At 64.4% G+C, this 106,885-nt stretch carries 126 protein-coding genes and 2 tRNA genes (2 of these 128 running past the window's edge); 76 read left to right on the forward strand and 52 right to left on the reverse strand.

Features of this window, described 5'->3' with window-relative positions:
• A protein-coding gene (locus tag ACLM42_RS07880; RefSeq protein ID WP_415398732.1) for a N2,N2-dimethylguanosine tRNA methyltransferase crosses the window boundary here: on the reverse strand, positions 1–335 show its 5' end (the start). The gene continues 808 nt to the left of window position 1, outside the view; 335 of the gene's 1,143 nt are visible here — the first part of the coding sequence; its start codon is at positions 333–335; its stop codon lies off the left edge, out of view.
• Between the two features lie 46 nt (positions 336–381).
• On the opposite strand from ACLM42_RS07880, the gene ACLM42_RS07885 reads away from it, so the two are divergent.
• Positions 382–1,308: an alpha/beta fold hydrolase gene (locus ACLM42_RS07885; RefSeq protein WP_415398733.1), complete on the forward strand. Its 927-nt coding sequence runs from the start codon at positions 382–384 to the stop codon at positions 1,306–1,308.
• Positions 1,305–1,835, forward strand: a complete 531-nt coding sequence (gene ilvN, locus ACLM42_RS07890; RefSeq protein ID WP_247910411.1) for an acetolactate synthase small subunit — start codon at positions 1,305–1,307, stop codon at positions 1,833–1,835. The genes ACLM42_RS07885 and ilvN overlap by 4 nt, the downstream gene beginning before the upstream one ends.
• Here ilvN and ACLM42_RS07895 read toward each other — a convergent pair.
• Positions 1,832–2,533 (reverse strand): peptidylprolyl isomerase, encoded by a 702-nt coding sequence (locus tag ACLM42_RS07895; protein WP_247910410.1) that lies wholly within the window; start codon positions 2,531–2,533, stop codon positions 1,832–1,834. The genes ilvN and ACLM42_RS07895 overlap by 4 nt on opposite strands.
• Before the next feature lie 3 nt (positions 2,534–2,536).
• The gene (locus tag ACLM42_RS07900; protein WP_247910408.1) at positions 2,537–3,103 is read right to left on the reverse strand and encodes a photosystem I assembly protein Ycf4; all 567 of its coding nucleotides are present in this window, start codon (positions 3,101–3,103) and stop codon (positions 2,537–2,539) included.
• Positions 3,104–3,286: 183 nt separating this feature from the next.
• Between ACLM42_RS07900 and psbD the strand changes: the two genes are divergently transcribed.
• The 5 genes from psbD (at position 3,287) to ACLM42_RS07925 (ending at position 7,320) form a co-directional block, all read left to right on the forward strand.
• Positions 3,287–4,342, forward strand: coding sequence for a photosystem II D2 protein (photosystem q(a) protein) (gene psbD, locus ACLM42_RS07905; protein ID WP_185186856.1), 1,056 nt, complete (start codon positions 3,287–3,289; stop codon positions 4,340–4,342).
• A complete protein-coding gene (gene psbC / locus ACLM42_RS07910) occupies positions 4,326–5,714 on the forward strand; it encodes a photosystem II reaction center protein CP43 (protein ID WP_247910406.1) in 1,389 nt (462 codons plus the stop codon). Before psbD ends, psbC begins: the two co-directional genes overlap by 17 nt.
• Positions 5,715–5,843: 129 nt before the next feature.
• Positions 5,844–6,203, forward strand: a complete 360-nt coding sequence (locus ACLM42_RS07915; protein ID WP_415398734.1) for a hypothetical protein — start codon at positions 5,844–5,846, stop codon at positions 6,201–6,203.
• Positions 6,191–6,505: a hypothetical protein gene (locus tag ACLM42_RS07920; protein WP_415398735.1), complete on the forward strand. Its 315-nt coding sequence runs from the start codon at positions 6,191–6,193 to the stop codon at positions 6,503–6,505. Before ACLM42_RS07915 ends, ACLM42_RS07920 begins: the two co-directional genes overlap by 13 nt.
• Positions 6,502–7,320 (forward strand): MlaD family protein, encoded by an 819-nt coding sequence (locus ACLM42_RS07925; RefSeq protein WP_415398736.1) that lies wholly within the window; start codon positions 6,502–6,504, stop codon positions 7,318–7,320. The genes ACLM42_RS07920 and ACLM42_RS07925 overlap by 4 nt, the downstream gene beginning before the upstream one ends.
• On the opposite strand, the gene ACLM42_RS07930 is transcribed toward ACLM42_RS07925, so the two are convergent.
• From ACLM42_RS07930 to ACLM42_RS07940, 3 genes are all read right to left on the reverse strand, one after another.
• A complete protein-coding gene (locus ACLM42_RS07930) occupies positions 7,317–7,733 on the reverse strand; it encodes a lysozyme inhibitor LprI family protein (RefSeq protein WP_247910403.1) in 417 nt (138 codons plus the stop codon). The genes ACLM42_RS07925 and ACLM42_RS07930 overlap by 4 nt on opposite strands.
• Positions 7,734–7,795: 62 nt before the next feature.
• A complete protein-coding gene (locus ACLM42_RS07935; protein ID WP_415398737.1) occupies positions 7,796–8,113 on the reverse strand; it encodes a hypothetical protein in 318 nt (105 codons plus the stop codon).
• Positions 8,114–8,133: 20 nt separating this feature from the next.
• Positions 8,134–8,694, reverse strand: a complete 561-nt coding sequence (locus ACLM42_RS07940) for a nucleoside triphosphate pyrophosphatase (protein WP_415400147.1) — start codon at positions 8,692–8,694, stop codon at positions 8,134–8,136.
• A 94-nt stretch (positions 8,695–8,788) separates the two neighbouring features.
• Here ACLM42_RS07940 and ACLM42_RS07945 point away from each other — a divergent pair, with 94 nt between their 5' ends.
• The 8 genes from ACLM42_RS07945 to ACLM42_RS07980 all read left to right on the forward strand — a co-directional run bounded on the left by ACLM42_RS07945 (position 8,789) and on the right by ACLM42_RS07980 (position 12,883).
• The gene (locus ACLM42_RS07945) at positions 8,789–9,166 is read left to right on the forward strand and encodes an Npun_F0494 family protein (RefSeq protein ID WP_415398738.1); all 378 of its coding nucleotides are present in this window, start codon (positions 8,789–8,791) and stop codon (positions 9,164–9,166) included.
• A 2-nt stretch (positions 9,167–9,168) separates the two neighbouring features.
• A complete protein-coding gene (locus tag ACLM42_RS07950) occupies positions 9,169–9,381 on the forward strand; it encodes a type II toxin-antitoxin system HicB family antitoxin (RefSeq protein ID WP_247910400.1) in 213 nt (70 codons plus the stop codon).
• Between the two features lie 527 nt (positions 9,382–9,908).
• Positions 9,909–10,136, forward strand: a complete 228-nt coding sequence (locus tag ACLM42_RS07955) for an AbrB/MazE/SpoVT family DNA-binding domain-containing protein (RefSeq protein ID WP_247910398.1) — start codon at positions 9,909–9,911, stop codon at positions 10,134–10,136.
• The gene (locus ACLM42_RS07960) at positions 10,133–10,534 is read left to right on the forward strand and encodes a type II toxin-antitoxin system death-on-curing family toxin (RefSeq protein WP_415398739.1); all 402 of its coding nucleotides are present in this window, start codon (positions 10,133–10,135) and stop codon (positions 10,532–10,534) included. Before ACLM42_RS07955 ends, ACLM42_RS07960 begins: the two co-directional genes overlap by 4 nt.
• A gap of 23 nt (positions 10,535–10,557) precedes the next feature.
• Positions 10,558–12,015 carry a cobyric acid synthase gene (locus tag ACLM42_RS07965; protein WP_415400148.1) on the forward strand — a complete coding sequence of 486 codons (1,458 nt, stop codon included), beginning with the start codon at positions 10,558–10,560 and terminating at the stop codon, positions 12,013–12,015.
• Positions 12,012–12,251: a 2Fe-2S iron-sulfur cluster binding domain-containing protein gene (locus tag ACLM42_RS07970; protein ID WP_185187238.1), complete on the forward strand. Its 240-nt coding sequence runs from the start codon at positions 12,012–12,014 to the stop codon at positions 12,249–12,251. The genes ACLM42_RS07965 and ACLM42_RS07970 overlap by 4 nt, the downstream gene beginning before the upstream one ends.
• Positions 12,252–12,310: 59 nt before the next feature.
• Positions 12,311–12,601 carry a nucleotidyltransferase family protein gene (locus tag ACLM42_RS07975; protein WP_415398740.1) on the forward strand — a complete coding sequence of 97 codons (291 nt, stop codon included), beginning with the start codon at positions 12,311–12,313 and terminating at the stop codon, positions 12,599–12,601.
• Positions 12,602–12,640: 39 nt separating this feature from the next.
• Positions 12,641–12,883: a DUF86 domain-containing protein gene (locus ACLM42_RS07980; protein ID WP_415398741.1), complete on the forward strand. Its 243-nt coding sequence runs from the start codon at positions 12,641–12,643 to the stop codon at positions 12,881–12,883.
• A 62-nt stretch (positions 12,884–12,945) separates the two neighbouring features.
• Here ACLM42_RS07980 and mnmA read toward each other — a convergent pair whose 3' ends face one another.
• On the reverse strand, positions 12,946–14,097 hold the full coding sequence (mnmA, locus tag ACLM42_RS07985; protein WP_415400149.1) for a tRNA 2-thiouridine(34) synthase MnmA: 1,152 nt from the start codon (positions 14,095–14,097) through the stop codon (positions 12,946–12,948).
• Positions 14,098–14,191: 94 nt separating this feature from the next.
• Between mnmA and ACLM42_RS07990 the strand changes: the two genes are divergently transcribed.
• Both ACLM42_RS07990 and ACLM42_RS07995 read left to right on the forward strand, forming a co-directional pair.
• On the forward strand, positions 14,192–15,784 hold the full coding sequence (locus ACLM42_RS07990) for an NAD(P)H-hydrate dehydratase (RefSeq protein WP_415398742.1): 1,593 nt from the start codon (positions 14,192–14,194) through the stop codon (positions 15,782–15,784).
• A 132-nt stretch (positions 15,785–15,916) separates the two neighbouring features.
• Positions 15,917–16,846: an RNA polymerase sigma factor, RpoD/SigA family gene (locus tag ACLM42_RS07995; protein WP_247910391.1), complete on the forward strand. Its 930-nt coding sequence runs from the start codon at positions 15,917–15,919 to the stop codon at positions 16,844–16,846.
• On the opposite strand, the gene ACLM42_RS08000 is transcribed toward ACLM42_RS07995, so the two are convergent.
• A complete protein-coding gene (locus tag ACLM42_RS08000; RefSeq protein WP_247910389.1) occupies positions 16,843–17,073 on the reverse strand; it encodes a hypothetical protein in 231 nt (76 codons plus the stop codon). The genes ACLM42_RS07995 and ACLM42_RS08000 overlap by 4 nt on opposite strands.
• 71 nt (positions 17,074–17,144) lie before the next feature.
• Here ACLM42_RS08000 and ACLM42_RS08005 point away from each other — a divergent pair, with 71 nt between their 5' ends.
• Positions 17,145–17,315 (forward strand): hypothetical protein, encoded by a 171-nt coding sequence (locus ACLM42_RS08005; RefSeq protein ID WP_415398744.1) that lies wholly within the window; start codon positions 17,145–17,147, stop codon positions 17,313–17,315.
• Between the two features lie 6 nt (positions 17,316–17,321).
• Complete coding sequence (locus tag ACLM42_RS08010; protein ID WP_415398745.1) at positions 17,322–18,236, forward strand: histone deacetylase; 915 nt, start codon at positions 17,322–17,324, stop codon at positions 18,234–18,236.
• Positions 18,237–18,247: 11 nt separating this feature from the next.
• On the opposite strand, the gene pdhA is transcribed toward ACLM42_RS08010, so the two are convergent.
• On the reverse strand, positions 18,248–19,357 hold the full coding sequence (pdhA, locus tag ACLM42_RS08015; RefSeq protein WP_415398746.1) for a pyruvate dehydrogenase (acetyl-transferring) E1 component subunit alpha: 1,110 nt from the start codon (positions 19,355–19,357) through the stop codon (positions 18,248–18,250).
• Between the two features lie 141 nt (positions 19,358–19,498).
• On the opposite strand from pdhA, the gene ACLM42_RS08020 reads away from it, so the two are divergent.
• The 5 genes from ACLM42_RS08020 to ACLM42_RS08040 all read left to right on the forward strand — a co-directional run bounded on the left by ACLM42_RS08020 (position 19,499) and on the right by ACLM42_RS08040 (position 25,306).
• The gene (locus ACLM42_RS08020) at positions 19,499–21,496 is read left to right on the forward strand and encodes an IMS domain-containing protein (RefSeq protein ID WP_415398747.1); all 1,998 of its coding nucleotides are present in this window, start codon (positions 19,499–19,501) and stop codon (positions 21,494–21,496) included.
• Positions 21,497–21,556: 60 nt separating this feature from the next.
• Complete coding sequence (gene ffh / locus ACLM42_RS08025) at positions 21,557–23,014, forward strand: signal recognition particle protein (RefSeq protein ID WP_415398748.1); 1,458 nt, start codon at positions 21,557–21,559, stop codon at positions 23,012–23,014.
• A 91-nt stretch (positions 23,015–23,105) separates the two neighbouring features.
• Positions 23,106–23,501 carry a 30S ribosomal protein S16 gene (rpsP, locus tag ACLM42_RS08030; RefSeq protein ID WP_415398749.1) on the forward strand — a complete coding sequence of 132 codons (396 nt, stop codon included), beginning with the start codon at positions 23,106–23,108 and terminating at the stop codon, positions 23,499–23,501.
• An 11-nt stretch (positions 23,502–23,512) separates the two neighbouring features.
• Positions 23,513–24,496 carry a PhoH family protein gene (locus ACLM42_RS08035; protein WP_415398750.1) on the forward strand — a complete coding sequence of 328 codons (984 nt, stop codon included), beginning with the start codon at positions 23,513–23,515 and terminating at the stop codon, positions 24,494–24,496.
• A 75-nt stretch (positions 24,497–24,571) separates the two neighbouring features.
• On the forward strand, positions 24,572–25,306 hold the full coding sequence (locus ACLM42_RS08040) for a Bax inhibitor-1 family protein (protein WP_415398751.1): 735 nt from the start codon (positions 24,572–24,574) through the stop codon (positions 25,304–25,306).
• A gap of 70 nt (positions 25,307–25,376) precedes the next feature.
• Here ACLM42_RS08040 and ACLM42_RS08045 read toward each other — a convergent pair whose 3' ends face one another.
• Positions 25,377–25,904 carry a hypothetical protein gene (locus ACLM42_RS08045; protein ID WP_247910378.1) on the reverse strand — a complete coding sequence of 176 codons (528 nt, stop codon included), beginning with the start codon at positions 25,902–25,904 and terminating at the stop codon, positions 25,377–25,379.
• A gap of 29 nt (positions 25,905–25,933) precedes the next feature.
• Here ACLM42_RS08045 and era point away from each other — a divergent pair, with 29 nt between their 5' ends.
• From era to trmD, 3 genes are read left to right on the forward strand one after another with little or no spacing between them, the layout of a single operon-like run.
• Positions 25,934–26,917, forward strand: a complete 984-nt coding sequence (era, locus tag ACLM42_RS08050; RefSeq protein WP_415398752.1) for a GTPase Era — start codon at positions 25,934–25,936, stop codon at positions 26,915–26,917.
• Between the two features lie 12 nt (positions 26,918–26,929).
• On the forward strand, positions 26,930–27,394 hold the full coding sequence (locus ACLM42_RS08055) for a phycobiliprotein lyase (RefSeq protein ID WP_415398753.1): 465 nt from the start codon (positions 26,930–26,932) through the stop codon (positions 27,392–27,394).
• Between the two features lie 3 nt (positions 27,395–27,397).
• Positions 27,398–28,093: a tRNA (guanosine(37)-N1)-methyltransferase TrmD gene (gene trmD, locus ACLM42_RS08060; RefSeq protein ID WP_415398754.1), complete on the forward strand. Its 696-nt coding sequence runs from the start codon at positions 27,398–27,400 to the stop codon at positions 28,091–28,093.
• Here the strand turns inward: trmD and ACLM42_RS08065 are convergent.
• Positions 28,090–29,001 carry an SPFH domain-containing protein gene (locus ACLM42_RS08065; protein ID WP_415398755.1) on the reverse strand — a complete coding sequence of 304 codons (912 nt, stop codon included), beginning with the start codon at positions 28,999–29,001 and terminating at the stop codon, positions 28,090–28,092. The genes trmD and ACLM42_RS08065 overlap by 4 nt on opposite strands.
• Before the next feature lie 38 nt (positions 29,002–29,039).
• On the opposite strand from ACLM42_RS08065, the gene ACLM42_RS08070 reads away from it, so the two are divergent.
• From ACLM42_RS08070 to larB, 4 genes are read left to right on the forward strand one after another with little or no spacing between them, the layout of a single operon-like run.
• Complete coding sequence (locus ACLM42_RS08070; protein WP_415398756.1) at positions 29,040–29,483, forward strand: NfeD family protein; 444 nt, start codon at positions 29,040–29,042, stop codon at positions 29,481–29,483.
• 28 nt (positions 29,484–29,511) lie between these two features.
• Positions 29,512–29,997 carry a 2-C-methyl-D-erythritol 2,4-cyclodiphosphate synthase gene (ispF, locus tag ACLM42_RS08075; RefSeq protein WP_415398757.1) on the forward strand — a complete coding sequence of 162 codons (486 nt, stop codon included), beginning with the start codon at positions 29,512–29,514 and terminating at the stop codon, positions 29,995–29,997.
• Positions 29,994–30,425, forward strand: a complete 432-nt coding sequence (locus tag ACLM42_RS08080) for a TIGR03792 family protein (RefSeq protein ID WP_415398758.1) — start codon at positions 29,994–29,996, stop codon at positions 30,423–30,425. The genes ispF and ACLM42_RS08080 overlap by 4 nt, the downstream gene beginning before the upstream one ends.
• A complete protein-coding gene (gene larB / locus ACLM42_RS08085) occupies positions 30,422–31,102 on the forward strand; it encodes a nickel pincer cofactor biosynthesis protein LarB (protein ID WP_415398759.1) in 681 nt (226 codons plus the stop codon). Before ACLM42_RS08080 ends, larB begins: the two co-directional genes overlap by 4 nt.
• Here the strand turns inward: larB and ACLM42_RS08090 are convergent.
• From ACLM42_RS08090 to ACLM42_RS08115, 6 genes are all read right to left on the reverse strand, one after another.
• Positions 31,074–31,232: a hypothetical protein gene (locus tag ACLM42_RS08090; RefSeq protein ID WP_247910369.1), complete on the reverse strand. Its 159-nt coding sequence runs from the start codon at positions 31,230–31,232 to the stop codon at positions 31,074–31,076. The two genes, larB and ACLM42_RS08090, sit on opposite strands and share 29 nt — an antisense overlap.
• A 115-nt stretch (positions 31,233–31,347) precedes the next feature.
• Positions 31,348–31,512, reverse strand: a complete 165-nt coding sequence (locus ACLM42_RS08095; RefSeq protein ID WP_247910368.1) for a hypothetical protein — start codon at positions 31,510–31,512, stop codon at positions 31,348–31,350.
• A gap of 127 nt (positions 31,513–31,639) precedes the next feature.
• The gene (locus ACLM42_RS08100) at positions 31,640–32,542 is read right to left on the reverse strand and encodes a DUF1517 domain-containing protein (RefSeq protein ID WP_247912047.1); all 903 of its coding nucleotides are present in this window, start codon (positions 32,540–32,542) and stop codon (positions 31,640–31,642) included.
• A gap of 75 nt (positions 32,543–32,617) precedes the next feature.
• A complete protein-coding gene (thiS, locus tag ACLM42_RS08105) occupies positions 32,618–32,824 on the reverse strand; it encodes a sulfur carrier protein ThiS (protein ID WP_247910367.1) in 207 nt (68 codons plus the stop codon).
• Positions 32,821–33,888 carry a thiamine phosphate synthase gene (locus ACLM42_RS08110; RefSeq protein WP_415398760.1) on the reverse strand — a complete coding sequence of 356 codons (1,068 nt, stop codon included), beginning with the start codon at positions 33,886–33,888 and terminating at the stop codon, positions 32,821–32,823. The genes thiS and ACLM42_RS08110 overlap by 4 nt, the downstream gene beginning before the upstream one ends.
• Before the next feature lie 150 nt (positions 33,889–34,038).
• Complete coding sequence (locus tag ACLM42_RS08115) at positions 34,039–34,977, reverse strand: bifunctional riboflavin kinase/FAD synthetase (RefSeq protein ID WP_415400150.1); 939 nt, start codon at positions 34,975–34,977, stop codon at positions 34,039–34,041.
• A 116-nt stretch (positions 34,978–35,093) separates the two neighbouring features.
• On the opposite strand from ACLM42_RS08115, the gene ACLM42_RS08120 reads away from it, so the two are divergent.
• On the forward strand, positions 35,094–35,669 hold the full coding sequence (locus ACLM42_RS08120; RefSeq protein ID WP_247912044.1) for a DUF3611 family protein: 576 nt from the start codon (positions 35,094–35,096) through the stop codon (positions 35,667–35,669).
• Here the strand turns inward: ACLM42_RS08120 and surE are convergent.
• Complete coding sequence (gene surE, locus ACLM42_RS08125; RefSeq protein WP_415398761.1) at positions 35,654–36,442, reverse strand: 5'/3'-nucleotidase SurE; 789 nt, start codon at positions 36,440–36,442, stop codon at positions 35,654–35,656. The two genes, ACLM42_RS08120 and surE, sit on opposite strands and share 16 nt — an antisense overlap.
• Positions 36,443–36,521: 79 nt before the next feature.
• Here surE and pheS point away from each other — a divergent pair, with 79 nt between their 5' ends.
• From pheS to ACLM42_RS08145, 4 genes are read left to right on the forward strand one after another with little or no spacing between them, the layout of a single operon-like run.
• Entirely contained in the window at positions 36,522–37,529 is a 1,008-nt protein-coding gene (gene pheS / locus ACLM42_RS08130) for a phenylalanine--tRNA ligase subunit alpha (RefSeq protein ID WP_415398762.1), read from the forward strand.
• A gap of 37 nt (positions 37,530–37,566) precedes the next feature.
• Positions 37,567–38,478, forward strand: coding sequence for an NAD(+) kinase (locus ACLM42_RS08135; RefSeq protein WP_415398763.1), 912 nt, complete (start codon positions 37,567–37,569; stop codon positions 38,476–38,478).
• Positions 38,478–39,146, forward strand: coding sequence for a winged-helix domain-containing protein (locus tag ACLM42_RS08140; protein WP_247910362.1), 669 nt, complete (start codon positions 38,478–38,480; stop codon positions 39,144–39,146). Before ACLM42_RS08135 ends, ACLM42_RS08140 begins: the two co-directional genes overlap by 1 nt.
• 4 nt (positions 39,147–39,150) lie before the next feature.
• Positions 39,151–39,591: a DUF192 domain-containing protein gene (locus ACLM42_RS08145; protein WP_415398764.1), complete on the forward strand. Its 441-nt coding sequence runs from the start codon at positions 39,151–39,153 to the stop codon at positions 39,589–39,591.
• Here ACLM42_RS08145 and cbiE read toward each other — a convergent pair.
• Positions 39,545–40,786: a precorrin-6y C5,15-methyltransferase (decarboxylating) subunit CbiE gene (cbiE, locus tag ACLM42_RS08150; RefSeq protein ID WP_415398765.1), complete on the reverse strand. Its 1,242-nt coding sequence runs from the start codon at positions 40,784–40,786 to the stop codon at positions 39,545–39,547. The genes ACLM42_RS08145 and cbiE overlap by 47 nt on opposite strands.
• Positions 40,787–40,808: 22 nt before the next feature.
• Between cbiE and ACLM42_RS08155 the strand changes: the two genes are divergently transcribed.
• The 4 genes from ACLM42_RS08155 to ribD are packed head-to-tail and all read left to right on the forward strand — an operon-like array spanning position 40,809 to position 45,235.
• Positions 40,809–41,060, forward strand: coding sequence for a hypothetical protein (locus tag ACLM42_RS08155; RefSeq protein WP_247910358.1), 252 nt, complete (start codon positions 40,809–40,811; stop codon positions 41,058–41,060).
• Between the two features lie 27 nt (positions 41,061–41,087).
• Entirely contained in the window at positions 41,088–43,601 is a 2,514-nt protein-coding gene (locus ACLM42_RS08160; RefSeq protein WP_415398766.1) for a GH116 family glycosyl hydrolase, read from the forward strand.
• 48 nt (positions 43,602–43,649) lie between these two features.
• Positions 43,650–44,156, forward strand: a complete 507-nt coding sequence (locus ACLM42_RS08165; RefSeq protein WP_415398767.1) for a DUF3122 domain-containing protein — start codon at positions 43,650–43,652, stop codon at positions 44,154–44,156.
• The gene (gene ribD, locus ACLM42_RS08170) at positions 44,153–45,235 is read left to right on the forward strand and encodes a bifunctional diaminohydroxyphosphoribosylaminopyrimidine deaminase/5-amino-6-(5-phosphoribosylamino)uracil reductase RibD (protein WP_415398768.1); all 1,083 of its coding nucleotides are present in this window, start codon (positions 44,153–44,155) and stop codon (positions 45,233–45,235) included. Before ACLM42_RS08165 ends, ribD begins: the two co-directional genes overlap by 4 nt.
• On the opposite strand, the gene ACLM42_RS08175 is transcribed toward ribD, so the two are convergent.
• Positions 45,232–45,987, reverse strand: coding sequence for a potassium channel family protein (locus tag ACLM42_RS08175; protein WP_247910354.1), 756 nt, complete (start codon positions 45,985–45,987; stop codon positions 45,232–45,234). The genes ribD and ACLM42_RS08175 overlap by 4 nt on opposite strands.
• A 15-nt stretch (positions 45,988–46,002) precedes the next feature.
• Entirely contained in the window at positions 46,003–46,650 is a 648-nt protein-coding gene (locus ACLM42_RS08180) for an SOS response-associated peptidase (protein WP_415398769.1), read from the reverse strand.
• An 83-nt stretch (positions 46,651–46,733) separates the two neighbouring features.
• Here ACLM42_RS08180 and ftsH point away from each other — a divergent pair, with 83 nt between their 5' ends.
• The 10 genes from ftsH to ACLM42_RS08230 all read left to right on the forward strand — a co-directional run bounded on the left by ftsH (position 46,734) and on the right by ACLM42_RS08230 (position 56,501).
• Positions 46,734–48,614, forward strand: coding sequence for an ATP-dependent zinc metalloprotease FtsH (gene ftsH / locus ACLM42_RS08185; RefSeq protein ID WP_415398770.1), 1,881 nt, complete (start codon positions 46,734–46,736; stop codon positions 48,612–48,614).
• A 61-nt stretch (positions 48,615–48,675) separates the two neighbouring features.
• Complete coding sequence (gene argF, locus ACLM42_RS08190; protein ID WP_415398771.1) at positions 48,676–49,620, forward strand: ornithine carbamoyltransferase; 945 nt, start codon at positions 48,676–48,678, stop codon at positions 49,618–49,620.
• 56 nt (positions 49,621–49,676) lie between these two features.
• Positions 49,677–50,303: a transcriptional repressor LexA gene (lexA, locus tag ACLM42_RS08195; RefSeq protein WP_247910350.1), complete on the forward strand. Its 627-nt coding sequence runs from the start codon at positions 49,677–49,679 to the stop codon at positions 50,301–50,303.
• A gap of 90 nt (positions 50,304–50,393) precedes the next feature.
• Positions 50,394–50,466 (forward strand) — tRNA-Ala (locus ACLM42_RS08200).
• 429 nt (positions 50,467–50,895) lie between these two features.
• Positions 50,896–51,975, forward strand: coding sequence for a photosystem II q(b) protein (gene psbA, locus ACLM42_RS08205; protein ID WP_247909500.1), 1,080 nt, complete (start codon positions 50,896–50,898; stop codon positions 51,973–51,975).
• 351 nt (positions 51,976–52,326) lie between these two features.
• A complete protein-coding gene (locus ACLM42_RS08210) occupies positions 52,327–53,283 on the forward strand; it encodes an orange carotenoid-binding protein (protein ID WP_247910349.1) in 957 nt (318 codons plus the stop codon).
• 182 nt (positions 53,284–53,465) lie between these two features.
• A complete protein-coding gene (locus ACLM42_RS08215; RefSeq protein WP_415400151.1) occupies positions 53,466–53,990 on the forward strand; it encodes a fatty acid desaturase in 525 nt (174 codons plus the stop codon).
• 55 nt (positions 53,991–54,045) lie between these two features.
• On the forward strand, positions 54,046–54,366 hold the full coding sequence (locus ACLM42_RS08220) for a hypothetical protein (RefSeq protein ID WP_415398772.1): 321 nt from the start codon (positions 54,046–54,048) through the stop codon (positions 54,364–54,366).
• Between the two features lie 36 nt (positions 54,367–54,402).
• Positions 54,403–54,585, forward strand: a complete 183-nt coding sequence (locus tag ACLM42_RS08225) for a hypothetical protein (RefSeq protein WP_247910347.1) — start codon at positions 54,403–54,405, stop codon at positions 54,583–54,585.
• Positions 54,586–54,806: 221 nt separating this feature from the next.
• A complete protein-coding gene (locus ACLM42_RS08230; protein ID WP_415398773.1) occupies positions 54,807–56,501 on the forward strand; it encodes a protein adenylyltransferase SelO family protein in 1,695 nt (564 codons plus the stop codon).
• Between the two features lie 7 nt (positions 56,502–56,508).
• Here ACLM42_RS08230 and ACLM42_RS08235 read toward each other — a convergent pair whose 3' ends face one another.
• The 3 genes from ACLM42_RS08235 to ACLM42_RS08245 form a co-directional block, all read right to left on the reverse strand.
• A complete protein-coding gene (locus ACLM42_RS08235; protein WP_415400152.1) occupies positions 56,509–56,946 on the reverse strand; it encodes a hypothetical protein in 438 nt (145 codons plus the stop codon).
• Positions 56,947–57,516: 570 nt separating this feature from the next.
• Positions 57,517–58,011 carry a hypothetical protein gene (locus ACLM42_RS08240; protein WP_415398774.1) on the reverse strand — a complete coding sequence of 165 codons (495 nt, stop codon included), beginning with the start codon at positions 58,009–58,011 and terminating at the stop codon, positions 57,517–57,519.
• A gap of 55 nt (positions 58,012–58,066) precedes the next feature.
• Positions 58,067–59,527, reverse strand: a complete 1,461-nt coding sequence (locus ACLM42_RS08245; RefSeq protein ID WP_415398775.1) for a nitrilase-related carbon-nitrogen hydrolase — start codon at positions 59,525–59,527, stop codon at positions 58,067–58,069.
• Positions 59,528–59,580: 53 nt separating this feature from the next.
• Between ACLM42_RS08245 and ACLM42_RS08250 the strand changes: the two genes are divergently transcribed.
• The 3 genes from ACLM42_RS08250 to ACLM42_RS08260 all read left to right on the forward strand — a co-directional run bounded on the left by ACLM42_RS08250 (position 59,581) and on the right by ACLM42_RS08260 (position 61,301).
• On the forward strand, positions 59,581–59,922 hold the full coding sequence (locus ACLM42_RS08250; RefSeq protein WP_247910342.1) for a phasin family protein: 342 nt from the start codon (positions 59,581–59,583) through the stop codon (positions 59,920–59,922).
• 47 nt (positions 59,923–59,969) lie between these two features.
• On the forward strand, positions 59,970–60,578 hold the full coding sequence (locus ACLM42_RS08255) for an FKBP-type peptidyl-prolyl cis-trans isomerase (protein WP_415398776.1): 609 nt from the start codon (positions 59,970–59,972) through the stop codon (positions 60,576–60,578).
• A 123-nt stretch (positions 60,579–60,701) separates the two neighbouring features.
• Positions 60,702–61,301 (forward strand): superoxide dismutase, encoded by a 600-nt coding sequence (locus tag ACLM42_RS08260; protein WP_247910340.1) that lies wholly within the window; start codon positions 60,702–60,704, stop codon positions 61,299–61,301.
• 44 nt (positions 61,302–61,345) lie between these two features.
• Here ACLM42_RS08260 and queA read toward each other — a convergent pair whose 3' ends face one another.
• From queA to lipB, 5 genes are all read right to left on the reverse strand, one after another.
• Entirely contained in the window at positions 61,346–62,440 is a 1,095-nt protein-coding gene (gene queA / locus ACLM42_RS08265) for a tRNA preQ1(34) S-adenosylmethionine ribosyltransferase-isomerase QueA (RefSeq protein ID WP_415400153.1), read from the reverse strand.
• A complete protein-coding gene (locus ACLM42_RS08270; protein ID WP_415398777.1) occupies positions 62,437–63,750 on the reverse strand; it encodes a dihydrolipoamide acetyltransferase family protein in 1,314 nt (437 codons plus the stop codon). The genes queA and ACLM42_RS08270 overlap by 4 nt, the downstream gene beginning before the upstream one ends.
• 66 nt (positions 63,751–63,816) lie before the next feature.
• Entirely contained in the window at positions 63,817–64,260 is a 444-nt protein-coding gene (locus ACLM42_RS08275) for a YlqD family protein (RefSeq protein ID WP_247910338.1), read from the reverse strand.
• 88 nt (positions 64,261–64,348) lie between these two features.
• Positions 64,349–66,265, reverse strand: a complete 1,917-nt coding sequence (locus tag ACLM42_RS08280) for an AMP-binding protein (protein ID WP_415398778.1) — start codon at positions 66,263–66,265, stop codon at positions 64,349–64,351.
• A gap of 28 nt (positions 66,266–66,293) precedes the next feature.
• Positions 66,294–66,989, reverse strand: a complete 696-nt coding sequence (gene lipB, locus ACLM42_RS08285; RefSeq protein WP_415398779.1) for a lipoyl(octanoyl) transferase LipB — start codon at positions 66,987–66,989, stop codon at positions 66,294–66,296.
• A 47-nt stretch (positions 66,990–67,036) separates the two neighbouring features.
• Here lipB and hpf point away from each other — a divergent pair, with 47 nt between their 5' ends.
• From hpf to ACLM42_RS08310, 5 genes are read left to right on the forward strand one after another with little or no spacing between them, the layout of a single operon-like run.
• Entirely contained in the window at positions 67,037–67,624 is a 588-nt protein-coding gene (hpf, locus tag ACLM42_RS08290; protein ID WP_415398780.1) for a ribosome hibernation-promoting factor, HPF/YfiA family, read from the forward strand.
• 39 nt (positions 67,625–67,663) lie between these two features.
• Positions 67,664–68,335, forward strand: a complete 672-nt coding sequence (gene deoC / locus ACLM42_RS08295) for a deoxyribose-phosphate aldolase (protein WP_415398781.1) — start codon at positions 67,664–67,666, stop codon at positions 68,333–68,335.
• A complete protein-coding gene (recO, locus tag ACLM42_RS08300) occupies positions 68,332–69,141 on the forward strand; it encodes a DNA repair protein RecO (RefSeq protein ID WP_415398782.1) in 810 nt (269 codons plus the stop codon). The genes deoC and recO overlap by 4 nt, the downstream gene beginning before the upstream one ends.
• Positions 69,142–69,146: 5 nt before the next feature.
• Positions 69,147–70,496 (forward strand): MFS transporter, encoded by a 1,350-nt coding sequence (locus tag ACLM42_RS08305; RefSeq protein ID WP_247912040.1) that lies wholly within the window; start codon positions 69,147–69,149, stop codon positions 70,494–70,496.
• 28 nt (positions 70,497–70,524) lie between these two features.
• Complete coding sequence (locus ACLM42_RS08310) at positions 70,525–71,667, forward strand: glycosyltransferase family 4 protein (protein WP_247910333.1); 1,143 nt, start codon at positions 70,525–70,527, stop codon at positions 71,665–71,667.
• Here the strand turns inward: ACLM42_RS08310 and pyrF are convergent.
• On the reverse strand, positions 71,664–72,335 hold the full coding sequence (gene pyrF / locus ACLM42_RS08315; protein ID WP_415400154.1) for an orotidine-5'-phosphate decarboxylase: 672 nt from the start codon (positions 72,333–72,335) through the stop codon (positions 71,664–71,666). The two genes, ACLM42_RS08310 and pyrF, sit on opposite strands and share 4 nt — an antisense overlap.
• Before the next feature lie 140 nt (positions 72,336–72,475).
• On the opposite strand from pyrF, the gene ACLM42_RS08320 reads away from it, so the two are divergent.
• A complete protein-coding gene (locus tag ACLM42_RS08320) occupies positions 72,476–72,889 on the forward strand; it encodes a cupin domain-containing protein (protein ID WP_247910332.1) in 414 nt (137 codons plus the stop codon).
• Positions 72,890–72,953: 64 nt separating this feature from the next.
• On the opposite strand, the gene tyrS is transcribed toward ACLM42_RS08320, so the two are convergent.
• Both tyrS and ACLM42_RS08330 read right to left on the reverse strand, forming a co-directional pair.
• Positions 72,954–74,216, reverse strand: coding sequence for a tyrosine--tRNA ligase (gene tyrS, locus ACLM42_RS08325; protein ID WP_415398783.1), 1,263 nt, complete (start codon positions 74,214–74,216; stop codon positions 72,954–72,956).
• A gap of 42 nt (positions 74,217–74,258) precedes the next feature.
• Positions 74,259–74,582 (reverse strand): DUF1825 family protein, encoded by a 324-nt coding sequence (locus ACLM42_RS08330; RefSeq protein WP_247910330.1) that lies wholly within the window; start codon positions 74,580–74,582, stop codon positions 74,259–74,261.
• Between the two features lie 91 nt (positions 74,583–74,673).
• Between ACLM42_RS08330 and ACLM42_RS08335 the strand changes: the two genes are divergently transcribed.
• The 5 genes from ACLM42_RS08335 to ACLM42_RS08355 are packed head-to-tail and all read left to right on the forward strand — an operon-like array spanning position 74,674 to position 78,539.
• Complete coding sequence (locus tag ACLM42_RS08335; RefSeq protein ID WP_415398784.1) at positions 74,674–75,417, forward strand: DNA-binding response regulator; 744 nt, start codon at positions 74,674–74,676, stop codon at positions 75,415–75,417.
• Positions 75,418–75,449: 32 nt separating this feature from the next.
• Entirely contained in the window at positions 75,450–76,124 is a 675-nt protein-coding gene (locus ACLM42_RS08340) for a type II secretion system protein GspK (RefSeq protein ID WP_415400155.1), read from the forward strand.
• Between the two features lie 3 nt (positions 76,125–76,127).
• Entirely contained in the window at positions 76,128–76,730 is a 603-nt protein-coding gene (locus ACLM42_RS08345) for a GIY-YIG nuclease family protein (protein ID WP_415398785.1), read from the forward strand.
• A 37-nt stretch (positions 76,731–76,767) separates the two neighbouring features.
• The gene (locus ACLM42_RS08350; protein WP_415400156.1) at positions 76,768–78,264 is read left to right on the forward strand and encodes a leucyl aminopeptidase; all 1,497 of its coding nucleotides are present in this window, start codon (positions 76,768–76,770) and stop codon (positions 78,262–78,264) included.
• A 32-nt stretch (positions 78,265–78,296) separates the two neighbouring features.
• A complete protein-coding gene (locus ACLM42_RS08355) occupies positions 78,297–78,539 on the forward strand; it encodes a hypothetical protein (protein ID WP_247910327.1) in 243 nt (80 codons plus the stop codon).
• On the opposite strand, the gene ACLM42_RS08360 is transcribed toward ACLM42_RS08355, so the two are convergent.
• From ACLM42_RS08360 to ACLM42_RS08400, 9 genes are all read right to left on the reverse strand, one after another.
• Complete coding sequence (locus tag ACLM42_RS08360; protein ID WP_247910326.1) at positions 78,536–78,730, reverse strand: hypothetical protein; 195 nt, start codon at positions 78,728–78,730, stop codon at positions 78,536–78,538. The two genes, ACLM42_RS08355 and ACLM42_RS08360, sit on opposite strands and share 4 nt — an antisense overlap.
• Before the next feature lie 142 nt (positions 78,731–78,872).
• Complete coding sequence (msrA, locus tag ACLM42_RS08365; RefSeq protein WP_415398786.1) at positions 78,873–79,508, reverse strand: peptide-methionine (S)-S-oxide reductase MsrA; 636 nt, start codon at positions 79,506–79,508, stop codon at positions 78,873–78,875.
• Positions 79,505–80,695 carry a lipid-A-disaccharide synthase gene (gene lpxB, locus ACLM42_RS08370; RefSeq protein ID WP_415398787.1) on the reverse strand — a complete coding sequence of 397 codons (1,191 nt, stop codon included), beginning with the start codon at positions 80,693–80,695 and terminating at the stop codon, positions 79,505–79,507. The genes msrA and lpxB overlap by 4 nt, the downstream gene beginning before the upstream one ends.
• A complete protein-coding gene (gene lpxA / locus ACLM42_RS08375; protein WP_415398788.1) occupies positions 80,692–81,525 on the reverse strand; it encodes an acyl-ACP--UDP-N-acetylglucosamine O-acyltransferase in 834 nt (277 codons plus the stop codon). The genes lpxB and lpxA overlap by 4 nt, the downstream gene beginning before the upstream one ends.
• 9 nt (positions 81,526–81,534) lie before the next feature.
• Entirely contained in the window at positions 81,535–81,993 is a 459-nt protein-coding gene (fabZ, locus tag ACLM42_RS08380) for a 3-hydroxyacyl-ACP dehydratase FabZ (protein ID WP_247910322.1), read from the reverse strand.
• 5 nt (positions 81,994–81,998) lie between these two features.
• Positions 81,999–82,841 carry a UDP-3-O-acyl-N-acetylglucosamine deacetylase gene (lpxC, locus tag ACLM42_RS08385; protein WP_415398789.1) on the reverse strand — a complete coding sequence of 281 codons (843 nt, stop codon included), beginning with the start codon at positions 82,839–82,841 and terminating at the stop codon, positions 81,999–82,001.
• A gap of 10 nt (positions 82,842–82,851) precedes the next feature.
• Positions 82,852–85,113: a BamA/TamA family outer membrane protein gene (locus ACLM42_RS08390; protein WP_415398790.1), complete on the reverse strand. Its 2,262-nt coding sequence runs from the start codon at positions 85,111–85,113 to the stop codon at positions 82,852–82,854.
• A 41-nt stretch (positions 85,114–85,154) separates the two neighbouring features.
• Positions 85,155–85,913 carry a phosphoribosylaminoimidazolesuccinocarboxamide synthase gene (gene purC / locus ACLM42_RS08395; RefSeq protein WP_415398791.1) on the reverse strand — a complete coding sequence of 253 codons (759 nt, stop codon included), beginning with the start codon at positions 85,911–85,913 and terminating at the stop codon, positions 85,155–85,157.
• Positions 85,910–86,959, reverse strand: coding sequence for a hypothetical protein (locus ACLM42_RS08400; RefSeq protein WP_415398792.1), 1,050 nt, complete (start codon positions 86,957–86,959; stop codon positions 85,910–85,912). The genes purC and ACLM42_RS08400 overlap by 4 nt, the downstream gene beginning before the upstream one ends.
• Before the next feature lie 79 nt (positions 86,960–87,038).
• Between ACLM42_RS08400 and purD the strand changes: the two genes are divergently transcribed.
• Both purD and nblS read left to right on the forward strand, forming a co-directional pair.
• Positions 87,039–88,331 carry a phosphoribosylamine--glycine ligase gene (purD, locus tag ACLM42_RS08405; protein ID WP_415398793.1) on the forward strand — a complete coding sequence of 431 codons (1,293 nt, stop codon included), beginning with the start codon at positions 87,039–87,041 and terminating at the stop codon, positions 88,329–88,331.
• Positions 88,332–88,355: 24 nt separating this feature from the next.
• The gene (gene nblS, locus ACLM42_RS08410) at positions 88,356–90,368 is read left to right on the forward strand and encodes a two-component system sensor histidine kinase NblS (RefSeq protein WP_247910316.1); all 2,013 of its coding nucleotides are present in this window, start codon (positions 88,356–88,358) and stop codon (positions 90,366–90,368) included.
• Here nblS and kaiC read toward each other — a convergent pair.
• From kaiC to ACLM42_RS08425, 3 genes are all read right to left on the reverse strand, one after another.
• Positions 90,365–91,906: a circadian clock protein KaiC gene (kaiC, locus tag ACLM42_RS08415; protein ID WP_247910315.1), complete on the reverse strand. Its 1,542-nt coding sequence runs from the start codon at positions 91,904–91,906 to the stop codon at positions 90,365–90,367. The genes nblS and kaiC overlap by 4 nt on opposite strands.
• A 78-nt stretch (positions 91,907–91,984) precedes the next feature.
• The gene (gene kaiB / locus ACLM42_RS08420; RefSeq protein ID WP_247910314.1) at positions 91,985–92,332 is read right to left on the reverse strand and encodes a circadian clock protein KaiB; all 348 of its coding nucleotides are present in this window, start codon (positions 92,330–92,332) and stop codon (positions 91,985–91,987) included.
• Between the two features lie 39 nt (positions 92,333–92,371).
• On the reverse strand, positions 92,372–93,217 hold the full coding sequence (locus ACLM42_RS08425; RefSeq protein ID WP_415398794.1) for a circadian clock protein KaiA: 846 nt from the start codon (positions 93,215–93,217) through the stop codon (positions 92,372–92,374).
• 143 nt (positions 93,218–93,360) lie between these two features.
• Between ACLM42_RS08425 and rplU the strand changes: the two genes are divergently transcribed.
• The gene (gene rplU / locus ACLM42_RS08430; protein ID WP_247910312.1) at positions 93,361–93,714 is read left to right on the forward strand and encodes a 50S ribosomal protein L21; all 354 of its coding nucleotides are present in this window, start codon (positions 93,361–93,363) and stop codon (positions 93,712–93,714) included.
• A 41-nt stretch (positions 93,715–93,755) separates the two neighbouring features.
• Positions 93,756–94,019: a 50S ribosomal protein L27 gene (rpmA, locus tag ACLM42_RS08435; protein WP_247910311.1), complete on the forward strand. Its 264-nt coding sequence runs from the start codon at positions 93,756–93,758 to the stop codon at positions 94,017–94,019.
• Positions 94,020–94,079: 60 nt separating this feature from the next.
• Here the strand turns inward: rpmA and ACLM42_RS08440 are convergent, their stop codons facing one another.
• Positions 94,080–94,826, reverse strand: coding sequence for a class I SAM-dependent methyltransferase (locus ACLM42_RS08440; protein WP_247910310.1), 747 nt, complete (start codon positions 94,824–94,826; stop codon positions 94,080–94,082).
• Positions 94,827–94,832: 6 nt separating this feature from the next.
• Positions 94,833–95,567: a queuosine precursor transporter gene (locus tag ACLM42_RS08445; protein ID WP_247910309.1), complete on the reverse strand. Its 735-nt coding sequence runs from the start codon at positions 95,565–95,567 to the stop codon at positions 94,833–94,835.
• A 25-nt stretch (positions 95,568–95,592) separates the two neighbouring features.
• Here ACLM42_RS08445 and truB point away from each other — a divergent pair, with 25 nt between their 5' ends.
• The gene (truB, locus tag ACLM42_RS08450; RefSeq protein WP_415398795.1) at positions 95,593–96,504 is read left to right on the forward strand and encodes a tRNA pseudouridine(55) synthase TruB; all 912 of its coding nucleotides are present in this window, start codon (positions 95,593–95,595) and stop codon (positions 96,502–96,504) included.
• Between the two features lie 18 nt (positions 96,505–96,522).
• A complete protein-coding gene (locus tag ACLM42_RS08455) occupies positions 96,523–97,284 on the forward strand; it encodes a YebC/PmpR family DNA-binding transcriptional regulator (RefSeq protein ID WP_247910308.1) in 762 nt (253 codons plus the stop codon).
• On the opposite strand, the gene ACLM42_RS08460 is transcribed toward ACLM42_RS08455, so the two are convergent.
• Together ACLM42_RS08460 and ACLM42_RS08465 are read right to left on the reverse strand one after the other, a co-directional pair.
• A complete protein-coding gene (locus tag ACLM42_RS08460) occupies positions 97,277–98,017 on the reverse strand; it encodes a glucosamine-6-phosphate deaminase (protein WP_415398796.1) in 741 nt (246 codons plus the stop codon). The two genes, ACLM42_RS08455 and ACLM42_RS08460, sit on opposite strands and share 8 nt — an antisense overlap.
• An 11-nt stretch (positions 98,018–98,028) precedes the next feature.
• Positions 98,029–99,333 (reverse strand): SpoIID/LytB domain-containing protein, encoded by a 1,305-nt coding sequence (locus ACLM42_RS08465; RefSeq protein ID WP_415398797.1) that lies wholly within the window; start codon positions 99,331–99,333, stop codon positions 98,029–98,031.
• Positions 99,334–99,436: 103 nt separating this feature from the next.
• Here ACLM42_RS08465 and rnz point away from each other — a divergent pair, with 103 nt between their 5' ends.
• Both rnz and psbV read left to right on the forward strand, forming a co-directional pair.
• Positions 99,437–100,387, forward strand: a complete 951-nt coding sequence (gene rnz / locus ACLM42_RS08470) for a ribonuclease Z (RefSeq protein ID WP_247910305.1) — start codon at positions 99,437–99,439, stop codon at positions 100,385–100,387.
• Positions 100,388–100,493: 106 nt separating this feature from the next.
• Positions 100,494–101,003, forward strand: a complete 510-nt coding sequence (gene psbV / locus ACLM42_RS08475) for a photosystem II cytochrome c-550 (RefSeq protein ID WP_247910304.1) — start codon at positions 100,494–100,496, stop codon at positions 101,001–101,003.
• A 66-nt stretch (positions 101,004–101,069) separates the two neighbouring features.
• Here psbV and ACLM42_RS08480 read toward each other — a convergent pair whose 3' ends face one another.
• The 4 genes from ACLM42_RS08480 to serA all read right to left on the reverse strand — a co-directional run bounded on the left by ACLM42_RS08480 (position 101,070) and on the right by serA (position 104,549).
• Positions 101,070–101,432, reverse strand: a complete 363-nt coding sequence (locus tag ACLM42_RS08480) for a hypothetical protein (protein WP_247910303.1) — start codon at positions 101,430–101,432, stop codon at positions 101,070–101,072.
• 133 nt (positions 101,433–101,565) lie between these two features.
• Positions 101,566–101,865: a ferredoxin gene (locus ACLM42_RS08485; RefSeq protein WP_010310832.1), complete on the reverse strand. Its 300-nt coding sequence runs from the start codon at positions 101,863–101,865 to the stop codon at positions 101,566–101,568.
• Positions 101,866–102,045: 180 nt separating this feature from the next.
• On the reverse strand, positions 102,046–102,957 hold the full coding sequence (gene prmA / locus ACLM42_RS08490; RefSeq protein ID WP_415398798.1) for a 50S ribosomal protein L11 methyltransferase: 912 nt from the start codon (positions 102,955–102,957) through the stop codon (positions 102,046–102,048).
• Between the two features lie 5 nt (positions 102,958–102,962).
• Positions 102,963–104,549 (reverse strand): phosphoglycerate dehydrogenase, encoded by a 1,587-nt coding sequence (serA, locus tag ACLM42_RS08495; RefSeq protein WP_247910301.1) that lies wholly within the window; start codon positions 104,547–104,549, stop codon positions 102,963–102,965.
• 107 nt (positions 104,550–104,656) lie between these two features.
• Between serA and ACLM42_RS08500 the strand changes: the two genes are divergently transcribed.
• The 4 genes from ACLM42_RS08500 to murD form a co-directional block, all read left to right on the forward strand.
• The gene (locus ACLM42_RS08500) at positions 104,657–105,160 is read left to right on the forward strand and encodes a hypothetical protein (RefSeq protein ID WP_415398799.1); all 504 of its coding nucleotides are present in this window, start codon (positions 104,657–104,659) and stop codon (positions 105,158–105,160) included.
• 11 nt (positions 105,161–105,171) lie between these two features.
• Positions 105,172–105,954, forward strand: a complete 783-nt coding sequence (locus tag ACLM42_RS08505) for a photosystem II S4 domain protein (protein WP_415398800.1) — start codon at positions 105,172–105,174, stop codon at positions 105,952–105,954.
• Positions 105,955–105,994: 40 nt separating this feature from the next.
• Positions 105,995–106,066, forward strand: a tRNA-Val gene (locus tag ACLM42_RS08510).
• Between the two features lie 29 nt (positions 106,067–106,095).
• Positions 106,096–106,885, forward strand: the 5' portion of a protein-coding gene (gene murD / locus ACLM42_RS08515; protein WP_415398801.1) for a UDP-N-acetylmuramoyl-L-alanine--D-glutamate ligase. It continues 590 nt past the right edge of the window; the window shows 790 of its 1,380 coding nt (coding positions 1–790); the start codon lies at positions 106,096–106,098; the stop codon falls past the right edge of the window.

Here is a 106,885-nt window from a genome sequence, read left to right on the forward strand (position 1 = left end):
CAATCGGCCAACAGGTGCTGGGCCGTGCGGGCACTGATCTCCAGACGACCGTTCTGCAGGGGCTGCAGGTTGCCCTTCAGCAAGGGCAAGCGATCGAGATCGGCGTCGTTGGCCCAAACCTCCTGGGCCCGTCCCTCCAGCCCGTAGCGCAGGGCCCGGATCCCGCAACCGGCCATCACATCAAGCACCCGCCCGGGCCGATCCCGGGTCAGCCAACGGCTGAGCAGCACCCCGGCATCCCGGGACGGGCGCGATTGCGGCCGAAAAAAGCCAGGCCCCAGCAGCAGTTGCGCCGCTCCTTCGCAATAGTGAGTTGGGCTAGCCGTGTCGGCCACTGTGACTGCGCCACCGCGATTGAATCTCCAGCCTGCCTCTGCGGGAGTGCATTGGGGCGAGCACGGAAGCTGGCACTGGCAGGGCCACACCTGTCATTGGCGGGTCATCGGAGAGCGGAATGCCCCCGCCCTGGTCCTGATCCATGGCTTTGGTGCTGCCAGCGGTCACTGGCGCCACAACGCCGCGACGCTCGCCGAGGCCGGCTGGTGCGTCTATGCCATTGACCTGGTGGGCTTTGGCGACTCCAGCCAACCACGACATCGCCGCCACAGGCCTCTTGATAACCGGCTTTGGGCACGGCAGCTGCAGGGGTTCCTCGAGCAGGTCGTCCAAGGACCGGCCGTGCTCGTGGGCAATTCCTTGGGGAGCCTGGTGGCCGTGACCTGTGCTGTGTTTTTCCCCACTTGGGTGCAGGGAGTGGTGGCCGCTCCCTTGCCCGACCCCACGCTGCTCCTGCCCCTGAGGCGGCGGCGGGCCCCCTGGCGCCGTCTCTGGAAACGCCGGGTGGTGGTCGTCCTCTGCCGGATCCTGCCGCTGGAGCTCCTGGTGCCTCTGATCGCCCGGACACCGCTACTGGATCTGGGGCTACGCAGCGCTTACCAGGACCAAGGCGCGGTGGATAGCGAACTCAGGCGACTGATCGCCCGTCCAGCCCTGCGCCCCCAGGCGGCCCAGGCCCTGAGAGCCATGAGCATCGGCATGGCCCTCAGGCCCCGGGAAGCCACCGCCGCTCCGCTGCTCCAGCGCATGCAGCAGCCGCTGCTGGTGCTCTGGGGAAGCCAGGACCGCCTGGTCCCGCCGCAAATCAGCAGACAACTGCAGCCCCACAAAAGTGATTTGCAGCTGCAGTTGCTTCAGGAGCTGGGCCACTGCCCCCATGACGAGCGGCCTGACCTGTTCAACACCGTGGTGATCACCTGGCTGGCACGTAACTTGGGTACCGGTCAGCCACGCGAACAGCCCTGGGCATGAAGCACACCCTCTCGGTGCTGGTGGAAGACGAATCCGGTGCGCTCAGCCGCATCGCTGGTCTGTTCGCCCGTCGCGGCTTCAACATCGAAAGCCTGGCCGTTGGCCCGGCGGAGAACCGCGGCAAATCCCGTCTCACCATGGTGGTGGATGGTGACGCACAAACCCTGGAGCAACTCACCAAGCAACTCGACAAGCTGGTGAATGTGCTGGCGGTCACCGACCTCACCCCGATCCCTTCAGTGGAGCGGGAACTGATGCTGATCAAAGTCTCGGCACCGCCTGAGAACCGTGCGGCAATCCTTGATCTGGTCCAGGTCTTCCGCGCCAAGGTCGTGGACGTGGCCGACAGCGCCCTGGTGATTGAAGTGGTGGGCGACCCCGGCAAGCTCGTCGCGATTACGAACGTCCTCGAGAGCTACGGGATCCTGGAAATTGCCCGCACCGGCCGCATCGCTCTGGAGCGTGCCTCCGGAGTGAATACGGCCTATCTGAAGGTCACCAGCTTGGATAAGCGGGTTCCGGCCTAGTCGGCATCGCGTACCAGCGTTCCCCCTTCGAGGACGCTGGCGCTGATCAACTTATCGCCCTGGTTGATCTGATCGACGACATCCATCCCTTTGCTCACCCGGCCAAACACGGCGTAGCGACCATCCAATTCAGGCAACGCCCGAAGCGAGATGTAGAACTGCGCACTCGCCGAGTTGGGGTCGCTGGAGCGAGCCATGGCTAGAGAGCCGCGTTCGTGGGGCAGCTTCAGGCGCTGCTGCTGGGTGGGGCTCGTCACAATCTCGCCGTAACGGGGGCTGGACTCGCCCTCGAACAACAGCTCCAGCGGGATGAACCGCGGTTGACCGCTGGAGGGGTCGATGAAACTGCCGGTGCCTAGGGCTGAGACAGGGGTATCGGGCTTCGAGCTCTGGGGATCGCCGCCTTGGACGACAAAGGGAATCGGCTCTTTGACCACCCGGTGAAAGATGGTGCCGTTGTAGGCGCCGCGGCGAACCAGATCAACGAAGTTGCCCGCTGTCAGAGGGGCCTCAGCGCCATCCAGGCTCAGCTCAACAACGCCCTTGCTGGTTTTGAGTTCCACCAGGGCTTTGCCTTTCAGGCAAGGCACGCCGGATGTACCGCAGCCATAGTTCGCAGTCGGCGAGGGGGCCGCGCAGGCCACCAAGCCAAAGGGACTGAGGGCTAGCAGCAGAGCCAGAACAATCGAGCGGACCATCGCTTAGACACCCTCCAGGGGAACACCGAGGAAACGGGCGAGTTCAGCACCGCCGCGCTCCAGTTCAACCAGGGGCATTGGCTCACCCACGGTCGTCAGGGGCAGATCGCGGCGACCCTGGATCCGAAGTGCGAGACGACGGCGGGGATTCAAGCCATCGCGGACATCGATCTTGACGGCCTGGATCTCTTTGAGGGGTGTGGTGACGCTGATCAACTCCCGGAAGCCACGGCGGGTGACGGTCAGGTTTCCACTCTTTTTATTGAAGCTGTTGCTGCCGGCGCCAACATCAATGGCGATCACGGCCCAGAGGTAGGTCGAGAGCAAAGCCGCGGCAATGCCGTAAAGGCCCATCACCAAACCCTGGGGCACCCAGGCGAGGGCCGCTGGGTTTCCAATGGGCAGCAGATCCTTACCCAGATAGCTCGAAGCGCTGGTGAGGAGAAAGCCAAGGCCACCGGTACTGACCACAGCAGCCACCAAGACATTGGAGAGACGGCGAGAGCCGACCACCGCCTGCTCGAGCAGATCAGAGGACGGGGCAGCCTTGGCGGCGGAGGCCGATGCCATGGAGGGCAGGATCCGATGGTCTGCCATCTTCGCTCCCTCGCGCACCGCTCCGGGAGGGAGCTAGGCACATATACCCAAAATGCAATGGTGACGTGCCGTGTCAGCCCGTCAAAACCCCTCTCGCAGCACCAATGAACGTTGTTACCATCGCCCGGTAACCCACAGCTCGCGGTTTTCCCACCCATGACGATCGCTGTAGGGCGCGCGCCGCAGCGGGGATGGTTTGACGTCCTCGATGACTGGCTCAAGCGCGACCGCTTCGTTTTTGTCGGGTGGTCGGGTCTGCTCCTGTTCCCCACTGCCTATCTGGCACTGGGTGGCTGGCTGACCGGCACCACCTTTGTCACTTCCTGGTACACCCACGGCATTGCCAGCTCCTATCTGGAGGGCTGCAACTTCCTCACCGCTGCGGTGAGCAGCCCGGCTGATGCCATGGGCCACTCCCTTCTTCTTCTCTGGGGCCCAGAAGCCCAGGGCGACTTCGTGCGCTGGTGCCAGCTCGGCGGCCTGTGGACCTTCGTGGCCCTGCACGGCGCCTTCTCCCTGATCGGCTTCATGCTGCGTCAGTTCGAGATTGCTCGCCTGGTCGGCATCCGTCCTTACAACGCCATCGCCTTCTCCGGCCCGATTGCGGTGTTCGTCAGTGTTTTCCTGATGTACCCCCTCGGCCAGAGCAGCTGGTTCTTCGCTCCGAGCTTCGGCGTGGCAGCGATCTTCCGCTTCCTGCTGTTCCTCCAGGGCTTCCACAACTGGACCCTGAACCCCTTCCACATGATGGGCGTGGCCGGCATCCTCGGCGGCGCACTGCTGTGTGCCATCCACGGCGCCACCGTGGAGAACACCCTGTTTGAGGACAGCGAGCAGGCCAACACCTTCAAGGCGTTTGAGCCCACTCAGGAAGAAGAGACCTATTCGATGGTCACCGCCAACCGCTTCTGGAGCCAGATCTTCGGGATCGCGTTCTCCAACAAGCGTTGGCTGCACTTCTTCATGCTGTTCGTGCCCGTCATGGGCCTCTGGACCAGCTCCATCGGCATCATTGGCCTGGCCCTCAACCTGCGTGCCTACGACTTCGTGTCGCAGGAAATCCGCGCTGCTGAGGACCCCGAGTTCGAGACCTTCTACACGAAGAACATTCTTCTGAACGAAGGCCTGCGCGCCTGGATGGCCCCCGCGGACCAACCGCACGAAAACTTCGTCTTCCCTGAAGAGGTTCTGCCCCGTGGTAACGCTCTCTAATCCTTCTCTCTCCGGGATCGGCGGGAAGGACCTCGACTCCACCGGCTATGCCTGGTGGTCGGGTAACGCCCGTCTGATCAACCTCTCCGGTCGCCTTCTCGGCGCCCACGTCGCTCACGCAGGCCTGATGGTCTTCTGGGCTGGCGCCATGATGCTGTTCGAGGTGAGCCACTTCACCTTCGACAAGCCCATGTACGAACAGGGCCTGATCCTGTTCCCCCACGTCGCCACCCTCGGCTACGGCGTGGGCCCTGGCGGTGAAGTTGTGGACATCTATCCCTTCTTCGTCGTTGGTGTTCTGCACCTGATCAGCTCCGCCGTGCTCGGCCTCGGCGGCCTGTACCACGCCCTGCGTGGTCCCGAAATTCTGGAGAACTACTCCTCGTTCTTCTCCCAGGATTGGCGGGATAAGAACCAGATGACCAACATCATTGGTTATCACCTGATTCTTCTTGGCGTTGGCGCCCTGCTGCTGGTCTTCAAGGCCATGTTCTTCGGCGGCGTCTATGACACCTGGGCCCCTGGTGGTGGCGATGTTCGCCTGATCACCAACCCCACCCTCGATCCGGGTGTGGTCTTTGGCTACCTCTTCCGCGCTCCCTTCGGCGGTGAGGGCTGGATCATCGGTGTGAACTCCATGGAGGACATCATCGGCGGCCACATCTGGCTGGGTCTGACCCTGATCTTCGGTGGCATCTGGCACGTGGTCACCAAGCCCTTCGGCTGGGTGCGTCGCGCCTTCATCTGGAACGGTGAGGCCTACCTGAGCTACAGCCTGGGCGCTCTGAGCTTCATGAGCTTCATCGCTTCGGCCTACATCTGGTTCAACAACACCGCTTATCCCTCGGAGTTCTACGGCCCCACCAACGCCGAAGCCTCCCAGGCTCAGAGCTTCACCTTCCTGGTGCGTGACCAACGCCTCGGCGCCAACATCGGCTCTGCCATGGGTCCCACCGGTCTGGGTAAGTATCTGATGCGCTCCCCCACCGGCGAGATCATCTTCGGTGGTGAAACCATGCGCTTCTGGGACTTCCGTGGTCCTTGGCTGGAGCCCCTCCGTGGCCCCAACGGCCTGAGCCTCGACAAGCTCCAGAACGACATTCAGCCCTGGCAGGTGCGCCGCGCGGCTGAATACATGACCCACGCCCCCAACGCGTCTCTGAACTCCGTGGGCGGCATCATCACCGAGCCCAACTCGGTGAACTTCGTGAACCTCCGTCAGTGGTTGGCTGCGACTCAGTTCGTTCTCGCCTTCTTCTTCCTGGTGGGTCACCTCTGGCACGCCGGCCGCGCTCGCGCTGCTGCTGCTGGCTTTGAGAAGGGTATCGACCGTAAGGCTGAGCCCACCCTGGCCATGCCTGACCTCGACTGATCCTTTCAGCGATCGTCCCTCAGCCCTCGCCGTTTGGCGGGGGCTTTTTTTATGCCTTTTGTGGCACTGTTTATCGGCTGAGGACACAGCGGTAGACGTTGCCATGGCCGTCGCCAATCATGGGGAGCCATGGGGTCCGGTCTGGTGCTGAGCCAGGTCCAACGCGATAAGATCTGGCGTGTGCTGAACACCGCCGAGCGCAACGGTCAGCGCTGCGGTGGCCCCGTCCTGCTGTCAGGGATGGTTGTGGGTGCGGGCTTGGTCGAACTCAGCGCCGGCCCCCTGGGGCAAAGCAGTCGCTTCAGCCTGGAACTGCTGACCATGCTGGTGCTGCAGTTGGTCGGACCGCTGGTGGTCTCGCTGCTGGGGATGGCCCTGATGATGCCGAACTGGCTGGATCGGGTGGAGCGCCGCGGATCCAGGGCCTGGCTGGTGAGCGCGTCCCGGCCTCAGCACTCCTGGCGGCCGTGCTGCTGTTGCTGTTTTTGATCTCCTCCTTCTGCGCGGGAGCCCTGACCACCCCCCGCAATGATCTGATTGGCGAAGCGCGGGCCCTGCTCAGCGGCGTGGCCTTCAAGGATGTGCTGCGGGCGATGCTGCGCTGCTCCTTTTTCTTGGCCTGCATTCGCGCTTGGAGCCAATGGCGGGGGTATCAGGAACTGAAACGCCAACGGCATCCGGCCTTGATGGTCAGCAACCTTTTGATGGAAGGACTGATGGTTCTCTTTGCCCTGAAGCTGCTCTGGATCTCGATTTTGGATCCCATCAATTTGCGGGCGGCCTCCTTATGACAACCCCCAGTCCGCCAACTCGCAGCCACGAGAAACTGCTCTTTCTCGGCTCCGGATTGCTGTTGCTTGGAGCCGTTCTCGTTGGATTGGCGCGCGAGCAGCACTGGGGTCAGCGCTTTTTGAATCTGCGACTGGTGGCGGCCAATGCCAATGGCATCAAGCCTGGCCAGGAGGTTCAGATCTCAGGAATGCAGGTGGGGCAGGTGCGCTCACTTGAGATGCTCCCCAACGCCAAGGTGCAGGTCAAATTCCAGATCGCGGAAAAATTTGCGCCGTTGGTGGGGCCCCGCAGCACAGCAAGCCAAGGACAGCAGGGATTGGTTGGAGAGCACTTCCTGGTGGTCAGCCCAGACCCCCAGCCTTGGCCGGTGAGCCTGGAGAAGCATGGGATGCGCGACACGACGCTGCCCTATGAGCAACCGCCGGCCATCAGCAGCCTGATGGTGGATCTCCATCAAACCCAGAAGGCCCTGCAGGCCACCTTGAACAACACCACCAAACTCACGGCCAAGGATGTTCCCGACACACTCGCCGAGGTCCGCAAGGCCGTATCAGGCATGAACGATCTGAGCCTCACCATTCACGAAGAGACCAAAGCAACAGCACCCTCACTGCGCGACACCTTGAGACAGGTCACTGCAACCGGAGCAAGCGCCAAGGCGACATCCGATCAGGCCAATCAGGTGCTCGCAGAAACACGCCCACTCGTGCTGAGCACCCTGAAGGAATTACAGGAGCTCAGCACAATCAGCCGCAAGCTGCTGCAGCTGCTCTTGGGCATGAATGGTCTAGAGGAGGATCCGAAGAGCCGTTAGTTCAGCGACTCCATCAAGGCATCGGTCATGCGGATCTCGCAGTTGCTGACGAAGATGCCAAAACCCGTGCCTTGGAAGGCAATGGAGTTCATGTAGACACAGGCATTGCGCCGCGCCTGCTGAAAGGCCGCGAGCTGGTCCTCGGGATCAGCACTGGTCTTAAAAAAGCCGGTCAGGTTGTCCTTCCAGAGGGTGGGGAACTGACCGCCAGGCATCTCACTGGCGTCGCTCGCGACCTTCTGCATGGCCACCGCGAGCTCACGGTCTTTCTGCTCAAGCACCTTGGCGATGCAGAGCGACATCTCCACGGTGCTGTTGGCGTTCGCGCAGGGTTGGCTCTGGGCCTGGGCCGTCCCCGCGGCCAGGGACGCCGCGGCGAGCAGAGCCAGGCTCAGGCTTAAACGTCGAGCCATCAGCCGGGGGCAAGGTCCCTGAATTCTGCTGAGGTCTCGCGGAACTGCCAGCCCTCAGCACCTCAGAAGCTGAGGTTCAGGACGTTGTAGCCCTTGGGCCCTGCGGGCTTCTTGAACTCCAGGGGCAGCAGCTCATCGTCCGCTACTTCCACGCTGTAGCGGGCCGAGGCGTCCTCCATGTAGGCCTGCTCGTCCAGGAGTCCATGGTCGGCGTTCTGGAGAGCGGTGGAGAGCTGGATTGGCTCCATGGCGTTGGCATTCAGCGTGAATCCGCTACCAACCAGGAGGCTGCATGCAGCTACAAGCGCGAAGGTCTTCATGGCCAGGTGTGTGAGGAGGGCCTTGTCTTCGCAATAGCTACGGCGAAAGAAAAATGGCAACAGTGGGTTTCGGCAAGGCTTCAGCCCGCCCGCATCCACTGCCGCAGCAGGGGCAGGCTCAAGCCAATGACGTTTGAGAAACAGCCATCCAGTCGCTCCACCAAGCAGCCGCCGCGGCCCTCCAGCGCAAAGCCGCCCGCGCACTGCAGCGGTTCACCCGTCGCCACATAGGCCTCGATCTCCGCGTCGCTTAGATCGGCAAACAGCACCCTGGTGGTCACCGTTGCCAGCCGCTCCCCCCCGGCTGGATTCAGCAGGGCATGGCCGGTGTGCAGCTCGCCCCAGCCCCCCCGCATCCGCTGCCAGCGGGCGATGGCCTCTTGCGGGTCAGCCGGTTTGCCGAAGACCTCCCCCTCAAAGGCCAAGACCGAATCGCAGCCCAGAACCGCTGAGATGCCTGGAGCAATCCCGCCCTGGAGCACCGCCCCCGCCTTGGCCTGGGCCAAGAGCTGCACCAACTGCGCCGGATCGGGGTGGTGGATGGCCTCCTCATCGACCCCGCTGACCTGGACGCGGTGGGGAATCGCGGCCTGCTCCAGCAATCGCCGGCGGGCGGGGGAGGCAGAGGCCAACAGCAGCACAACCAGTCCTTGAGCTCGAACCACTCTGGCAAGGGTGTGCGGCGGCCCGGCCCGGCCGATGACCACAATGATCAGACCCCCAGCGCCCCCGTTGATGCAGCCGCGCCTCAGCCAGCAGGAGCAACGGGCCCTGGTCCGGGCCAAGCGGGCCGTGCGCTGTCTCCCCTTTCGGCGCCGCTTCTACGAAGAACTCGAACAGGAGGCCCTCAGCAGCACCCAGCTGGCCGCCCGCGCGGATTGGTCGGTTCTCAGCCAGCAGCGCCTCTCCGCCAACCACTGCGAAGACCTGCTCATCTGGCTCATCCAGCTCGGCGTACTCCGACGCGAGGTCGATGGCCAGGGACTGACCGAACGGGTCCGCCTCACCCCCCTGGGACGGGTCGTCCTCTCGGAATGGTCCGGGGAGATCCCCCGTGCCAGCCTCCCCTCCCGCCTGCGCCACTGGGTCAAGCAGCACTGGCCGAGGCTTTAGCCATGAAGCAATCGTTTGCCGTCGTCATTGAGCCCGCCGGGGAGACTTTCTCGGCCTACGTGCCCGACCTACCAGGGTGTGTGGCCACAGGTTCAACGCGCCAAGCCGTTGTGCAAGAGATCCGCTCAGCCATTCGCTTCCATCTCGACGGGCTTGCAAAGGATGCAGCGCCTGTCCCCGAAGCCCATGTGTCTGTCGCAACGGTTGTGATCTAGATCCGTCTTTCCGTGATTTCACGGATGCCGCGGTTAGGCAATGGCAGTGAGCATCAAGCAACGGGGCCAGGGAGCGCCGTTAGCGTGATGAAACCTTTAGCCCTACTGGATCAACAAGCCCTAGCCACCCTGGTTGCGGGTGGTCTGTTGATCGCCAACTAACTACGGCCATGGAGCCTTCTTCCACGACTCAACCCTTCCGCTGGATGAGCAGGTCGGAGTATCTCTCCACACTGCCGCTCTGGCGGCGCTGTTTGGCGATGCTGAACTGGCGTCCCGTCTTCCAAATCGAACAAGAGACCGCCTGGCTGAGGCTGGAAACCGAAAGACTGAGGAAAGGGAACGAGCGACTCGACGCCGTATTGCGCTTATCCGATTCCAGCTCGCAGATACCCCCAGAAGCCGGAACCAACTGAATGAAGACCTAGCCGTTTTGCTGGAAGAACAAGGCCGAGGGAACAGAGGTAACCCCTGAGAGAGAAGCTTTGCGCCCCAGTAGCATTTCTGTGCTACTTGCAGCAATCGCCATGGCCTCGGAAGTCACCCTTCGGCAGTCCGGCGGCTCCGTCAGCGCCACGATCCCCAAAGAACTGGCCCGGCGATTCCACCTGGAGCCAGGGGATCGCGTGCAAGCCATCGAGACCGCAGACGGCATCCTGCTGACCCCGTTTGACCCGACGGTTCAACAGGCACTAGCCCTCGCCTCGGAAGCAGCCAAGCAATTTCAGCCCGCGTTGCGTGAGTTAGCCCAATGAGCAAAGGCCCTGAGCCCACCTGGGTTCCAGCCACTGCCGTTCGGGCCATGCATCACCAGCAGATCCTCGAGCACGGCGGCCTGCAAGGGATTCGCAGCGCCACGGCACTGGAGGCAGCCTTGGCCCGCCCGCAGCAACGCTGGAGTTACGGCGAGCTCACAACGATTCCTCAACTCGCAGCGGCCTATGCCGAAGCGCTGACCCGAGCCCATCCGTTTGCCGATGGGAACAAACGCAGCGGATTTCTGGTTGGAGTTGTGTTCTTGGGACTCAACGGATTCCGCTTCACCGCCTCCAACGAAGATGTCGTTCTGATGATTCGTCGTCTGGCCGCCGCAGAACTGCCCTGGGCTGATCTGCTCGCCTGGTTTGACGCCAACAGCAGCAAGGTGCCTTGAACGCCCCGAACCCCAACCCCTTGATGGTGCTCGGCACCAGCAGCGGTGCCGGCAAGTCCCTGATGACGGCCGCCGTCTGCAGGGTGTTGCGGCGCCGGGGTGAGACCCCCCTGCCCTTCAAGGGGCAGAACATGAGCAACAACGCCTGGGTGGACCAGGCCGGCGGCGAGATGGCCTACTCCCAGGCCCTGCAGTCCTGGGCGGCGGGGCTGGAGCCCGCCTGCGCGATGAACCCGGTGCTGCTCAAACCCCAGGGGGACAGCACCAGTGAAGTCATCCACCTCGGGCAGTCCGTCGGCAACTGCCGCGCCGAGCACTACTACCGCGATTGGTTCCGGCCGGGCTGGGCCGCCATCCGCCAGGGCCTCGGCGATCTGCAGGCAAGCCATCCCGGCGGGCGACTCGTCTTGGAGGGGGCCGGCAGTCCGGTCGAGGTCAACCTGCAACCCCGGGACCTCACCAACCTCCGCCTGGCGCAGTACCTGAGGGCCCGCTGCATCCTTGTGGCGGACATCGAGCGAGGCGGCGTCTTTGCCCAGTTGGTCGGCACCCTGGCCCTGCTGCGTCCCGTGGAGCGCCCCCTCATCCGCGGCCTGCTGATCAACCGCTTCCGCGGCCGCCGCGAGCTCTTCGATGAGGGCCGCCGCTGGCTCGAGGCCAACACCGGCATCCCCGTCCTCGGGGTGATGCCCTGGCTGGATGAACTCTTCCCGCCGGAGGACTCCCTGGATCTGCTCGAGCGCCGCGGCCGCAAACGCGGAGCCGAGCTCGAAATCGCCGTGCTCAAGCTCCCCTCCCTGAGCAACTTCTCCGACCTCGATCCCCTCGAGGCCGAACCCACGGTCCAGCTCAACTGGATTGCCCCTGGCCAGGAGCTCGGCCGCCCCGACGCGGTCGTGGTGCCGGGCAGTAAGCAAACCTTGCGGGACCTCGGCGCGCTGCAGAGCAGCGGCCTGGGGGAACAGCTCTCGGCCTACGCCCAGCAGGGCGGGGCGGTCCTGGGCATCTGCGGCGGCATGCAACTGCTGGGGCGCGAACTCCACGATCCCCAGGGCCTTGAAGGCGGCGCCGGCTCCAGCCACGCCGGCCTGAACCTGCTGCCGCTACGCACCGTCTTTGGGGAGGCTAAGGCCCTACGCCAATGCAGCAGCCCCGCCCTCTGGCCAGACGCTGCCGAGGCCGCCCTGTTGGAGGGCTTTGAGCTGCACCGGGGGGCGACCTCTGAGCTCGAGCCCTGCACGGCCCTGGCCGCCGAACCGGGCCTGGGCTGGGTCGCGGGGAACGTTGTCGGGACCTATCTGCACGGGGTCTTCGAGAGCGGCCCCTGGAGGCGGCGTTGGCTCAACCAGCTCAGGGCGCGCAAAGGGTTGCCATTGCTCAGCGAACGGCAACCCCACCACAGCCGTCAGCGGGAGGCCCTGCTCGATCGCCTCGCCGATGCCTTCGAACAGCACGTCAACCTGGAGCCCCTGCTGCGATGAAACAGGTGCAGATCCAATGGCCGAACGGCTCCAGCACCCAAGCGGTCGTGGGATCCGACTGGCTCGAGGCCGCGCGGCAGGCCGGCTTCTCGATTCCCACCGGCTGCCTCGGCGGGAGTTGCGGCGCCTGCGAAATCGAGGTCAACGGCAACACCGTGCGGGCCTGCATCGCCACCGTGCCCGCCAGCAAGAGCGGAGCGATCGAGGTGGAACTCTCCAGCGACCCCTATTGGTGATCGCCAACAGGACGGGTTTAGAGGTACCCCATAGGCTTAAATCGCGCTCAGCAGAGCAGATGCGGCTTTCAGAACTCCAGGCCCTCACTCCAAAACTGCGGCTGATCGCAGCGCGTTATGGCGCTTCCAACATGGCTGTGTTCGGGTCTGTGGCCCGCGATGAGGCGACAGAAACCAGTGACATCGATCTCTTGGTTGATCTACCGCAGGGCACCAGCCTGTTTCAGCACGCGGAGTTCAAACAGGACTTGGAAAGCCTGCTCCAGCACAACGTCGATCTGATCCGCCGGCGCAACCTCAAGCCGAGCCTGCGTGATCGCGTCGAAGCCGATGCCATTCCACTGGCATGAAGCCATCGGATCAAGACGCTCTCAACGACATCCCTACTGGTGATCGAGCGCGCCCTGGGATTTCCGATTGAGGATTTCGATGCCTTAGAGCGAACCGACTACTTACAGGACGCCCTGATCCGATGCTTGGAGGTGATGGGTGAAGCCGTGAAACGGATCAGCTCAGAACTGCGCGAACAGAACCGCGATCTGCCTTGGCGCGGCATGGCCGGAATGCGTGATCTCCTGATCCATGCCTACGACAAGGTGGACCTCGACGAGGTCTGGCAGGCCTATCGCTAATTTCCCAGGATCCGAGACCGAGTTCGCGAAATCCTCAGTGGCGCGGAAGCGAACTGAGACCCCTACTGGTGATCGCGCTGAATTAAGCCGCCGCCCAGGACCATCTCACCGGCGTAGAAGACCGCCGCCTGACCCGGGGTGATCGAGAACTGCTCCTCGGCGAACTCCAGGCGGCAGCGATGCGGCCGATCCGCCGCCCGATCGACCTCGGTCTCCGGCAGGGGAATCAGCCGGGCCTGCTGGGGACCGCTGCGGTAGCGCACCTGCACCTCCACCTCGAGCGGCTCGGTGGGTGGCGCGATGGAAACCCAATTCACCGCCCCCACCACCGCCTCACCGCGGGCCGCATCCCGGCGGGGGGCCACCACCACCTGGTTCATCGCCCCATCCAGCCGCACCACATGGAGTGGCTCACTCCAGGCCACCCCCAGACCCTTGCGCTGGCCAATCGTGAAGTGCTCAATGCCGTCGTGCTCGCCCACCACCTGGCCATCGGCCAGCACGATCTGCCCGGGGCGCGGCGGCAGGTAGGCATCCAGGAAGGCCTTCATCGAACCGTGGTGGTCCGCCAGACAGAGGTCCTGGCTCTCGGGCTTCTGGGCCGTGCGTAGCCCATGGCGATCCGCCTCAAGGCGGGTGTCGGGCTTGGTCAACTCGCCCAGGGGAAACACCAACCGCCCCAGGGCCTCCTGGGGCAGGTCATAGAGGAAATAACTCTGGTCCTTGCGCTCGTCCAAGCCGCGCAGCAGCTGATGGCGACCGTTCTCGCTTTGATCGCCGTGGCGCACCCGGGCGTAGTGGCCCGTGGCGATCCGCTCAATACCGCGCTCCTCTTTGGCCCACTGGAGCATCGGCCCGAACTTCACCTCGCGGTTGCAGCGGGAGCAGGGAAGCGGTGTGACGCCGGCCTCGTAGCCCTGCACCAAGAAATCAACGATCTGCTCCTTGAAGTGCTCGCGGAAATCCACCACGTGGTGCGGCACCTCGAGCTGCTCGCAGACCCCAGCGGCATCGACCAGGCCTTCGGCGCAGCAGGCCCCCTTGCCGCTCATCAGCCAGAGGGTCAGGCCCTCCACCTCCCAACCGGCCTCCACCAACAGGGCCGCGGTCAAGGAGCTATCGACACCACCAGAGAGACCCACAGCCACCCGGTGCTCACCGGGCCACTGGCGCAGTCGCTCAATCGCCAGGGCGCCCGCCTCCGTTGCCGCCACGGAGGCCTCAGATGCAACGGGAACAGCGGAGAAGCGCGCCAATGCCAACGGTGGCTGTTCTCTCCATCATGGAACTGCCGCCGCCAGTGCTGTTTTGGCCCCGCTCTGTTGGCCCCCCCGCGACGCCGATCACCTGTTGGTGAGCGGCCAGCAGATGGCCGAACTCGAGCAGGTGCTCTTCGCCAACGGCATGCCCGTGGAGGCGCTGATGGAGAAGGCCGCTCTGGCCATCAGCAGGCGGCTGCAGCAACCCGATGTCTGGCCAGACCTGCAATCCCGTGGCGCACTGGTGCTGGTGGGTCCCGGCCACAACGGCGGCGATGGCCTGGTGATCGCCCGTGAGCTTCACCTGGCCGGCATCGCTGTGCGGATCTGGTGTCCCTTTGAGCGGCGCAAGCCCCTGACCGAAAGCCACCTGCGCCAGGCCCTCTGGCTGGGGATCCCCAAGCTGGAGGGCACGCCCGAGCCCAGCGATCCAGCCCTCTGGATCGATGCCCTCTTTGGCATCGGCCAAAGCCAGCCCCCTGGGGCTGAGCTCGAGCAACTGCTGCTGGAGCGCCAACGGCAGCTGGCCGATCGACTGATCGCCATCGACGGTCCGACGGGACTCTGCTCCGATCGAGGGGTACCGCTGGGGCAAGCCGCCGCCACCGCCCAGCTGACCTTGAGCATTGGCCTGATCAAACAGGGCTTTGTGCAAGACAGCGCCCTGGCCTGGGTGGGGGATCTGGAGCGCATCGAGCTGGGACTTCCAAGGGCCCTGCTGGAGGCGTTGCCCCCAAATCAACCCCGGAGCCTGGGCGCAGCGGACCTCAGCAGTGCCCCCTGGCCCACACCAGCTGCTGCGGCCGCGAAATACGAGCGAGGGCGGCTGCTGCTGATCGCCGGCAGCGACGCCTACCGAGGAGCAGCCCTGCTCTCCCTCGAAGGGGCCAGCGCCAGTGGTGCCGGCAGCCTTCGGGCCGCGGCGCCAGAGGCTGTGGCCAATCGGCTCTGGTGCCAACTCCCCCATGCCGTCCTCTCGGCGCGGCTTCCCAGCCACAGCAATGGGTCCCTGGATCTCCGTGCGCTGCCGCCCTCAGCCCTGGAGCGGCTCGATGCGGTGGTCCTCGGACCGGGCATCGGCAATCACCCTGGAGACGACGGGATCTGGGAGCAGCTCCAAACCTTCCCTGGCCTGCTGGTGCTCGATGCCGATGGCCTCAATCGCCTGGCCCAGCGCCCTGCTGTCCCATGGCTACTGGGCCGTCGCGGCCCCACCTGGCTCACCCCCCATGGCGGTGAGTTCCAGCGGATCTTCCCTGATCTCTCTGGGCAGCCCGCCCTGGAGGCCTGCGCGGCAGCGGCCCAACGCAGCGGCTGCTCGGTGCTGCTCAAGGGCGCCCGCAGTGTCATTGCTGATCCCACTGGTGAGCGCTGGCAACTCAGCAGCGCCTGCTCCCATGCCGCCCGAGCTGGGCTTGGGGATGTCTTGGCGGGCTATGCCGGAGGACTGGGCGCCCTGGCCCTGGCGAGCGGGGCCACCGCAGGTGGTTCGTTGCTGGCACTCGCAGCCCTCGCCCATGCCACGGCCGGGCAGCGAGCCAGTGAGCAGCATGGAATCGGAGGGGCAACGCCAAGTCGTATTGCCGAAATGTTGGCCGCGATGGAGAGAAAAACGAAATCCACAATTGTGAACAGAATCTGAACAGGCCAGTGGTGCAAGCGAGTCTCAAAAGTGGTGTGATTTTTCGTATCTCAAAGCTGAAGCGTTACTGAAATCCCAACAGTTTCAAAAAAATCCGTAGGAGATTTTCCCAACGTTTCGGGAGGAGCCCCAATGGCAACCGCCACCAGCTCCAACACCAACAGCAGTCGCCGTCGCAGTAGCGATCCCATTAGTTGGTACCTCTCGACCATTGGCCGTGTCCCCCTGCTGACCCCGGCGGAAGAGATTGAATTAGGCAATCAAGTGCAAGCGATGATGCGACTTGCAGAAGAAGACAAAGGAGAGAGCTATACAACCCATGAGAAAAAGATCATGCGGGTGGGCCGGCGCTCCAAAGAGCGCATGATGAAGGCAAATCTGCGGCTTGTTGTCAGCGTCGCCAAGAAATATCAAGGCAAAGGCCTCGAGCTCCTCGATCTCATTCAAGAGGGTTCGCTGGGCCTTGAGCGCGCGGTGGAGAAATTCGATCCCACCCGCGGCTACAAGTTCTCGACCTATGCCTTCTGGTGGATCCGCCAGAGCATGACCCGGGCCATCGCCTGCCAATCGCGGACCATCCGCTTACCGGTTCATCTCTCTGAACGCCTCACCGCCATTCGCAAAGTCAGCCTTGAGCTGGCCCACAAGCTCGGTGCGATGCCCAGCCGCAAGGAAATTGCGGAAGAGATGGACATGCCGCTCGATGAGCTCGACTCCCTGCTGCGCCAAGCCCTGACGACCTCCAGCCTGGATGCCCCGGTGAACGGCGAAGAGGGCCGGAGTTTCCTCGGTGACCTGATTGCCGATCAAACCAACAGCGAGCCCCTGGATCAGGTAGAGCGCGGCATCCACCAAGAGCAACTGGGCCGCTGGCTGACCCACCTGACCGACCAGGAGCGTCAGGTGCTTGAACTGCGCTTTGGCCTCGAAGGAGAAGAGCGCCACACCCTCGCTGAAATCGGCCGCATGCTCGAGGTCTCCCGCGAGCGGGTACGCCAGGTGGAGCTCAAAGCGCTGCGCAAGCTGCGTCACCTCACTCGGCGCATGCCGACGGCGATCTAGGACTCCGGGGTCTGGCCCACTGGAGCGGCCGGCGGCAGTTCTGAGCCGGAAATACAGAAGCTATTGAGCGCCTTGCTCTTGCTGACTGGGCTCGTCTTGAGCTGGGCCATCAGCATGTCGCGGGACTTCTGACAGTCGGCGAAGGTTTTCATCGGCAGCGATTGCATCGCCGTGCCGCCATGAACAGACCCGGACCAGAACAAGATCACCAGCCAGACTGGAGCCATCGCGATCCCTTGATTGCACTCCTTTGTAGCCCGGTTTCCGCCAGACTTCGCACTGCCATCGCCCACCCGCAATGCTCGGCGGAGAAGACAGCCTTCCAATCACCCTGCGTCTCTCTGAGCCGGTGATCAAAGAACTGGAGCTGTTGATGCAGCAACTCCAGCTCGATGACATGGGGCTGCTGGTGGATCGCCTGCTGCGGGACTCGCTCTTCGACGAAGAGTTCGACGACGACGACTGTTAACGCCCGGTGCGACTACCGCTCGTCTATCACCCGGCCTATTCAGCCCCCTTGCCCAGTAGCCATCGCTTCCCGATGGCGAAGTTCAAACTCCTGCGCGCCTTGCTTGAGGAGCAGGGAATTGCGCGGGAGGAGCAGATCCATCGGCCCCTACCGGTGCCGCGGCGCTGGCTTGAGCTCACCCACAGCCGCCGCTACCACCAGGCCTTCGCCCGCGGGGAACTGCTCCCGGCCGAGCAGCGCCGCATCGGCCTGCCAGCCACGACCCCATTGGTGCAGCGCACCTGGCTGGCGGTGGGGGGATCCCTCCTGACGGCCCGATTGGCCCTCGAACACGGCGTCGCCTGCCACCTAGCCGGGGGGACCCACCACGCCTACCCCGACCACGGCAGCGGGTTCTGCATCTTCAACGACTGCGCCGTCACCGCCCAGGTTCTGCTGGCTGAAGGGCAGGTCCAGCGCTTGATGGTGATCGACCTGGATGTGCATCAAGGGGATGCCACCGCCGCCATCTTTGCCCAGGAGCCACGGGTCTTCACCCTCTCGGTGCACTGCGGCAGCAACTTCCCGCTGCGCAAACAACAGAGCGACGTCGACCTGGCCTTAGACGATGGAATTGGAGATGACGCCTATCTCGAGGCGATTGGCGATCTAATCCCGACCCTGCTGGATCAACAGCAACCAGATCTCGTGCTCTACAACGCTGGGGTCGACCCCCACCTTGAGGACCGGCTCGGTCGGCTTCGCCTCAGTGATCAGGGCCTACTGAACCGTGACCGCCTGGTGATGGACAGTTGCCTGCGGCGAAACATTCCAATCGCCACAGTGATCGGAGGCGGCTACGACGACTTAAAGCCCCTGGTGGTGCGCCACGGCCTGGTCTTCCGCGCTGCAAACGAGCAAGCCCGTTTGCACGGGCTCTAACGAAGGGGAGATCAGTCCTCCGCCCAGATGTAGCGGGTGAGCTCTTCCGGCTTGGGCTCAGGAGCCGCCAGGGCGAACTCCACACAATCGGCCACTTCGGCGTCGATCTCCATCTCGATCACCTTGAGCTCCTCGGCCTTCACCAGGTTGTGCTCAATCAGGTGAGCGGCCAGACGCTTGATCGGATCGCGCTGGGCCCAGAACTCCTTCTCGGCCTCAGCCCGCAACTCGTCGGGGTCCGCCAGGGAGTGACCGCGGAAGCGATAGGTCAGGCACTCCAACACGGTGGGGCCTTCACCGGCACGGGCGCGCTCGATCGCCCGCTGGGCAGCGCCGCGGACGGCCAAGACATCCATGCCATCCACTTCTTCACCGGCCATCCCAAAGGCAGCGGCTTTACGCCAAATCTCGGGGTCGCTGGTGGCGCGGTTGTGGTCCATGCCGATGGCCCACTTGTTGTTCTCGACCACAAAGATGATCGGCAGCTTCCAGAGCGCCGCCATGTTCAAGCACTCGTAGAACTGGCCGATGTTGCAGGTGCCATCGCCGAAGAAGGCGGCGGTCACTGCGTCGCTTGTGGAATCGCCCAGCGCATCACGCTTGTAGCGGCTGGTGAAGGCGGCGCCCAGGGCAACGGGAATGCCCTCACCAATAAAGGCGTAACCACCCAGCAGGTGATGCTCCTTGGAGAACAGGTGCATCGAGCCGCCACGGCCCTTGCTGCAACCGGTCTCCTTGCCGAACAGTTCGCTCATGACCTCGCGGGCCGGTACGCCGCAGCTGAGGGCGTGGACGTGGTCGCGATAGGTGCTGCAGAACCAGTCGTGCTGCATCTTCATCGCCTTGATCACCCCCGTGCTCACGGCCTCTTGGCCGTTGTAGAGGTGAACAAAGCCGAACATCTTTCCGCGGTAGTACATCTCGGCGCACTTGTCTTCGAAGCGCCGGCCGAGGGTCATGTCGCGGTAAAGCATCAGGCCCTCATCCCGGGTCACCGTTGCCGGCGTGGAGGGGTAGAGGTTCATCAGCCGCTCGGCATGCAAGCCGACCTGGTTGACATCGGCTGAGCAGGAGGGAGCACCACTGGTGGCGACGCCCTGTCCAAGATCGGCCTGTGTCATGGCTGAGGTCCTGCTCTCCGGGGACTCTGATGCTGGCCTGACTGTACGGGGTCCATCTCCAAAAGGTGCACGAAGGACGGCCAAAACCGAAGACTCTGCCTACAGTCACGTCCGATTAGCGCCCGCCAATCCGAGCTCAATTTGGAACTGCCGATCGACCACTTCCGCCTGCTCGGCGTGAATGCCAGCTCCGACCGGCAGAGCGTGCTGCGCACCCTGCAGCAGCGTCTTGATCGCATTCCAGACCAGGGTTTTACCCAAGACACACTCCAGGCCAGGGCCGAACTGCTGGAAGCCAGCGCCGACCTCCTGAGCGACGAAACCCGGCGCCAGGCCTACGAGCGGGAACTCACGGCCATCGCCGACAACGCCAACGGCTCCATCGCCGCCCTGGAGATTCCCCCCTCCCGTGAAGTGGGCGGCCTTCTCCTCTTAATGGAGGCCGGCCAATCCCAGGAGGCCTTCGACAGCGCCTCCCGCGGACTGCAGCCGCCCCAAGCCCCCGCCCTGGGCAGCAGCCGCGAAGCGGACCTGACCCTTTTGGCCGGCCTGGCCTGCCAGGGCACCGCTCGGGATTACCGCGATCAACGCCGCTATGAGGCGGCCGCGCTCACCCTGCAGCAGGGTCTGCAGCTGCTCCAACGGATGGGTCAGCAGGCCGAACAACGCCGCAAGCTCGAGCAGGACCTCAAGGAGCTTCTCCCCTATCGCGTCCTCGACCTGATCAGCCGCGACCTCTCAGCCAGCACCTCCCGCTTACAGGGCATCGCCCTGCTGGAGCAACTCGTGCAGCAGCGAGGAGGCCTCGAGGGCCATACCGATCTGACCTTCCCCCAAAGCGAGTTCCAGCCGTTCTTCAAGCAGATCCGTCAATTCCTGACGGCCCAAGAACAGGTGGAGCTCTTCAGCCGTTGGGGCGATTCAGGCTCCGCCACGGCCGACTTCCTGGCCAGTTTTGCCCTCACCGCTTCAGGGTTCTCCCAGCGCAAACCGGAGCGGATCCTGGAGGCCTACGAGCGTCTAAAAAACAGCGGCCAACCCGGCATTGAGGTCTTCCTCTCCTGCCAGCAACTGCTGCTCGGTCAGGTGGATGAAGCGGAGCGTCTCTTCGAGTTGGGAGCAGATGCCGCCCTGAAGCAGTGGGCCATGGAGCAGGGAGACGACCCACTGGCCCGCCTCTGCGCCTACTGCCGCGACTGGCTGACACGAGAAGTGCTGGAAGGATTCCGGGACATCGACATCGACGCCAACCTCGATGCCTGGTTCGCGGACCGGGATGTGCAGGCCTACATCGACCAACAGGACCGCATCCGCGGCCGCCAGTTCAACGCCAAACCCAGCTTCGAGGTGCCGGCTGCGACAGAGACCAGCACTGCCTTCGGGGACTGGCCGAGCTTCGACCTCAGCAGCAGCAGCGAAACCCCGACAAACCTCGAGACCCTCGACGAGGAGGAGGAGGGCGACGATGAGCTCTGGGATGGCCCCCGCTGGAGGCTCCCGGCTCTACCCGAACTCCAATGGCCCCAACTCGGCAGCCTCAATGAGCGGCTGCAGGAACTCCCCAGCTGGGGGCGGCCCGTTGGTGTGGCCGTGGTTGTCATGGCCCTTGGTTTTGGCGGCTGGGTGGCGCTGAAGCCCCGCGGAGCCGAGGTGGAGACCGCAACCAGCGGCAGCAATGCGGCCCTTGTTCAGCCTGAATCGACAGCCCCCGCAGCTCCGGCCCAGGCCAACCCCTTCCCCCTGAGCGATCCCGATCCCAGCGCCAGCCAACTGCAGGGCCTGCTCGAGGCTTGGCTGAGCGAAAAAGCCGCGGTCCTCGCCGGTGATGCACCGAGCGAGACCCTGGCCGACCTGGCCCGCCCCGATCAGATCCAGCGGCTTCAACGCCAGGCCCAAGCGAACCGCCAGCGCGGCGCCACCGAAACGGTGAACACCACCATCACCGGCTTCAAGATCAGCGAGCGCTCCGGTGTGCGCATCGCGGCCCAGGTGGCTCTGACCTACAGCGATGAACTCCGGACCAAGGCCGGCAAAGTTCTGAGCCGAACCCCAGAGATGACCCTGCGCAACACCTACGTCTTTGGCCGCAAAAACGGCAGCTGGCAGCTGGTCGCCTACAAGCCCACCGCCAAGAACTGAGTCTCCTGACCCGCTCTCGAGACGGTCGCTTTTTACGATCAGTCGATCACAGGCCCCCCCATGTTCGACGAGCTCTCCCAACGGTTTGAAGATGCCGTCAAGAACCTGCGCGGTCAGGGGGCGATCAATGAGGGAAATATCGACGGTGCGCTCAAGGATGTGCGCCGGGCCCTGCTGGAGGCCGATGTCAGCCTTCCGGTGGTCAAGGACTTCGTCGAGGAGGTCCGCAAAAAGGCCCTAGGGGCTGAGGTGGTGCGAGGCGTCAGCCCCGACCAGAAATTCATTCAGGTGGTGCACGAGCAACTCGTGGACACCATGGGCGGCGAGAACGCTCCCCTGGCCGGCGCTGGAACAGAAGGCGCCCCAGCTGTGGTGCTGATGGCCGGCCTCCAGGGCGCCGGCAAGACGACCGCCACCGCCAAGCTCGGCCTCCACCTCAAAGAGAAAGGACGCAAGGCGCTGTTGGTGGGCGCCGACGTCTACCGCCCCGCGGCCATCGAGCAGCTCAAAACCCTGGGCGGACAGATCGGCGTTGAGGTCTTCAGCCTGGGCACCGATGCCAAGCCAGAAGCAATCGCCGCCGCTGGCCTTGAAAAGGCCAAAGACGAGGGCTTCGACACCGTCCTGGTGGACACCGCCGGCCGACTCCAGATCGACACCTCGATGATGGAGGAGATGGTCCGCATCCGCGAGGCCGTGCAGCCCGATGAGGTGCTGCTGGTCGTGGATTCGATGATCGGCCAGGAGGCCGCCGAACTGACCCGGGCCTTCCACGATCAGGTGGGCATCACCGGTGCGGTCCTCACCAAGCTCGACGGCGACTCCCGCGGTGGCGCGGCCCTCTCGATCCGCAAGGTCAGCGGCGCCCCGATCAAATTCATCGGTACCGGGGAAAAGGTTGAGGCGCTTCAGCCCTTCCACCCGGAGCGGATGGCCAGCCGCATCCTCGGCATGGGCGACGTCCTCACCCTGGTGGAGAAGGCCCAGAAGGAGGTCGAGCTGGCCGATGTGGCCAAGATGCAGCAGAAGCTCCAGGAAGCCACTTTCGACTTCTCTGACTTCGTTAAGCAGATGCGCCTGATCAAGCGCATGGGCTCCCTGGGCGGCCTCATGAAAATGATCCCGGGGATGAACAAGATCGACGACGGGATGCTCAAGCAGGGCGAAGAGCAGCTCAAAAAGATCGAAGCAATGATCAGCTCCATGACGGAGGCCGAACGCAGCGACCCCGACCTGCTGGCCGCAAATCCCTCGCGCCGGCGCCGGATCGCCAGCGGCAGTGGCCACACCGCCGCGGATGTGGACAAGGTGCTGCAGAACTTTCAGCAGATGCGGGGCTTCATGCAACAGATGACCCGCGGTGGCGGCATGCCGGGAATGCCCGGCATGGGCGGCTTCCCCGGCATGGGTGGAATGCCGGGCATGGGCGGCGCTCCCGCCGGCCGCGGTGGCCGTGGCGGTGGGATGCCGAAAGCCCCGAAACCCGCCAAGAAGCGCAAGGGCTTCGGCCAGCTCTAAGGGACGTCACCCCAGAGAGTATTGTTGTCGTTTGCGCGCGGTTCCCTGGGGAATCACCGCACCTTTATCCAGTCAGTAAGGCAAGGCCACAATGATCAAGCTCCGCCTGAAGCGGTTCGGTAAAAAGCGGGAAGCGAGCTTCCGCCTGGTGGCCTGCAACAGCACCTCACGCCGTGACGGTCGTCCCCTCGAGGAGCTGGGCTTCTACAACCCCCGCACCAAGGAGACCCGTCTCGACACTGAGGCCATCCGTGCCCGTCTCGCCCAGGGCGCCCAGCCCACCGAGGTCGTTCAAACCCTGCTCGAGCGCGGCGGTCTGATCGAGAAGAAGGTGCGCTCCTCTGTGGTCGTCGGCCAGAAGAAGCAGGCCGCCATCCGCGAGGCTGCTGCCAAGCAGGCCGCTAAGGAAGCAGCAGAAGCCAAGGCCGCCGAAGCCGCTGCCGCTGCCGCTGCAGAGGCTCCCGCTGAAGAAGCAACCGAAGCCTGAGGCATCCCCCAATGCCCGAGGCTGAAAGCCTCACGGCCTTCACCATCGACCTTCCCGACCAGGACGCCGCCATGGCCCTGGCTGGTGAAGCTGAATCAACCCTGCATCGCCTGGAAGCCCTGACTGGTGCTTCCTTGGTGCTGCGGGGTCTTTCCGTGCAGATGCGAGGCCGCCCCAATCAATTGGAGCGGGCCGCAGGCCTGGTTGAACTGCTGCGTCCCCTCTGGCAGGAAGGACAAAGCATCACCCAGGTGGATGTGCAAACAGCCCTCTCTGCCCTGGACACCGGCCGAGGGGAAGAGCACCAACAGCTCGGGAAACAGGTCCTAGCCCGCAGCCAGAGCGGCAAGCTGCTGCGGCCACGCACCCTTAAACAGAAGACCTACGTCGAGGCGATCGAGCGCCACGACCTCACCTTCGCCCTCGGTCCCGCTGGCACCGGCAAGACCTTCCTGGCTGCAGTCCAGGCGGTTCGGGCCCTGCAGGAACGAAAGGTGGAGCGGCTGATCTTGACCCGCCCCGCCGTGGAAGCCGGCGAGCGACTGGGCTTTTTACCAGGGGATCTCCAGCAGAAGGTCGACCCCTACCTGCGTCCCCTCTATGACGCCTTGCACAGCCTGCTGGGTCAGGAGCGAACCGCGGCGCTGATCGAGAAGAACGTGATCGAGGTCGCCCCGTTGGCCTACATGCGCGGAAGGACCCTGGCAGAAGCCTTCGTGATCCTCGATGAGGCGCAGAACACCACCCCCGCTCAGATGCGAATGGTGCTGACCCGTCTGGGCGAAGGCTCGAAGATGGTGGTCACGGGTGACCCCACCCAGATCGATCTTCCCCAAGGTCAATTGAGCGGCTTAATCGAGGCGGCTCAGGTTCTCGACGGCGTGGAGGGCATCGCGGTCTGCCGGCTCAGTGCCGCCGATGTGGTGCGCCATCCCCTGGTGCAGCGCCTGGTGACCGCCTACGCCGCCCGGGACGCAGCCCGCGCCCGGCGTTAGTCGGGGGATCCACACCCCTTCAAGGCACACAACCTTGAGATCGCTGGCAGGATGAGGCCAGTCATCCTCTGTGCCATGCCGGCCAGCAGCAATTTCCAGGAGGCCATCCGCGAGGCGCAATCCAGCGCTCTCGTGGGGCCCAACGTGGTCAATAAGGCGCTGCCCTACGTGGGTGGCGGCATGGTGCTCACCGCCGGTGGCGTGATGGGCGGCCTGGCCCTGTTGGCCAGCAACCCCGCCAGCTTCATGCCCCTGTTCTGGGTGGCCCTGATTGGCAACTTCGTTCTGTTCTTCGTGGCTCAGAACGTGGCCCTGAAGGCCAACAACAGCACGGCCCTGCCGCTGATGGCGGCCTACAGCCTGATCACCGGCTTCACCCTGAGCGGCATCGTGGCCCTGGCCATTGGGACCGCCGGCATCGGTGCGATCGGCACCGCCGCCCTGGCCACCGGCGTGACCTTTGTGGCGGCCTCGGTGATGGGTCGCCGCATGAGCGACAGCGTCGGTCAGGCCCTGAGCGGTGTCGTCGGCCTGGGCATCCTCGGCCTGGTCATCGCCATGGTCGTCCAGATCATCGGCGGCATCTTCGTGCCCGGCTTCGGCATGGGCGGCATGGAGCTGCTGATCGCCGGCTTTGGCACGGTGATCTTCGTGGGCGCGGCCTTCGTGGACTTCTACACGATGCCCCGCACCTACAGCGACGACCAGCACCTGGCCGGTGCGCTGAGCATGTATCTGACCTACATCAACCTGTTCATCTTCATCCTGCGTCTGGTGATCGCCCTGAACGGTGGCGGTCGCCGCGACTGATCCAGATCAACGCCTTCAAGCCAAGCGCCCCAGACGGGGCGCTTTTTTGTGGCTCCGTGAAAGCAAAGACTTAGCCCTCGGCCACAGCCAAGATCGCCTCAGCAATCGCCGCGGTCTGCCCGGCGTCGTAGCCCCAGCGCTTGAGAAAGGCCACGTCCTCACCACGGCCATCGGTGGCCTCCAGCAAGATTTCCAGCCGCGCCTTCACCGCTTCAGGATCCAGCAGCCGCAGCAACTCGGTGCAGCGCGATTGCACCCGCTCCGATCCCGCCTGCTGAGCCGCGTCGGCATTGCGCTCGTGATGCAGCGCCATCGCCGTGCTCATGGCCAGGTTGCGGGCACTGAGGTCCACCACCCCATCGCCGGCCTGACGCAGGGCGAACACCACGGCGTCCGGCAAGCGATCCATCAGCGGGCAATCCCCCGCCAGGGACACCACAAAGAAGCCCCGGGCACCATCACGGCTGGCCACCAGCTCAGAGACCCGATCGCCGATCACCTCATCGCTGAGTTCGCCGTTCTCCCACAGCCCGAGCCACTGGGCCGTGATCTCCATCGCCTGTTGAAACGTGGGCTCCAGCGGGGCGGCTTCAGTCATGGGGGAGGTTGAACTGCCAAGGTGAGGCTATGGAGTCACACGACCAGCTGCCGCCTTTCCCAGATCTCAGTGATCTGCCGGCCGAGGCCGTGGCCGAGGGCTTCACCCTGGGGCAGAGCCCCGAAGGATTCCGCTCAGGCTTTGTCGCCCTGGTGGGACGGCCCAACGTGGGCAAGTCCACCTTGATGAATCAGTTGGTCGGGGAGAAGGTGGCCATCACCTCTCCAGTAGCCCAGACCACTCGGAACCGGCTGCGGGCGATCCTCACAACCCCCACGGCACAGCTGGTCCTGGTGGACACCCCTGGGATCCACAAACCCCATCACCTCCTCGGGGAGCGCCTGGTGCAAACCGCCCGCGGCGCCATCGGTGAAGTCGATCAGGTGCTGCTGCTGGTGGATGGCAGCCAGGCCGCCGGCCGCGGGGATGGCTTCATCGTTGAGCTGCTCGAGCGCACCAAAGTGCCCGTCCAGGTCGCCCTGAACAAATGCGATCTGGTGGATCCGGCCCAGGCCGCCGAGCTGGAGGCCAGCTACCGCGAACTCGTTCCCGGCTGGCCCCAGCACCCCGTCAGCGCCCTGAATGGCGATGGGACCGAGGCCCTGGTCAATGCCCTAGCGGCCGAACTGCCCGAAGGGCCGCACCTCTACCCACCCGATGCGGTCAGTGACCAACCGGAGCAGCTGCTGCTGGCGGAACTCATCCGCGAGCAGGTCCTCCAGCACACCCGTGAAGAGATCCCCCACTCGGTCGCCGTTCAAATCGAGCGGGTCGTGGATGACAAGGAACGCACCGCGGTCCTGGCCACGGTCCTCGTGGAGCGCACCAGCCAGAAGGGCATCCTGATCGGCAAGGGCGGGCGGATGCTGCGCCAAATCGGCACCGGCGCCCGGCAGCAGATGCAGAAGCTGATTTCTGGACCGGTCTACCTGGAGCTCTTTGTCAAAGTCGTTCCCAACTGGCGCCGGAGCTCATCACGCCTGGCGGAATTGGGGTACCGCGGCGACAGCTGAGAGAATCGCCCAATGAGCGACAACGCCTCCTTCCCTCCGGACTCAATCGAAGCCTTCCTGCACCTCTGTGAAGGCGAGTGGATGTGCCTGCGATCCCGTTTCCTCCTCGGTGATGACAGCGACACCGGAGAAGGCGACGAGTGGCACAGCAGCGAGCGCGGGGAGCTGCTGGTCCGCCACCTCGAGGGCAACCCGGGGGGGCTGAGCGTGGGGCCCAAGGACCAGACACCCAAGCAGCTTCAGTTCCAAGCCGATGGCCAGTTCCAAGCGGGGGAGCAGCAGGGCCGCTGGACCCTCTGGCCCGACTGCAGCCTGGAGCTGATCCTGGAGCAGGGCGACAGCGAGATCCGCGAGCGGATCTGGTTCAACAAGCCCAACCTGCGCCTGCGCTCCACCATCGAGCAGCCGGCCGATGGCACCCCTGGACGCGCCAGCTTCAGCTCTGAAATCCGCCGGGTCAGCCGGCCCGCCGCCTGAGCGATGCGTCTCGATGTGGTCAGCCTGACCCCGGAGGCCTTTGCGCCGCTGCAGGGTCTTGGGGTGATCGGCCGCGCCTTCGCCGCCGGCCGCGCTGAGCTCCACGTGCACAACCCGCGGGATTTCGCCACGGATCGCTACCGCAAGGTGGACGACGAGCCCTATGGCGGCGGTGCCGGCATGGTGCTCAAGCCGGAGCCGGTCTTTGCCGCCTTCGAGTCGATCCCGGTGCAACCGCGCCGGCGCACCCTGTTGATGTCACCCCAGGGGCAACCCCTGCGCCAGGTGGACCTACGCCGCTGGTCTGCGGACTATGACCAGCTGGTCTTCCTCTGCGGCCACTACGAGGGATTTGATGAGCGGATTCGCTCGCTGGCCGACGAGGAAGTCTCGATCGGAGACTTCGTGCTGACCGGCGGCGAACTGCCGGCGATGACGATCATCAACGGCGTGGTTCGCCTGTTGCCGGGCACCGTCGGCACCGAGGCCTGCCTGGAGGAGGAGAGCCACAGCGCGCTGCTGCTGGAGCACCCCCACTACACCCGCCCGGCGGACTTCCGCGGCATGCGCGTTCCAGATGTCCTGCGCAGCGGTGACCATGGCGCCATTGCCCGCTGGCGCGCTCAGCAGCAGCAAGAGCGCACCCGCGAGCGAAGACCTGATCTCTACGCCCGCTGGCAAGCGGAGCAGCAGACCTAACGCTGCTGCTGGAAACCCTTGAGGGCGGAGATCAAGGCTGCCGGGCTTTGGGGGTCCACCATCAAAACGCTGCCCCCGGGGGCCTGGGCCATCTGCTCGCCCATCGCCATCCAATCGCCAGCCAGCAGCAGGCGCATCGCTTCCGCCGCCTCAGGATCGGCCTGAATCGCCTTGGCTAAACGGGTGGATGCATCGGCGCGGGCCTGAGCCAAGAGAGCCTGTTGCTTGGCCTGGGCTTCCGCTTCCAGCAGCAGGGCTTCCTGCTTGGCCTTGGCATCGAGCACCAGCGCTTCAGCCCGCCCCCGGGCCGCATTCAGCTGGGACTCCTTCTCGCCTTCCGAGCGCAGGATCGCGGCGCGCTTCTCCCGCTCCGCGGTCATCTGCTGCTCCATCGCCTGCTGCACGCCGCGGGAGGGTTGGATGTCCCGCAGCTCCACACGGGTGACCTTCACCCCCCAGGGGTCGGTGGCGGAATCCAACTCCCGCAGCAGCGCCTCATTCACCTCCTGGCGCGTCGTGAAGGTCTGATCCAGATCGAGCTTGCCCATCTCAGCCCGGATCTGGGTCAGCACCAGGTTGACCATCGCCGCCTGAAGGTTGTCGACGGAGTAGTAGGCCCGCTCGTGCTCCAGCAGTTGCCAATAGACGACCGCATCCACCTCAATGGCAACGTTGTCGCGGGTGATGCACTGCTGCGGCGGGATGTCGAGCACCCGCTCCTTCAGCGACTCATGGCTCACCACCCGCTCCACTACAGGAAGCACCAAGGAGAGCCCCGGCTGCAGCTGCCGGTCGTACTTCCCCAGCCGCTCCACCAGACGGGATTGCCCGCCGCTGGTGACCTTGATGCTGTTGAGCCCCAAAAAGGCCATGACCACCAGGGCCGGCAAGCCAAACAGCGCTTCCATTGGCCCAATCGCTCAGTCAGCTTCAAGCTAGGCAGCAGGTGCCTGATCGCAACCCCGTGACTGCGCTGCTCTGGTTTCTGGTTGCCTTGGCCCTCTTGGCCCTGGAGTGGCTCGGGGTGGAGTTCGACGGACTGCTCGCCGCGGCCCTGGCCGCCCTGTTGGTGTCGCTGCTCTGCGCCTGGTTGCCCCTGAACCTGGGGCTGCAGCTGCTGCTCTTTGCCTCTGGCTCGCTCGCCCTGCTTCTGCTGCTGCAGCGCTGGTCCGCGCGCAAGCGGGAGCGGGCCATCCGCCAGAGCGACGCGGCCCAGTACGCCGAGGTCATCAGTGGCTTTGATGCAGGAAGTGACCAGGGTCGGGTGCTCTGGCACGGCCAAAGCTGGGCAGCGGAGAACCTGGAGCCTGGGCAAGCGCTTCAGCCCGGCAGCCAGGTGCTGGTGATGGGCCGGGACGGCACCAACCTGCAGGTGCTGCCGAGCGCCTAGGTTCCAAAACCAAGCGCAACCGGCACCCATGCCACTCCGCATCGGCAACGGCTACGACATCCACCGGCTGGTGCCGGGTCGGCCGCTGATCCTGGGCGGCCAACGGCTGGACCATCCCGCCGGCCTGGGACTCGATGGCCACAGCGATGCCGACGTGCTGGTGCACGCGATCATGGATGCCCTGCTTGGGGCCCTGTCCCTGGGGGACATCGGCAAGTACTTTCCCCCCGACGACCCGAAGTGGAAGGGTGCCGACAGCCTGGTGCTGCTGGAGCAGGTCGTGGCCTTGGTGCGCGAGCGGGGCTGGAGTGTCGTGAACGTCGATTCCGTCGTGGTTGCCGAGCGCCCGAAGCTCAAGCCCCATATCGCAGCCATGCGCTGTGCCATCGCCACGCGCATGGGTGTGGAGCCCGATCAGGTGGGCGTCAAAGCCACGACCAATGAAAAGCTCGGCGCCGAGGGCCGTGAGGAGGGCATCTCCTGCCAGGCCGTGGCCCTGCTGCAGAAACCATGAGCCTGCTCGCTAGGGTCGCCGCACTCGCGCTCTGCCTGGCGATGCTGCTGGCTGGCCATCCCGACGTGGCGATTGCCACCAACGACCAGCCCGGCGGTCAACTGGAGGTGGTCGTCGTTGAGCACCTACGGATCAAGGTGCCGGCGGAGGGTCGCGCCGCCTGGATGCAAGCCGAGCAGGGCAGTTGGGAACCGTGGCTGCAACAGCAAGCCGGTTTCCTGGGCCGCGAATTGCTCTGGGACAGCGAACGGGAGGAAGGCACGCTGCTCATCCGCTGGGCCAGCAAAGAGCAATGGAAAGCGATCCCCGAAGCCGAGGTGGAGGCCGTGCAAGAGCGTTTTGAGCAACTCGCCCGCAAAGCCACGGGCCAGCGGCAAGGCAATCCCTTTCCTCTGGTCTTTGAAGGGGAACTGATCCCGGCTGCATGAGCGAGCAGGCCCGGCTGGATCTACAGCGCCGCCAACGCCTCGGGATGGCGGAGGCCATCTGGGGGGAGCACAAGAGCGCCGAGCAGATCGCCGCGATCCTGGTGCGGCAGCAGCGAAGCGGCGAGCTGGCCCTGGCCACCCGGGTGGATACCGCCAAGGCCCAGGCCGTCGCCGCGTTGCTCGCGAATGACCCGCAGCTGCAGTTCCACACGGACGCGCGTTGTCTGAGCCTCGGTTCAGCTGCAGCCGCCAGGCCCGCGCTGGGGGACGTGGTGGTCCTGAGCGGCGGCACCAGTGATCTCCCAGTCGCCGCCGAAGCGCAGCTCGCTCTGCAGTGGCACGGGATTGCCTGCGAGCTGGTGCTGGATGTGGGCGTGGCGGGTTTGCACCGCCTGCTGGACCAACTCGATCGACTGCGCCAGGCCCGGGTGCTGATCGCCTGTGCCGGCATGGAAGGAGCACTGCCCACGGTCCTCGCTGGCCTGCTGCCCCAACCGGTGATCGGGGTTCCCGTCAGCGTCGGCTACGGCGTCAGCGCCGGCGGCCAGGCAGCCCTCCACGGAATGCTGGCCAGCTGCGCTCCAGGCCTCAGCGTGGTGAACATCGACAACGGCTATGGCGCCGCGATGGCAGCCCTGCGGATCCTGCTCAGCAGTGGGGCCGCAGCGGAGCAGTAAGCGGGCGCTCCAACTCCAGCACCGCTTCTACCCAAAGACGCATCGAGCGGGGCAGGCGCCCCTGTTCATAGCGGTCCAAGGCCTCCATCAACACGGGGGTGTTGACCCACTGCATCGATCGCCGAGCCATGCACGCAACGCCGGTGCACCGCAGTGTGGTGAGCAGCCCTGAACCGTGCAACCGGGCTGAGACGAATCTGCGGCCGACCTTCAGGATTGGCTCTCCAAGAGCGCCGGACTAGCTCTCAGACCTCGTCGCGGCGGCTGAGCCACTCCAGCTCCCGTGCGCACTCTTCACTCTCCACCTTGTTCAAACGGCTGAGGAGCGCCTGCAGATCCACGCCAGCCAACTCACCATTGGCATGCCACTTCATGGCAGAGGTCTCCGTGGAGTGGCGCGGGGTGGACACGTATGAAAAAAGAAGTTCTCAGACCTTAGAGATTATTCCGCCCGACGATCAACAACCGCTTCAGCCGATCAGGAGCCGAAGAGTTTCTTTAATTCCTCAAATCTTGAGGAAATCAAAAGAGGCAAGATTAAAGATGTTTGAGCTGCGGATAGGCCGTAATCAGCTCATCGGCACTGAGGACATCGCCGGCCCCATCGGGCTGCCAGATCACCTCCAGGGCCAACAGCTGACTGGAGGGAACCGAGCCCAGGATGCGTAGGGTCTCGCGCAACTCCTCGGACCCATTCACTGGCTTGAGGGTGAGGCGACTGCGGCTGGCCACCAGAAGGGTGACGGCGATGTAATCGCTGACAGCATCAGCGTCACCAGCCTGGCTGCCGGTGTTGGCGCTGACTGTCCCGGAAACATTGCTGGTGACCTCGCTGCGCAGCTTGCTGCGCTCGGTCATCGAGAGGCGGTTAAACGTGGATTCCGCAGCTTGGAAGGGAACCTGCCCCACCTCAGCGTTGGCATAGACCCAGAGATCAGGCTGACGCAGCAGGGCCAAGGTGCTGTCCTGCAAGACCCGCTGCAGGCCGCTGCTGGTGCTGGTGTCAGCACTGCCCGCAAGCTCCCGCAGATCGCGCTGCAATTCCCGAGCCGAGGCCAGCAGCCCCACCTGGAGTTGGGCGATCGAGACCGGCCCATCACTCTGAGCACGATCGATCGAACCGCCTCGCATGCCAGCCGGCAGGGAGGCGCCACCACCACCGCCGCCACCGCGGACCGCATTCACCAGCAGGCCCACCACGGCCATCAGGATCAAGAAGCCAAAAAGGCCGCCCCCACCAAAGAAGAAGGGCACCACAAAGGGGAAGCCAAAGCCGCCCCCATAGCCCCGCTGATAACCGCCGCCGCGGTAGCCGCCACCGCCATAGCTACGGGGCATCGGAGCGGAACGGAAGCTGCCGCCGCCAATCCGACCGCCGCTCGCTGCCTGGCTGGCCTGCGGCAACGCCAGCAGGAGTGTGAGCACCAGGGCCGGAACCATCAAGCCGCTGAGCAGTCGGCGCACGAGCGAGGAGGGACGTGAAGCGGCCACGGCAGAGCTCTAGCTCGATGGAATCTAAGAACCCCCGCCGACGATGGTGACCACCTCCAGACCATCGGCTTCCCGAACCGGCTGTTCAGCCCAGCGGGCCCGCGGCAGGATCTCGCCGTTGAACTCCACCACCACCAGTTGGGGTCTGTAGCCGAGGTGCTCAAGCATCTGCACCAGGTTCAGACCCTCCGGGCAGCTGGTGGCTTCGCCGTTGACGCGAACCTGAATCATCCCTGCAGCGCCTCCAGCAGTTCACGGGCGGCCTGGGCCGGATCAGGAGCCTCGGTGATCGCACGCACCACAGCCACCTGGGTGGCACCGGTGGCCAACACCGCCGGCAGATTCCCCTTCTCAATCCCACCGATGGCAAAGAAAGGAATGGCGCTCTCTGCTGCGGCCTGCCGGACGTAATCCAATCCCACGGGCTGACGGCCAGGTTTGGTGGGTGTGGCGTTGACCGGTCCGACACCGACGTAGTCACAGCCATCGCGCATGGCCTGCTGCAACTGCTCCAGGGCGTGGGTGCTGCGGCCGATCAACTTCTCAGGGCCAAGCAGCTGCCGGGCCAGGGCCGGCGGGAGATCGCCCTGGCCGAGATGCACGCCGTCGGCATCCACCGCCAGGGCGATGTCGATGCGGTCGTTGACCAGAAACAAAGCGCCGTGGCGACTGCAGAGCTGCCGCAGCGCCTGGGCCTGCTGAAGGCGCACCGCATCGGTCATCGGTTGGCCATCGGGAGCCAGGCTTCCGTCCTTGGCGCGGTACTGCACCAAACGCACACCCCCCTCAAGCGCGGCCTCCACTACGGCCTCCAGCCGGGGCGAAGGACTGGTCACCAGATACAAACGCGCAGCCCGAAGGCGCTCACGCCGCTCCTGCCCGCTTGCACTCGCTCGGATCACATCCACCTCCAGGTCGTAGAGGGCGTAGCGAACCGCCGCGGCCTCCTCAGCCAGGCGATCATCCACGCCACGGCCGAATTCCTCCAAGACCCGCAGGGCCTCCTGGACGCGGCCGCAGTTCGCCGCCACCACCGCCTGAGGCTGCTCCCGCTCCCGCTGGGCGGGATGCGCCATACCCGTGGCCACATCGCCAGCGGCGTCGCGGGCCTGCTTGTAGCGCTCGTCATGCAGCCGACCCAAGCGTTGGCGCATGTCCTTGCTGCGGGCCACCAGATCCGCTCGATCGAGGCCAAAGCGGCACCAGTCCTCGATCACCCGCAGCCCCTCACGGGCGCGATCGAGGTTGGCATCGAGCAACCGCAACACCGCCGCCGGCTGTTCAGGTGTGGTCATGGCGTCTGCACGGGCAGGGCTCTCTGCTTAGGTTTGAGGCGCAATCCAACAGGAATGGCGATGGCCCAGGGCGAATCCGACAGCCCGATGGTGGTGCTGATCTCAGGGATTCTGCTGCTGGGGGCGATCGTCGCCTTCATCAGCTGGGGCCTAACCAACGCTTACCCCGCCAGCTGAGTCCAAGAGCCCAGCCGCGCACTCGGCGTCGCGCTGGATTTGCTGCACCAGGGCCTCGAGGTTCTCAAAGCGCTGCTGCGTTCGCAGCAACCGCACCGGCTCCACCATCAGGGTTTTGCCGTTGAGCTCCAGGGTTCGGCCGAGCAGATGGACCTCAACCGCCGAGGGAGCCGTGGGATCCACCGTGGGCTGGGGCCCGAGGTTCATCACCGCCGCCAGCCGCTCCTCACCGAGCCAGGCCCAAGCGGCATAAACCCCCTCAAGGGGCAGAAACTTGCGGCCGTCCACCTGCAGGTTGGCGGTGGGCCAACCCAGCTGACGGCCCAAGCCGCGGCCACTGACCACGGTCCCGCCAAAGCGATAGGGACGGCCCAGCAGCCGAGTGGCCTCCGGCAGATCCCCCACCGCTAGGGCGCGGCGGATGCGACTGCTGCTGAATTGCTCCTCCCCTTCCGCCAGCAGGGGTTGGATTTGGACCTCGATACCCCGTTCCGCGGCCAGCTGCTGCAGGGTCTCGGTGTTGCCGCTGCGGCCCGCCCCAAAACGGAAGTTCTCGCCGACCACCACGAAGCCGGCCTGCAGCTGCTCGTGCAGCACCTGCTGCACAAAGGCCTCGGGGGAAAGCGACGCCAGCTCCTTGGTGAAGGGGACCAGGACCAACTGCTCGATCCCCAGGGGCTCCAGCAGGCCCAATTTCTCGGCGGGCAGGTCCAGCCGCAGGCGGGCCTCACCAAAGAGAACCTCACGGGGGTGGGGCCAGAAGCTGACCACCGTTGGCACAAGATCCAGCTGTGCGGCTCGTTCAGTGACGGCCGCGATCACGCTGCGATGGCCCGGGTGCAAGCCGTCAAAACTGCCCAGAGCCACCGCCGTGGGGCGCTTGGCCTGCCCTGGATCGAGCAGCGGTATCACTGGCCTGCGCAAGCAGAAATCGAGAGGAGCTGGAGCGCTGCAATCACAACCAAAAGCGCTTGAAGCCTCGCCAGAGGCATCCTCCCATGGCAGGTTTGGGCATCCCCCCACGTCCCATGGCCGATCGCCTCGACTTTCAGCTGCTCTCCCTAGGGCTGAGGCGAATGGCCTGGATCCGGTTTTGGACGCAAACCGCCCTTGGGATTGTGGTTGTGGGGGTCCTGCTCTTCAACAACATCGGCGGCAGCCTGGCCCGCAACTCCGAGCGTGCCCTGGGCCTGGGACCGGGCCTCTCCCTGACCACGATCTCGTTCTTTGTGCTGCTTTACAGCCTCTGGCAGGGCTGGCTGACGGTGCGCCTTGGCCGGGCCCTGGGCAGCACGGCCAAACCCAGCCGCAGCGAAGCCGGCAAGCTCATCAAACGGGGACTGCTGGCGGATGTGCTCGGGCTGGTCTTCGCCTCGGTGGGCTACCAGTCCTTAGCGGGCAGCTTGTTTGTTCAGGCTTCGCTGCAGGCCCCGGGCTTCTTTGGCTCTCCGGTGGGGGGCACCAGCGCCCGCAGCCTGGTGGGCTATCCGATCACCTCGATCGAGATGCTCTCGGTGCTGAGCAACACCCAGGTGCTCTTTGCCCACACCATCGGCTTGATCTTCTCGCTCTGGTTCCTGCAGCGGATTTATCGGACGAAGTGAGGCTGCTTGAGGGCTGAGAGGTCGCCGCGCCAGAACAGCTCGGGCTGCAGCGGCGTGAGTGAGACACCGCCATGGGCCACATGGGCCACATCGATGGGCCACTCCTTGGGACCTGCCACCTCGGCCTCCAGGTCATTGGCCACCTCTCCGGCCAGCCAGAAATACGTGCGCCCCCGCGGGTCGGTGCGTTTGACGAATTGATCCGTGTAGCGGCGCACCGCCTTGCGGCACCAACGCAGTTGCCCGATGGACTCCATCGGCAGGGCCGGGACGTTGAGGTTCAGCAGCATCCCCTTGTCCCAGTCCTCGCGGCGGCTCTGCTCGGCCACGTCCAGGGCAATGCGGGCGGAGGCCTCAAACTCCCGCCACTTGTAATCCGCGCAGCTCACCGCCAGGGCAGGGAGACCTTCGATGGTCCCCTCCATCGCCGCACTGACCGTGCCGGAATACATGGTGTCGGTGCCCAGGTTGGGGCCGTGGTTGATCCCCGAGAGGACCATCTCGGGCCACTCCTCCAACAGAGCAAAGAGAGCCAACTTGACGCAATCGCTTGGGGTGCCGCTGCAGGCCCAGGCGGTGACGCCATCGGCAAAGAGCTCATCGGCGCGCTCAGCCCGCAAAGGGGACTGCAGGGTCAGACCGTGGCCCGTGGCGGAACGCTCCTGATCGGGGCAGACCACCGTGACCTGGTGACCTCGCCGAAGAGCTTCAGCTGCCAAGGCACGGATGCCATCAGCGAAGACACCATCGTCATTACTGATCAGGATCCGCACGGTGCCGTCTCGCCTGGCCCGAGGCTAGGGGGCTTGAAACAGGCGTCTACCTAAAGTCGGCGCTCGTTGAAGCCGATCCTTGAGCGCCACCGTCAGCCTGCAGCAGCTCACCGATCAACTCGATCAGCTGGAGGCCGAAGCAGCCCAAGAGATCGCTGCCGCCGCTGATGCCGCTGCCCTCGAAGACCTGCGGGTGGGTCTGCTGGGCAAGAAGGGCCGCCTCTCCGGGGTGCTGGGGGCGATGGGCAAGCTGCCCGGCGATGAACGGCCAGTGGTGGGTCAGCGGGCCAACGTGCTGAAAGAGCAGGTCCAAACCCTGCTGAGCGAACGCCTGCAGGCTGTGAAGAGTGCGGCGATGGCCGAGCGGATCGCCAGCGAGACCCTGGACGTGACCATGCCGGCGAGCTTCACGCCGGTGGGCCACCGCCACCCCCTGATCAGCACGATCGAAGAAATCGTCGATATCTTTTCTGGTCTCGGTTATCAGGTGGAGGAAGGGCCTGAGATCGAGAGCGACTTCTATAACTTCACGGCCCTGAACATCCCTGAGCACCATCCGGCTCGGGACATGCAGGACACCTTTTATCTGGGTGATCACCAACTGCTGCGAACCCACACCTCCCCGGTGCAGATCCGCCACCTGGAGAACAACGCCCCGCCGATTCGCATCATTGCCCCTGGCCGCGTCTATCGCCGCGACGCCGTCGATGCCACCCATTCCCCGGTGTTCCACCAGGTCGAGGTGCTGGCCATTGATGAAGGTCTGGACTTCAGCCACCTGCGCGGCACGGTGACCTCCTTCCTTCAGCAGTTCTTCGGCGATCTGCCGGTGCGCTTCCGCGCCAGCTACTTCCCCTTCACCGAACCCTCCGCCGAGGTGGATGTGCAGTGGCGTGGTCGCTGGCTGGAAGTGATGGGCTGCGGCATGGTCGATCCGGCCGTCCTCCAGGGCATGGGAATCGACCCCGAGCGCTACAGCGGCTTCGCAGCGGGCCTCGGTGTGGAGCGCTTCTGCATGGTGCGCCACGGCATCGATGACATCCGTCGCCTGTTCACCAGCGACCTGCGTTTCCTCGAACAGTTCTGATCCCCATAAACTCTGGGGGGACCACCTGAGCCGCTCTTTGCCCTGCGTCGGACTGATCATTAACGACGGCAAGGACCTGGCCCTGTCCACTGCCGACACCATTGAGGCCCGCCTGAAGCAGGCGGGCTACGACGTCCTGCGCGCCAGCAGCGCCGCTGGAATGGTGGGGTTCGCCAATCCAGAGCAACATCTGCGCAGCAAAGGCCATACCGCCTGCGTCCCGTCCCACTTCCAAGCCGGAATGGATCTGGCGATGGTGCTGGGGGGCGATGGCACGGTGCTCTCCGCCACCCGGATGACGGCACCGATCGACGTGCCGATCCTGACCATCAACACCGGCCACCTCGGCTTCCTGGCCGAGACCTACCTGCCAAAGCTGGAGGAAGCCCTCGAGCAGGTCATCGCCGGAGACTGGACCGTGGAGGAGCGGACCACCTTGGTGGTGACCGTGATGCGTGGGGACCAGCGCCGCTGGGAGCTGCTCTGTCTCAACGAGATGGCGTTGCACCGCGAACCGATCACCTCGATGTGCCACTTCGAGATCGCCGTTGGCCGCCACGCTCCCGTGGACATCGCCGCAGATGGCGTGATCCTCTCCACCCCGACGGGCTCCACGGCTTATGCCCTGAGTGCCGGCGGACCGGTGATCAGTCCCGACTGCCCGGTGCTCCAGCTCACCCCAATTGCCCCCCACTCCCTGGCCTCCCGGGCCCTGGTCTTCAGCGATCACGAACCGGTGACGGTCTTCCCCGCCACACCCGAGCGCTTGATGATGGTCGTGGACGGCAACGCCGGCTGCTACGTCTGGCCGGAAGACCGGGTCCTGATTCGCCGCAGCGAACACCCCGTGCGCTTTGTGCGCCTGGCGGACCACGAGTTTTTCCAGGTGCTGCGCAACAAGCTCGGCTGGGGCCTGCCCCACGTGGCGAAACCCGGCAGCGCCGCTTGATGAACGACGCCGCCGTCCTGCTGCTGGGGGAGACGCCAGAAGCCCTCGCCGAGCGACTGAGTGCATCGGGCTATCGCCCTCTGATCGGCGAGGCCGGCCGGCAGCAGGCCGCCCAAGACAGTTGTGAACTGGTGGTGCTCTCCGCCGAGTGGGGAGCACGCATCCCGGAGCTACGCCAAAGCCTGGGATCCATTCCGATGCTGCTGGACATCGTGGAAGACAGCGTCGCGGCCCGCTCCCAGGTGCTGCTCCAGGGAGGCGACGACTTCTGGCTGTCTGCTGCGGGCGCCAGTGACCTACTGACCCGGCTGCGGGTGCACCTGAAATTGCAGGACAAGCAGCGGCCACCTCGGGATCTGCTGCAACTGGGGGACCTGACGATCGTCCCGAGCCGCCACGAGGTGCGCCGCAGCGGCCAGAGCATCGCCCTAACCGCGCGGGAGTACGCGCTGCTGGAGCTGCTGATGCAGCACGCCCGCGAGGTGGTCAGCCGCGAGCGGATCCTGGCGACGGTCTGGAGAGATCAGCAGGGCACCGCGAGCAACGTGATTGAGGTTTATGTCCGCTACCTGCGTCAAAAGCTGGAGACCGGCGGCGGCAAGCGCCTGATCCACACCGTCCGCGGCCGGGGCTATTGCCTCAGCGACGGTCCGCCCCAGCTGGGCTGAAGCGATGCCAACCCCAGCCCTCCCTCCGCAACAGTTGCCGATTGAGGCGCAGTGGTGCCTGCAGGACAAACAGCCCTGCATTGCCCTGGAGGTGGCCCGCAGCCAAGAGCAGCAGCGACTGGGCCTGCAGGGCCGACCGCCCTTGGCTCCGCTTCGGGGGATGTGGTTTCCCTTCCCCAAGCCACAACCCCTGCGCTTTTGGATGCACAAAACCCCGGCCTCCCTCGACATGGTCTTCCTTAATGGCAACCGGGTCATTGCCATTGAGGCCAACACGACTCCCTGCCCGAACCTGCCCTGCCGCAGCTACGGCCCCCAAGGCCCTGGAGATGGGGTGGTGGAGCTCGGAGCCGGAGAAGCCAAGCGACTGGGGATCCGCATTGGCATGCCCGTGGTGATCAGCCCCCTGCGCGCTTCTGGCCCCGCAGGATCAACACCGGATTAAGGGGCGCCAGGCGTGTGCCATCCGCCAGGGCCGCGCCGCGCCAGGCCTGGTGCTGACTGATGGCGACCGCCAGACCGGCCTGCTCCAGGACCGGACGCAGTTCCGCCAAGGCCTCCACGGTGGCCAGGGGAATCACGACGATGCCGCAGGGGTTCAACCGAGCCAGCACCGCCTGCAGCAGCGCCACCCGATCGCGCCCACCACCACCGATCAGGACCCGGTCGGGATCCGGCAGTTCGGCCAAGGCCCCCGGTGCCCGGCCTTCAATCACCCCCGCTGGAGTCACCCCCAGCCGCTCGGCGTTGGCGCGAATCAACGCCGCCGAACCGCCGCGCTGCTCCAGGGCCCAGAGGTCTAAGCCGGGCCGCAGCCGCAGGGCCTCAAGACCAATGGAGCCCACCCCGGCCCCCAGATCCCAGAGCACCCCGGAGGCCGGTAAGTCGAGGTCAGCCAGCAGCTGAATGCGGACCTCACGCTTGGTCATCAACCCAGGTCGATCCGGGTGCTGCAGGTAGGTCCCATCGGCAATGCCCAAGAGCGGCAGGGACTCCGGCGGCTGGGGCTCGGGCTGTTCCGCCAGCAGGACCACCAGGTGCAAGGAATCCAGATCCGCGGGCAGCGCCGCCAAAGGAGCCAGCCGCTGCACCCGCTCCTCTGGATGTCCGAGCCGCTCACAGAGCCAAAGGCCATAGGCCTGCTCGAGACCGGAGGCCCGCAGCAGCTCCCGCACTTCCGCCACCCCACCGCGGCTGGGGTCGGTCAGCACCGCCAGGGCTTCAGGGCGCTGCTGCAGGCGCGCAGCCAACGCCGCTGGGTCACGCCCGTGCAAGCTGATCCAGCTGGCGTTCTGCCAGGGGCGAGCCAACCGGGAGAAGGCGAGCTGGAGGGAGCAGGGGGAGGGATGGAAACGCAGCCGCTCTGCCCCCAGACCCTGGATCAACAGGCGCCCAATGCCAAACCAAAGGGGATCACCACTGGCCAGCACCACGGCCTGCTCCTGTCCTTGGAGCTGATCGATCAGGTCAGCAGGCTGATCACTCGCGATGAGTGGGGCGCCACTCCAACCCTCCCAACGCTGCAGCGATTCATGCAGGCGATGGGGAGCCGCCACCAGGGCGGCCTGGCGCAACAGCTGTTGCTTGTCGAGGGGCAGTGATGCCGGAGCGCCCGCGTCGGTGCCGATCACCTCAATCATGGATGCATTCTGCTGCTGAGCGATGAACCCCTCTGATCGCCGTCAACGCCTGCATGAGTTGGTCGTCGCGCTGATCGCGCAACAGAGCGACCTCGACCTGCTCGATGACGACAACAGCGGCAGCCTGGCGGTAGCCCAAGGCAACCCCGCTGGATGGCTGGAGCGCAACCGCCGCGTGGTGCAGCGCTACCAGTCCCTGGTGCGTTCAGCCGCCACCCTCGATGCCCTGGTGGAACAGGAGGCCAACGAACGGGCCAACCCCTCTCAACTCTGACAAGCTGGCGGCACTGTTAGCTGCCCCATGGCGCGCCTCGGCCTGTCCGCCCTGAAGTCTCTGCTGCGCCGCGCCGGCCTCAGTCGCTCCAAGCGCCCCCCGACCTGGCAGCCTCCAGCCGCGAGCTGGAGCCGCCCCTTTGGCCAGGGCTGGGAGACGCCCTACACCGTCCGCTACGCCAGCAACCTCGACGACGGCCCCAACCACGGGATGCCCTTAGGCGGCTTCGGCGCGGGCTGCATCGGCCGCGCCCCCGACGGCAACTTCAACCTCTGGCATCTCGATGGCGGCGAGCATTGGTTCGGGGTGTTGCCCGATTGCCAGTTCTCGTTGTTTGAGGACAACGGCAGCAGCAGCCGGGCCCATGCCCTGGCGGTCAAGCCCAGTCGTGATGACTCCGGGCCCGAGGCCAGCGCACCGCTGCAGAGCTGGGATTGGTATCCAGCGTGCACCGAGACAACCCACACCGGCACCTACTCCGCCCGTTACCCCCTGAGCTGGACCCAGTACCAAGGGGTCTTTGACGCCGAGGTCAGCTGCCAAGCCTTCAGCCCGATCCTGCCGGGCAACTACCAGCAGACCAGCTACCCGCTGGCGGTCTTTGTCTGGACCCTGCGCAACCCCAGCAGCCAGCCGCTGGATCTCTCCTTGATGCTCAGCTGGCGCAACACCTGCGGCTGGTTCACCAACACCGACTCCTCAGCGGAGGTGCACTTCCGCGATGACGGGAGCCCCGAGCACAACTACGCCCCGGCCATCGGCCACAGCGAGGGGCAGCGGAATGATTGGGTCGAGGACGGCAACCTCAAGGGAGTCGTCCTGGGCGGAGACGTCTCCAGCCCAGTGCGGGAAGGCGAGGGCCAGTGGTGCATCGCCACCAGCGAGCAGCCGGGGGTCAGCATCCAGCGCTGCAGCCGCTGGAATCCAAGCAAGGACGGCTCGGAGCTCTGGGGCAGTTTCAGCCGTGATGGCTCCATCCCTGAGAGCAACAACAACCGCCGCAGCGGAGCCGCTGAACCGGTCAGTGCGGCCCTGGCGGTGCGCTGCCGGCTGGAGCCCGGCCAGAGCCTTGAGATCCCCGTGGTGATCAGCTGGGATCTGCCGGTGACGGCCTTTGCCACCGGCACCAGCGCCCTGCGCCGCTACACCGATTTCTTCGGCACAAGCGGCAAAAATGCTGCCGCCATCGCCGCTGAAGGCCTGAACAACTGGCGCCAATGGAAAGCGCAGATCGAGACCTGGCAGCAGCCGGTGCTGGAGCGCAGTGATCTGCCCGAGCCGCTGCGGATGGCGCTGTTCAACGAGCTCTACGACCTCTGCAGCGGCGGCAGCCTCTGGAGTGCCGCGAGCAGTGAAGACCCCGTGGGGCGCTTCGGGGTGCTCGAGTGCCTGGACTACGCCTGGTACGAGAGCCTGGACGTGCGGCTCTACGGCTCCCTGGCGCTGCTACAGCTCTGGCCGGAACTCGATAAGGCGGTGCTTCGCAGTTTTGCCCGGGCCATCCCCGCGGCCGATGCCACCCCGCGGCCGATCGGTTGGTACTTCACCCAGGGCAAGGGCCGCGTCGAAGCCGCCCGCAAGGTCAAGGGAGCCACTCCCCATGACCTGGGGGCCCCAAATGAGCGCCCCTGGGATGCCACCAACTACACGGCCTACCAAGACTGCAACCTCTGGAAGGACCTGGCCAGCGACTACGTCCTGCAGGTCTGGCGCACCTTCAAGCTCGCCCCCAACGGAGAGGACGTGCGCTTCCTGGCGGAGTGCTGGCCGGCGGCGGTGGAAGCACTGCGCCACCTCAAGACCTTTGATATCAATGGCGACGGCCTACCCGACAACGGCGGCGCTCCCGATCAGACCTTTGATGACTGGCCGCTCAAGGGCGTCAGCGCCTACTGCGGCGCGCTCTGGATTGCTGCCCTGGAAGCGGCCCTGGCGATCGCCCAACAGCTGCAACTGAGCACGGGACTCGACACCTCGGCTGAGCAACAGGAGTTCAGCGGTTGGCTGGCGCAAGCGCGAGGGAATTTCGACACGCTCCTCTGGAACGGCGAGTACTACGACATCGATGCCGAGAGCGGGACGCCGGTGGTGATGGCCGATCAGCTTTGCGGTGATTTCTATGCCCGCCTGCTGGGCCTGGAACCGGTGGTGAGCGAGGCCAACAGCCGCAGCACCTTGAACGCCGTCCGCGAGTCCTGCTTCGAAAAGTTCGAAGGCGGCAGCCTTGGGGTCGCCAATGGCCTGCGCCGCGATGGCACCCCCCTGGACCCCAACGGCACCCACCCCCTGGAGGTCTGGACCGGGATCAACTTCGGCATCGCCAGTTACTTCCGGCTGATGGGCGAGACCGAAACCGCCCTGGCCATCACCTCAGCGGTGGTCAACCAGGTCTATTCCGGGGGCCTGCAGTTCCGCACCCCCGAAGCGATCACGGCGGTGAACACCTTCCGCGCCTGCCACTACCTGCGGGCGATGGCGATCTGGGGTATCTGGGCGACCCACACCGATTGGCAGCGGATCCCGGGAGCGGAGGCGAGCTAAGCGGAACCACAACTCGGTTCCATACGCTGGCTTCAGAGCAATGGTGTTATGGCGTTCGGCTCCCTTCTTCGTGTTGCGCTCTCGCTGCTGATCGGCGGCGTTCTCGCCTTGGGCCTGGGCCAACCCGCCAACGCCCAGGTGCACCTGCACCCCGATGAGAACGGCACCGAGATCGTCCGCAGCCTTGAGAGCCTGCGGGATCTCGACTACCAGAGCTGGCAAGCCGTGGCCTACAGGTCCGGCCCCCCCGGCGGCCCCGTGACCCTGCGGATCGTGGGTTACCCCGGCCGGGTCCGCCTGGATCACCCCACCTCCTTGATCGTGCACTCCGGCAGGGGCACCTGGGAGCTCGAGGACATCACCACCGCCAATCCCAAGCTGGCCGTCGATGGCCGTGATGCCGCGGCCGAGTTTGACCTCAATCCGCTGCTGGCCGACCTGAACCAGAACCGGCCCCTGCGTTTGGAGCTCCCCGGGGTGTTTGTGGAGCTTCCCGTCCCTCCCTTTGTGGTCGGTGAATGGCGCAGCCTGCCGAGCTGGCGCGACGCCGGATGAGTAGCAGCCCCTGGCGGCTCTGGATGCAGCGGGCCCTGCAACTGGCCTCCCTTGGGGCTGGTCGCACCAGCCCCAACCCGCTCGTGGGTTGCGTTGTGCTCGATGCCGCGGGGGCCTTGGTCGGTGAGGGCTTTCATCGCCAGGCGGGCACGCCCCACGCGGAAGTGCATGCACTGCGCCAAGCGGGCGAGCGCGCCCAGGGCGGCACCGCCATCGTCACGCTGGAGCCCTGCTGCCACCGCGGCCGCACGCCTCCCTGCAGTGAAGCCCTCATCGCCGCTGGCGTCAGCCGCGTTGTCGTGGCCATGCCTGATCCCGATCCAAGGGTCGCCGGTGGCGGCATCGCCCAGCTCCAGGCCGCCGGCATCGAGGTCATCAGCGGGGTCTGCGAGGACCAGGCCCAAACCCTCAACCGCAGCTTCATCCAGCGGGTGCAGACCGGACGCCCCTGGGGAATTCTCAAGTGGGCCATGAGCCTCGATGGCCGCACCGCCCTCCCCAATGGCTCAAGCCAATGGATCTCGGGTTCGCCGGCGCGCGCCTGGGTGCACCAGCTCCGGGGCCAATGCGATGCGGTCCTCGTGGGCGGGGGGACCGTGCGCGCCGATAACCCCCTGCTCACCAGCCGCGGTCAACGCAGCCCCGAACCGCTGCGGGTGGTCCTCAGCCGCAGCCTGGATCTGCCCAGCACTGCCCAGCTCTGGGATCAAAACAGCGCCAGCACTCTGGTGCTCCATGGCATTGATGCCCCCGCGGACCAGCAACACCACCTGGATCGTCTGGGGGTGGAGCATCTGGCCTTGCCGGATTGCGGGCCCAAGGCGGCCATGGAGCTCTTGGCCGAGCGGGGCTGCAATCAAGTCCTCTGGGAATGCGGACCTGAGCTGGCAGCCGCAGCCCTAAGGGACGACTGCGTTCAGCAACTGGCGGGGGTGATCGCTCCGAAACTGCTCGGAGGGCTGGCAGCTCGCACTCCTCTGGGCGACCTGGGCTTGGTCGATGTCAACCAGGCCGAGCCCTGGGGCCAGCAACGACTACGGCCGCTCGGCGATGACTGGTTGATCGAGCTGCAGCGCTAGGACTCGTCCAGCTCTTCGGCGATCTCCTCCTCCGCGTCTTGAACGGTGTAACGGCTGATCAACAGACCCATCACCAGGGCCAGATAAATGGTCCCAGAGACCGCCACCATCGCGCTCAGCATCTGGCTCTGGGACGTCACTGGGCTGATGTCGCCATACCCCGTCGTGGTGAGGGTGATGAAGGCGTAGTAATTCAGCTCAGCAAAATCAAGCGAAAAAATCTTGGCTGCAGGCCCCGCTGCACCGTGGTGCCCGTGCAGCAGCGAGACGTCCGAAGCGACGGTGTTCACAAAACTGCCGGGCGCGAGTGATTCCAGCACCGCAAATAGCAGTCCCGCCGCCAGACCCACCAGCAGGTAGCCCGCCAAAGCTCCCATCAGGACATCACGGCTGATGGAGCGTTCCTTCGCGAGGTTGCGGATCAAGCGCTCGCAACTCCAGGCCACCAGCAGCGTCCAGACAAAAAGCAGCGGGAAGCCCGCCTGGGAGGCATTGGCACTGGTGAAGTACCAGCCCATCGATGAGACAAAGGTCAGAACGGCGAGCAGGCGATAGGCCCGGGTGCGTTGCCGTGACCAACGGCCGGGCTCCACCCGCGAACCCAGGCTGAACAGCAGCACCCATGGGAACGCCAGATAACCGAGGGCCGCCAACTGCCGCATGCCCTCGGGCAGCATCAAGCAGCCGATCACCGTCAGGCAGTTCGCCAGCAATAGGCGGTAGCCGAGATGCCGTTGATTCCTGCGGGCCATGGCCCAGTCTGGCGATCAACCAAACAAGGGCAACTGATCAGAACTCACCTTGGGTTTGGCTTTCACCGGCCCCTCCGCCACCCAACCCTCCGGGGACCAGCCCTGCATCAAGGGCTCCAGGGCCCGCAGGCCAGGACCATCCACCGGCTCCATCCAGGCTTCTTCCAAGCCCTCTGGAACGATCACCGGCATGCGGTCATGCAGCGGCGCCACCAAGGCGTTGGGCGTGGTGGTCAGCACGCAGCAGGTCTCCACTTCGCTGCCATCGGGGCCGATCCAGCGATCCCAGATCCCTGCCAGCCAAAACGGACGTCCATCGATGGGGGCAAGCCGGTGCCCCTTCTCGTAGAAACCGTCGGCCGGCAACAGGCAACGCCGGTGCCGCCAGGCCCCACGAAAGCTGGCCTTCTCCGCCACGGTCTCTGAGCGGGCGTTAAAGGGCCGTGGCCCATTCAACGGATCCTTGCTCCACTCCGGCAGCAGGCCCCAAAGCATCAGGGCGGGGCTGATCTGACCGTGTTCTTGCCGCAGGGCCAGCACGGGTTCCCCAGGGCGAATCAGGGGGCGTGGGGCGTAGTGCGCCAGCAAACCATCGGGCAGGGTGCCGCCCAGCTTGGGGAGCAGTTGATCGAGCCGGGAGGTCAGGGAGTAACGACCGCACATGGCCTGGAGCGCTCCCGTTCGGTTCTCACCCCCCACTGGGGCCTGTCAGCAAGCCTAGTTTGGGGCAAACGCGCACCCGTCGCATGCCTATCCGCAAGGACGACACGCCCCCGAACCGGCGCTTCGGCCTCGTCAATCTGCTGCTGATCGGCTTTGGCGTGCTGCTGCTTGTGAGCAGCTTCCTGCCCAACCAGGGCATGCAGCAGGTGCCCCGAGTTCCCTATTCACTCTTCGTCAGCCAGGTGGACGACGGCAACGTCAGCCGCGCCTACATCACCCAAGAGCAGATCCGCTACGAGCTGAAGTCACCTCCAGAGGACGACGCACCCTCGGTGCTCGCCACCACGCCGATCTTCGACATGGATCTGCCGAAGCGGCTCGAGGAGCATGGCGTTGAGTTTGCTGCCGCCCCGCCTCAGAAGCCCAGCTTCATCACGACGGCCCTGAGCTGGATCGTGCCGCCCCTGATCTTCATCTTGGTTCTGCAGTTCTTCGCCCGCCGCTCCATGGGCGGAGCCCAGGGCGCCCTGAGCTTCACCAAGAGCAAAGCCAAGGTCTACGTCCCCGACGAGGAATCCCGGGTGACCTTTGCCGATGTGGCTGGTGTGGATGAGGCCAAGGAGGAACTGACCGAGATCGTCGACTTTTTGAAGTCCTCCGACCGCTACACGGCGATCGGCGCACGCATTCCCAAAGGGGTGCTGCTGGTGGGCCCCCCTGGCACCGGTAAAACCCTGCTCTCCAAAGCGGTCGCCGGTGAGGCCGGGGTTCCCTTCTTCATCATCAGCGGCTCAGAGTTCGTCGAACTCTTCGTCGGCGCCGGCGCAGCCCGCGTGCGCGATCTCTTTGAAGAGGCCAAGAAAAAAGCGCCCTGCATCATCTTTATTGACGAACTCGATGCCATCGGCAAGAGCCGTGCGGGCTCGATGGGCGTCGTCGGAGGCAACGACGAGCGCGAGCAGACCCTCAACCAGCTGCTCACCGAGATGGATGGCTTCGCCGCCAAGGACAAGCCCGTCATCGTCCTGGCAGCCACCAACCAACCGGAAACCTTGGACGCCGCCCTGCTGCGCCCCGGTCGTTTCGACCGCCAGGTGCTGGTGGACCGCCCCGACCTCTCCGGCCGCAAGACCATCCTCGACATCTATGCCCGCAAGGTGAAGCTCGCCCCAGGCGTTGATCTCAACAAGATCGCCCAGGCCACCAGCGGCTTTGCCGGTGCGGACCTGGCCAACCTGGTGAACGAAGGCGCCCTGCTGGCCGCCCGCGCCATGCGGACCTCCGTTGAACAGGGTGACCTCAACGAGGCGATCGAGCGGGTCGTGGCCGGCCTCGAGAAGAAGAGCCGTGTCCTCCAGCCTGACGAGAAGAAGGTGGTGGCGTATCACGAGGTCGGCCACGCCATCGTTGGCCACCTGATGCCCGGCGGCAGCAAGGTCGCCAAGATCTCCATCGTTCCCCGCGGCATGGCCGCATTGGGGTACACCCTGCAGCTGCCCACCGAAGAGCGCTTCCTCAATTCCAAGGAAGACCTCGAAGGGCAAATTGCCACCCTGCTCGGGGGCCGCAGCGCTGAAGAGATCGTCTTTGGTGAGGTCACCACCGGTGCAGCCAACGACCTGCAACGGGCCACCGACATCGCCGAACAGATGGTCGGGACCTATGGCATGAGCGACATCCTTGGCCCCCTGGCCTACGACAAGCAGGGCGGCAGCCGCTTCCTGGGCGGGGCCAACAACCCCCGCCGCTCGGTGAGTGATGCCACCGCCCAGGCGATCGACAAGGAGGTGCGCACCCTGGTGGACCGGGCCCACGACCGGGCACTCTCGATCCTTCGCCAAAACCGTGAGCTGATGGAGAGCATCTCCCAACAGATCCTCGAAAAAGAGGTGATCGAAGGGGACGACCTCAAGGATCTGCTCGCCAGCAGCGTGATGCCCGAGGACGCTCAAGCGATTGCTTGAGCCCCAAGGGGTTGACGCGGGGGCCCGTCATCTCAGATAAGGGTTCTTTGAAGACGGGCCCATGGCTGCACTGAGCGGCTATCCCTCCCTCTCCGAACTCAGCGGACGAGACTTCCTCTCGTCAGCCGATGTCAGTGCGGAGCAAACCCAAGCCCTGCTCGAGCTGGCGGCGGATCTGAAGGCCGGCCGCACCCGCGTCGATCTCAGCGGGAAAGTTCTGGGCCTGATCTTCAGCAAAGCCTCCACTCGCACCCGGGTCAGCTTCAGCGTGGCCATGGCCCGCCTGGGCGGCCAGACCATCGATCTCAATCCCCAGGTGAGTCAGGTGGGCCGCGGTGAGCCCGTCGCTGACACCGCCAGGGTGCTGAGCCGCTACGTCGACGCCCTCTCGATCCGCACCTTTGCCCAAGAGGAGCTGGCGGAATATGCCCACTGGGCCTCAGTTCCGGTCATCAATGCCCTGACCGACCTGGAGCACCCCTGCCAAGCCCTGGCAGATTTCCTGACCCTGCAGGAAGCCTTCGGCTCAATCGAAGGACTGACCCTCTCGTACGTAGGAGATGGCAACAACGTTGCCCACTCCTTGATGCTCTGCGGCGCCCTGCTGGGGGTGAACATCCGCGTGGGCTGCCCCCAGGGCTACGAGCCCGACGCTGCTGTGCTGCAGCAATCCCGCGACCTGGCTGGAGGTCGCTGCAGCATCGAGGTGATCCAAGAACCGGTGGCCGCCGTCCGCGGCGCCCACGCGCTCTACACCGATGTCTGGGCCTCCATGGGCCAGGAAGAGGAGAAGGGCGAGCGCGAGCAAGCCTTCAGCGGCTGGTGCCTGAATGAAGAACTGGTGGCCGAGGCCGATTCCAAAGCCATCGTTCTCCACTGCCTGCCCGCCTATCGGGGCCTGGAAATCAGCGCCGGGGCGATGGAGGGAAGCAGCAGCCGGATCTTCGATCAAGCAGAAAATCGCCTGCACGCGCAACAAGCCCTATTGGCGGCCCTGCTGTCCTGAGCGCCGGTTGCCAAAGCCAGCCTCCAGCGGTACAAATGTATTGACGAACAAATGCATTGCCGGTGCCCGCTGGATCGCCTGAGCCCCTGACCACTGCCCAGCAAGAGCTCTACGACTGGCTCTCCCACTACATCGGCGAACACCGCCACAGCCCCTCAATCCGCCAGATGATGGAGGCCATGGGGCTCCGTTCCCCGGCACCGATCCAGAGTCGTCTTCGCCACCTTCAGCAAAAAGGCTGGATCACCTGGAAGGAAGGCCAGGCCCGAACCCTGCAACTCCTGGGCGATGCCCTGGGCGGTGGTATCCCAGTGCTCGGCGCCGTAGCCGCCGGAGGCCTGGTGGAAACCTTTGATGACGTCGAGGAACGACTCGAGCTCGAACCAGTTCTGGCCACCCGCGGGCTGTTTGCCCTGACCGTCAACGGCGACTCCATGGTGGATGCCCACATCGCCGATGGCGACGTGGTGCTGATGGAGCCGGTCTCAGAGCCCAGCCGCCTGCGCGAGGGCACGATCGTCAGCGCCCTGGTACCCGGCAGCGGAACAACCCTGAAACACTTCCACCGCGATGGTCGCCAGGTGCGCCTGGAGGCCGCCAATCCCGCCTACGAACCGATCCTGGTGGATGCCGACCAAGTGGCGATCCAAGGCAAGCTCGTTGCCGTCTGGCGCCAGGTTTAAACCCTCTGCGGTGTAAGCTCTCTGCATCGAAGACGCGGCCTCTCGGCCATCCCTGACGACCAGCGTCAGGCGAGTCCATCGACATCCAAAGGGGCCATAGCTCAGCTGGTAGAGCACCTGCATGGCATGCAGGGGGTCAGGAGTTCGAGTCTCCTTGGCTCCACTTTTCAAAACCCGGTCTTGGACCGGGTTTTTTAGTGCCGAGGTGTCTGGCCTAAGAAGCCAAAACAGCCAGAAATCTGGCGCATGACTGACGACGACCCTGATCGGCAGAAGCAAAAGAAAAGCCCCCGTCGTTGAACGGGGGCCGTCTGCTCTTCGGTGCCCCTCCCGGGGGCTGCAGATACTCTCCGGCCCTACTTGACGATCGCCATAGCCCCATTTGGGGGCAATTCAGTCCCAGGCAACCTCAAGACTCCAGTGGCACTGAGGCTGATCAGCTCTGGTTATTGATGTGATCGCTAGAGGCGATCACCAAAAGGGTTCCCTTCTGATGGGCACCACTCATAACTTCAGGTGCAACAGCCCGCATGGGCCGTTCTGCATCCCCGCTCCAACGGCTAGTCCGTTGAGGCCTTTCTTTCCCGTACTCATGACGACCACCATCCAGCAGCGCCAAGGCGCTTCTGCGTGGAACCAGTTCTGCGAGTGGGTCACCAGCACCGACAACCGCCTCTATGTGGGTTGGTTCGGCGTTCTGATGATTCCCTGCCTGCTGGCCGCCACCATCTGCTTCATCGTTGCCTTCGTGGCAGCACCCCCCGTCGACATCGACGGCATCCGTGAGCCTGTTGCCGGCTCCCTGATCTACGGCAACAACATCATCTCTGGCGCTGTTATCCCCAGCAGCAACGCCATTGGTCTGCACTTCTATCCCATCTGGGAAGCTGCCAGCCTCGACGAGTGGCTGTACAACGGCGGTCCTTTCCAGCTGGTTGTTTTCCACTTCCTCATCGGCATCTACGCCTACATGGGTCGTGAGTGGGAACTCTCCTACCGCCTCGGCATGCGCCCCTGGATCTGCGTTGCTTACAGCGCACCCGTGGCTGCTGCTTCCGCTGTGTTCCTGGTGTATCCCTTCGGTCAGGGCTCCTTCTCGGACGCCATGCCCCTCGGCATCTCCGGCACCTTCAACTACATGCTGGTGTTCCAGGCTGAGCACAACATCCTGATGCACCCCTTCCACATGCTTGGTGTGGCTGGTGTCTTCGGTGGTTCCCTGTTCTCCGCCATGCACGGCTCCCTGGTGACCTCCTCCCTGGTGCGTGAAACCACCGAGAGCGAGTCCCAGAACTACGGCTACAAGTTCGGCCAAGAGGAAGAGACCTACAACATCGTGGCTGCCCACGGTTACTTCGGTCGCCTGATCTTCCAATACGCCTCCTTCAACAACAGCCGCAGCCTGCACTTCTTCCTGGCTGCCTGGCCTGTGGTTGGCATCTGGTTCACCGCCCTGGGCGTGAGCACCATGGCGTTCAACCTGAACGGCTTCAACTTCAACCAGTCGATCCTGGATTCCCAGGGTCGTGTGCTGAACACCTGGGCTGACGTGCTGAACCGCGCCAACCTCGGTATGGAAGTGATGCACGAGCGCAACGCTCACAACTTCCCCCTCGACCTGGCTGCTGCTGAGTCCACTCCTGTGGCTCTGCAAGCTCCCGCCATCGGCTGAGGCTGAACCCCACCAACGATTCAGCTTCTACTCGAACCTCGAGGACGGTTGAATCAGAAGCCCCCACCGCAAGGTGGGGGCTTTTTGTTGGCTTGGTGCTCATCAAAGGCCCTAGCCATGATCACTGAGGAGAAGGCCTAGAACGATCTAAGAAAGAGGGACTTCAGTTCAACCCCAGAGATCAACACAATTGCTGGACAGTGAACTGATACGCAAATCCACGGATGCGGGTGATCATCAAATTGAGAAACTGATCAGGCCATGGGCGAACAGAAGCAGGATCGCCGCCGATTTACAGCCGATAGAACCGCGAGCGTGTGTTATACTGTTACAAAGTTGTAACACGCCTAGATGTTCACGATTGATAAAGCCGCCAAGATATTCCCCGATACCAAAACGGCCGATGTCATTCCGGCTATCACTGCCCGTTATCAGCTGCTGAGCGCAGAGGATCAGTTGGCACTGATCTGGTTTGCTTACACAGAAATGGGTAAAACCATCACCGTGGCGGCACCCGGAGCTGCACGTATGCAGTTTTGCCAGCTCGCGCTGAAAGAGATCTCAGAGATGTCTGCCGATCAGCAAAGCAAAGTGATGTGCGACCTGGCGACAAAGGTCGACATGCCCATAGGTAGGCAATATGCCAACTGGTCGATCAACGTAAAGCTGGGCTTCTGGTACGAGCTGGGCGAATTAATGAGGAAAGGAACAGTTGCGGCGATACCCCAGGGCTACAAACTCTCTGCAAACGCAAACTCCGTTCTCGAATCTCTCAAGAAGGTTGAGCAAGGACAACAGATCAGCATCCTTCGCAACTTTGTTGTTGACATGGGCTTCGATCCTGCAAAGGATGACGAGAACCTTGCCAGCGAACCTGAGGTCATTCCCACACCCCAATCAGAGCGCCAGCAAATCTTTATCCCCGGTGTACTCAATCAGACTGTATTGAGCTACATGGAGTTGCTGAACTCGAATGATTTTGATGCACTCATTGAACTTTTCCTGCCTGACGGTGCACTGCAACCTCCCTTCCAACGTCCAATCATTGGCAAAGAAGCAATCCTGAAGTTCTTCAAGAGAGACTGTCAAAATCTTCAACTGATGCCACAGGGGGGATTCGGTGAACCTGCTGAATCTGGCTTTAACCAAATCAAGGTCACTGGCAAAGTCCAGACACCATGGTTCGGTAGCGAAGTTGGGATGAACGTCGCATGGCGATTCCTGCTGGACGAAAACGACAAGATTTACTTTGTAGCCATTGATCTCCTTGCTAACCCTGCAGAACTGTTAAAGCTCGGCAATCGTTGACATCGCTGCGCAAGAAGTCACTTGGCCTCGCCCATGCCATGGCAATCCTATTGCCATGGCTAGCAGTGGCATTCATCTCGACTGGTGCAGAGATAGGAAAGATCAGCGTTGAAATCGCTCTGCTGCTCATTAGCATCAGATCTTTTTTGAATACTGGCCTTTTTATCATTGCCCACGACAGCATGCACAACACACTCTCTCCGGAGTGGCCACGCCTGAACAAAGCCGTCGGGACTATGGCCTTGTTTTTGTATGCAGGACTGAACTATTCCTCTTGCAAGCACAAACATCTTCTTCACCACAGTTCACCAGAAACTCCCGAAGACCCGGACTATCGACTCGAGACTGAAGCTGGCTTCCTCAGCTGGTTTTTCAGATTTCTTCGGTCATACGTCAACAGACATTCACTCTTTTGGCTCACTTCAAGTTGGGCCTTAACGTATGTGCTATCGGGCTACTCTATTAAAAATGTAATAGCTTTCAGTGTAATCCCGCTAATCATCAGCTCCATACAGCTTTTCACTTTTGGCATATGGTTGCCACACCGACCAGGCCTGGAGAGTGATTCAGCAACTCCCAGAAGCAGCAACTTCCCTCCGCTACTTTCCCTCATAACTTGTTATAATTTCGGATATCATCGGGAGCATCACGAGAATCCATTCATTCCGTGGTACCAGCTTCCAAGGCTTGCGGCAATGAAGCCATAACCCATAGTCTATGCGCACTCAGACCACATTCCTCCCTTGAGTCTCACCAGCCAGCATGAACAACTCAGAATGGACTTCAACTGAAATCGAAATAGCGAAATCAGCTTTCGCAAGCGGCAACAAAAAAGCCGAGTCAGAGCTCATCAAACAGATTCAAGACAAGTCCTCCAATTTGTCTGACATCGAATCTCTGTACGCTCTCCATGACTTTCTCAGCATCGAGCGCCACGGGCTAGAAGGGCGGTCTCAGTTCGACCCAGGTACGGCACTCTTCGCATTCGCCGAGATGGTCAAACGAGGATTGGTCACAGTGGCGGAGCTTGACGGACTTGAACCCAAGAAGATCGCAAAGATCAAGGCCATGTCGATGTTCTAATCGCTAGTATCAATCTGAGCACAAAACAATCTTGACGTGACCAACTCAACGCCAACGCTCGCGCTCCTCATACCTCAATATATCAAGTACCTTCATCATCTTGATTCGGCACATATGCTTGAACAAGAAATCAAATTGTCGCTCAATGCTTCAGGGCTGACCTGGAATGACCTCGAAGAAGCTGCGGCTAATGCTGAGCAGTCAAAGGAAATACTCTGAACGGATAGGTCCGGGTGAAGATCGAAACGTTCGAAAAATTGGCAGCCTTAATCACTACCGCCGGATTAGTTGCTGGCAATTTACTTTTATTTTCGCCAATGCGTGTTGATAATCGACAACTCAATACATCCTCGATTCAACAAACTGGCTTCCAAAGTGCCAAATAATTTCTCGTCCAATACTTACTTAATCCGTAATTCAGTTGCTCACGGACCAGATCAATGAGCATCACCGCGGACGCCGGGCAATGCCGGACCATCGACAGCTTTGAGGCCTTCGCCGATCAGGTCGACTACTCCCTGCTGGAGTCCCTCCAAGTCGATCCCGAGGCCAGCAGCGACGGCGATGACCACCGGCCCAGGCAGGTCTTTTCCGGGCACTACGTCCCCGTCACCCCCACGCCACTGCCATCGCCGGAATACGTCGCGCACAGCTCCAGTCTCTTCGCAGAACTGGGCCTGAGCGAGGGCCTGGCCAACGACCAGGACTTCCGCCGGCTCTTCTCCGGTGACAGCCGCGTCACCAGGGGAGCCATGCGGCCCTATGGCTGGGCCACGGGCTATGCCCTCTCGATCTACGGCACGGAATACATCCAGCAGTGCCCCTTCGGCACTGGCAATGGCTACGGCGACGGCCGGGCGATCTCGATCTTTGAAGGCCTATTTGAGGGCAAGCGCTGGGAAATGCAGCTAAAGGGGGGCGGCCCCACGCCCTACTGCCGCGGCGCCGATGGTCGGGCCGTGCTGCGTTCCAGCGTTCGCGAGTTTCTCGGCCAGGAATTGATGCACGCCCTGGGGGTGCCCACCACCCGCTCCCTCAGCCTCTACATGTCCCGCGCCGAAGGCGTGCGGCGGCCCTGGTACTCCCCGCAATCGCGCTCCTTTGAGCCGGACGTGATGGTCGACAACCCGGCCGCAATCACGACCCGGGTGGCACCGTCCTTCCTTCGAGTCGGCCAGCTGGAGCTCTTTGCCCGCCGGGTCCGCAGCAAGGCCCACCCCGGAGCCCTACGGGAACTGCAACAGATCACCAGGCACCTGATCGAGCGCAACTACCGCACAGAGATCAACGCGGCTCTGCCCTTCCAGCAGCAGGTGCTGGAGCTGGCCAGGCTCTTCCGCGGACGGCTGACGGCCCTGGTGGCGAACTGGATTCGCGTGGGCTACTGCCAGGGCAACTTCAATAGCGACAACTGCGCCGCCGGGGGTTACACCCTCGACTACGGCCCCTTCGGCTTCTGCGAGCTGTTTGATCCCCGCTTCCAGCCCTGGACCGGCGGCGGTGAGCACTTCTGTTTCTTCAACCAACCGGCAGCCGCAGAGGCCAACTACCAAATGTTCTGGTCTGCCCTACGGCCACTGCTGGAGGACGACGCGGGGGCGCTGGCTGAGCTCGATGAGCTGCGCGATGGCTTCTCGGAGGCGATGCGCAGTGAACTTGAGGCGATGTGGAACCGAAAGCTGGGACTGGCCAACTACGACGACGACCTCCTCAAGGATCTGCTGCAACTGCTGGCCAGCTCCAGGGCCGATTACACCCTGGCCTTCCGCCAACTCTCCAGCCTCCCGGAGCAGGTGGATGCGCTGAAACCCGCCTTCTATGTGCCAATCGACGCGGAACTGGAGAAACGCTGGGCTGAGTGGCTGCAGCGCTGGCATGGGCAGATCAGCGCCCCCGATGACGCCAGGACGACGATGCAGCGGGCCAATCCCCAGATCACCTGGCGCGAATGGTTAGTGGCGCCGGCCTACGAGCGCGCAGCCGAAGGCGACCTGGGTTTGATCCAAGAGCTGCAGGCGGTCTTCCGTGATCCCTACGTCACCCCTCCAGCGGAACTCGCCGCGACCTACGACCGGCTCAAACCCCGCGAGTTCTTTAACGCCGGGGGGCTCTCGCACTACAGCTGCTCATCTTGAGTCGGCGCTAAAGCAAGCGATCCGCGCAGGCGCGGCGGAAGAGATTCATCACCTCCTCTGCCGGCAAGCCTTGAACAATCCGCGCCTCGATTTCGCTGCGGTGCTGACTCGGGTGGTACTGACCAACGGCCTTGAACAAATCCGGTGAGCGGCGATGGGCCACCAGAAAATCCAGGCCCAAGCGATCGCTTTCAAAGATGGGTTCACGCCGGCAGTGCTGCATCACATGGGCGGATTCATGGGCCAAGGTCTCCCAGACACGCTCCGGGTCGTCCTTGAGGTTGTTGGCGCACAACACCACCGCATTGCGAGCAAAGACAAAGGCGCCCATCAATTGCTGAGGACAATCTCTCGCCACCAAGGTCTCCGTTCCAGCCCGGAGCAAGAGCCCCCGGAGCAGGGAAATCGACTTCAGCCGCTCAGCCCGGACCGGCGAAGCCTGCATGCCAAGCCCCAGCAGCACAACCGCGAAGGCCAACCAACGACTCGACCCGAAAAACCGCAAACCCCGCCACTCTCATCTCCGGTCTCATTGGACCCAGACTGAGGAACAGGGGCGTTCTTCCAGCCAAATCTCTCCGGTTTTCAGCCCTGAGCCAGCAAGCGCTGTCTCAGGTGCAGGCCGGCGACCCCAGGGTGGAGGGCAGCACTCAATCCAAGGCCTCGTACGGATCTTCCACCGCCACGGCTCGCACCCAATACGGACAGCTCACCTGCACTTCGGCTTCTTTCAAGCTCATCGTCATCCGCCAACAGCGGCAGACCCCCATGCCGCCAGCGATGATGAAGTTCTTACAGGCTGCGCAACAGGGATAAGCGGTCACAGCAACAGCGGTAACTCCATTCGTCCTAGCCCTGGTCACCCTTTTTCTTCCAGGTATAAATGCCACACTTTTCGCGAATTAGGCACAACAACCTGCGGCTGAATACCTAGAGCAGGAGCATCACAATCCAACACATTGCCGCAGCAAAGGCGATGAGAAGGTCTCTCTAAAACCCTTCGCGGCGCAACGAATTAGAGCCTGCAGGTCGCTTTTAATAAATGCGCCACCATCGGCGGATCGGCCTGTAGCGCGTAGGCCTCAAACTCACGCTGCCGACTCTCGAAGGGGAGCTGGGCTGTTGAGGCCACCACATGGTCCAAGTTGCCCTGCTTGCGCAGGTGCTGCAGAAAAAAGCCATTGACCTGCTCGCCACTCAGCTGCCCACTGGAGCGCAGCCCCTCCGCCAAGGTCAGCGAGGTCGGCGTCTCCAGCCCATCGAGGCAGTCCTGCACCACATGCACTAATTCGTGCTGAATCACCTTGGCCCGTTTCAGTGGGTCACGGTCGAGGGAGTGGGACAGGCAGAGAACGTTGGCTCCCATGTTGTAAGTCGCGAGCTGACGCGGCCCACCGCACTCAGCCCGGCGAATCACGACAACCCCAAGTGCAGCGACGGCTTCCAGCGCCGCATCCCCCTGATCAGTGGCCCGCACAGGCAGAGACGGCAGCACGGAGGCGGCCGCCAAGCCCAGACCAAGAAGACCAGAGCGGAAGGAAACCAAAAGGCGCCTTAAGCAAGTCTCAAGATTGTCTCACGCGAGACCGACTTGCGGCGAGCCCGGCGCCGGCCGTCAGTAGCAGTGGCCATTCCCCCCAGCGGCCATAGGGAGTCTGGTTTGACCTGACCTGAAACCGCACCAACAGCGTCCCTGCATGCATTGGCGGCAGGGCCTGTCCTGGGGCTCCATCAGGCCGCACCACCAGGCTCGGCCCCGTGTTGGCGGAACTCACGAGCCAGCGACTGGCCTCGATGGCCCGCAATTGCGATAGGGCCTGAAACTGCTGCTGCAACAGCAGGGGATAGGGGTCGAGATTGGCGCTGGCCAAGATCCAGCCAGCCCCAGCCCGACTGGCACCGATCAAGCCCGCACCATCAGCAATCTCGTAGCAAATGGCGACAGCCACATCACCCTGAGGGCGCTGCAGCAGGCGCGAGGCCGGCCCCGGCTCCACCCCACCGACCGCCGACAACCCAGCCCAACGCCACAGGGCACCGCCGGGAACCCATTCCCCAAGCGGAACCAAGCGATGCTTGTCGATGGCTCCCTCGGCTTCCTGCGCCTGAGGGGGAAAGAGCAGAACACTGCTGCGCAGCTCGATCTCCTCCTGGCGGAAGCCGCCGCTCAGCACCTCCACAGCCCCTGGAGCAGGAAGGCCTTGCCCCAAGGCCAAAGCCCCCTCCGGCAGCACCAAAAGGTCGGCGCCCTGGGCTTCCGCTTCCGCCTGGGCCTCCCGCAGCTGCCGCTCCAGGGCTCGCTGCTGAGTCCAACTGAACTTCTCCCGGGTGGGGATATCGGGCTGAAGCACCAACGCCGACAGCCACGGGGCCTCAGGGTCTGGAAGGGAGCTGCGCTGCAGCATCTGCCAGCCCAGGCCATGCAGCAGGGCGACCGCCAACAGCCAGGTCAACCCGCCGCGCCAGAGACCGCGGCGCCCATCCCACCAAGCCAGCAATAAGCGCCAAAGCCCCCAGGCGAGAAGCAACTGCAACGCCGCCAATCCCCCGGCCCCAACCCACTGGGCCAAGCCCGCCAGGGCGCGATCACCAGGCAGGACCACCGACCCCAGCCCCAGCCAAAACAGGGGTCCTTTGGCCATCCAGACCTCGCCCAACCCCCACAGAGCCGAGGCCAGGAGGGCCACTGACCAACGGCCGGGCCCCAACCGTCCCACCAGGGCTCGCCAGAGCGCCACCAGCCCCGCACCAAGCAAACCCAGAAGCAGCCAGAGCAGGACACAGAGCGGCAGGCTCAAGGGCAGGGGCACCCCGACCCAATCCAGCGGGTGCAGCCAAAGCAGCCAGCGATGGCTCAGCAATACAGCGGTTCCGGCCCAGAGGGCCGCCGGCCCGGGACCAAAACCCCACAGCGGCAGCAGGGCAATCCAAAGCAGAGGAGGACAACCCAGTGGCGGCAGAGCCATACCTGCGAGCAGGCCGCCCAGCAGGGCACCAATCCAGACCAGTCGCCGGTTCTCTGCCATGGCCACTGACCCTAAAGAGCGTCATGGTGCAATCAGCGCACCCCTGCGGGTTCATGGATCCCAGCCGAACCCTTCAGCAACTGCTCTTCCGAGGCCTTGGCACCACCTCCCTTGTGGCCGAGCGCCTGCGGGGCGTCACCCAGGCCTGGGTCAGCAGTGGGCGACTCGATCCAAACCAGGCCAGCGCCTTGGTCGATGACGTTCTCGCCAGCCTGCGCGGGGAGAACCCCGAGCTGGAAAAACAGACCGAACGCCAGGTGGAGCGAAACCTCGATCACCTGTTGCAGGACCTGGGCCTCGCCCGGCAACGGGAGGTGGATGAACTGCGGGGGCGCATCGATCGGCTGGAACAACAGCTTCGGCAGAAGCAATCCCAACTGGAGATCCCGGACTGAGGAGCGACTAGGCGAGAATCGCCAACTGATGCCTCTTTGATCCAGCCATGCGGGACATCCTGATCAGCTCAGCCGTCTGCGTGGGCTGCCTCTTGCTGGCACTGGTCAGCCAGATCGTGGCGCCCTCCACCGTCAACGCAGCCCCCAGCCAGCCAGCCATGCAACAGGCGGTGGCGAGCGCCCCAGCCCCAGCCAGCTTCAGCGGCCAGATCGAGCTCGATCCCGAGGACCCCAACCCCAGCCTCTTCACCATGGCCAGCGACGTCATCGCCGACAGTGGGGCGTCTGCCCTCGGAGGAGAAATGGTTGCGGCCAAAGAACGGATGACCCCCAGCGGTCTGCGCATCACCGACCTGGTCATCGGTGACGGCCCTGAGGCCACCTCAGGTCAGCTCGTGCTGGTGAACTACCGCGGCACCCTCGAGAGCGGCAAGGAGTTCGACAGCAGCTACGGCCGCGGCCCCTTCAGCTTCCCCCTGGGCGCCGGTCGCGTCATCAAGGGCTGGGATGAAGGCGTCGCCGGAATGCAGGTGGGCGGCAAGCGCAAGCTCGTCATCCCCCCCGATCTGGCCTATGGCGAGCGGGGTGCCGGTGGCGTGATCCCCCCCAACGCCACCTTGATCTTTGAGGTGGAACTGCTCGAGATCAAGGGCTGATCGCGCTTGCGGGAACCACGCCAGCAGTGCGGTTCCCGCGACTTACGAAACTTCAAACGATCGTTAGGATGCCGCCGCCGTCCGGCATTTGGCCGGGCATCCAACAGCACGATCCCTCGTTTCATGGCTCATACGCTGCCCGCGCTGCCCTACGGCCTCGACGCCCTCGAGCCCCATATCTCCCGCCAAACCCTTGAGTTCCACCACGGCAAGCACCACAACGCTTACGTGACCAACCTGAACAACCTGGTGGCTGGGACCGATCTGGAGAGCAAGAGCCTCGAGGACACCATCGTCGCCGTGGCCGGCGACGCCAGCAAGGCCGGTGTGTTCAACAACGCTGCCCAGGTCTGGAACCACAGCTTCTACTGGCAGTGCATCAAGCCCAATGGCGGTGGCACCCCCAGCGGCGCTCTGCTGGACAAGATCAATGCTGACTTCGGCAGCTTTGAGAAGTTCGTCGAAGCCTTCAAGGCTGCCGGCGCCACCCAGTTCGGTAGCGGCTGGGCCTGGCTCGTCCTCGACAACGGCACCCTGAAAGTCACCAAGACCGGCAATGCCGATCTGCCCCTGGCCCATGGCCAGAAGGCCCTCTTGACCATGGATGTCTGGGAGCACGCCTACTACCTGGACTACCAGAACCGCCGCCCCGACTACATCAGCACCTACCTCGACAAGCTGGTGAACTGGGACTTTGTGGCCGCCAACCTGGCCGCCGCCTGATCGCAGCGATGCATCGCCAGCCCCCGCTCAAGCGGGGGCTTTTTTTATGGCCGGGCGCTCTCCAGGACTGCCTCCGGAGCAATCCACATCGCGTCGCCATAGGAGAAGAAACGATAGCCCTCGGCCTTGGCCTCCTCGTAGAGGGCCAGCAACCGCAGCCGTCCCACCAGGGCACTAACCAGCAGCAGCAGCGAACTTTTCGGCAGGTGGAAATTGGTGAGCAGCCCCTGAACCACCGCGAAGCGATAGCCGGGCTGAATCACCAAGTTCACCGGTCCAGCGTGGGGCTGCAGCTGACCCGCATGGAGCTGGGCCACCGCCTCCAGGCTGCGAACCGAGGTGGTTCCAACCGCAATTACCCGTCCGCCGCGGGCACGGCACTGGGCCACCGCCTCCACGCAAGCCTCCGACACCTCCACCCACTCGCTGTGGAGCTCCAGCTGGGTCAAGTCTTCCGTCTCCACCGGACGGAACGTGCCCAGGCCCACGTGCAAGGTCACGGTCGTGCGCTGCACCCCTCGCGCCTCCAGGGCTTCGAGCAATTCATCACTCAGGTGCAAGCCCGCCGTGGGGGCCGCCACTGCTCCAGGCCGGGAGGCAAAGCGGGTCTGGTAGCGGCTGTCGTCGTCGCTGGAGTGCTGGTGGATGTAGGGCGGCAGGGGAATTTCGCCATAGCGCGCCAGCAGCGCCTCAATCGCTTCAGGGGTGGTGCACTCCGACGGGAAGCGCACCACCCGGCCTCCGGTGTCGGGATCGACCGCCACGATCGCCAGAGGCACTGGCTCCTGACCGGGGTGCTCCATCTGCAGGATCTCCCCCGGCTTGAGCCGTTTGGCCGGCTTGGCCAGGCAGAGCCAATCGCTGCCCCCCACGGGCTCCAGCACCAGCAACTCCACCGCCCCGCCCGTGGGCCGGCGGGCTTGGAGGCGTGCCTTCAGGACCCGCGTGTTGTTGACCACCAGCAGATCACCGGGCTTCAGCAGCTGCTGGAGATCCCAGACCATCTGATGGCTGCAGCCCTCTGCACCTTCGAGCGCCAGCAAGCGCGCCGCATGGCGGGGCTCCACGGGGCGCTGGGCGATGAACGTCTCCGGTAGGTCGAAGACGTAACTCGAGAGCAGCTGATCGTCGCTGATCAGAAGGCCAGGCTCTCGGGGTTGGTCTCGATCAGCTGAGCCAGATCCTTCAGGAAGGCAGCCGCATCGGCGCCGTAGATCACGCGGTGATCGCAGGTGAGGTTCACCTGCATCTGATTGGCCACCCGGATCGAGCCGTCCTTACCGCCGACCACCGTGGGGCGAGAGGCAGCCACCGCCAGGATTGCACCAGTGCCTGGGGGCAGGATTGCGTCGAAGCGATCCACACCGAACATCCCCAGGTTCGAGAGGGTGAAGGTGCCGGTGCTGTACTCCTCAGGCTGCAGCTGCTTACTACGGGCCCGGCTGACCAGGTCCGCCCAGTTGCGGGCCAAGGAGTGGATATCGGTCTTGTCGGCGTTGGCCAGCACTGGCGTGATCAAGCCACCGTCTTCCATCGCGACAGCCACGGCGACATTCACCGAAGCCGGGTAGACCATGGCGGTGCCATCGGCGCTGGTGGCGGCATTGACCTGGGGGTGACGGGCCAGCACAACGCCCACGGCCTTGGCCAGCAGGGCCGTCATGGTCACGCCCTTGCTCTTGACCTGCTTGTAGAAGGCGTCCAGCTTGGTGGTGGTGATGGTGTAGCCGACGCGGAAGGTCGGCACCGCCAGGCTGGCCACCATGTTGCGATTGACCGCGCCCTGGAGCGTGTTGAAGGCCACGCTCTCGCCGGGGCGGCCGAAGGCGTTACCCGCAGGGGCGGCGGCGGGAGCAGTGGCGCCATTGCTGCTGCCGCTCGCGGCAGGTGCTGAACCCTCGGCCACGCGGGGGACCGCCACGGTCAGCCCCAGGGCCCGCTCGACGTCCTCGGCCTGGATGCGGCCGTGGGGGCCGCTGCCGCGCAGGGTCTCCAGGGCCACGCCGTGTTGGCTGGCCAGTTTCTTGGCCCGAGGGCTCGCCACCACGCGGCCATTGCTCACGGGAGCTGGGGCCGGTGCAGCGGCAACGGGGGCTGGGGCAGCCGCGACCGGTGCAGGGGCAGGAGCAGGAGCAGCGGCTGCGGCGGGAGCTGCAGCGGCGGCAGGGGCACTGGGGGCTTTGGCCTGGGCCTCAGCAATTTCAGCCTCGGTTTCCACCACCAGACCGATGGTTTCACCAACGGGTGCGGTGCTGCCTGCGGGCATCAACACCGCAGCCAAGTAGCCCTCGTTGAAGGACTCCACGTCCATGTCGGCCTTATCAGACTCGACAACCAGGACGGACTCACCGCGGCCGACCTTGTCACCTGGCTTCTTGAGCCATTCCACGATCTTGCCCTCCGTCATGGTGGAGGAGAGGGCGGGCATGAAGATTTCGTGGGTGGCCAACGGAGGTCTGCCGCTCAATTGAGGGGGATTTTACGCGGCTCAGCGGCAGCGACTTCCGGGGGCGCCTCAGAGGGCTCCTTCGATCGACTCGATCACCCCATCGCGCACGACCACAGCCACCTGGAGCTTCTCCACCAGGTTGTCGCCCACCTTCACGTCCGTGAAACTGTCGAGCTGGCCCTGCTCGACGATCTGCTCCATCTCCAGATCGCGAACTTGGCGCTGCTGCTCCAGCAGCTGACGCTTCTGCTCTTCCAGCTCGGCGCGCTTGGCCGCGACCTGTTCCTGCACAGAACCCACCTGCTCCTGGACCCGGGGATCGAGGGGGTTAGCGCTCTGGCTGCGGATCGCCTCCACCAGCTGCTGCCCTTCTTGCTCAAGCTGCCCCAGCTGGGCGTCGCTGTTGGCGATGGCTGCGCTGATCTCCCGCTCGGCGTCCTCCTTCCAGCGGGGGGTGACCACCGCGCGGACAGTGATGGAGCGCTTAACGGAGAGGGAACCCTCGGCCATGGGAGATGAATCGTGGCGCCCAGCCTGTCAGGAGCAGCCAAGACCGACAACGGTTGGGGCGGGCGGGTTCCCGGCCCCGCCCTCAGCGCTATCGGCCATAGATCGCCTCAATCGCCCGGGCGTCGCGATCGGCGATGCGGTCGCGCTTCTGCTTGAGGGTTTGGGTCAGAAGGCCGTTGTCAATGCTGAAGGGCTCCACCAGGGCGACCCCCGCCAACCGTTCATCCGGGCGGGCTCCAACCCGAGCCTGCAGGCGGCGATTCAGCCGGCTGGTCAAGGCCTTCAGCAGGGCGGGGTCCGTTGCAGGCAATCCCTGCTCACTGGCGAAGGCCTCCAGGGTTTCCGGCTTCGGCACCACCAAGGCCCCCAGGGCCTTGCGGTCCTGGCCCACCAGCATCACCTGCTCCACCAGGGAACAGGCCACCAGGCACTCCTCCAGGGGACCCGGCTCGATGTTCTCGCCACTGCTGAGCACGATCGTGTCCTTGGCGCGGCCGGTTAGTACCAGCGTGCCGTCGGCCAGGAGATGGCCCAGGTCACCGGTGTCAAACCACCCCGCGGCATCAAGCACCTTCGCGGTGGCCTCCGGCTTACCCAGGTAGCCCCCCATGACCTGGGTGCCCTTGGCCAGCACCTTGCCCCGCTCACCAATCGCCAGAACCGCCCCGGTTTCAGGATCAGTGATCTTGATGGCGGTGCCAGGCAACGGCTGCCCGGAGCTGCCGCGGCGGTTATTCCAGCGACGACGGCAGGTCAGCACTGGGCTGGTTTCGGTCAGCCCGTAGCCCACCAGCAGCTCAATTCCGATGGCTTCAAAGAAACCATCGACATGGATGGCCAAGGCACCACCGCCACTAATGGCCGTCCGCAGGCGACCCCCGATCAGCTGGCTACGGACCTTCGGCCAGAACAGCTTCTCGGCCACCCCATGCAGGGGCCAACTCAGCAGGGCCCCGGCGGCGGCGGCCACCCGGCGGCGCTTGCCCTCGGGCACCAGGGTGCGATCGGCCGCCACACGCCTGGAGAGGCAGTGGAATCGGCTGACGCTCAGGGCCGAGCGCAGCAACTTGGCGCGGCTTGCCGGCATTGCCGCGAGCGCATCTTCGAAGCCACTGAGCAGAGCTTCCCAAAGCCGGGGAACACTGATGAGGTAGTGGGGCCGGACCCGCTGAAGGTCCGGGCGTAGTTGCTTCAGGGTGGTGTAGGTCTGCTGGCAGCCGCAGGAGAGCAGGAAGTACTCCGCGCTGCGCTCATAGGCATGCCAGATCGGCAGAACGCTCAGCACCCGATCACCGGGGCGCGGCGCCACCGCCACCCCGAGGGTGCGGAGCTGTTGCAGCAAATTGGCGTGATTGAGGGGAACGCCCTTGGGACGGCCCGTCGTGCCTGAGGTGTAGAGCACGGTGGCCAGGCGCTCTTCGCCGCCTTCGGGCCAAGCCGGAGCAGGGCCTGCGGCCCCCTTGGCCATCAGTTCGTCCCAGGTGAAGCAGGGAATCACCGGCCCCACCGAGCCGCGCTCCCCCTGCAGGAGGACCACAAAGCGCAGTTGCCCGAGGAGCTCGCTGCTGAGTTGCAGGCGCTGCAGCAGATCCGCGGACTCCAACACCAGGGCCACCGCACCGCAGTCGGCGGCGATGTAGCGCAGCTCATCCACTGGTGCGCCGCTACCGCGGACCGCATCCGCGGCCCCAAGACGCATCAGGCCCTGGTCCGCCACCAGCCAGCGGGGGCTGTTTTCCGAGAACAAACCCACGACCTCGCCAGGCCGGACGCCAAGGGCAGCGAAGCCAGCGGCGGCCTGTTCGATCTGTTGATGCAAGCGGCGGAAGCTCAGCTGCTCCGGCGGCTTGGCGTGGGGGGCCTCCAGGGCCGGGGCTTCGCCATGGAGCTCAGCCAGCTGACCCCAGAGCTGGTCGAGGCCGCGGAGCGCACTCCAGTCGTGCCTCTCGGCCAAGGCGCGCTGATCGTGGCGGCTGCCAGTCCAGCTGATCTCGGCGAGGGGCATGGGGGACACCAGTCAGTTGGTCCCGGTCTTACCACCCCTGGAGCTGCTCCTGCAGGGTTGGAGGGCGCAACTGCAAACCAAAGCGACGCGAAAAGGTCTCCAGGAGCCGCGGCCGCAGGACAGCCGCCGAGAGCTCGGGGCGCCAATCCACCAGCCGACCCACCTCCCTGTTAGCGATCCCGCAGGGCACCACCTCGGCAAAACCCGAGAGATCCGCCTCGACATTCAGGGCCAGGCCGTGCTGACTGATCCAACGGCGGGCACCCACGCCAATGGCGGCCACCTTGCGGCCCTCCAGCCAGACCCCCGTCAGCCCATCAATGCGGCCGCCCCCCAGGCCGAGCTCCGCCAACAGATCGATCACCACCCCCTCCAGCTCCCGCAGGTAGAGGTGCAGATCAGCGCCATGCCGCTGCAGGTTGAGCACCGGATAGAGCACCAACTGCCCCGGACAGTGGTGGGTCACCTCACCGCCCCGATCAATCCGAAATAGCGGTGCGGGGGGATCCTCTGGATCAAAGCCCAGGAAGGCCGGGTCCGCACCGCGACCCAGGGTGTAACAGGGCTCGTGCTCCAGCAGCAGCACCGCCTCAGGCCCATCGGGGTTCTCCAGTAGGCGCCGTTGCAACTGCTGCTGCCAAGTCCAGCCCAGCGCGAACGGGACGCAGCCAGGGGGCTCGAAACAGATTGCGTCGTGAGCGGGCGAGGCCGTGGTTGAAATCACTGACCGTTCCTAGCGTTTAAACGGGTCCATCGCCCAGGAGGCAAGGGATGAAGCTCGTGATTCACGGCCGCAATCTGGAGATCACTCCAGCCATCCGCGAGTACACAGAAGAAAAACTCAAGCGCGCGACCAGTCATTTCGACGGGATGGTGAAAGAGGCGGACGTGCATCTCTCCGTGGCCCGCAATCCCCGGGTTCCGCAACAAACCGCAGAGGTCACGGTCTTTGCCAACGGCACCGTGATCCGCGCCCAAGAACGCAGCGAAAACCTCTACGCCAGCATCGATCTGGTGGCCGGGAAATTGACCCGGCAGCTGCGTCGCTACAAAGACCGCCACGGCGACCACCACCACAGCCATGGCCACCACGCCAGCGAGACCCCCAGCGTGGTGGAGATGGCCGGCGATGACAGTGTCAGCGGCTCGCTGCTGGAAGGCAAAGAAGCCGGTCTCCCAAGCCGGGGGGTGCGCCGCAAGTACTTCCCGATGCCAGCGATGAGCCTCGAGGATGCCCTGCACCAACTGGAATTAATCGACCACAACTTCTATTTGTTCCGCGATGCCAGCAGTGGCGAGCTGCAGGTGGTCTACCGGCGCAACCACGGGGGCTTCGGCGTGATTCAGGCCAAGGCCTGATCGCAGACACTGGAGACCAATACCCGGCGCCAGCTGACCGTGCGCGACCTGCCCGATCTCGCTCCCCTGATCGATCACGCCCTGTTGGATCCCCATCAGGGCCGCGAGTCGATCCTGCGCTGCTGCGATGAGGCCAAGCACTTCGGCTTTGCCGGGGTCTGCCTGGCCTCCCGCTGGTTGGATCTAGCCCGCGAACGGCTGGGCCCCAGCGGCGGAAGGGGCCCCAAGTTGATCAGCGTGATTGGCTTCCCCTTCGGCGCAATCCCAACGGAGATCAAGCGCCAGGAAGCGGAATGGGCGGCTGCAGCGGGTGCAGATGAACTCGACGTGGTGCCGGACTTCGGTGCCCTGGCCGATGGCAACAGCAGCCTGTTTTGCGATGACCTCGCCCCCATCGCGGAATTGGGCTTGCCCTTCAAGGTGATCCTGGAGGTGGGACGCCTCTCCCCAGAGGTCCTGGAGTGGGCCGTCGAAGCCAGCATCGACGTCGGCGCGAACATGCTCAAAACCGGCAGCGGCTTTGGCCCTGGGGCCAGCGTTGAGCAGGTCAAACAGCTCCAGCATCTGGCCCGAGGCAGAGCCGCGATCAAGGCCTCCGGCGGAATCAACGGACTCGAGCAGGCCTATGCACTGGTGGAAGCCGGGGCCAGTCGACTGGGCACCAGCCGTGGCGTGGCCTTGATGGAGGCCCTGCGGGCGAAGGCAGCGTGAGCCCAGAGCAGCGGCTTGAGGGCTTGGTCCTGCGCAGCAGCCCCCTGGGGGAAAGCGACCGGCTGATCACACTCTTGAGCAACGAAGAGGGCCTGGTCCGGCTTGCGGCCCCCGGTGCCCGCAAGCCCAAGAGTTCCCTCGCTGCCGCCGTGCCCCTGGCAGTCCTGAGCCTGCAGGTGGGGGGACGCAGCGGCCTCAAGCGCGTGCGCCAATTGCGGGTCCTGCGCAACTTCTCCAACCTGGCGGAGCGGCTGGAGACCTTGGCCGCCGCCCAAGGCTTGGCGGAGGTGGCTCTCCTCCTGGTCCCCAGCGGCGATGCGATCGATGGGGTGCTGGAGGACCTGCTGGTGCAACTCGCCCGCCTGGAGTTGGTGGTGAAGGAGAAACAAGACAGCCTCGAGGCCTTGGCCATCAGCGTCCAAGGGCTGACCCACCTGCTGGCCCTGGGGGGCTATGCCCTTCCCCTGGCGGAGTGTTGCCGTAGCGGGGCCCCCCTGGATCCACCCCTGGGGAACTGGGAGTGGCGCTGCAGCCTGCTGCCCAGTGAGGGCTTTGTCCTTGGCGCCGTCCCTGGCGCCCAGATGGTGCTGAATGCCTCCGAGCTAGCTCTCTTGCAACGGCTGCTCCGGCCCGCCTTGCCCCGTAGGCGCGATGGAGAGCTGATGGGACCGGAATGGGTCTGGCTGCGGCTGCTGCAACTGCTGGAGCTCTGGTGCCGAGAACACCTCAGCCGCAGCGCCCGGTCCTGGCGAATGCTGAGACAGTGCTTCAGCGATGGGGCATCATCGTTAGCCGACAGGTCCTGAAGAACGTGAGCGAAGACCCGCGGTCTCCAGGAGAAAACACGGGACTCCAAGGGGTTTTAGCCCTGCCCGAATTCCGCAAGCTCTGGCTTGGGCAGATCTTCAGCCAGCTCGCGGACAAGTTCTACATCGTGTTGATGGTGTTCCTCATCGCCCAGTACTGGGCCGGGGCAACACCGCCAGAGGGCGGGGCACTGGTGGAAGCCGCAGGGGCCTTCAACCTCAGCATCGAGGGCCGGGCCCAGTGGATCACCCTGCTGGCCACAGGGATCTACGTCGCCAACACCATCCCGGCGATGGTGCTTGGTTTGGTGGCGGGGGTCTGGGCCGATCGCTGGCGCAAACGCGAAGTGATGGTGGCCAGCAATGGCATCCGCGCCGGCCTCGCCCTGCTGACTCCCTTCTGCCTGCTGGATGGTCCCCACTGGCTGGGACTGAGCTGGGGCTATTGGGCGCTGCTGGTGATCACCTTTTTGGAGTCGGTGCTGACCCAATTCTTTGCACCGGCGGAACAGGCCGCGATCCCGATGCTGGTGCCAACGCGCCAGCTCCTGGCTGCCAACTCGCTCTACCAAGCGACCAGCATGGCGGCCACGATCGTCGGCTTTGCCCTCGGTGATCCGATCCTGCGGGCCCTGAAATACGGCCTGGGTGCCCTGGGCATCGCCAACGGCGAGTTCGCCCTCTTACCCCTCTGCTACGGCCTGGCCGCCCTCTCGATCGCTTGGATCCGCGTCGAGGAAACCCCGCGGCGTAGCCACGACGAGAACATCTGGCGCGAGATCTCCGATGGCCTGGAGGTGCTCAAGCAGCGTCCCAGCGTGCGCAGCGCCATGCTCCAGCTGGTGCTGCTCTACAGCCTGCTGGCGGCGCTCTACGTCCTGGCCATCAGCCTGGCCTCGGCCATCCGTCAGTTGGGGCCCACCCAATTCGGCACCCTGCTGGCCATGAGCGGCATCGGCTTGGCCCTAGGGGCCGTTGCGGTGGCACAGGTCGGGCATCGCTTCAACCGCCGCCGTCTGGCCTCCGCCGGCCTGGGAACGATCGCCTGGAGCCTGGTGCTGCTCGGTCAGCTCCGCGGCAACCTGGGCTTCACCCTGACCCTCTGCACGGTACTCGGCGTGGGGGCCGCCCTGCTGGCCATCCCCGCCCAAACCACCATCCAAGAGGACACCCCGGAATCCATGCGGGGCAAAGTCTTTGGCCTCCAGAACAACCTGATCAACATCGCCTTGAGCCTGCCTCTGGTGCTGGCTGGAGCGATCGTCAGCCGCTATGGATTGCTGCCGGTGCTCTGGGCCTTGGCGGGCCTGGCCGTGGCCGCTGCGCTGCTCGAGCAGCCGTGGAAACGCTGCTAGTTTCGGCTCTTGGTCGAGTAGCCGCTGCGTGGCCCATATCGCCTGGCTGGGCAAAAAGTCACCCTTCTGCGGCAACGTCACCTACGGCCTGACCACCACCGAGGCCCTACGGGATCGGGGCCACGAGATCAGCTTTATTCACTTCGACAGCTCAGGAACGGCCAGCCCTGACGTGGCCCTGCCCTACCTGGTCAAGTCGCAGGTCTACACCATTCCTTCGCCGGGGGCGCAGCGGGAACTGCGGGAGTCCCTTGAGCGGCTCAGGCCGGATCTGGTGCACGCCAGCTTGACCCTCTCTCCCCTGGATTTCAGGCTGCCGGACCTCTGCCAACAGCTTGGGCTGCCGCTGGTGGCCACCTTCCACCCACCCTTTGACGCGAGCCTGCGCAACCTGAGCGCCGGCACCCAGCAGCTCACCTATCAGCTCTACGCCCCATCCCTCGCCAAGTACGACCGGGTGGTGGTCTTCTCGGAGCTGCAGGCCGATGTGTTGATGCGGCTGGGGGTTCCCAGTGATCGCCTGGCGGTGATCCCCAACGGGGTCGATCCCCAGCGCTGGAGCCCCAGCAACCCTGCAGCCCCCTCGGAAACCCTCGAGGAACTGCGCCAGCGGTTCGCCAGTCAACGGGTCTTCCTCTACATGGGGCGGATCGCCACGGAGAAAAACGTCGAAGCTCTACTGCGGGCCTGGAAATTGGTCCAGCCCAGGGGCTGCAGGCTCGTGGTGGTGGGCGATGGCCCGATGCGCCAATCCCTGATGCAGAACTACGGCGAGGACGCCGGGATCCTCTGGTGGGGCCATGAACCGGACCAGAAGGTCCGCTTGGCACTGCTGCAGCTGGCGGAGGTCTTCCTCTTGCCCTCCCTGGTGGAGGGTCTCTCCTTGGCCCTGTTGGAGGCCATGGCCAGTGGCACCGCCTGCGTCGCCACCGATGCGGGGGCCGATGGGGAGGTGCTCGAGGGCGGCGCCGGCATTGTGATCAGCACCCAGGGGGTGACGACGCAGCTGCGGACCCTCCTGCCGGTGCTGCGGGACCAACCGGTCCTCACCGCAGAACTGGGAAGGCGCGCCCGCCAGCGGGCCCTTGAGCGCTACACCCTCACCCAAAACATCGACCAATTGGAGCGGCTCTACGGCGAGCTCAGTCCCACCGGTTCAGTCCTGGCCTAGGCCAGCTCGGCGCAGCAGCCTGCGAAGGCCCCCGAGGGGTCCTCGGCCTTGGTGATCGGCCGACCGATGACGAGCTGAGAGGCGCCAGCGGCGATGGCCTCTGCAGGGCCGAGCACCCGGGCTTGATCCCCCACGGCACTGCCCTTGGGGCGAATCCCTGGGGTGACCAAGGCAAACGGTTCCGGGTGTTGGGCCCGCAGGCTGGAGGCCTCCAGCGGCGAGCAGACACAACCACCAATGCCGGCGCTTGCCGCCAGCTGCGCCAGGGATGGCACCCGCTCGGCAATGGTCTGATCAATGGCCAATTCCCGCTGCAGCCGCTGCTCCTCCCAACTGGTCAGCACCGTGACCGCCAGCAGGGTGGGGGAGGCCAAACCCGACGCTTGCGCGCCCTCGCTGGCCGCGGCTTGCGCCGCCTGCAGGGCTTCACGACCGGCGCAGGCATGCACAGTGATCAGCTCCGCGCCCAGGGCAGCGGCCCGCCGGCAGGCGCCGGCCATGGTGGCGGGGATGTCGTGGAACTTTAGGTCGAGGAAAACCCGCAGGCCCTGATCCCGCAGTTGGGCCACCACCTCAGGTCCCGCCTGGACAAAGAGCTCCAGGCCCACCTTCACCCAGCGCAAGCCCTGCACCCCTCGGCTGAAGGCCAGGGCCTGATCCGGGGCCATCCCGTCGAGGGCAACGATGATCCGCTCGGCAGCAGGCCTGGTCACGGGAGATCTGCTCTCGATGGAGATCTCAGGCTACGAAGTGTCCTGGCGCGTTCCAGGCAGGAGACCCAGCATGGGGGCAATGGCTTGCCTCGCCCATGGGTCCAAGGGTCCTGCATCCCGAGCAGCTCCAGGGCTACCGGCTGGGCAGCGATGACCATTGCCGCCTCGCCCTGCTCAGCAAGCCGGAAGCGGGTGGCTGCACGCAGTTCCTGGAGGTGCATGACCCCTGCGACCGGGTCCCGGCCCACAGCCATCACCAGGCGGCGGAGCTGTTCTTTGTCTTGCGGGGGAACGTGGTGTTTCACCTGGGTGACTCCTCCATCACCGCCAGCGGTGGGGACTTTGTCAGCGTCCCCGGCGACGCCGTTCACGACCTGGAGAATCCGGGACCGGGGCGTGTGTATCTGATCACGGTGCTCAGCCGGGATGGTGGTTTCGCAGAACTGCTCGAGCACGGCATTCCCACACCGCTTGACGCGGAGGATCTAGAGGTCCTGCGGAACCTCTAGATCACAAAACCCAACCAAACGCAGCCAAGGGCAGCCGGATTGCACAGGGTGTGGAGAGAGCGGTCTAACCCGCCACCAGCCGCCGGAAGGTCTTTTTGCCCAGCTGCAGCACCTTGCCCTCGAGCTCGGCTGCAGCGGCAAATTCCTGGTTGGGATCCGCCAATTTCTCGCCGTCGAGCTTGACCCCACCGCCCTGGATTTGGCGGCGCGCTTCGCTGCTGCTAGAGCAGATGCCAACGGCGCTGAGCAGGTAGAAGGCCTTCGCCGGGAAGTTCACCTGGGCGAGTGAGGCCTCGGGGACCTCGGCATCGGCCGCACCGCTGCCCTTGGCACCACCCACCAACTTGCCCGCATCAGCCTGGGCCTGCTGGGCCGCAGCCTCACCGTGACGCTGGCGGGTCACCTCCAGGGCCATCGCCTTCTGACGCTCCCGCGGGTTCTCGGGCAGGACCGCCAGATCCAGGTTGGTGAGCAGGGTGAGGTACTCCTCCACCGCCGCATCGGGCACCTTCTCGAGCTTGGAATACATCGAGAGCGGATCCTCCGCCAGGCCGACGGTGTTCCCGAGGCTCTTGCTCATCTTCTGGACGCCATCGAGGCCCGCCAGGATCGGCAGGAGCATCCCGAACTGGGTGCGTTGGCCGAAATGGCGCTGCAGGTCGCGGCCCATGGCCACGTTGAACTTCTGATCTGTGCCCCCCAGTTCCAGATCGGCCTGAACCGCCACGGAGTCGTAGCCCTGCAGGAGCGGATAGAGGAATTCGTGCAGGGAGATCGGGGTGCCGGAGCCGTAGCGATTGGCGAAGTCTTCCTTGGCGAGCATCTGGCCAACGGTGGAGATCCCCAGCAGCTCGATCACCTTGGGCAGATCGAGGGAGGCGAGCCATTCGCTGTTGCGGCGCACCTCCAGGCGACCCGGGGTCTCGAAATCCAGCAGGGCGCGGGCGGGATCCTGGCCCTGACCCAGCTGTTGGAGATAGGTGCGGGCGTTGGCCTCGACCTGCTCGGCCGTCAACTGGACGCGCGTGGCACTTTTGCCCGTGGGATCACCGATGCGGGCGGTGAAGTCTCCAATAATCAGGACCGCAGTGTGGCCCGCATCCTGGAAGGCCCGCAACTTGCGGAACAGGATCGAGTGACCGAGGTGGATATCACTTCCCGTCGGGTCAATGCCGAGCTTGATCCGTAGGGGCCGCCCCTGCTTCTCGGCTTCGGCGAGGCGAGCCGCCAGTTGCTGGTCGGCATCGCTGGCTTCCGTACCAATGGGGAATAGGTCGGCGACACCGCGCTCCAACCACTGGGGCAGTCCCCACTCGCCCTTGGCCATGTCCGCCCTGCTATCTGGGGTCGGATCGTACGCAGACGGGGCTCAGGCTTCGGCTTCCAGCTCCCCCTTCATCCGATCCAGGGTGCGCTGCATCTGCTCGAACATCTGATCGGGGGTCATCCCGAATTGGCTCAGCTGGGTGCGCAGCTGCTCCACCGTGAGCTTGGCCTGGAAGTCATCGGAGAGCTCAAAGCGCTTCATGAACACGCGGTAGCGGTCCATCAGCTCCTCCATCCGATCGATGAACAGCTTCTTGCCTTCGCGATCGAACTTGCCGTACTCCCCGCCCAGCTGCATCAGTTGCTGGTAGTCGCCGAACAGGCGCTTGGCTTCTTCCTGAACGATCTCGGATTCAAAGAACGCCATCACGCTGGGCCGGGTGGGCCCAACGATTGTGCTGAGCGCAGCCCGCCCTGACGAGTGCGGATAGGCGTAATGGCTGCCAAGTCCGCCGCCCATGCACACAGTGAACAGTGCGCCCTCCTTCGCGATGGACTACACCCCCTCCCTTGAGGCCGTGCGGGGCAACCTGGCCGCTAGCAACGCACTGCTCAGCCAATCCCGTGTCGTGGTCTGCAGCGGGTCCCGACTCGCCCTAACCCTGTTGATTGCGGCCCTGCAACCGGGTCCCCAGATCGTCGGGGCCGTGACCACCCAAAGCGAAGGGCTGGAGAAGCTGGCTGAGGAGCAGGCGGATCTGCTGATTTGCACCGACCGGCTCGAGCAGGGCAACGGCGGCAGCCTGGTGGCCCAGGCCAAAGCCCTGCCGCAGCCGCCCACAACCTTGATGGTGGTGACTCAGCCCCGGCGACTGATGGCCATTCACCAGGCCCTCCAGGCGAACTGCGATGGGCTCTGCCTCGAGAGCAACCTGGGCTTCGGCAGCTTCCTGGCGGCCATTCGTTCGATGCAGACCGGAGGGCTTTACCTCGACCGCAACCTGAGCAAAAGCTATTTCGAAGCCTTTGCTGAGGGCCCAGGCAATCCTCTGGCTCAGCTGACCCCAAGGGAAGTGGACATCCTGCAACTCATGGCCGATGGAACCGAGAACCAGGGCATCGGCCAACGCCTGCACCTCTCCTTCGAGACAGTGAAAGACCACATCCGGCACATCTTCCAAAAACTGAACGCCAAGAGCCGAATCCAGGCCGCAGTGCAGGGAATTCGACTGGGCTTGGTCGAGTGGCCAGACCCTCGTTAAGGTCGGGCGGTTCCGCCGCACCCGACACCGCCATGGGCCGAGGCCACTGGTTGGATCCTCTGGCCCGGAGCCTGCTGGAAGCGGCCGGACAACTGCCCCGGCGCGAGAAACCGGCCAGCACCGCAGCGCCGGAACCACTCCCCCTGGAGGAGCGCGTCGAGCAAGACCTGCTCGCCCTGAAACTCGAGCACAACCCCAACCTGCGGCTGGCTAACGCCCAGGAGGTCCTGCATGCGGCCGCTCTGGGGTGGCGCTTGGATGTGAACCGCGCCAGTGCAAGCGACTGGTTGCGCCTGCCCCAGATCCAGCGGGATCAGGTCGACCTGTTGCTGCGGCTGCAGCAGGGGGGCGTGCAACTCAGCGGCCCGGAGGATCTCCAGCGCCTGCTGGATCTCCCCGCCGCCGTGGTCGCGATTTGGGAGCCCCTGCTGCAATTCCGCTGGTATGGCGATGGGGCACCAACCACCCTGAGGCCCCTGCTGATCGACCTGAACCGTGCTCCGGCCCAGGCCTTGGAGCGGCAACTGCCCCAACTGGGGCCCGAGCGGCGTCAACGGCTGCTGCGGGAGCGCCAACGCGCCCCCTTCCAGGACCTGGCGGATCTGCAACAACGCTTGCAACTACCCGCCGCCGTGGTGGAGGAGCTCATTGGCAAGGTCCGCTTTGGCCAAGGCAGCGCTGGCCCAGAACTCCCCCGCTCGGCCTAGGGCATGGGACGGCAAGGCGAACTCTTTGGTGCTTCCCCTGCCAGCGTCGGCAGCAGCGGCGGGGTCCTCCCCCTGCAGGAGCACCAGCTGATCGCTTGGCAGCAGCGCCTGTTGGAGTACCAACGCCCCCGCTTTGAGGCGGTGGCCAGCGGCCGTCAGCTCGCCCCAGGCCAGATGGATCTCTTTGGCGGCAGCAGCATTGGCGCCGCCGCGGTGCAACGACTCGACCCGCTGCAATTGGCCCCACAACACCTGCAATTCTGGCGCTGGCCCGAACGCCAACTCGATGGAGCGGCCCTCTATTTCGTCGTGGACCGGCCGCCCCATCTCGAGGGAGCCCTACTGCTCTACGTAGGGGAGACCAAGCAAGCCGATCGACGCTGGAAAGGCGAGCACGACTGCAAGGGCTACCTGGCGGCCTACGGCGAGGCCCTGCAGCAGGCCAACCTGCAAAGCCAACCCAGCATCCGTTTTTGGCACGACGCCCCCAGCGAGCGAAGGGCACGTCAAGCACTCGAGCAAGCCCTGATTCGCCACTGGCTGCCTCCCTTCAACAAAGAAACCCGCGGCCGGTGGGCGACCCCCTTCACAGCTGAGCCGGGCTGATCGATCTACCATCGCGCCCATTGAGCTTGAGATGGCCATGGAGATCCGCTGCAGCAGCGCCACCGCCCGCGATTGGACGGGGGAGGCCCTGGTGGTGGGTCTGTTCAGCGATGCTCCTGGAGACAGCAGCCGGGACCTGCTGAAAGCTCGCTTTGGCGACGTCCTGCTGGAGCGCATGGAGCGTCGCCGCTTCAAGGCCAAACCCGGCGAAAGCCTGGTGCTTGAGCTGCTCAATCAACAGCCCAGCACCCTGGTGCTCGTGGGCCTGGGTGCTGCCGCGGAGTTCAACCTGGAGCAGCTGCGCAAAGCAGCCGCCCTCGGCGCCAAAGCGGCCCATGGCAGCGGCGCAAGCAGCGTGGGTCTGGCCCTCCCGCTCGAGGGGTTGCCCCCGGTTGCGGCAGCCTCAGCCATGGCCGAAGCGGTCCGGCTCATCCTCTTTAGGGACCAGCGTTTCAAAGGCGAAGCAGAACCCACCCAACCACCCACCCAGGTGGAGCTGCTCGGCCTACCTGCCGACCAGCTGAGCCCCTGCCAAGGCGCTGCCACGAGCAGCCAGGCCATCTGCAGCGGCGTCGAACTGGCCCGTGAACTGGTGGCCGCCCCGCCGAACGTGGTGACCCCGGCCGCCCTGGCGGAGACCGCCGCCGGCATCGCCCGCGACTTTGGTCTGCAGCTCAAGGTGCTCGAGCGGGCGGACTGCGAAGCCCTGGGGATGGGCTCCTATCTGTCCGTGGCCCAGGGGTCAGATCTTCCCCCGAAGTTCATTCACCTGACCTATGTCCCCCAAGGGGAGGTCAAGCGGCGACTGGTGCTGGTGGGCAAGGGCCTGACCTTTGACTCCGGCGGGTACAACCTCAAAACCGCCGGCTCCCAGATCGAGATGATGAAGTTCGATATGGGGGGCAGCGGCGCGGTGCTCGGCGCCATGCGAGCCATCGCTGAACTGAAACCCGCCGGCATCGAGGTCCACATGCTGGTGGCCGCCTGCGAAAACATGATTAGCGGCGGGGCGATCCACCCTGGAGCGATCGTTACCGCGTCCAACGGCAAAACGATCGAGATCAACAACACCGACGCCGAAGGGCGGCTGACCCTGGCCGATGCCCTGGTCTACGCCTGCAAGTTGGAACCCGACGCGGTGGTGGATCTGGCCACCTTGACCGGGGCCTGCGTGATCGCTCTGGGTGATGAAATCGCCGGCCTCTGGTCCCCCAGCGACTGCCTGGCCCAGGCCCTGGTTCAGGCTGGAGAGGAGGGCGGAGAAAACCTTTGGAGGATGCCCCTGCGCGCCTCTTACCGCGCTGGCCTCAAGAGCGGCCTGGCCGACATGAAAAACACCGGGCCCCGTCCTGGCGGCTCCATCACGGCGGCCCTATTTCTGCAGGACTTCGTCAACAAGGAGATCCCCTGGGCCCACATGGACATCGCTGGGACCGTTTGGAGCGATAAGGGCCGCGGCCTGGATCCCGCTGGTGCGACCGGCTTTGGCGTTCGCACCCTGGTCAACTGGGTCCTTGCCGGGGGCGCCGCCTAGGCTGCTGCCCTGCGAGCGACCCAACCTGCAGCATGGCAGTGCCCAAACTTCGGTGGTACGTCAAAGCACAGCTGAGCGTCCTGCTGCTGCCGGCGGGCCTCTGCTTGTTCGGCGAAGCGGTGCAGCGACGCACGCTCCAAGCCCTGGGACAGCCCCACGGCCCCTGGTTCTGGTACGGCACACTCAGCCTGGTGGCCATCGTGGCCGCCGTGGGGCTGATGGTGGAAAGCGGCCTGCTGCGGGGCTACCCAGGACAGAACCAACCGCGCAGTTAGGCGGCCGTCGCCACCGAAGCGCTGGCATCGCCACGGAGGGACGCGGGCTCCTCCAGGGCGTGGATTTGCCAGCGGGCCCGATCACCAAAGAGCTTCAACAGGCGATCGAGATCGTCCGAAGCCTGCTTCGGAGTGGCATAGGGGCCGATATGACGTGTCACGAGACCATCGCGAATCGTCAGCAGATACATACAAAACCTGCATTCGAGACTGATCCAGAGTAATTCCAGTCGCCAAGAGGAAAAAGTCGCAAAAGCCGTATCAGCACTCGCAAAAACCGAATTTCCCTCGATCATCTCTTTAGCTTTTCCTCAGCATTGAGCCCTGCCTCGGTCAGCCCCTAACCACCCAGGGAGCATCGCTGCGGGCCTGTGCTCCCCAAACCTGATCCAAGCGCCTGTCGCGGCCGCAGGCCCAGCGGTAGTAGTTGTATTTGACCGTGTTGTTCACTGCATAGTTCTGGTGATAACCCTCAGCGGGCCAGAAGCGCTTCAGGGGTTTGATCTGCACCTTGATCGCTGAAGCGGGCTTGCCCAGTTCGGTGGCTGCGGACTGGAGGCTGGCTTTCGCCTCGCTGAGTTGCTGGTCCCCCTCGGTAAAGATCACAGGCTTGTAGGAACCGCCTCGATCGCAGAACTGACCGCCGCCATCCAGGGGGTCAATGTTGCGCCAGTAGGCCCGAAGCAAGGTGGGATAACCAATGACCTGTGGATCAAAACGGACGCGCACCACCTCCTGGTGACCGGTTCCACCGGAACTGACCTGCCCGTAGCTGGGGTTCTCAAGCTGACCGCCGCTATAGCCGCTCTCGGCATCGATCACCCCCGGCAGATCCTCCAGATCGTGCTCGAGGCACCAGAAGCAGCCGCCGGCCAAGACCGCCTCTTCCGTAGCCGCCAAGGCTGATGCACAGGGGCCAAACAGCAGCAGGCTGACGGCCAAACAGGCGGACAACAGGCGCGGAATCATGACTCGCGTCCCCCGGGGAGAGCATCCAGGATCGCCGCGGCCGCCCGGCGTGTGACGCCGGGCTCTCCCAGGAGCGCGCGCATGCGGCCATAGCCCTCAGCGACCCGTTCGCGGGCGGCGGGGTCCTCCAATAAGGGAAGGGCCGCCTCCACCACCGACTCTGGGGTCAGCTCGTCCTGAAGCAACTCCGGCACGAGGCGCTCGCCCACCACCAGGTTGACCGGCGAGATGTGATCCACCTTGAAGCGCAGGATCTGCTTGGCCACCCAGGCCGTGGGCCGGCTCACGCGATAAACCACCACCTGGGGCACGCCCCGCAAGGCCAACTCCAGGTTGACCGTGCCGGATTTGTTCAGGGCTAGATCCGCCGCAGCACAGAGTGCGGGACGCAGGGCATCGGCTTCAGCCGCCGGAATCACGCGAGCCTTGACCCCAGCTTGCTCGAGCGTGTCCCGCAGAACAGGCTCGAAACTCGCCTGGCCGGCAGGAACCACCACCTGCAGTCCCGGACAGCGACGCTGCAACTCAGCTGCCGCTTGGGCCAAGTTCCGCAGCAGATAGCGCAATTCCTGCTTACGCGAGGCGGGGAACAGCAGGAGCAGGCGCTGACCCGGCTGCAGCCCCAACTGAGCGCGGGCCTCATCGCGGCTGGGCAGGTGGGTCAAGGTATCGATCAGGGGGTGACCCACCCAGGTCACATCGGCGCCACGGGAGGCATAGAAGCGGGCCTCCTCCGGAAAGATCGCCAGGATCCGGTCGGTGAAGCCGATCAACCGAGTGGTGCCCCCTTCTCCAACGCGAAAGGCCCACTCCTGGGGAGCGATGTAATAAAGGATCGGCGTGCCGGGCAGACGACGCTTGACCTTCAGGCCCAGGTTGACGTTGGCCCCCATGTAATCGATGAGCACCAGGCCATCGGGGGGGGACTGCCGCAACCACTGATCAACCCTGCGCTGGATCTGCAGGGTTGGCCAGACCAAGGGCAGGGCCTCCCAGAGACCAATGGCTCCCATCGCCATGGTGTTCGCCAGGAGTGTGGCTCCAGCCCGGCGCATCCGTTCACCGCCGAGGGCGACGACCTCCAGCTCCAGACCACGGGAATCCGCTTCCTCCCTCAGGGCCTTGACCAGCAGGCCACCCTGCAAATCACCGGACACTTCCCCGGTGCTGATCAGCAGTCGCCTCATGAACGCCCGGCGGGCAGGGGGCCTCGGCGACCTGGGCCAATCGAGGCCTCCAGGAAGCTCACCAGGGTTTCAGCAGGGGGCAACAGGGTCTGCTCACGCACCCCCTTGATGGCCTCAGCCAGCACCACATCGCCGCGGTAGAGCTGAGCCCAAACCTGCTGGAGTTGCTTGGCTTGAGCGCCGCCATCGAGTTCGGTCAGGCCACTGCGCTTCAAACCAATCCGGTTCAAGCCCCGCAGCCGACCGGGGTGACCCTCGACGATGGCGTAGGGCGGAACATCGCGATCAATGCGGCTCATGCCCCCCACCATCGCCATCGTGCCGATGTGGACGAATTGGTGAATGCCCAGCACGCCACCGATCACGGCACGGTCACCGATCACCACATGCCCAGCCACAGCGACACCGTTGGCAATCACGATCCGATTGCCCAGATCGCAGTTATGGCCAAGGTGGCTGTAGGCCATCAGCAAATTGCTGTTGCCGATGCGGGTCTGCTCTCCCTCATGGGTGGCGCGGTTGATGGTCACGCATTCGCGGATGGCGTTGTCGTCACCAATCACCACCTCGGTGGGCGCACCGTTGTACTTGAGGTCCTGAGGTTCAGCGCCAATGGATGCCCCTGGGAAGATGCGGTTGGCTTTGCCGATGCTGACGCGACCGTCGAGCACCACGTGCGGACCGATCCGCGTGCCTGAGCCGATCGACACCTCGGGGCCCACCACCGCATAGGGGCCAATCTCGACGCCCACATCGATCTGGGCCTTGGCATCCACCACGGCGGTGGGATGGATTCGGGTGCTGTCCCCGTTCATAACGGCCTGAGTCATGGGGGGAATTCAGTCGACCAAGGAGAACATCAATTCACCGGAGCAGACCAACTGTCCGTCGACCGTGGCCTCCGCCTTGACCTTCCCGAACCGTTGTCGCTTGAGCGAGATCAGTTCGCAAGTCATCACCAGCTGATCACCGGGAACCACTGGGCGCCGGAAGCGCACACCATCGATCCCAGCGAAGACAAACAACCCCTTGGGCAGGTCCGGCATTTGGGTGACGATCAGGCCACCCACCTGAGCCATGGCCTCAACGATCAAGACCCCGGGCATCAACGGGCGACCGGGGAAATGCCCCTGGAATTGCGGCTCGTTGAAGGTGATGTTCTTGATCGCCACCGCCCGCTTACCAGGCTCGTGCTCAATCACCCGATCCACCAGGGCGAAGGGATAGCGATGGGGCAGCAGCCCCTGGATCTGCTCGCTGGTCAGAACAGGGGCGGATGGGGTGACGGGTGAAGACAAGAGACTCAGCGAGAAGAAACCAGAGCGGCAGCCAAGGAGGTATGCAGTCCGTGGGACCCACGGAAAGCGAACACTTGGGCCAAAGGCAGTCCCGCTAAGGCGAGATCGCCCAATAGGTCAAGCAGCTTATGGCGCACCGGCTCGTCGGCAAAACGCAGTGGGGGATTCAGCCAACCCTCCCCGTCGCAGACCAAGGCGTTATCCAACGCACCGCCCTGAATCAATCCGGCGGCTCGCAGCTGGTCCACCTGATCTTTGAAGCCAAAGGTGCGGGCGGGGGCAATGTCCTCCACAAACGCCTGGGGGGTGAGTTCGAGGCTGAAGAGCTGCCGGCCGATGGCGGGATGGGGGAACTCGATCGCCGCACCCAAGCGCAGCCGATCGCTAGGGAGAGCCGTGGCAAAGCTCTGGCCCTGCTGCAGGGTGATCGGTGCCGCCAAGGGAGCGATCTCGGGGCGAGGACCCAGGCAACGCAGACCGGCCTCGGCTAGGGCCTCAACCCAAGGCTGGGCCGAACCATCCAGGAGGGGGATCTCCTCACCATCCACCAGGATCAAGGCCGAGGTCACCCCAACGCCGGCCAGTGCGGCCAAGAGGTGCTCAACCGTGGCCAGACGCTGCTCGCCCAACTGCAAGGCGGTACAGAGCTGGGTTTCACAGACCTGCGAAGGCTGTAGACGCACGTGGGGACGCTCAGGCGCGTTCAGCCAACCCACATAAAAACCAGGCTGCTCGGCGGGCTCGAGCCGCACCCTGGCCTGCACTCCACTGTGAAGCCCCACACCGGAGCGCTCCACGGGCTGAGCCAGGGTCCATGACTGGCTGTAATCGCTGGGCCAAGTGGTCACAGGATCAGCCTCAGAATTTCCAACCCACACCGAGGTTGAAGCGCCACTCATCGGTGAAGTCCTGGCTGGCCACTTCCAAACGCAGGGGGCCAACTGGGGTGGTAACGATCACACCGACACCCGGGGAGACGCCATCGCCTGGCTTGTCCAGCAGGGTCCCAGGGTTCCCGGGAACGTTGGCTTGGCTGCCGAAGGTGCTGCCGGCGTCAATGAAGACCTCGCCGCTGATGATGCTGAAGATCGGGAAGCGGTATTCCACCGTCGCCTCACCAAAGCTCTTACCGACGCCCAGATCGCAGTCGTAGTAACCGCGAACGGAGTTCGAGCCACCCAAGCAGAAGGCCTCGTAGACGGGCATGTTGCCGAGGTTGGTGCCCACCGAGGCCTGGAAGGCAAGGGCCTGTTTGCAGTCTTCCTTTTGACCGGGTTTCGGACGGCAGCCCTTGTAGAACTTCAGCCAATTCACCGGGATGTAGTGGGTGGCACTCGCCCGAAGACGGTTGAAGGTCGGGGAGTCCTGGCCGACGGAGACAAACTGCTCGGTGCCGACACTCAGGAAATTGCCCTTGGTGGGGTTCCGCGGATCATTGAGGGTGTTCATCGAGGCCGCCAGGCGCAGACCCACTAACTGGTTGGTGGTGGCGCCGTTTTCGCAGTTGTAGGCCACACAAATCACATTGCTGGCGGTGGTGGTGCCATTGCCCGTGAAGTTGTTGGAGGCCGCGGCGTAGGGCATCGCATCCCCCGCAAAGTTGATGGGCTTGACCTGCTGCGCGTTCAAGCCGACCACCACATTCCAAGGGGCCTTCTTGTAGGGGTCTCCACCGTTCAGCGGACGGGCCAAGGAGGCCGTACCGCCAATCCGCTGGATCGCGACGGCGTTGCCATCGAGCTGGAACCAGTTGTTGTTGTCGCCCAGCTGGGGATTCGCCGCTTTGGCTGCCGTGGGCGAGGCATAGGGCCCCGCAAAAACCGTGGAGTTGCTCTGGTAGGCCAGGGCTGTACTGGGGGCGTCGAAGAACCCTTGGGAGACATCAGAAACGGTGTAGAAGTTGCCGTTCTGCTGGCTCTGGAACACCTGGGGAACTTCCCGGCTGAGGAAGACCTTGGTGCGGAAGGCCGTGCGGTACTTATCGCCCTTGATCCAAGGATCGGTGAAGGACAGGTCCGCCAAGCCCCCGAACTGGCCGTAGGTGACGTTTAAGGCCAGGTCCCATGCGCGACCAAAGAGGTTGCTGTCCTGAAGCTGAATCTGGCCAAAGATGCCCTGGCTTTGGCTGTAACCAATACCGCCGGAGAGGGAGCCCGTGGACTGCTCCACGACACCCAGAACGATGGTGACGGCACCCGGCTCCCCCGCCACCGGGCGCAGGGTGACCTTCACATCACCGAACAGGCCGGTGCCATAGAGGCGCTTGATGTCCTCTTCAAGTTGGCGGCGGTTGAAGGTGTCGCCGGCCTTGATCGATATTTCCCGGGTCACCACCCAGGTTTTGGTTTTGCCGCGGATCGGCTGGCCCTTGTCGTTGGTGCTGTCGCCCTCCTTGTTGAGGAACTGCACTTCAACGCCGGCCACGGTGCCCTCACGCACTAGCAACTGCACCACACCGCCAGGACTGACCCGGGTCGGGCCGGTGACCCGAGCGAGGGAATAGCCCTGATCGGCATACCACTTCTGCAGCTCGGCAATGCGGGCCTGCAGGGCATTGAGGTTCAGGGTCTTGCCGTAGTCCGCAGCAAAGATCTCGGGCAAGAGGTTCTCGGGAAGCTTGGTCGTCTCGCTCACACCCTCGAGCTCAACCTTGCTCAGCACCGGGTTCGGTACCACGGTGACGACCAGCCGCACTCCCAGGGGGCTGTCCACCGGCTGAATGCGGACATCGGAGAACCAACCGCTGGCATAGATCGCAGACAAATCGGTCTGCAGTTCAGCGCGGGTCACACGGCTACCGGGGCGTGTGGCCATCGCGTCGTAAACCGCGATCTCCATCCGCTCCTGCTCAGGGTGGCCCTCAGCCCCCTGCACCACCACCTCACTAATCAGAACCTGAGGCTCCGCGGGAGCCGCTGGGGCCAGCGAATCACTGGCACTGGGTGCAAGCGATGGTCTTGGAGTCGGCGTCTCAGACGCAGGCTGATCGACCGGAGCAGGATCCTCAGGTTCGGGGCTCTTGTCCTGCGACCACACCGGGCCAACACCAGCCACCAGTGGCAACGTCAGTGCCAGCCCCAGGCTCCATGCGTGCTTGTTGCCGTTGCGGGGTGCAGCCATGGAACGGGGACTGGTGCGGCGAACCGCAAATTCCGCCGAACTTACTTGCCTAGACGGGGTGGTGGGCAGGCAGCTTGGACCCGTTTGAGAACCTCCCCGTAGGCCTCGACCACACCGCCAAGATCCTGGCGGAAACGGTCTTTGTCCAAAATTCGCTCTTGGGCGTCGCCGCTGACATTGCGATCCCAGAGCCGGCAGGTGTCGGGACTGATCTCATCGGCCACCACCAGTTGACCGTCTGTGGTGAAGCCCAGCTCGATCTTGAAGTCCACCAGCTCCAGGGCGATCTCCGCGAAGAAACCACGCAGGGACGTATTGACCGCCATCGCCAGATGCTCAAGCTCCTGGCGTTGAGAAGCGCTCAGCACACCGAGGCGCTCCAAGCGCGCGTCGGTCAGCAGCGGATCGCCATAGGCGTCGTCCTTGTAATAGAGATCCAGCAGCGGGGGGTCCAAGGGAGTGCCCGGCTCGATCGGCATCTGCTTGCAGAGAGAACCAAAGGCAATGTTGCGCACCACCACTTCCACCGGAACGATCTGAACCGGCTTGACCAGCATCCAGTTGGGTTCCTGCAAGGAGAGGTAGTGGGTCACGATCCCCTCCCGCTCCAGCAACTCAAACAGCCGCGCTGAGATCTGGCAGTTCATCAAGCCCTTGCCCGCCAACTGGGCCTTTTTGAGGGCGTTGAAGGCGGTGGCGTCGTCCTTGTACTCGACCGCTACCAAGTCAGTTTGATCGGTCTGGTAAACGCGCTTGGCTTTGCCTTCGTAGAGCAGAGATCCGAGGGTGTAAGCGGTCATGGTTGCGGTGCGGCGTGGCCTCCGGGGTCGCGGGGGGAACGCAGTTGCTGCTGCAACGCGTCGGCCCTGGCGCTTTGTCCAGAATCTTCCCGCGTAATGGCCCACGCGCTGTAGGCGTCATCCAGACGCTGGCTGAGGCGGCTCAGGCGTGCTCGCGAGCGCTCAGCCACCACACCCGGGGACTCCGATTCGATCAGCTTGCGCTGCTGCTCCAACAACGCAATGGCCATTCCCCAGGCCTGTGCGGCGGCCGCCTGATCCAGGGCCCGCTCCATCAGCTGATCGCGTTCCGCCAGGGGCAGTTGCGACAGCAAAGCGACCGCTTGACTGAGGCGCTCAGCGGCCACCTGCCCCGGACGACGTCCGGCCAGCAGCAGGGCTGCCGCCTCTTGGCGGCGATCCAGGGCAAGCAGGTGGTTCACGTACAGATCGAGAGCCGGCCGCGTGACAACCGTGCCGTCCTCGTTCACCCGAATGGGCAAGGCCAGAGTTTCCAGACGCTCGGGGTCGGCCGCCGTCAGTTGCTCCAGAAGGCGTGCCGCTAGACCGTGATGCAAGCCGGCTTGGGCAGCACGCCAACGCTGCACCAACCACTGTTCACGCTCCTGACCGGGGGAAGGGCCAAAGCGGTTGAGAACATCCAGCGCCGCATCAGGGGCCCTGCAACTGAGCAGGGCATTGGCATTCATCAACACCACAGGGAAGGGCTGGGGCGGCGGCGCCACCGTCAGCAGCCGCTCCTGAAGCAACCGCAGGCGGGTCACAAAGTCAAAGCTGGCGGCTTCCTGGCAGGCCAGGTTCAAAGCCCGCACGTCTCCGGTCTTGAGCAACGCCTGAAACTCGGCCTCTGGGGTGCTCCCCTCAATCTCCGGAGCCGACGGTCCCTCAACCTTCGGCTTGGGTTGGGCGCGAAAGAGATCGCCAATGAAGGGCAACTTCGCCTCGGCGGGCCCAGCCGCAGCCAACAGCAGAGGGAAGAGCGCCAAGCCCAAGGTCAAAGGCCACCGGCGACGCGCCCCCACCGGCGAGTAAAGAAGGAAAGGCACCGGCAGCGGTCTTCTGGGGGACAACCTAGGGGAGCTCACCGCTGTGATTACCGAACTGACCACTCGCTTCCAGCCCTCCATGACCGCGACCGCTGCCCCGCAACACGTGCTGGTCGTCGGAGGGGGTGGACGGGAGAACGCCCTGGCCTGGGCGCTCGCCCGCAGCGCGGGTGTGAAGCAGGTCTGGGTTACGCCCGGGAACGGTGGAACCCCTGAACTCGAGGGCTGCATCCAACTGGCCATCAGCGAGGGGGATCAGGACGCCCTGCTGAAGACCTGCCAGGATCAAAGGATTGATTTGGTCGTGGTGGGGCCCGAAGCCCCCCTGGCCGCTGGGTTGGCGGATCGGTTGCGCCAAGCCGGGCATGCCGTGTTTGGCCCAGGAGCGGACGGCGCCCAGCTGGAGGCCAGCAAGCAATGGGCCAAAGCGCTGATGGTGGAGGCCGGAATCCCCACGGCGGGCTACTGGAAAGCCAACAGTCGAGAGGAAGCCCTCAGCGCCCTGGAGAGCCAAGGCAAGCCGCTGGTGGTGAAGGCCGATGGACTGGCCGCCGGCAAGGGGGTGACCGTGGCCGAGAGCGTGGAGGAAGCCCGCGCAGCCATCGAGGAGATTTTTGCTGGACGCTTCGGTGCCGAAGCCTCCTTGGTCTTGGAGGAGCGCACCCATGGCCCCGAGGTCTCGGTCTTTGCCCTCAGTGATGGGGAACGCATGGTGCTGCTGCCCCCGGCCCAGGACCACAAACGCATTGGCGAGGGTGACGTTGGACCCAATACCGGAGGAATGGGTGCCTATGCACCGGCACCGCTCCTGGATCAAGCCGGTTTAGAGGAGGTCAAGCGACGGGTCCTCGAACCAACCCTGGCGGCCCTTCAGGCCCGTGGCATCAGCTACCGCGGGGTGATCTACGCCGGCCTGATGCTCACCGAGAACGGGCCCAGCGTGATCGAGTTCAACTGTCGCTTCGGCGATCCGGAGTGCGAGACCTTGATGCCGCTGATGGGGCCGGAGTTTGCTGCGGTCCTGCTGGCCTGCGCCACCGGGCAGCTTGAGAAGGCACCGACCTTGACGATCGCCGACCAGTGCAGCGCCTGCGTGATTGCCGCCGCCCAGGGCTATCCAGGGGAAATCCGCAGGGGTGACCCCATCTCCAGCGCAGTGAAGAACGGCGCCGATCGACAGCTATTCCATGCCGGAACTCGCCTGGACGACGCTGGGGTCTGCCACACCAATGGGGGCCGGGTGCTGGCGATGGTGGCGCAAGCGAGCGATTTTGATGCCGCCTTTGCCAAGGCCTATGCCGGGCTCGAGCAGGTGCACTTTGAGGGCATCACCTACCGCCGCGACATTGGCCACCAGGTCCGCAACCACTAAGCTGCCGCCGCCGATCTCAGCACCTTGACCAGCAGCCCCACCACGCCTGCCCCTCGCCGTTGGTGGCAGAGCCTGGTGCGCTGGTGGGCGGAATTCAGCCTCCAGACCAAGCTGCTGGCAGCCGCCACCCTGGTGGTCAGCCTGGTGATGACGGCCATCACCTTTTTCGCGCTCAACGGCATCCAGGCGGATGTACGCATGAGCGACACCCGCTATGCCCGAGATCTCGGGCTACTGCTGTCTGCCAATGTCACGCCGCTGGTCGCCCAGGGCAACGACCGGGAGCTGGCGGCGGTTGCCGAACGGTTCTGGAAATCCAGCCGGAGCCTTCGCTACATCTTCTTCGCCGACCCCGATGGGGTCATCTACCTGGGGATCCCGATCAGTGGCACCACCGGCAGCAGTGAACTGCTGCTGAGCCGCAAATTGGAGCTACCCGGCGAACTCTCCCGGCGTCCGCAGAACCCGCTCATTCGTCAACATCTGACCCCGGATGGGCAGGTCACCGATGTCTTCGTGCCCCTGGTCGCCGGTGGGCGTTATCTCGGCGTGCTGGCCCTGGGCATCAACCCCAACGAAGCGGCCCTGGCCAGCGCAGCGCTGAGCCGAGAGGTGACGGTGGCGGTCTTCATCTCGATCTGGATCCTGGTGATCTTGGGGGCGGTGTTCAACGCCCTGACCATCACCCAACCGGTGAAGGAGCTACTGCGGGGGGTTCGCTCCATCGCCGGGGGGGATTTTGAAGCGCGGATTGCTCTGCCCGTTGGCGGGGAATTGGGAGAACTACTGGACGGCTTCAACGACATGGCCTCCCAGCTCGAGGCCTACAACGAAGCGAACATCGAGGAACTCACCGCCGCCCAGGTCAAGCAGCAGTCCCTGATCGCCACCATGGCCGACGGGGCCTTGCTGCTGGATTCAGAAGGGCGCGTGGTGTTGGTCAACCCCACGGCCCGGCGACTCTTCCGCTGGGAGGGCCGCAATCTTGAAGGCACCCTCCTGATGGATGAACTGCCAGAGGGGCTCAATGTCGAGCTTCAGTCTCCGCTCGAGAGCCTGCTGGAGAACGACAAAGAGAGCAGTGATGTGCGCTGCAGCTTTGGCGAGCCGCCTCGCACCCTGCGCATCGTTCTGCAATCCGTGCGCGATGCCAGTGGTGAAACCCTCAAGGGCATCGCCGTCACGATCCAGGACCTCACCCGGGAAGTGGAGCTCAACGCAGCCCAGAGTCGTTTCATCAGCAACGTCTCCCATGAACTGCGGACGCCGCTGTTCAACATCAAGAGCTACGTCGAAACACTCCATGACATGGGCGAGCAGCTCAGCGAGGAGGACCGGCGCGACTTCCTCGCCATTGCCAACGCCGAGACCGATCGACTGACCCGCCTGGTCAATGACGTTCTCGATCTCTCCCGTCTGGAGAGCGATCGCGCCTGGTCCATGGAAGCGGTGGAGCTGGCCCCAACCATGGAGCAGACCCTTCGCAACTACAAATTAAATGCCAAGGAAAAGGGCGTCGAGCTCGAACTGCACGTCAGCGACGATCTGCCCAGGGTGCGGGGCAACTGGGATCTGCTCCTCCAGGTCTTCGACAACTTGGTGGGCAACGGCCTGAAGTTCACGGCCGCCGGAGGAAGCCTCAGTCTCCGGGCCTACCTCTGGCCGGACGTCTGCACCATTGACCCGAGCACCGCCGCCAACCCGGACAATCCCGCCTGCGAGCTGACCGCACCACTGCCAAAGCTCCGGGTGGAGATCTCCGATACGGGCTCTGGGATCTCCCGCGAAGATCAAGCGAAAATCTTTGATCGCTTTTATCGGGTCGAAAACGCCGTTCACACGGAAATCGGAACGGGCCTGGGCCTTTCGATCGTGCGGGGCATCCTCGAAAAACACGGGACCATGATCCGCATGGTCAGCGAGCTCAATGTCGGCACGACCTTCTGGTTCGACCTTCCCCTTGAGGACGCGGACGATACAGAACTCCAACTTCAAGCTGAAAGGAGGAGTTCAAGCGATTTAGGCGTTGGGATCTAGAACTGATCCTCTCCAACCCCTTTCACAATTCGCGAGAGCTCGCTGCGCTCATCGTGGTTAATGCGGTGCGGGACGCCGCTAATAATCCGCTCAAAGTTGGAGAAAGAATCTTTGATCTCGGGGCCATTGCTCGTGATCACAAATTCACGAATCCCCTTGTCGTGCCAAGAGCCACGCATCTTGAAGACGTTCAGAGCACGGGCCATTTCACCGCGGATCTCAACGTACTGAAGCAACAGGATCGTGTCGGTGATTGTCGAGATGTGGGAGTCCGTGATGGAGTGGCTTCCCATGAACTCCTCGGAGGTATTGGTAAAGAAGCCAGCGATCTCTTCCTGCTTCGCATAGCCGGTCACACCGATCACAAACTGACGGAAGGCGTTGTGACTAACACCCCGCGCCAAGGCCGAGAGGGAGTCAATCGCCATGCGCGAGGGCTTGAACTGACTGATTTCCGTTTTAATGATCTGCAGATGATCCTCCAGACCCGTTGACTCCGGATAGGCACAAATAATTTTCAGGAGTCCCTGTCGCTCCATCTCTTCAAAATCAATGCCCCAACTGGTGGCATTGCGCAGCAGTTGGGCCCGCGATTCCTCGTAGGCAAACAGGATGGCCCTCTCCTTGTTGGCGCAGGCGTTTTCAACAAACTTGCTGACCAGCAGGGTCTTGCCGGTACCGGTAGCACCGGTCGCCAGGATGATCGAGTCCTTGAAGAAGCCCCCTCCGCACATCTCGTCGAGGCGCGGGACTCCAGAGCTGACCCGCACATTGGAGCTGCGTTGGGTCAGTCGCATCGCCCCCAGTGGGAAGATGCTGATGCCATGGGAGCCCATGGTGAAGGGGAACTCCCCTTTCATATGGGTGGTTCCGCGCAGCTTGAGGATTTCCACCGTGCGCCGGCGCCGCTCACCCTCCAGGACATTGCGGAGGATCACGACGTTGTCGCTGACGAACTCCTCTACCCCGTAGCGGGCAATCGGACCGTACTCATCGATCCGCTCAGTGGTCATCACCGTCGTCACCCCGATCTCTTTGAGTCGGGCAATCAGCCGGAATATCTCGCGACGCACGACCGAGACCGCGTCGTATTGCTGAAAAACGGCCGTAATCGAATCGATCGCGACGCGCCTGGCTTTGTACTTGCGGATCGCATAGTTAATCCGCTCAATCAGACCCGAGAGATCGAAGCTACCGGCGACATCCTGTCCCTCAGGATCAGGGGAGGCATCCAACAGGAATAACTTATCCTGCTCGACCATTTCCTGAAGATTCCAGCCGAAACTCGCGGCATTACGGAGGATATCGAGCGGCGACTCTTCAAACGTGACAAAGATTCCAGGCTCGTCGAACTGACGAATGCCGTTATAGAGGAAGTTGAGCGAGAAGACCGTTTTACCTGTACCCGAGGTGCCACTGATCAGCGTCGAGCGACCAATCGGCAACCCCCCCTGGCAAATATCATCAAAACCCTCAATCCCCGTGGGGAGCTTCTGAACCGTCGATAGGTTGTTGGGTTGTGGGATGGGGTCCTGCATGGGGTGGGTAGGCCTACTGGCAATTTAGGGATAATTGATGGCGATGGCAGCCATTCTTTGTCAGTTCAACGTTGGTTTTCACACAAGATCCCCCGTCGCATCCCCATCAATCAAGGACTCGGACAAAGCCTCGTCACTGAGCTCCTCAAACAAAAGGTCCAAACCAATCAAAACCCGTTCTCGATCTGACAGATCACCAATAATCCGGCGCACCGGAGGCGGCAGAATCTTCGACAGGGTGGGTGTGGCCAAGATCTTGTCCTCTTCGGCCAGTTGCGGATTCTTGAGCACATCAATGACTTTCAAAGCGTAAACACCTTGGAACTCCGTATCCAGAATGTTGCGCAGGGTTTTGAGCGCACGCATGGAGTTGGGCGTGTTCCCCGCCACGTACAGCTTCAAGATGTAGGTCTTGCGCGGACTCATTGAAATCACCTCCTCAGGTCAAATGGAATGGGGAAAGAACTAACCAACAGCCTCATCAGGCGGCGGCTCTGCTAACGGGATATCGGGAGGGATCGAACGCCGGTACATCTCACACAAATGGGCCATGACATCCAAGAGCGCAAGCCTGTAATCCTGAAGAAAGTCGTTTTTATGGCCCTCCAGCCGTAGCTGTTTCCAAAAGGACTCCATCAGGTCCACATGGATTTCAACAACGCTGTTGACCGGCAGATCACAAAAGAAGGCGCTGTGGACAAAGCTTTCAATCGCCTGGTTGGCCGCCGCAGGGTCCTTGAAGTAACTGATCAGGACGTCGCGATAGCCCCGCTGCAACGACTGGCGCAACTCTCTGTGGTCCTCCTGGGGCAGATTGCGTAAAAAGAGAGACGGGTCGCGCTTATAGAAGACCCCTAAGTAGCCCAATCGGCCCTGAAGGCGATTGGGAAGCCGCCAAGACAATGGAGTCGAGGCCGACTCAGCACCGGGCTCATGCCCAGCGGACATCCCCTTGCGCAGGAAGCGCGAGACCGCCGCATCCAGGCTGTAGACGATCTGCTCGAGCTGGTCCTGGGGCAGATGCACCTCCGCCTCGTGATAGTCCACGCGACCGCTGACCTCCCCCACGACGACCGCCGGCAGCAGTACGCCTTGCTGCCGCAAGCCCTCGAGGGCATCCGGAGCAGTGACCCCCTGCTGCAAGAGCACGACATCAAAGGCATCCCGCCGCTGCATCAGTTCGGCGATGGGGTCAGAAAGGGAGCCCAGATCCTCCAGTCGATAACGCTCGCCCTTCAGCCAGGTGGTGGCGGCCTTGACCAACCGCGGGTCCGACAGCAGCGATGCAATGGTGAGCGCCGGCTGAGTCATCGGCCGTAGTCAGAGCCCTCGCACGTGACCACAGTGTTGACGGGAGTCGCCTCGAGCGGCGAAACTCGTTGTTTGTCTTCCGATTGCCGTGGCAGGCCGAATTGGCGGTGTCCTTCCGCCAGCCTGACCGCGCCCCTTTCGTCATGAGCACTGATTCGCAAACCGGCCCTTACGCCATCGTTGAAACGTCGGGCACCCAGGTCTGGGTCCAGCCCAACCGTTACTACGACCTCAACCGCATCCACGCCGAGGTCGACAGCACCCTCACCCTTGAGAACGTGCTGCTCGTCAACGACGGCAAGGCCGCCAGCGTTGGTCAGCCCTACGTCAAAGGGGCCACCGTTGAGCTTCAGGTGATGGCTCACCGCCGCGGCCAGAAAATCATCGTTTACAAGATGCGCCCCAAGAAGAAGACCCGCCGTAAGAACGGACACCGTCAGGAGCTCACCCGCGTGATGGTCAAGTCCATCAGCGTCGGCGGCAAAGCACTGGCCTGATCCTCCAGACCCTTTTCCTGAACCCCTGAGCTTCCTCCCCCATGGCCCACAAGAAAGGCACCGGCTCCACCCGTAACGGCCGCGACTCCAACTCCAAGCGTCTTGGCGTCAAGCGCTACGGCGGTGAATCCGTCAGCGCCGGTTCGATCCTCATTCGCCAGCGCGGCACCTCCGTGCTCCCCGGCAGCAATGTCGGCCGCGGCGCTGATGACACCCTCTTCTCCCTCGTCGATGGCGTGGTCAGCTTCGACACCATCAAGCGTGGCCTACGCACCCGCAAGCGCATCAACGTGGCCGTCGGCTGAAGCCAACTCCTAGGCGCTCCTGAGCCGGCACCTTGGTGCCGGCTTTTTTATGGGCTGGCTTCAGGCCAAGCGGTAGGCGCGGGTGGTGATCAAGTACGGGTGAAACACCTCGAGGAAGCGGGCCTGCAGGGTGCGGAAGAACCGCTCCACCAGTGCCGGATCATCAAAGTGGAAGGGGTACTCGCCGTTGAAGCCCTGAAAGAAATACCAATTGAGTAGGGCAATGGCCTCGGGGCCCATCCGCTGAGCGAACTGCTCGAGTTGCGCCGATGGATCCTTGAGGTGCTCGAGCACATCCAGGCAGACCACCGTGTCGAACTGGGCCGGGAGGGCGGCATCCCCCAGGTCCCGGAAACAGCGCAGCTTGTGCGCCAAGCCAAAGCGCTCAGCCCGGTCCGTGACAAAGGCTCGATTGGCGGGATTGAGGTCGACGAACCAGACCGCCTCCACCTCGGGGAGAGCCGCAGCCGCCAGGGCATGGGTGCCAATCCCACCGCCGAAATCGAGAACCTGACCCTTGGCAAACATCGCCTGCAAACGCAAGGTGTCCGCGATGTAGTCCGCACTGCTGAGGTGCCAAGCCGCGAGTTCCAGCAGGTGGGCATGGCCCACCTCGTTTTCGTAGAAGCTCCCCGCCTGGTCAGGATCAAAGGCCCCAGGATGCGCTGCCGCCAGGGCCTCGGTGGCCAAGGGCAGTTGCCGCTCTAGCTCAGCCGGCGAGAGCGAGAGATGGGCCGCCAGATGCTGGCGAAGATCAAAGCCTCCGGCGAGGAAATGATCGAGGGAGAGAGCGGCGGTGACGGTCATGGCTGATCACCGTAGAGGTCGCTGCTCAGGGCCCAACTCCGCCCCGGCCCCCGGGACCATCAACCAACGGCGCAACCAGGCCGTCAGCCAATAGAAGGGCAGGGTGTCGATCAAAGCGGCCAAGGCCTTGAACAGGTAACCGCTGGCAATGAAGCTCACCAGCTGCGGAGCGACCGGCAGGTCGGAACGCACGGGCAGGACATGGGCGGCGTAGTGGCTAATGAGCACCACCGCAGTCGTATCCACCAGCTGGCTGACCAAGGTCGAGCCGTTGTTGCGCAACCAGAGCGCCCGGCCGCCGGTGAAGCGTTTCCAGAAATGGAACAGACGCACATCCGTGAACTGGGCCGCCATATAGGCCGCCATGGAGGCCCCGACCGCGCCAAAGGCCAACCCCTGCACTGCAAAAAACGTGTCATCCGGCGCCCCGGGCAGGCCCGGCAATACGCCGCCCAGCCAGAGCACCAGGACGATCCAACCGTTCAGAAGCAGCCCGACCCAGACCAACTGATTGGCCCGTTGCTCGCCCCAGATTTCACTGATCAAGTCGGTGCAGAGAAAGGTCACCGGATAGGGGAGGGCTCCAACCGCCACCACCACGGGCCACGAGCCAATCTGACCGAGCTGAAGAAAGCGCGTCAGACCAAGGATGTTCAACATCCCCATCGTTCCAAGGAAAAGACCGGACAAGACCAGAAAGGCCAGCTCCCGGCGCTGTTGCAGAGCCTCGTCCACGGGCATTGAGCGCCATCAGCTGCGCCACACGGTGGCACCATTGCGACGTGCTCGCCTCAATCCAGCGTTGACCTGCGGCTTTCTCGTACTCGACAAGCCGGCGGGGATGAGCTCCCACAGCTGTGTCTCCCGAATCCGCCGGGCCTATGGGCTCAAACGGGTGGGCCATGGCGGAACCCTGGATCCGGCGGTGACAGGGGTGCTGCCCATTGCCCTGGGCCCCGCCACCCGGCTGCTTCCCTACCTCGAGAGCGACAAGACCTATCGGGGAATCGTCCAACTGGGGGTCAGGACCGACAGCGATGACCTGGAGGGTCAGGTCCTGGAGGAGCGTTCTGTGCCAGGCCTCAGCCGCGACGCCATTGACGACGCCCTAGGCCCGTTCCGCGGCGCCATCCAACAGCGCCCTCCAGCGGTCTCAGCGGTCCACGTCAATGGAGAACGGGCCTACAAACTGGCCCGCGTCGGCCAGTGCCCCGATCTTCCCCCCCGACCGGTGACCATTCACCGCTTGGACCTGTTGGGTTGGGATCCAAAGCAGGCCCAAATTGAACTGGAGGTGCACTGCAGCGCTGGCACCTACATCCGCTCCTTAGCCCGCGACCTCGGGGAGGCCCTGGGCTGTGGCGGCAGCCTGGCGCGACTGCGGCGGACCCGAGCCCTCGGATTTGGACTGGAGCAAAGCGTGACCCTGGAGCAACTGGAGGGGGAGCCACCCGCGCTGCTCAGCCCCCTGGAGGTACTCGGCCATCTGCCCCAACACCAGCTGGACGACAACGGGCTGGCGGGCTGGCGCTGCGGGCGGCTCCAGACCTGTGACCCCGGCTGGGCGCTCGAGAGCCCCGTCGTGGTGGTGGATCCAGATGGCAACCTGGCGGGTATGGCCCGGGTCGCCTCCCCCGGGCAACTGCAACCCAAGCTCGTGCTCGACGCTGCGGGCTAGCTCACTCCGAACTCACGCATGGCCGGCCACAGCCGATGGGCCCAAATCAAGCGCACCAAGGCCGTGGTGGATGCCAAGCGCGGGGCAGTCTTCACCCGGCTGGGCCGGGAAATCATGGTGGCGGCCCGCGCCGGAGCGGACCCGGCCGGCAATTTCCAGCTGCGCACCGCCATTGAAAAGGCCAAGGCAGCCCGGGTGCCCAACGCCAACATCGAGCGCGCCATCGCCAAAGGCTCCGGCCAGGGGGGGAGCGGTGCCGATCAATTTGAGGAGGTTCGCTACGAGGGCTACGGGCCGGGGGGCGTGGCCGTCCTGATCGAATCCCTGACCGACAACCGCAATCGGGCGGCCGCTGAGATTCGCCTGGCCTTCAACAAAAACGGCGGGAACCTCGGGGAGACCGGCTGCGTTGGCTACCTCTTCGAGCACCGCAGCGTCGTCCGCCTCAGCCAAGCCGACCTGCAGGAAGACAGCCTGCTCGAGCACCTGCTCAGCCTCGAGGACCAGGTCCTCAGCTACGAGATCGATGCCGACGGGGCCGAAATCATCGGCCCGTTCGAGCAGCTGGAGGCCCTCCAGGACAGCCTCCGCAGCGCAGGACTACCCGTGACCAGCTGGGAGCACCGATGGGTGGCCCAAACGCCGTGCCACCTGGAGGATCCAGAAGCCCTCGCGAGCTGCCTCAAGCTGCTCGATGCCCTCGAAGAGTTGGACGACGTGCGGAGCGTCACCTCCAACCTCGAGGCGGACGAGGCCCTGATGGAGGCCGCCCTCAGCTGAGGGCGGCAGCAGCCTCAGGGTCAGCCACGACCTCCAACTGGGGATGCCGCTGCATCCAACTGGCGGGGACCTGATCGCAGGGCGGATCCTGCAGGGTCCGCCGCAGGATCTCAGCCTTCGCGCCTCCTGTGACCACCAGCAGCAGGGAGCGGGCCCCCAGGATCTCCGCGGTCCCCAGGGTGATCGCCTGATCCGGGACGGAGGCCGGATCTCCCCCGAAGGCTCCGGCGTTCTGCTCCCGGGTCGCCGGGCTCAGGGCCAGAGCGCGGCAGGGCATCTCGGGTCCGCAGGGGGGCTCATTGAATCCCACATGGCCATTGCCCCCTAAGCCCAGCAGTTGCAAGCCGATGCCCCCTGCCCGCTGGAGCGCCTGGCGGTAGCGGAGCGCCTCCAACTGGGGGTCCGGCGCCCGGCCATCAGGGATCCGGAGGGCGCCGGGGGCAAGCTGAAGAGGGACCCCCAGCTGGGCGTCCATGAAGGCGGCAAAGGAACGCGGATCCTCAGCCCCTAAACCGACATATTCATCCAGGTTGAAGCTGCTCCACCCGGCCAACAGCGCTTGGCGCTCCTGGGCTGGCAGCTGCTGCAACTGCCGCACCAAGGCCCCATAGACCGGCAGCATCGTGCGTCCGGTGGCCAGGCCAAGGTTGCCCCTGGAGCGCAGAGCCTCCAGCAGACGGCCAGCCACAAGCTCCGCCACGGCGGCGGCATCGGCGACCAGCGTCAGGGTCATCAGCTGGCTGGTCACAAACGGGGGGCCATCGCCTGCCATGCCTCCGGCTTTGAGCCTGGCTGAGGTCGGGCCCGTCGCGCCAGGGCTCCATAGGACTCGAGCTGAACGCCTCGGTAGTAATGGCGAAGGATCGCGTCAAAACTCTCGCCCCGCTGGGCCATCGCCATTGCCCCCCACTGGCTCATGCCGATGCCATGGCCATAGCCCCGGCCGACGGCCACCAGTTGCACGGCTGCCCCTGGGAGCGGGCGGGCCTGGGGCAAGGAGAACGCTGGTAACGGCGGGGGCGGGGAAGGCCAGCCCAGGGGGGCATGGCTGGCTGTCAAACCCAAGGGTTCAACGCGGGATGGACGCGTAGGAGCCAACTCAAAGCGGACCCAGGTACTGCGCAGGCCCAGACGACTGCGGAGCTGGGCACCGCTGAGCAGGAGCTGCCCGCCGCGGCCGACCACGCGAGCCTGCTTGACCCGGCCGGTGCGCGTCGTGGAGAGAACCTCGATGGCCAGGACCTGATCGAGCTCGGGGAAAGCCCGCTTCAGCAGCGGCCCATCGAGGGCTTTGCTCCACTGATGCACCGGTGAGGCCTGGTCAAAGTCGGGGACACTGACCAGATAAGGCATCTGGCGGATCCAGAGATCCCCGCTGCTCTCGGTCGAACCACCACTACTGCTGTGGAAGACCGCATCAATCAGAGCGTTGTTGAACGTCAGGACGAGCCCCCGGGTTTGGTTCACCGCCCCCCAGGTGCTGGCGGTTTCCGCCTCAACCCCTTTGTAGACCTGGCTGGCCACGGTCGCCTTGAGGTCGAAGGCCGAGGCCGGCTTGCGGGCCTTCAGGGCATAGGTGCGGGCTGCCACCGCCTGGGCCTTCAGGGCCGCGACCGGCCAACTCGCTGGCATCTCGCTGCCAACCACGCTGGGGAGGTAGGTCTCCACAGGGACGTGATTCACCACCTGCAGCTGCGGGCCCTGGCGCCGCAGCTGCAGACGACCGCGGTAGTGGCGCTGGCCCAGCCACAGACCTGGGTCGCGATTGGATCCCTGGGCCTGGGGCACCGCCTCAAACCACAACTCCTTGTCTTGCCGCCGGGCCTCGAAGCGCAATTCGGCCCCTGGTGGCTCCAGCCCCAACTGCTGACCACGCCCATCAAGAACCCGTAGTCCACCCGAGGGCTCAGCCGCCCTCACGCGCAAGCTTGGGGCCTCCAGCACCAACACCCGCAACCAGGGCTCAGCCGCCCGCAGGGGCGCCACAGCTACGGCAGCACAGATCCCCGCCACCAAGGCGATGACTCGGGGATGGGCGCGATGCGGCATCGTCCCCAAGGGGAAAGGGCAGGCCATTGTGACGAGCCCAGGCGGGCCGTGCCAGCCCCGCCATGGCACGATCAACCCAGAGAGACCGGGGAGAACACCGGCCGTGCAGGTCACCTTCCTCGGCACCAGCTCGGGAGTACCAACGCGAGCCCGCAATGTGTCGGCAGTGGCCCTGCGCTTACCGCAGCGGGCTGAGCTCTGGCTCTTTGATTGCGGCGAGGGAACCCAGCACCAATTCCTGCGCAGTGAGCTGCGGGTCAGCCAGCTGCGCCGGGTGTTCATCACCCACATGCACGGTGACCACACCTTTGGCCTGCCCGGCCTGCTGGCCAGCCTGGGGCTAGCCGGCACCTGCAGCGGCATTGACCTCTACGGACCGGATCCCTTGCGCGACTACCTCGAGGGGGTGATGCGGACCTCCTCGATGCGCATTGGCTATCCCCTGCGCAGCCATCGGGTGAAAGACGCGGCCCGCAGCGGTGCCCTGCTTCTGGATGACGACGACATCACCGTGCGCTGCACCGCGCTCATCCACCGGGTGCCGGCCTTTGCCTACCGGGTGGACCAGAAGCCCCGGCCCGGACGCTTCGATGTGGAACAAGCCAAAGCCCTAGGAATCCCACCCGGGCCGATCTACGCCGAGCTCAAGGCGGGGCGCAACGTCACCCTGGAAGACGGCCGGATCATCAACGGGGAATCCCTGTGCGGCCCCGACCGCCCCGGCTGCAGCGTCGTCTACTGCACCGACACGGTCTTCAGTGAGGCAGCGGTGGAGCTGGCTGCCGGCGCTGACCTGCTGATCCACGAGAGCACCTTCGCCCATGCCGAGGCCGAGATGGCCTTTGCCAAGCAGCACTCCACCAGCACGATGGCGGCCCAAACCGCCCTGGCCGCGGGCGTCAAGCAGCTGGCCCTGACCCATCTGAGCCCGCGCTATGTGCCGGGTAACGCGGTCACCCCGGATGACCTCTTGGCCGAAGCCCAGGCGATCTTCCCCAACACGCTCCTCGCGAAGGATTTTCTGACCCTTGAGGTCGCCCCCCAAGAGGCCTAGGCCTGCAACAGTTCGTGAGTGCCTTGGGCTCGGCCAAGCGGCGGGTCCGCCGGCCGTGATACAAGAGCTCAGGCGCGTTCTATACGCCACGTTGCCAGCTTTTTCGATGGCCTCTGTTTTCTCTTCTGCTCTCCGGTCTCTGGCCCGGCTGATGCTTCTGCCCCTAGCTCTGCTGGTGGGTCTTGCCGGCCCTGCCCAGGCCGCCCAGTGGACCGCTGAGCAGCTCACCGTTCCCGCTGATGCCGCTGGCACCTCGGTGAGCTTCAGCGAGCAGGAAGTCAACGCGGGTCGCAAGATCTTCAACGACAGCTGCGGCATCTGCCACGCCGGTGGCATCACCAAGACCAACCACAACGTGGGCCTGGATCCCGAGACCCTGGCCAACGCCACTCCGGCCCGGGACAACGTTGATGCCCTGGTGGAGTTCATGAAGGACCCCACCAGCTACGACGGCGAATACAGCATTGCTGACGTGCACCCCAGCATCCGCAGCAGCGACGTCTTCGTAAAAATGCGCGATCTCAACGATGAAGACCTGCGCCTGATGGCCGGTTTCATCCTGACGGCACCCAAAGTGCTGGGCCCCCAGTGGGGCGGCGGCAAGATCTACTTCTGATCCAGCTTCCACTCCTCTCACAGCAAAGCCCCGCCGGTTTCGGCGGGGCTTTTTTGTGGTCAGATCTCAGGAGACTGCCGGCGGGGTGAGGTTGCTGGGATCACAGGAGGTCGGCTGCTTGCTGTACCACCATTCCTGCAGGGGACTACTTAAGCGCTGGGAGAAGAGCGTGAGAACGGTCTGGGTGGGTCTTGAGCCTGGCTGCAGCAGCTCGACCGCATAGGAGGGGCAACGGCGTGCCGCCAGGTCAGGAACGAAGCGCTTACCCACCCGTCGCCAACTGGGCTCCTTGCTGCGCCAGGAGAGCCGGCAACAGGGCCAAGGCAGCTCTTCTCGATCAAACAGACGGCAGCAGGGGCCAATCACCCGAAAGCTGTACTGCGCACCAGGGCTGGTGTGCTCGCTGCCCGGCGCATAAACCTCTTGCACCTGAGGAGGGGTTGAACCCGAGGCTGAGGCAGTCACAACGGCAGGCAGGGACTAAAGACAAAAAAACCACCCCGAAGGGTGGTTCTGAGAACACAAAGAGACGGGGCGTGAACGGGCACGCCCCGAGTCGAGCTCAGTACAGCTCTTCTTCGGCGTGGGTCTTGATGGTGCAGTCGCTGGTGGGGTAAGCCACGCAGGTCAGGACGAAACCAGCTTCGATCTGGTCGTCGTCGAGGAAGCTCTGATCAGACTGGTCGACGGTGCCAGCGGTGATCTTGCCGGCGCAGGTGCTGCAAGCACCAGCACGGCAGGAGTAGGGGAGATCGATGCCCTGCTCTTCAGCGGCGTCGAGGATGTACTGATCGTCAGGAACCTCGATGGTCTTGTTGAGGCCCTCTGCCTCGCTGATGAGGGTGACCTTGTAGGAAGCCATGAAAAGGATTGGGGCTCACAGGCTCCTGGAGAAAAAATCCAGGCCCTGTAGGACGGACCCTTCCTACATCCGACAAGGGCAGTTCCTGGGCTTTCGAGGGGATCTCAAGGCGAAGCCCAATGGGAACCAAGGGCACACATCAGCGTGACTTATGCGACAAGCCCCGGTTTTGGATTTTCGTCAGGAGCGCCTGATGGTCATCAGACCCCACTGGCTCTGCTGGGCGGTGAGCTCTGCACTCCACCCCTGCTCCGCCAAAACCTCCTGCAACCTGGGGACCTGACTCACCAGCAGCCCACTGAGGAAGCCCAGCCCCTCGGGGGACAGGACGGTGTCGAACGCTGGGCAGAGGGCTTCGATCACCGGGGCCAGGATGTTGCAGAGCAGCAGGTCGGCAGGACGCCCCTCAAGCATCTCGGCCAAGCGCTCAATGGAGCCCAGGTCCACCTGGAGCTGCTCAGCGAAACCGCTGACCACAGCGTTGTCGCGGGTGGCCCGAACCGCCAGGGGGTCCGTGTCAGCCGCAGCGACAGACGAGGTGCCCTCAAGCAGGGCGGCGATGCCCAGAATGCCGCTACCGCAGCCCAGGTCAGCCACGCGCATGGGGCTCAGGGTTCCACCTCGCTCATCGGCCAACTGCTCGATCGCTTCCAAACAGAGCCGGGTGGTGGGATGACTGCCGGTACCAAAGGCACTGCCGGGATCCATCCGGATGACCTGCCGATCGGCGTACTCGGGGGGAAGCTCTAGCCAGGCGGGAAGGATCAAGAGGCGCTGGCCGACCGGATCGGGTTCCCAGTGCTGCTTCCAGCTCAGGCTCCAGTCCTCGTCATCCTGTTCAAACCAGTGGATGGGCGGGAGGGTCAACCCAAAGGTGTCCGCCAGGGGCTGGAGGGCCTGCTCGAGCTGCTGGCGTTCGCTCTCCGGCCAATCGGAGGCCGGCAACCAGGCCACCAACTGCCGTTCCTGGGGGTGCTCAGGGCGGTGACGCACGGCCACCCGGGGAATCCCAAGGGTGTTGAGCTTCCAGATCAGCGATTCCTCGAGTTCTGGAAGCGCAAGCAGCTCAAGCCGCCACCAAGGCAAGGCCATCGGGGTTACAGGGTGACGGGGTGTGCCTGCTGAATGCCCTCAATGGCGTGGATCCCAGCCAGCAGATCGGCAGGCAGGGGGTCATCCAGGCTGAGCACCATCACGGCATCACCACGGACGATCCGTCGGCCCACCTGCATCGAAGCGATGTTGACGTTGTGCTCGCCCAGAACTGAGCCGATGTGGCCAATGATCCCCGGCATGTCGCGGTGACGGGTGAAGAGCATGTGCTTGCTCGGGGTCACGCTCACCGGGAACTCGTCGATGGTGGTCACCCGAAGCTCGCCATCGGCGAAGACCGCTCCGGTCACGACGTGGGTGCCGTTGGCGCCCTTGGCGCTGAGCTGCAGCGAACCACCGGCGAAGTCGCGGGCGGCGTCATCTTTGACCTCCACCACGTGAATCCCACGCTCCTTGGCCTCCAGCCCAGCGTTCACGAAGTTGATCGAATCGCCTAGGGCGGTGGAGAGCAGACCCTTCTGGGAAGCAATGACCAGAGGCTGGGCCGGGTGGTTGGCGAATTCGCCCTGCAGGCGAACCTCCAGCTCGCTGATCTGACCACCGGCCAACTGGCTCACCAGTTGACCAAGGATCTCAGCCAGCTGCAGATGGGGCTTCAGGCGCTCCATCACCTCAGCATTCAAGCCAGGGATGTTCACGGCGCTGCGGGCCGGGAGACCAAGCAGGACGTCGCGGATCTGCTCAGCCACATCAACCGCCACGTTCTCCTGTGCTTCTTCGGTGGAGGCGCCCAGGTGGGGGGTGAGGATCAGGCGCTCACTCACCTTGCGCAGGGGGCTGTCGGCGGCGAGGGGCTCCTTGGCGTAGACGTCCAGTGCGGCGCCGGCGATGACGCCGTTCTCGACCGCCTCAGCCAGGGCGGCTTCATCAATAATTCCGCCGCGGGCGCAGTTCACGATGCGGGCGGTGGGCTTCATCGTCCGCAGCAACTCCGCATTCACCAGGTTTTCGGTGTCTGGGGTGCGGGGGAGGTGGAGGCTGACGTAGTCGGCCTCAGCGAACAGCGCAGGAAGCTCCTGCAAACGCACCTGCATCTGCTGTGCCCGCTCGGCCGAGACGAACGGGTCGTAGGCCATCACGTCCATGCCCATCGCTTTGGCGACCCGGGCCACGTGGGAGCCGATCTTGCCAAGACCGACCACGCCCAACTTCTTCTTGTAGAGCTCGTTGCCGACGTATTTCTTGCGGTCCCAGCCGCCAGCCATGGTGCTGCCATGGGCGTGGGGGACGTGCCGGGAGAGCGAAAGCATGAGGGCCAAGGCATGCTCGGCCGCCGCGATGGTGTTGCCCTCGGGCGAATTCACGACCATCACGCCGCGCTTGGTGGCTGCTGGGACATCGACGTTGTCGACCCCGACGCCAGCGCGACCAATGATCCGCAGCTTGGAGGCCGCCTCAATGATGTCGGCGGTCACCGTGGTTCCTGAGCGGATCATCAAGGCGTCGTAGTCGCCAATGATCGACTTCAACTCCTCGGGCGGCAGGCCCGTTCGCACATCCACCTGAGCCACCTGGGACAGGATGTCGATCCCTGTTTGATCGATGGGATCGGATACCAGAACCTTCGTCATGACCCGGCGGGGTGGAGCGGCCGGAGGTGAAGTGTAGAGAGGGACCTTGAAGCCGCCACAACGGCGGGCCGGAGCGTGGAGAATCGGCTGGTCTGAAGCGTGACCCCGTGGGCAGCAGCGTGGTGGTGGTGCTCTCGTCGCGAAAGCGATTGCACCAGCTCAAAGAACAGTTGGCCTCCCTCAGCCCTGCCCCGGCGCGCCTGGTCGCTGTGGGTGCGGGTGAGACCGCGATGGCGGAGGTGGACGAGCTGAACCCCTCCATTGCCCGCAAACGGCGTCAAAAGGGAATGGCCACCTGGCTGATGCCCTTTGGATTCTTCGCAGGGGTGACCTTCACCTTCATCACCGACCTGGACACCTTCGCCTTTGCCGGCGAGGTGGGATCCCACCTGATTGGCGGACTGCTGGGTCTGGGTTCAGGCCTGATGGGTAGCTATGCCGCAGCAGCCAGCGTCAGCTCGGACAGCGACGACCGCATCCGCGCTCTGCGCAACCGCCTGGAGGAGGGCAACTGGCTGCTGCTTCTCGAGACCGCAACCGGCGTTGAGGTGCCCTGGACGAGGTTGCAGGAGGCCAAGCCTCAAAGCGTGGTGCGACTCAGCGACAACTAGGAGCCACGCTGATGCTGCCGCGCGATCAGTTGCTGCAAGGCTGCCGCAACCCCGAGGCCATGGGGAAGCTCATCGACCTGGCGGAGCAGGCCCTACGCACCTGGGAACCGCTGTGGAGTGACTTCCTTGCAGCCGACCTCTTGGAAGAGGCGCTTCAGCGGCTCGGAAGCCTGACCGAACTCACCCTCGCCAGCGACGGCGGCTGGCCGCAGGCGGAGCGCCGTCGGCTGCTCTTGCGTCGCGTGGAGATCAGCGATGGTGAACTCCCGGCGGCCCCACTGCAGGGGCTGGTCATCAGCGGGAACTTCCTGTTTGACCCGGCCGAACCCGCCGATGTGCGTCAAGGCCTGATCACTGCCGGAGCACAACCCGGGGACCTGGGGGACATCTGGATGCGGGGCGACCGCGGAGCCCAGCTGATCCTGCGGGGGGAGGTGGCTGAAGCCTGGCAGGGCCGAACCGCGCAGGTCCGCAGCGTTGAGGTCAGCGCTGAACCCACGGGAATCAGCGACCTGCAGCTCCCCGCCAGCCGCACCCCCAAACAGCTCAGCAGTGTGGAGGCCTCGCTTCGATTGGACGCCGTCGCGTCCGCGGGCCTTGGGGTCTCCCGCAGCAAGATGGCCGATTGGATTCGCGCTGGGGCGGTTCGGGTGAACTGGGCTGTTGTGACCAGCCCGAGCCGAGAGCTCAAACAGGGCGACAGGATCCGACTCGATGGTCGCGGTGAGCTGGAGATCCTGGACATTCAGCCCACCAAGCGGGAACGCTGGCGCCTGGCCATGCAAAGACGCTGATCCACCGACTGCTAGGTTCCTCAAGCCGAAAGGCTTCTGAGGGCGATTAGCTCAGAGGTAGAGCACTACCTTGACACGGTAGGAGTCACTGGTTCGATTCCAGTATCGCCCACTTTTTAATCGGTGCTCGAGCATCAGGCCATGCCAGTGACCGTGGTTCTCGGGCTGGGCCGATCGGGTCTCGGTGCGGCCCGTTTGCTGGCACGCCGAGGGGCCAGCGTTTTGGTGCTGGAGAGCGGCGATGGGCCCGAACATCAGCGCAAAGCCGAGGACCTGCGCGCCGAAGGGATCGTGGTCGAACTGGGCAAGGCCCTGGCACCAGAGAGCTTTGAACCGCTCCTGGCGGACTGCGCGCGGGTGATTGTCAGTCCAGGCATCCGCTGGGATCACCCCACCCTGAACTGGCTTCGGGAGCAGGGGATCCCCACGAACGGCGAGATCAGCACCGCCTGGGAGGCCAGCCGACCAATCCCCTGGATCGGCATCACCGGAACCAATGGCAAGACCACGGTCACCCACCTGGTGGCCCACCTGCTGGAGCGGGGGGGCATCGATGCACCGATGTGCGGCAACGTCGGGCACTCCGCCGCGGAGTTAGCGCTGGAGCGCTTCCAAGACGGTCAAACCACCCCCCAAGCCCTGGTGGTGGAGCTCAGCAGCTATCAAATCGAATCGGCACCGGAGCTGGCACCGGCCATCGGCCTCTGGACCACCCTGACCCCCGATCACCTTGAGCGCCACGGCACCCTCGAGAACTACCGGGCCATCAAACGGGGGCTGTTGGAGCGCTCGGCGATCCAGGTGCTGAATGCCGATGACCCCGACCTCTGCGCCCATGCCGCCTCCTGGTCAAGTGCCCGCTGGATCACGGCGGAGTCGAGAGATGCGGCCCTCAACAAAGGCATCGATCCCTGGCTCTGGGTTGAGGGGC

Source organism: Synechococcus sp. W4D4 (genome assembly GCF_047716805.1).
Lineage (GTDB): Bacteria > Cyanobacteriota > Cyanobacteriia > PCC-6307 > Cyanobiaceae > Vulcanococcus.

Bases quoted from the DNA above. Each gene is read 5' to 3' on its own strand.
- ilvN (WP_247910411.1), top strand. From the start codon at position 1,305: ATGAAGCACACCCTCTCGGTGCTGGTGGAAGACGAATCCGGTGCGCTC.
- ACLM42_RS07895 (WP_247910410.1), bottom strand. From the start codon at position 2,533: ATGGTCCGCTCGATTGTTCTGGCTCTGCTGCTAGCCCTCAGTCCCTTT.
- ACLM42_RS07900 (WP_247910408.1), bottom strand. From the start codon at position 3,103: ATGGCATCGGCCTCCGCCGCCAAGGCTGCCCCGTCCTCTGATCTGCTC.
- psbD (WP_185186856.1), top strand. From the start codon at position 3,287: ATGACGATCGCTGTAGGGCGCGCGCCGCAGCGGGGATGGTTTGACGTC.
- ACLM42_RS07915 (WP_415398734.1), top strand. From the start codon at position 5,844: ATGGGGTCCGGTCTGGTGCTGAGCCAGGTCCAACGCGATAAGATCTGG.
- ACLM42_RS07925 (WP_415398736.1), top strand. From the start codon at position 6,502: ATGACAACCCCCAGTCCGCCAACTCGCAGCCACGAGAAACTGCTCTTT.
- ACLM42_RS07930 (WP_247910403.1), bottom strand. From the start codon at position 7,733: ATGGCTCGACGTTTAAGCCTGAGCCTGGCTCTGCTCGCCGCGGCGTCC.
- ACLM42_RS07945 (WP_415398738.1), top strand. From the start codon at position 8,789: ATGCAGCCGCGCCTCAGCCAGCAGGAGCAACGGGCCCTGGTCCGGGCC.
- ACLM42_RS07950 (WP_247910400.1), top strand. From the start codon at position 9,169: ATGAAGCAATCGTTTGCCGTCGTCATTGAGCCCGCCGGGGAGACTTTC.
- ACLM42_RS07955 (WP_247910398.1), top strand. From the start codon at position 9,909: ATGGCCTCGGAAGTCACCCTTCGGCAGTCCGGCGGCTCCGTCAGCGCC.
- ACLM42_RS07960 (WP_415398739.1), top strand. From the start codon at position 10,133: ATGAGCAAAGGCCCTGAGCCCACCTGGGTTCCAGCCACTGCCGTTCGG.
- ACLM42_RS07965 (WP_415400148.1), top strand. From the start codon at position 10,558: ATGGTGCTCGGCACCAGCAGCGGTGCCGGCAAGTCCCTGATGACGGCC.
- ACLM42_RS07970 (WP_185187238.1), top strand. From the start codon at position 12,012: ATGAAACAGGTGCAGATCCAATGGCCGAACGGCTCCAGCACCCAAGCG.
- ACLM42_RS07975 (WP_415398740.1), top strand. From the start codon at position 12,311: ATGCGGCTTTCAGAACTCCAGGCCCTCACTCCAAAACTGCGGCTGATC.
- ACLM42_RS07995 (WP_247910391.1), top strand. From the start codon at position 15,917: ATGGCAACCGCCACCAGCTCCAACACCAACAGCAGTCGCCGTCGCAGT.
- ACLM42_RS08000 (WP_247910389.1), bottom strand. From the start codon at position 17,073: ATGGCTCCAGTCTGGCTGGTGATCTTGTTCTGGTCCGGGTCTGTTCAT.
- ACLM42_RS08005 (WP_415398744.1), top strand. From the start codon at position 17,145: ATGCTCGGCGGAGAAGACAGCCTTCCAATCACCCTGCGTCTCTCTGAG.
- pdhA (WP_415398746.1), bottom strand. From the start codon at position 19,357: ATGACACAGGCCGATCTTGGACAGGGCGTCGCCACCAGTGGTGCTCCC.
- ffh (WP_415398748.1), top strand. From the start codon at position 21,557: ATGTTCGACGAGCTCTCCCAACGGTTTGAAGATGCCGTCAAGAACCTG.
- rpsP (WP_415398749.1), top strand. From the start codon at position 23,106: ATGATCAAGCTCCGCCTGAAGCGGTTCGGTAAAAAGCGGGAAGCGAGC.
- ACLM42_RS08035 (WP_415398750.1), top strand. From the start codon at position 23,513: ATGCCCGAGGCTGAAAGCCTCACGGCCTTCACCATCGACCTTCCCGAC.
- ACLM42_RS08040 (WP_415398751.1), top strand. From the start codon at position 24,572: ATGCCGGCCAGCAGCAATTTCCAGGAGGCCATCCGCGAGGCGCAATCC.
- ACLM42_RS08045 (WP_247910378.1), bottom strand. From the start codon at position 25,904: ATGACTGAAGCCGCCCCGCTGGAGCCCACGTTTCAACAGGCGATGGAG.
- era (WP_415398752.1), top strand. From the start codon at position 25,934: ATGGAGTCACACGACCAGCTGCCGCCTTTCCCAGATCTCAGTGATCTG.
- ACLM42_RS08055 (WP_415398753.1), top strand. From the start codon at position 26,930: ATGAGCGACAACGCCTCCTTCCCTCCGGACTCAATCGAAGCCTTCCTG.
- trmD (WP_415398754.1), top strand. From the start codon at position 27,398: ATGCGTCTCGATGTGGTCAGCCTGACCCCGGAGGCCTTTGCGCCGCTG.
- ACLM42_RS08065 (WP_415398755.1), bottom strand. From the start codon at position 29,001: ATGGAAGCGCTGTTTGGCTTGCCGGCCCTGGTGGTCATGGCCTTTTTG.
- ispF (WP_415398757.1), top strand. From the start codon at position 29,512: ATGCCACTCCGCATCGGCAACGGCTACGACATCCACCGGCTGGTGCCG.
- ACLM42_RS08080 (WP_415398758.1), top strand. From the start codon at position 29,994: ATGAGCCTGCTCGCTAGGGTCGCCGCACTCGCGCTCTGCCTGGCGATG.
- larB (WP_415398759.1), top strand. From the start codon at position 30,422: ATGAGCGAGCAGGCCCGGCTGGATCTACAGCGCCGCCAACGCCTCGGG.
- ACLM42_RS08090 (WP_247910369.1), bottom strand. From the start codon at position 31,232: ATGGCTCGGCGATCGATGCAGTGGGTCAACACCCCCGTGTTGATGGAG.
- ACLM42_RS08100 (WP_247912047.1), bottom strand. From the start codon at position 32,542: ATGGTTCCGGCCCTGGTGCTCACACTCCTGCTGGCGTTGCCGCAGGCC.
- thiS (WP_247910367.1), bottom strand. From the start codon at position 32,824: ATGATTCAGGTTCGCGTCAACGGCGAAGCCACCAGCTGCCCGGAGGGT.
- ACLM42_RS08110 (WP_415398760.1), bottom strand. From the start codon at position 33,888: ATGACCACACCTGAACAGCCGGCGGCGGTGTTGCGGTTGCTCGATGCC.
- ACLM42_RS08120 (WP_247912044.1), top strand. From the start codon at position 35,094: ATGGCCGATCGCCTCGACTTTCAGCTGCTCTCCCTAGGGCTGAGGCGA.
- ACLM42_RS08140 (WP_247910362.1), top strand. From the start codon at position 38,478: ATGAACGACGCCGCCGTCCTGCTGCTGGGGGAGACGCCAGAAGCCCTC.
- ACLM42_RS08145 (WP_415398764.1), top strand. From the start codon at position 39,151: ATGCCAACCCCAGCCCTCCCTCCGCAACAGTTGCCGATTGAGGCGCAG.
- cbiE (WP_415398765.1), bottom strand. From the start codon at position 40,786: ATGATTGAGGTGATCGGCACCGACGCGGGCGCTCCGGCATCACTGCCC.
- ACLM42_RS08155 (WP_247910358.1), top strand. From the start codon at position 40,809: ATGAACCCCTCTGATCGCCGTCAACGCCTGCATGAGTTGGTCGTCGCG.
- ACLM42_RS08160 (WP_415398766.1), top strand. From the start codon at position 41,088: ATGGCGCGCCTCGGCCTGTCCGCCCTGAAGTCTCTGCTGCGCCGCGCC.
- ACLM42_RS08165 (WP_415398767.1), top strand. From the start codon at position 43,650: ATGGCGTTCGGCTCCCTTCTTCGTGTTGCGCTCTCGCTGCTGATCGGC.
- ribD (WP_415398768.1), top strand. From the start codon at position 44,153: ATGAGTAGCAGCCCCTGGCGGCTCTGGATGCAGCGGGCCCTGCAACTG.
- ACLM42_RS08175 (WP_247910354.1), bottom strand. From the start codon at position 45,987: ATGGCCCGCAGGAATCAACGGCATCTCGGCTACCGCCTATTGCTGGCG.
- ACLM42_RS08180 (WP_415398769.1), bottom strand. From the start codon at position 46,650: ATGTGCGGTCGTTACTCCCTGACCTCCCGGCTCGATCAACTGCTCCCC.
- ftsH (WP_415398770.1), top strand. From the start codon at position 46,734: ATGCCTATCCGCAAGGACGACACGCCCCCGAACCGGCGCTTCGGCCTC.
- argF (WP_415398771.1), top strand. From the start codon at position 48,676: ATGGCTGCACTGAGCGGCTATCCCTCCCTCTCCGAACTCAGCGGACGA.
- psbA (WP_247909500.1), top strand. From the start codon at position 50,896: ATGACGACCACCATCCAGCAGCGCCAAGGCGCTTCTGCGTGGAACCAG.
- ACLM42_RS08210 (WP_247910349.1), top strand. From the start codon at position 52,327: ATGTTCACGATTGATAAAGCCGCCAAGATATTCCCCGATACCAAAACG.
- ACLM42_RS08215 (WP_415400151.1), top strand. From the start codon at position 53,466: ATGCACAACACACTCTCTCCGGAGTGGCCACGCCTGAACAAAGCCGTC.
- ACLM42_RS08220 (WP_415398772.1), top strand. From the start codon at position 54,046: ATGAACAACTCAGAATGGACTTCAACTGAAATCGAAATAGCGAAATCA.
- ACLM42_RS08230 (WP_415398773.1), top strand. From the start codon at position 54,807: ATGAGCATCACCGCGGACGCCGGGCAATGCCGGACCATCGACAGCTTT.
- ACLM42_RS08235 (WP_415400152.1), bottom strand. From the start codon at position 56,946: ATGCAGGCTTCGCCGGTCCGGGCTGAGCGGCTGAAGTCGATTTCCCTG.
- ACLM42_RS08245 (WP_415398775.1), bottom strand. From the start codon at position 59,527: ATGGCAGAGAACCGGCGACTGGTCTGGATTGGTGCCCTGCTGGGCGGC.
- ACLM42_RS08250 (WP_247910342.1), top strand. From the start codon at position 59,581: ATGGATCCCAGCCGAACCCTTCAGCAACTGCTCTTCCGAGGCCTTGGC.
- ACLM42_RS08255 (WP_415398776.1), top strand. From the start codon at position 59,970: ATGCGGGACATCCTGATCAGCTCAGCCGTCTGCGTGGGCTGCCTCTTG.
- ACLM42_RS08260 (WP_247910340.1), top strand. From the start codon at position 60,702: ATGGCTCATACGCTGCCCGCGCTGCCCTACGGCCTCGACGCCCTCGAG.
- ACLM42_RS08275 (WP_247910338.1), bottom strand. From the start codon at position 64,260: ATGGCCGAGGGTTCCCTCTCCGTTAAGCGCTCCATCACTGTCCGCGCG.
- ACLM42_RS08280 (WP_415398778.1), bottom strand. From the start codon at position 66,265: ATGCCCCTCGCCGAGATCAGCTGGACTGGCAGCCGCCACGATCAGCGC.
- hpf (WP_415398780.1), top strand. From the start codon at position 67,037: ATGAAGCTCGTGATTCACGGCCGCAATCTGGAGATCACTCCAGCCATC.
- pyrF (WP_415400154.1), bottom strand. From the start codon at position 72,335: ATGGCCCCGGATCAGGCCCTGGCCTTCAGCCGAGGGGTGCAGGGCTTG.
- ACLM42_RS08320 (WP_247910332.1), top strand. From the start codon at position 72,476: ATGGGTCCAAGGGTCCTGCATCCCGAGCAGCTCCAGGGCTACCGGCTG.
- tyrS (WP_415398783.1), bottom strand. From the start codon at position 74,216: ATGGCCAAGGGCGAGTGGGGACTGCCCCAGTGGTTGGAGCGCGGTGTC.
- ACLM42_RS08330 (WP_247910330.1), bottom strand. From the start codon at position 74,582: ATGGCGTTCTTTGAATCCGAGATCGTTCAGGAAGAAGCCAAGCGCCTG.
- ACLM42_RS08335 (WP_415398784.1), top strand. From the start codon at position 74,674: ATGCACACAGTGAACAGTGCGCCCTCCTTCGCGATGGACTACACCCCC.
- ACLM42_RS08340 (WP_415400155.1), top strand. From the start codon at position 75,450: ATGGGCCGAGGCCACTGGTTGGATCCTCTGGCCCGGAGCCTGCTGGAA.
- ACLM42_RS08345 (WP_415398785.1), top strand. From the start codon at position 76,128: ATGGGACGGCAAGGCGAACTCTTTGGTGCTTCCCCTGCCAGCGTCGGC.
- ACLM42_RS08350 (WP_415400156.1), top strand. From the start codon at position 76,768: ATGGAGATCCGCTGCAGCAGCGCCACCGCCCGCGATTGGACGGGGGAG.
- ACLM42_RS08355 (WP_247910327.1), top strand. From the start codon at position 78,297: ATGGCAGTGCCCAAACTTCGGTGGTACGTCAAAGCACAGCTGAGCGTC.
- ACLM42_RS08360 (WP_247910326.1), bottom strand. From the start codon at position 78,730: ATGTATCTGCTGACGATTCGCGATGGTCTCGTGACACGTCATATCGGC.
- msrA (WP_415398786.1), bottom strand. From the start codon at position 79,508: ATGATTCCGCGCCTGTTGTCCGCCTGTTTGGCCGTCAGCCTGCTGCTG.
- lpxB (WP_415398787.1), bottom strand. From the start codon at position 80,695: ATGAGGCGACTGCTGATCAGCACCGGGGAAGTGTCCGGTGATTTGCAG.
- lpxA (WP_415398788.1), bottom strand. From the start codon at position 81,525: ATGACTCAGGCCGTTATGAACGGGGACAGCACCCGAATCCATCCCACC.
- ACLM42_RS08390 (WP_415398790.1), bottom strand. From the start codon at position 85,113: ATGGCTGCACCCCGCAACGGCAACAAGCACGCATGGAGCCTGGGGCTG.
- purC (WP_415398791.1), bottom strand. From the start codon at position 85,913: ATGACCGCTTACACCCTCGGATCTCTGCTCTACGAAGGCAAAGCCAAG.
- purD (WP_415398793.1), top strand. From the start codon at position 87,039: ATGACCGCGACCGCTGCCCCGCAACACGTGCTGGTCGTCGGAGGGGGT.
- kaiC (WP_247910315.1), bottom strand. From the start codon at position 91,906: ATGCAGGACCCCATCCCACAACCCAACAACCTATCGACGGTTCAGAAG.
- kaiB (WP_247910314.1), bottom strand. From the start codon at position 92,332: ATGAGTCCGCGCAAGACCTACATCTTGAAGCTGTACGTGGCGGGGAAC.
- ACLM42_RS08425 (WP_415398794.1), bottom strand. From the start codon at position 93,217: ATGACTCAGCCGGCGCTCACCATTGCATCGCTGCTGTCGGACCCGCGG.
- rplU (WP_247910312.1), top strand. From the start codon at position 93,361: ATGAGCACTGATTCGCAAACCGGCCCTTACGCCATCGTTGAAACGTCG.
- rpmA (WP_247910311.1), top strand. From the start codon at position 93,756: ATGGCCCACAAGAAAGGCACCGGCTCCACCCGTAACGGCCGCGACTCC.
- ACLM42_RS08440 (WP_247910310.1), bottom strand. From the start codon at position 94,826: ATGACCGTCACCGCCGCTCTCTCCCTCGATCATTTCCTCGCCGGAGGC.
- ACLM42_RS08445 (WP_247910309.1), bottom strand. From the start codon at position 95,567: ATGCCCGTGGACGAGGCTCTGCAACAGCGCCGGGAGCTGGCCTTTCTG.
- ACLM42_RS08455 (WP_247910308.1), top strand. From the start codon at position 96,523: ATGGCCGGCCACAGCCGATGGGCCCAAATCAAGCGCACCAAGGCCGTG.
- ACLM42_RS08460 (WP_415398796.1), bottom strand. From the start codon at position 98,017: ATGACCCTGACGCTGGTCGCCGATGCCGCCGCCGTGGCGGAGCTTGTG.
- ACLM42_RS08465 (WP_415398797.1), bottom strand. From the start codon at position 99,333: ATGCCGCATCGCGCCCATCCCCGAGTCATCGCCTTGGTGGCGGGGATC.
- psbV (WP_247910304.1), top strand. From the start codon at position 100,494: ATGGCCTCTGTTTTCTCTTCTGCTCTCCGGTCTCTGGCCCGGCTGATG.
- ACLM42_RS08485 (WP_010310832.1), bottom strand. From the start codon at position 101,865: ATGGCTTCCTACAAGGTCACCCTCATCAGCGAGGCAGAGGGCCTCAAC.
- prmA (WP_415398798.1), bottom strand. From the start codon at position 102,957: ATGGCCTTGCCTTGGTGGCGGCTTGAGCTGCTTGCGCTTCCAGAACTC.
- serA (WP_247910301.1), bottom strand. From the start codon at position 104,549: ATGACGAAGGTTCTGGTATCCGATCCCATCGATCAAACAGGGATCGAC.
- ACLM42_RS08505 (WP_415398800.1), top strand. From the start codon at position 105,172: ATGCTGCCGCGCGATCAGTTGCTGCAAGGCTGCCGCAACCCCGAGGCC.